Origin of the sequence: Schleiferilactobacillus harbinensis DSM 16991 (assembly GCF_000425885.1) — a bacterium.
GTDB lineage: Bacteria > Bacillota > Bacilli > Lactobacillales > Lactobacillaceae > Schleiferilactobacillus > Schleiferilactobacillus harbinensis.
The window spans coordinates 115,344-230,686 of the sequence record NZ_AUEH01000001.1 but is presented as its reverse complement, the minus strand read 5'-3'; the positions used below and the strand labels follow the sequence as shown (position 1 = coordinate 230,686).

Genomic DNA, 115,343 nt, shown 5'->3' with positions numbered 1-115,343 from the left:
CCGGCTTTCGGCAATCGCTACTCCGTAGCGGTCAGCGACAACGATTGGATCGACATCATGAACTTCGGCGTCGACAAGGGCCGGGGCATGCGTATGTTAGGCAAAGAGCTGGGGATCAAGGCAAACCAAATGATGGCCTTTGGCGACTCCTTCAACGACGTGGAGATGCTGCAAACGGTGAAATACAGCTACCGGGTCGGCAACGCCAACCCCGGTATTTATCAGTACGCGGATTACGTCACGGGCACCAACGATGACTATGGGGTCCTGCAAGTGATCAAACAAGTCCTGGCCGCTCAGCGGCGGGGTTAGCAGCCGCTTTTTCGGTTTCCCGCGTGAATGTGCTATCATTTTAATAAAAGCAGACGGTCCAGGAAAGTACACAATACCGAGGGGGAACGCGCATGCGAAAGAAAACAATTGGCTGGTTAGTCGGCATCGTTGTTGTCGTGCTGATCGTTTTAGGCGTTGGCGGGTATGCGGTCAACGGCAGTCGAACACGGCAGCTGGACAGCGCTATCAGCGCACTGCGCAGCAATAATGCGGCCAAGGTGCTGCCGTATTTGACCGTGGACGATAATGCCATGCCTTTAACCACGCGGAATATCAAACCGCTGCTGACCTATTTCCAGACGCACCCGGATCAATTGAACCGCCTGGCCCACGAGGCTCGGCGGGGGGATGGCGACGATGTACTGGATCTGGTGGAATTCGACCGGATCGGCCGCCGCTGGCTGGTTTATCCCCGTTACGGCTTCAAGCTCGAAGCGGTTCACCCGCGGCTGACCACGAATGGGACAACGACCCAAGTTCGAGTCAACGGCCGGTTATTGACGACAGTCCAGGGAACGGTTCGGGGTCAGCGAATCGGGCCGCTGCTGCCCGGGCGCTACACCTTTACCGCCAAGGACACTCAAGGCGCTGGCCGCACCGTGGTGAAAGATTATGTTAACTCGGATGATCCAGAACTGAATTTAACATTCCAAGCCAACCAACGGCCAGCTAGCGGGAGCGGCACGACCGCCACGGCGCTGCCAACGACGAAAGAGGCTGATAACCTGATCGAAGATGCCTTTGATGAAATCGAAGACGTCAGCAATGGTGATTTGACCCAAAATAATCAGCAGCTGGACGTGATCTTCGTTAACGGTGAACAGAACAAGGCTTACCAGACTGTTCTGCAGCAGGCGAAGGAATACATTGGCCAACAGCACGTGGGCGAATTGAATCTCGACGTCCAAACCAACGGTGCGCAAATCGACACCAAGGGCGCGGTTACCTTAGCCTTCACCGCAGCGTTTGGCCCCGACGAAGACGATGATACCGATGCCCGAGTGCGGACGTACGACTATACCGCGACGCTGGTACATCAAAATAACCGCTGGCTGATTCAGGACATCAGCAAACCGACCCAAGTGGCCAATGCGGCCGACGATGATTAAGATTCAGCAGTATCGGTCCTAAGCCGCTTGCCGACCACCTAATCTTTCCGTTACACTCAAATAACAGAAAGGCAGGGTGGTTTTTATGACACCAGTTCTTACCTTGGCGGCACCAATCGTCGCTAAAGAGCATTCCATCGGTGGAGCGATTGCCATTGGGGCATTGGTCGCCATCGTGTTGATCGTTTTCTTGATTATTAAGCTGTTCGGCATGATCCTACGGCATCCAATTATCAGTATTCTGCTGTTTGCCGTGGGCGGTTTCGCTATTTTCAAATTCGCTCTGGCCGGCATCATCGCTGTGGGCGCGCTGGCTGCTGTGGGCGCCGGAGCACTCTGGCTGAAGACCGGAGACCAGTAACTAATTCAAAAGTAAAAGTAAAGGAATGACTGATTATCGCAGCGCCAATGATTATTGGACTTCATGTCCAAGTAAAAGTAGATCGTAAACTCGGCAGTACCCATCCAGAGCACGCCAACATTGTTTATCCGTTAAACTACGGGTATGTTGACGGCGTCGTGGGCGGGGATGGTGATCCCCAGGATGCCTATGTGCTGGATGTTGATCAGCCGGCGGATACCGTAGACGGCTATGTGGTGGCTATCATTCACCGCAAAGACGACAACGAAGACAAATGGGTCGTCGCGCCGAAATTTCGGCTGGTCACTGCCGCAGAAGTGCGCCAAGCGACCCAATTTCAAGAACAGTACTTCGACGATGATATTTGGCTGCTGCAATCGCATTAATTGCGTAATGTATGGGTGTACCGCAAAACTGATGATCAGGGAGCGATGAGTGATGCCCATGCACGAATTTTCTGCCAAACCGTTTACCGTCACGCAAAGCGATGATTATCGCCAGTGGGAAGAAACCCGCTGGCGCATCGTGAACACCGAAACCGGTGAAGTCGTGGATGATGCCCAGGGATACGGTTATAAAACCGCACCAAAGGCATATGCGGCTTTTGGCTATAAACAAAAGCCCAAGAAGCACCGTAAAAAACCGTTGAAGTTGGCTAAGACGGTTCAGGCTTGGACGAACAAGCATTCTGATTTCAGCGAAGATTTGAGCGACTTAATTTTTCAGGCCTTAAAAGCTGGCAACTCTGGGCAAACGATCAGCCAACTGATCATGGATGCCTACACGAAATATGTGGCGACGCTGCCAGCAGCGGAGCAGCCAAAATTTTCTGGGGCTGATTTTCGCCGGCATTGGACCGCGTAACATACTGAACCAGTAAAAATGCGCAACAACACACCAAGATCCGGGCGGGGGAGTACTCACCGGATCTTGATTTTACGGATTGAGTTAACATAATGTATATTATACGAAGTTATCAAAAAGAGCGAATTTGAGCATTATCGGCGCAGATCATTGATTTGCCAGTAATCCAGCAGCTGTCATGCATGTCCCACATCAGGCTTACAAGATTAATTAACTGGTGCTGACACAGCGATTCTAGTGCAAGCTGACAACAATCAACGGATAACTGTCAGCTGAATCCGCTCAGCGGCTGATCAATACACAGGCTTCGTTAGCACGGTCCAGTCGGTAAAAGTTTGTTCCGTGGGATCAAATTGACCATGTTGACGAACTGTTTCAGCGGCCTTGACCACCAACGGCGAACATGTCGTCAGACTAATTTCAGCCAACGGCAGCCACACAGCACCTAAAGCATCCTGACCAGTAAATTGAGCTGCCTGATCAGCCAACTGACCGGTCCAGGTATCGATCCAATAAAACACACAGCGATGCTGATTCAGCTGCCAGTGCTCATATTGCCAGGGATACCGGAAACCTGTAATGCCCAATTGATGGGCTTTGGTGACAGTTAAACCGGTCTCTTCCTGGATTTCTCGAACAACGGTATGGGCCATTTCTTCACCGTCTTCAGGTGTCCCACCGGGCAAGTCATAGCGGTTGATGTATGGGCCGCCGGTTTTCTTAATGACCGCCAGTTTTCCATTTTCTGAAAGTATACCGTATACTCCAAAGGCTTGATGAAATTTAGTTGACATAACATATCTGATCCTTTCAACTTTAGCGTAACTTTAATAGCCAAAAACGCCGTTTCGCTGTATTCTAGGTAATGAAAGCATTTTTGTAAATAGACATGAGGTGACACCTTTTTATGGATAAACGCATCCCCCCGATTGTACGACCGGCCGCTATTGTATCGCTGATCTTGCTCGTGGCCGCCACAAACGTGGTGGTTGATACCTATAGTCCGGCCAGCATCCGGATTCGTCAAGAACAAAAACAAAAGAAGAGTTCAAGCAGCATTTCAGCCAGCACGAGCAGCGCGAGTACCAGCTCCCGCCCTGCCCCAGCCAGTTCCAGTTCTTCGGCGGATGAAAGCAGCAGCGCCAGCGATAACTCGGCAAGTTCCAGCAGTGATACATCGGCCAGCAACAATTCCAGTTCTTCGGCGTCATCGTCCAGTAATGATACTGATACGTCGGATGACACCAGCGGTGATACCACCACTAACAATGGTGCGACCAGTAATAGCGGCAACACTGACACAGACACGAATAACGGCACGACCACCGGCGGCACTAACACCAACAAAGCCAGTTCCAGCAGCAAGACGACAACCGATACCCAGAACAATACCGGCGGCACTGACCAGAATAAATAAGGAAGGAGGCATACATCCATGCTTACTCTGCTCGACACAGTTTCCCACATTTTAGGCTACTTCAACATCAACAACAAACCGCTGAACATGGCTTGGACCATTGCCGCCTTTCTTGGCGATGGTTACTTAGCCTATATTACTTTCCTCGCTTTCCGTAACGGGCTGTATGCCCGCGGCGCCATCTATTTGGCGCTGGTCTTGGTGTTCTTGTATTTCATTTACTTGAACTTCATGTACTATTTCACCAAGAAAACGGCAAAATTCGACATCTCGCCCAAGATTGCCAAGCTTTTACCCAGCGAAGAACAAACCGCTGAGCGGCGGCACAACACAGCCGTCCTGGGCAATGGCCTCTTTGATCCCAATGAGACCTTGCCCGCCCACATTTCGGCCACGCCGGATGAACAGGCCTTCTTCCAGCAGCTAATGACCACCCTGGGGCAAGATAATGTCTTGCCGCAGCTGCCCATCAACGCCGCTGGTCATCGGTCACTCCCCTACTTCACCCTGAGCTACACGCCCACCGGGGAGTTGCAGGTCATCGCTGGGACCAATCAGCTGACGGCCCAGCCCATCGGTAAAATCGATCGCGTTGGTTTTGGTAACGTCAATGATCTGGCAGACCAATATGATTTTGCCCTGGCTGAGTTGGCAATTCCCGAAGCTAAGAAAGACCATCCGGATCAGGTAGATTTGCCGGAATTGATTGTGTCCGTCGCTTACCAGCCTAAGCCCAAGACCATGAGCCGGGAAAAACGCAAGCACTAGCCGGCACAAAAAATAAGAGCCTCGGCAGATTTGCTGGGGCTCTTATTTTTGTCACGATTTAATTACTACCGCTCTGCGGGTAAAACGTATACGAGAACTGATCGAGTTTAGAATTCCAATCAAATTGCGTTTGCAGACTGTTTTGCCGCGTTTCTTCATTGCTCAATGGTTCCTTCTCCAACCCCAGCGCCGTCCGGGCCTTGTCGGAGACCCGCTGCAATTCACTGGTCTTGTTGACCACATAGGCCACTTCCTGACCATTATCGTTTACGGTCGTCGCGATACCGCTCAGCTCATCCTGCTTCAGATTCTTCAACGCGCCTTGGTAGTTCTGGTACATCGTGATCAGCTGACTCAGTTTGATATTCGTTTGTACTGACGCACTGACTGCATCCAGGATACTTTGCACGCGGGTCAAACTGTTCAAGGAAATGACGTTGCCGGCAATGGCCGAAATCACCTGCTGCTGCCGCTTCTGCCGGCCAAAGTCACCCTCAACATCTTCCTTCCGCATGCGGGCGTAGGCAAGCGCCATGTCGCCGTTCAAATGCATCTTGCCCTTCGTGAACTTCTGGTTGCCTGTTTCGGTACTGACAAAGGAAAACGGCACATCCACATCAACGCCGCCCACTGCATCCACCATTTTCTTCAATCCGGCCATATCGATCAAAGCGTAATAATTGATGGGCACATTCAACAGTTTTTCAACCGAGTCCATCGCCATGGTTGCCCCGCCAATATTGAAGGCGGAATTGATCTTCTGGTATGTATACGACTTGGCACCGATGATCTGGGCCGCCGTATCCCGAGGAATTGAAAACATCGTCGTTTGCTTGTGCTGCGGATCAACGGTGACCAGAATCATCGTGTCCGAATTGCCGCGGTAACCGTCGCGGCCCTCCGTACCAGTATCCGCTCCTAAAAGGAGGATTGAAAACGGCTTTTGAGCAGCTAAGTCAACCGTGGGCGTTTTCTTCTTAGTGGGTACATAGGTATTATCCGCGGAGTCTTTCACCTGCGTCGCCACTCGCACCCCATAGGCACCGCCAGCGGTCACAAGCAGTAATAGGATAAGCAAAATAATCTTCCATACTTTGCCCTGCTTACTCGACCCCTGATGATCACTGCGGCGTGGCGGCAGTTTTTGGTCGTTGTCGTTGTTTTGTTGATCCATTACTCTAATTCACCTTCATTGCGTAGTTTGAAATAACGCTCAGTTAGGGTTATCTTACCATATCTTTGTAAAAATACCGGTGGGTAACAGTGATTGAAACGGAAATGCAAAGATTTTCTTAGAAATCAACATCAGAACCGGAAAAGAACGCCCAGACCGGTGGCTACCGTCACACACAGAGATATAATTGCTAAATTCTGGACGGCTAAGTGGAAGCTGGGTTTCTTCTCCGGCAGCGCCGTGAAAGCCCGACAATTTTTGACGACCTTGGGGACACAAATCAGTGCCAGCAATGAAAGCAGCGGCAGCACATGCAGGGCGGCAGAGGCCATCAAGCCGCCGGCCGCCCCCAGGTACAAGAGATACCAGAAAATCAGACCGCCGCGTTGGCCGAGGTACGAGACGATGGTATGCCGATGCAGGGTAAGATCTTCCTGCCAATCGGCAATATTGTTGGCCAGGAGCAGTGCCCCAATGGCAAAGGCCAAGGGGCTGCTGGCTAGCAAGACACCGGTCAAGGTCGGCGCAGTCAGCGTCTGGCTGGCGCCGACGCCGACATAGACGGTAATCAGCATGATCATCGTCCCCATGGTGAACCCGGAGAAGAATTCCCCCACCGGCAGACCGGCAATCGGCCAAGGACCAGCCGCATAAAGAATACCGACCAGGAAGCAGAAAATACCCAGCCAAAGCAGCGGCCAGCCGGTCCGCGCCACCAGCCACAGACCGAGCATGGCACCACCGGCCACCAGGACCACCGTCAGCCAGCCGACTTGGCTCAGGGATAGGTGGCGGGTGCCGATCACGTTAGTTTCCAAGCGGAACTTCTCAGCACCGTTTTTCAATGCGCGCCGGTAATCCTGATAATTATCATTGGCGTCCACCGCCATATTAAACAGGAAGGCCGCGATGATGAAAATCAGCCAGCTGCCCCAATCCTTAGGTGCTGCCGGCAGGTTCCAAAGACAATACAGGATGCCCAATAAGAAAGGAAAAATTGATGCCGTCTTTGCTTTAATTTCAACGAGTTCGAAAAATGCGTCCCAAGTAATCGTGATCAACTCCTATTCAATTTTGGCCAGCCGCTGCCGGATATCTCGACACGCCCTCGATGGTCCGCTATGCTATAGTGAATGTATCTCAATTATTGGAACCGAGGAAATTATTCATGAAGAGCAACCAAACCAAGCAGCCGGTGGACTTCACCGGGATTGCACCGGCCCTGACGACGGTTAAAGCAGCCCTAGCCGCCCAACAATTAGCCGTGCCGCAATACGCCGCTGACTACAACGCCGCCCTGCGGACCACGGGGAAAATGTGGCGGGCGGCGTTGACCATTCTCTTTGCCCAGTTAGCAGCCCCCGAGACGGATACTCTCCCGCCGACAGTCACCACTGGGGCGACGGCGATTGAGATGCTGCATCTGGCCACACTGATGCATGATGACGTGCTGGATGAAGCACCGATCCGCCGCCACCGGCCAACCTTGCAGATGAAGCACGGGAACCATGCGGCCATCTATTTAGGGGATGAATTGCTGGCGCGGTATTTCCGGCTGGTCACCGAGATTGCTCCGGACTTGGCCTTCACCCACTATCATGCCCGGGTGATGCAGCAGATTCTCACTGGCGAGCTGCAGCAGGCTGCTGAGGCCTATGATACCCAGGCCGGCATTGACACGTATATCGCCACGGTACGAGGCAAAACAGGGGCTCTCTTTGGGCTCGCAGCCAAGACCGGCGTCTGGCTGACCCAAGGTGCCCCCGACACTGCTGATACCAGCACCGCATTTGGCGAGAATCTGGGCATCACCTTTCAAATTCTAGATGACCTGAACGATTTTCGCCTGCAGCAAAACTCCGGCAAACCGAAACTGGGCGATTTAGAATCCGGGATCTATACGCTGCCCCTGCGCCTCGGGATGCGTGACTATCCCCAGCTGCAGGCCCTGCTTGTCGGGCCAGCGCCCGTCAGCGACATCATCGCCTTCCTCCGCCGTCATCCTGATATTATCACCGCCACCGCCCGCCTCGGTCAAGTCTACTTGACTAAGGCCCAGGCAGCGTTAGCCCAGTGGCCGGATACACCGGCCCGGATCCCACTGACCCAAATGACGGCCTACTTGGAGCAAGCCTTACAGCTGACCGACGTCTAATGCGTACAGTGCACGGAAGCGTGCATTATCACGATAGAGCGTTGCTGGCCGCCCAGCCATGGAGATGTGGCCGTCGGTCAAAAAGATTGCCTGATTGGCCTGTTCCAGTCCCTGCAGATGGTGGGTCACCCAAATCAGCGTCCGATCGGTACTGGCTTGCATAATCATCGCCATGAGCGCCTGTTCTGTAATTGGATCCAACCCAATCGTGGGTTCATCCAATAAGAGGACAGGCGTTTTTTTGAGCAGAATGCGCGCCAGGGCTAAACGCTGCTGCTGGCCGCCGGAAAAACGCTGGCCGGACTCGGTGACCACGGTGTCTAAGCCAGCCGGCAAGCTCCGTACCACGTCGGCCAACCCCACGGCCTGCAAGGCAGCCCAGATCGCGTCATCAGCCGCATCAGAGGCGCCGAGGCGGATATTGGCCCGAATCGTGGTATTGAATAAAAATGGCGCTTGGTTCAAGTAGCCGAATAATGCCGGCCGAGCCTGCTGCAATTGGGCCACTGGAATCCCGTTGACGGTGATCTGTCCCTTCTGCGGGGTCAGATCCCCTAACAGCAATTGCAGGATCGTTGTCTTGCCCTCACCGCTGGGTCCAAGAATAGCCACTTTCTCCCTCCCGTGAACCGTCAGACTGAAATCATCCAACAGCTTGGGCTGATCCGGCCCATAAGCAAAGGTGACATGGTCAAACTTGATTTCTTGAATCGCCGCTGGCGCGTCAGCCTGGGCCACCGGTGCCGGAGCAGCCGCTGCCACACTGGCACTCAACTCGTTCAAATGGGCTAAGGAATCAGAATACAGCGGGACCTCGGCCATCGCCTGGGCCACCGGCAGAAAGCAATCGATCAGCGGAAAAAGCGATAGGACAACGGCGGCGGAATAATTCGCTAACCGCTGGGAACCGCCTAGCAGCCGCTGCGTTCCCAGAATCAGGCCTAGCGCCAGGAGACCGAAGATCACCTGGATGGCAAAATTGCGCCAGCGCTGGAACCGTTCCTGGGCAGCAACGCTCTGCTGCGTCACGCTGGCATCGTCATTGCCCGCCGCCGTGAAGCGGTCTTGGCGATGAGTAATCACCCAGTCGCCAAGACCTAAGTAGTGTTCGGTGACCGTCGTATACTCATGCGCTTTACGCGCCTTTTGTACCGCGTACCCGCTGGCCGCCTGACGCAGGGACAGCATCGGCACGACAATCAGAACCACCGCTAAGATCAATGCCACTGCAATGGCGCCCAGCCAGGTGAAAATGCCCATGACGATCGTCACCAGCAGCCACACCAAATACGCGACAATTGTTGGAAAAATTGTGCGCAAATAGAAATTTTCCAGATGATCCAAATCATCGGCCAGCAAACCGAAAATCTTGCCGGTTTGCTGATGTTCATGGAGAAAGGCTGCGTCTTTGGCCAGAGTCCGGTACAACTGGACCCGCAGCTTGGACACCACATTCAGCACCCAGTTATGGCTGTTGATCCGTTCCAAATATTTGAATGCCGGCCGGCCGATCCCAAACGCACGGGTCAGGACCACCGGCACATAAACTGCCAGAATATTGAACGGATGGGTAGCCGACTTGCTGATCAGGTAGCCAGACGTAAACATCAGCGCTCCGGCACAGATAAACGTCAGCACTCCGACGAAGAAAATCAACGCCAACCGCAATTTATTTTGTTTCAGGTACGGCCAAAACCAATGGTCGTTATGCCACGCTCGGAGATAATTCCGTAGGCGCGGTTTAGTTTTCTGCGAAGTGTGCATCTTGTTTGCCCCCCATTTCTGCCACTAATCGATCCAGTGCCCCACCGGTCCCCCGTAATTGGGCAAGGGTGCCCTGCTCACTGATCCGGCCGTGTTCCAACACGATGATCTGATCCATGGCCGTGAGCCAGTGCAGCCTGTGGGTGGCGAAAATAACCAAATGATCCTGAAACAGCGGCAGCAAGGTCTGCTTCAATTCATATTCCGTTTCAATGTCCAAATGCGCCGTCGGTTCATCAAACAGCAGGATCCGCCGATGGTGATCCAGCAAGACCCGCGCCACTGCGATCCGTTGGGCCTGACCGCCGCTGATGCCCCGCTGGCCCTCACCAATCATGGTGTCCAAGCCAGCCGGCAAAGCCGCTAGCCAATCAGTCAACCCCGCTTGCCGCGCGGCCTGCTGGACTGCCGCATCACTGGCGTCCGGCACATAGAAACGGATATTGGCCGCGATCGTCGCCGAAAAAATATACGGATCCTGGGGAATATAACTGACACTGTCCTGCCACTGCGGCTGGTTAAAGCTGGTCAGCGGCTGTCCGTCCAGCGTGATCCGAGCACCCTGCTGCGGCTGGTTAAACCCGGCCAATAAATTCATCAGCGTCGATTTGCCGGAACCAGAACGGCCGATAATCGCAATATTGGCCATACCAGCGGCCTGTAAATGAATGTCGTGCAGGGCTAAAGTATCCGCCGCGGCATCCGGATAATGAAAATCAACACTGGTCAGCGTCAGCTGACTGTCAGCGCCCCACCCTGCCCAGTCGATAGCCTGGGCCACCGGGGGTACTGGCGTCGCTAACAGGTCATTGACCTGCTGCAGTGCGTTTTTACCATTCAACGTCGCGTGATAATCATCACCAAACTGGCGAATGGGTAAAAAGAACTCCGGCGCCAGGATCAAACTGACCAGAGCCGGATACAAGACGATCGATCCGTCGATCAGCCGGTACCCCAGAAATACCGCAATAATCGCGATTGCCAAGGTGGTAAAAAAATCCAGCGCAAACGTCGACGTCAACGCGACTTTGATCACGCTCATCGTCTTCTGGCGAAACCGCTCGCTCACCGAATAGATCTGATCTTCGTACTGATCGGAAACACCCAGCATTTTCAGCGTCGGCAAGCCTAAAATCGTATCCACAAAGGAATTATTCAGCTGGGTGAAGTCCGCATACTGCTGATTCGACTTGGCTCGAGCAGCGAGGCCTAGAATGGCCATGAAGAAGAAGATCAGCGGCAGCATAATGAACAGCACAATGCCGCTTACCCAGTTTTCGTAAAACACATAAATCAGTGTCAGCAGCGGTACAAAAATCATGTCGGTCACTTTCGGCAAAACCGTTTGAATATAGGTTTTCACTTGGTCCAAGCCGTCGATCACGACGGTCACCGCCGATCCGGTGCCGGTACGGTGCAGATAGGCCGGGCCAAGCCGAAAATATTGCCGCTGGATCAACGGCCGCAGCCGCGTAATGTTCTCATCCGCATAGTGCGTGGCCGCTTGGTTTTTTGCCACATCCATCAATTGGCGCAGGATGAAAGCACTAAAAAATACCAGCATCGGCATAAGCAATGCTGATATTTTTCGTAATTGCCAAATGGCCACAAGCGCCTGGGATAACCCGATTGCCTGGGCAACGATGGCGGCGGCCTGGATGAATGACAGCAGGCTCAAAACCATCAGTTGCCGGCGAATCCGGGGGAATTGAAATAGGCTCTTGTCGATCACGTTAACAAAACTCCTTCAGTGGCGTTAATAGCCGTTGTCGCCCTGAACGTCGTCGAGACTGATCCGCTTGCGCTGGATGTAATAACTCCAGATAAAGTAGACGAGTACGACAGGCAGCAGGCAAACCAGAACAATGGTCATGATGTTCAACGTCTTGGGCGATGCCGACGCATCTTTGATCAGCAGGCTGAACTTCGGATCCGTAGCGATGAGTACCCGGGGAAAGAGACCATTGAAGATAAACGCAATGACCCCCGCCAGCGTGACACCAGTACCAATGAACGCCAACCCGCCGCGCACATGGGCGGCTGCCCAGTGGCCGCAAATCGTGGCCAGCAGGATAATGACCGTAATGATCCAAGTGGAGATCGGCCGTGCCCGGTAGAAATCGGTTTGGAAAATAGCCAACAGCACGAAGACAATCAAGGCCGGATAGGCGATCCAATAGACTTTACTGGAGACATGGAGCATCTTACGGGCATCAGCCGCTGGCAGCTTCAGGCTCAAGAAATGCAGCCCGTGCAGGAAGGAGAAGTATACCGTAGCGACCCCGCCAACAATGGACAGCCAGTTGCAGACCTGCCAAAAGCCGGCCCACACATTACCTTGCGCATCCATCGGCACGCCTTGAATCAAACTCGTGAGCATCATGCCCAAGAAGAACGGCGCACACAGGCTGCCGCCAAAGTTGGCCCACTGCCAAACGCTGAGCTCCCGCGGTGTTTCCGCATGAGCAGCAAATTCAAACGAGACACCCCGTAAAATCAACGCGACCAGCGTCAAGAACAGCAGGATGTAGTAGCCGGAAAACAAGCTGGCATACCACAGCGGGAACGAGGCAAACATCGCCCCGCCGGCTGTGATCAGCCAAACTTCATTGCCGTCCCAGTGCGGACCGATTGCCCGCATATACAGTTGCCGCTCAGCCGGTGTTTGGGCCACCAGCCGGGTCGCCATGCCGACACCGAAGTCAAAACCATCCAGGAACAAGAAGATGGCGAACAACAGGGCAATGACGCCATACCATAATAATTGCAAAATTGTCATGCTTGATACGCCTCCCCTGCATGCTGCTGAGCAGATGCTGGTTTTTGCTCAGGCGCCGTCGGTTCTTCCGGTCCGTGGTGCAAGGTCCGCCGAGAATAGAAGACCATCACGCCGCCCAGAACACAGAACAGCAGCAAGTACACGATGTTCGTAAACCAAAGCTGACCCGCGGTAACGGTCGGACTAACCGCGTCTGCGATCGTCTGCAAACCGTAAACGACCCACGGATACCGGCCCAGTTCAGTAATCAGCCAGCCGCCGGTAGTCCCAACAAATGGCAGATACGTACAAATGCCTAGAATCCACAGGAACCAGCGCTTGTCGCCCAAAGTATCTTTCTTCACGCGACTCCAAATCAAGGCGCAGAACGCGAGCAGCGCACTCAGCACGCCAGCCAAGGCCATGAACCGGAAACTCCAGAACAAAGTCTTTACTGGTACATAGTAATTCATATCCTTGCCAAACTTCTTGTCATACTTGGCATGGAGTTCCTTGTTGATCGTATTCATGCCTTTCACTGAACCCGTAGTAGAGTGATAGGACAGAATGGACAATAAGTAAGGAATGTCGATACTGGCTTTGGTTTCTTTATTCTTGGTATCAATCAATGCGACAGCCTGCCAAGATGCCGGGCTGCCGGTATCTTTGTAAATGCCTTCCGTCGCGGCAAACTTCATCGGCTGATCGTTGATGATGTACCGCGTCTGCATATCGCCGGCACCGATCGTCAGCAGCGAACCGACTAACGCCAGCCACGCGCCGACTTTTGCCGACTTGGTGAAGAACTCCCGGTGATTCTTGCGCAGCAGGCCAAAGGCACTCATGCCCAGTACGACCATACCGCCGGTCATCACCGCCGCAAAGATGACGTGGGGAAATTCGACCCACAATTGCGGATTGCCGACAACAGCCATGAAGTTCGTCAAGCGCACATGGCCGGTCTGAGTATTGATCTCAAACCCAGTCGGATGCTGCATGAAACTATTGGCCGCCAAGATCCAAATCGCCGACAGCGTAGAACCCAGCCAGGTCAGCCAAATAAAGATGACGTGCACCGCGGGCTTGAACCGATCCCACGTGAACATCCAGACCCCGATAAAGGTCGATTCCATGAAGAATGCCAGCAAGGCTTCAATCGCCAGCGGCGCCCCGAAGATATCGCCCATGAACCGAGAATAGTTGGACCAGTTCATCCCGAATTGGAATTCCTGAATGATCCCGGTGACAACCCCAACAGCAAAACTCAACAGGAAAATCTTACCCCAGAATTTTGCCATCCGCTGATACAGCGGCTTTTTTGTTCGAACATATATGGTCTCCATGATGGCGACGGCCAGGGCTGTCCCAATAGACAGCGGCACGTAAAAGAAGTGGAAGATGGTGGTCATCGCAAATTGAAACCGCGACAAATCCAGCACACTCGCTAAACCGATCATGAATATCCCCCCTTAGTAGATGGGACACAGTGTCCCTCATCAATAATAGCAGCCGCCCGGCCGCTCCCGCGGCAACCGGACAGCGGTGAAGAAAAAATATTAATTGCTTTCCAGCATGGTCCGCACATTAGCCAGTTCTAAGACCGACCGATCATTGACCAGTTTCTTCAGCGGGCCGACGATGACGCCCTTGAACTTCCAGTGGCCCAGCATGTTGATCTCCGCGACCCCGCTGGTCGGACCTAAGGAACAAACCGTCCCCAGACTGTGGAACGTAAACTTGCTGGGTGTCCGGCCGCTGACCTGGGCCCGAATGTTGTGGGCGGCAGTATCCGCCTGGGCGATGGCAATTTGCGCCGTCGTAGGATACAGGCGGCCGCTGGCCGGATCCGGTACCGCAGAGACGTCACCAATAATGTATTCATTGGGATGATCTTTAACGGTCAGGTCATCTTGCACCATGACCCGATTGCGCTTCTGCGCGTAACCGGAATCCGCGATCACGTGACTGCCCTGCACCCCAGTCGTCCAAATGATTGTATGGGCGGTATAACTGGTGTCTTTACTGTGGACCACACCGGGATCAATTTGGGTAATTGGTGTACTGGTGTGGAATGTGACCCCATGACTCTCCAAATAATGCACCGCATAATCGGCTAGATCTTGGGAGAACATGGGCAGTACCTTGGGCATTGCTTCAATACAGTCAATCTTAATTTGATCGGCTGGCAAATGATACTGATCAATGAGTTTCGGCAGCCGGTGTACTAATTCACCCAGGTATTCGATACTGGTAAATCCGGCCCCGCAAACAATGATCCGCAAATCATCGGGATCCTGACTCTGACTAAAATGTGCTAAGGTTTCTTCCAAATGCTTCCGTGCAGCCACCGCGGTATCGATATCGATCAGCGGCAGTGCATTTTCCTCAGCACCCGGAATGCCAAACGTTTCGGATTCAAAGCCCAGACTGTTGATCAAATAATCATAAGGCAGCGGATCATGATGAGCTAATTCAACCCGTTGCTGGTCGCGGTCAATCTTCGTCACGGTATCGACAACCAGATTGACATTGTCCGGCAATGATGCCCGCAGACTAAAGGTAATGTCGGCAGGCTCTTTATTCCCCACCGCCACCTCGTGCAGTTGGGTGGACTCATAATGATACGGATGATCGTTGACGATGGTAATCGTCAGTTGTGATGCATGTTTAGCCAAGAGCTTGGCGGCCCGCAATCCTGCGTAGCCAGCCCCTAAAATTAATACATTGGCCATAAACATAACTCCTTTCAGCAATAACTCAATTACCCTTCTTAATGGTAGCACGCAACTGTATTTTTTGCAGTGAAAGCGGCCGCAAAACTTCATTTTCAGACTTAGTTTTCAAAATAAAAAGGCGCTGGACCGAAATTCGCTCTTCGTACGCCGGGCCAATGCTCCGCAAGCTGCGCATTGGCCCTAGGTGTGCTAGAACTCGAATCTCGACCCAGGCCTTTAACAAACTAACCGGCTATTTACCGGCAATCTAGTTCGACATAATCCGATTCACCGTGAAGAAAACAACGCCCTTCATTGCTTCCTGTTCTGGCGTATAGATCTTATACATTGCTTGGACCATGTCCGCGACACTGGTTCCCGCGGGGGAACCGACAGCGGTGGGCGGGAAATGGCGCAAGCCTTGTTCGAACGTGTCGAACGTATTGATGTCCGTGACGACAGCGGCCACTTCGTGCTTGCCGTCTTCCGGCGCGGGCACAAAGTGGATGATATCCATCGGCTGGACTTTATCAATATCCGAATTGCGCAGCCGAATCTCCACTGTCTTCGTGCCGGCTTTCAACAGATCGAATTGATCTTGGTACAGGTGCAGCTGCCACTCTTGCATGGTTTACCCTACTTTCCGAAGGCCTCCGTCAACGGCGGCACAACCTGCTTCTTCCGGGAAACGACGCCCGGCAATTGGGCGGTATCATTACTCAGGGTGGTGTTAAAGGCCTTGGCGAAAATTGCTTTGGCGGTGTCTGTCCCCACAACGATACCTTCTGTATTGGAATCCAGAATATTCGTCACCAGCGCAACGAACAAATCGTAGCCCTTGGCCTTGGCTTCTTGGTCCATGGCGTCTTTGAACTCAGCGATCCGATCATGGACGTCCGCTAAATCAACCACGTTGACTTGGGCAATGCGAATACTTTGACCATTCATCGTGAAGCTCTTGGCGTCTTCGTCCACCAAATCTGCGGCTGGCTTGTCGGCAATGTTCGTGCCGGCTTTGAGCATAGTCAAACCATACTTATCCGGATCGATCCCCGCTTCTTTAGCCAAAGCAGCTAATGCTTCGCGGTCCTTATCCGTCGTGGTCGGGGACTTCAACAGCAAGGTATCGGAAATAATGGCAGATGCCATCAGCCCGACAATATCCTTGGGAATAGCCACTTCGGCCATCTGATATTCGCCATAAATGATGGTGCTGACACAGCCCACTGGTTCAGCATGGTAATACAGCGGTTGGGCCGTATTGAAGTCATGAATCCGGTGGTGGTCAATGACGTGCGTCACTGTAACCTTGGCAATATCCGGTGCCGACTGCTGCGGTTCGTTATGGTCCACCAGCATGACTTCACTGACTTCGTTAGCGACCGTTTTGACGACCCGGGGAGCAGCGTGGTGGAAGTAATTCAACGCGTATTGCGTTTCATTGTTTGGTTCGCCCAAGGCGACCGCTTCCGTGTCATAACCTTTTTGCTTTTCCAAATAGGCATACGCAATTGCTGCAGCGATTGCGTCGGTATCTGGATTCTGATGCCCAAAAACAAGTTGTTTTGCCATGATTCAACCTCCAACATTATCGTACTTACGCCCTTAGTATATCACAGACGGCGCCTACTCCGGGTCGGCAGCAAGCCGGTCCGCGTAGCTTTTCTCAGCCAAAAATTGCTGCCATTCCGCCATGAAGGTATGCACCCGGGGAATAGCAATCTTCTCCTTGCGATAAACAAAAGACAGATCCAAAGAAACTCGGGGAATAAAACTGGCCGCGGCTAAGCGCGAATCGGGATGGGCCGCTAAAAAACTGTTGGGCAGCGCGCTGTATAACCCGATGCGGGCGGCCAGCAGTGCAATCTGTTCCGGGACGACCATGGTCGCCACAACGTCCGGTTCATCCCGGAGTGCATCCCGAAAGACTTCTGCCAAGCGGGCCGCGATATAGAAACCATCAGGGTAGCCGACCCAGCGATTAGCGGGCACATCTTTGATCGCAATCGTCGCCCCCAAATTCTGGCTGGCGGGATAAATGAAGCGCAGCTCATCTTGAATAATCGATTGGGCCGCATAGAGATGCCAATTGCGAATATTTTCATCGGGCAGATACATGACCGCCAGATCGATCGCATTATTCTCCAGACCTTCCCACAGCTCGCGCCGGTTGAACAGCCGCAACGCCACAGTAACATCGTCGTGGCGGCTCAAATAATGGGCGACAAAACGCTCAAAGACTGCGGTTTCCGCGGAAGACAGCACGCCCAGAGCAATATGCCCGCGCTGGGGCTGACTGAACTGCTGGATCTGATCAGCCGTCGTATTGATAATCGTGTCGATCTGATTTGCGGCTGCCAGCAAGACATTCCCTGCTTCAGACAAGTACAGCTTCTTCCCCACCGAATAAAACAGGGCCGCACCAATCTGCTTTTCCAGTTTCTTGATCTGCTGGGTTAAAGCAGGTTGGGAGATACCCAGATTCTGAGCAGTTTGGGTGTAATTCAAATTTTGAGCCAGCTGGGTGAAATATTGCAGGGCTTTCGGGGTCAAATGGGATTCGGTAGCCATGGATTCGTTACTCCTTTTCGTGGACGGCGGACAGTAGGGCCCGGCGCAGGATGGGGTCGACAGCATAGAGATACAGACCGTGGCGCCCCCGTTTGCACAGCACATTGATGGCGTTGCGCATGATCTGGGCCTTGGCCGCGGCTAAGTCCGGGAGATCGTCCCGGTTTTTAAACGCCTCCTGATCTTGGTACTGCGCAATATCCATCGTCACCCGGTGCGCCACTGGATCATAACCGACAGAGGGCCCAAGGATAACGCCGGCGTAATTCAAGTCGAAACCCTGAATGGTATAAATCGAGCCGACTTCGTGCAAGGTCTCCGGCCGCTGAGCCCAGGGCGTGGCAGTCATGCTGAATTTATCCCAAGGCAGGCGCAGTGTACCAGCGGTAACGTACCACTGTTCAGGGCCAAAAACAGTAAAGGGAAAGTCTGCCGTTGCCAGTACCCGGGCCAGTCCGGCCGTGGCATCGCGCTGCTCGATCAGCTGGTACAATGGTGTGCCGTCGGCGAAAATGCGCAGATCATAATCACTGGGCGCTGGCAGCGGTTTGATCTGCCCAGCAGTGAAAGCGTTGATCCAATCGTGCACGGCCGCGTCGCCGGCGACCCGGAACTGGGTATCCAAGTCAAAGACAGTATGCGGCCGCTGATCGATCACCTGATGCAGGCGGGGCCAATCCCAATAGCTCTTCAGTTTCAAAACCTGATGGGGATCAAAGACCAGCACCGTCACCCAGCTGCGGTGAATAATTTCGGCCAATTGATTATCCTGATTGAACCGGTTATAGCGGTCCGGCTGGGTCAGCAGCAAGTGGCCCTCATCAACGAAGGTCACATCGTTCATGATTCCAGTGCGCGCGGCGGCATTGATGAACGGTGTCGGTTTTTGAAAATCTTTTTTGTGCAGCACCGTACTGGCCCCAGCGACCTCCTGATAGATCTTCAGCATCTCCTGATGATTGACCAGCAGCGTGTTCCGGGTGCCTGCCAGCAGGCCGTCGACACGGTTGCGGGCCATCGTTTGGAGCTGCGTGAACGCCTGGGCCAGCGCGGCACTCTTCCCAGTCCCGGCGTCCCCGGTAATCACAAACACCGCGTGATCCCGGCGGGGCAAGTGGGTCCGGATGAACGCGAGCAAGGCTTGGGTCAAGTGTTCTTGATCCGGACTGAATTTTTCGGCATCCGTTAGTAAAAACGTGGCGGCCGCTAAGCTTTCCGATGACACGACAACAAGTCTCCCTTTCACTCAATCGTTATAGTATCCATTTTACACGAAAAGCCAATGGAATGGATAAGAAAAAGGCTTCCACCGACAATTGGCAGAAGCCTTTTTGATATATATCAACACACACAATGCCTCAGCTTGCGTAGCCCCGGTAACTAGCCGTGTCCAGCAAGTGTTCCGCATTCTTCACCCGTTCAGCAGAGGGCGGCTCAATGCCCTCCAGAGGGTAGTCAATGCCTAATTCCACATACTTCTTGACGCCCATCGTATGGTACGGCAGCACTTCGACTTTATCGATGGCGTTCAGGGTATGGATATATTGTCCCAAATCCCGCAAATAGTCATCGTAGTCGGTCCGCTCCGGGACCAGGACGTGGCGGATCCACATGTGGTAGCCGTGTTCGGACATGTATTGAATCATGGCCAAAACGGTTTCGTTATTGAACCCGGTCAAGCGCTTGTGCTGCGCCGAATCGATGTGCTTGATGTCCACCAAGGACACATCGGTGTACTGCATCAGCTCGGCAAACTTGCTGAAGAACGGGTCCTTATAAGTGAAGGGTTGGCCGCAGGTATCCAAGCACGTGTTGATGCCCATGGTCTTGGCCTTCTTAAACAGGGCCAACACAAAGTCGATTTGGACCAGGGCTTCACCGCCGGAAACGGTGATACCGCCCTTCTTCCCCCAGAATGCCTTGTAACGGATCGCGTCATTCAGAATCTCGTCAACGGTCATTTCATCACCGACACCGATATTCCAGGTGTCCGGGTTGTGACAGAATTCGCACCGCATCCGACAGCCTTGGAGGAAGACCACGTACCGGATCCCAGGCCCGTCAACGGACCCAAATGTTTCAATGGAATGCACATACCCCACTAAGGGTTTTTCTGTTGTTGTACGCTGCATGGTGGCAATGCTTTGGGCCATGGTCCCTCACTCCTTTACGTGTACTCGGTAGTCGCGCTCACCGGCAAAAGCCGCGGACAGACCCGCCCGTGCCCTTTGCCGGTGAGGAAGGTTGCCCTTCCCCACCGAAATCCTTAAGTTATCTTGCTTACATTGTTTCGAAGAAGGTCCGGGCAATAACGTCGTCCTGCTGTTCCTTAGTCAGGTCAGCGAAGTAGACGCAGTAGCCGGATACCCGGACAGTTAAGGTCGGGTATTCTTCCGGATGCTTCTGGGCATCGATCAAAGTGGATTTGTTGAATACGTTGATGTTCAAGTGCATCCCGTTATTCTCCATGTACCCGTCGACCATGTTCACCAGAGTATCCTTGCGAGCATCATCGTCGTGGCCCAACGTGTTGGGGGTTACGCCGAAGGTGTTGGAAATGCCGTCCCGAGCGTAGTGATACGGAATCTTGGCAGTGGAAAGCAGGGAAGCCAAAGCCCCGTTGTGTTCTGCACCGTAAGCCGGGTTTGCACCAGGGGAGAACGGTTCGCCAGCCTTCCGGCCGTTCGGAGTCGTCCCGGTGTTCTTACCGTAGACTACGTTAGACGTGATGGTCAGTACAGACGTAGAGAGCTTCGCACCGCGGTACAGATGATGCTTGTTCATCTTAGTGAAGAAAGTCTTTACCAGCCACTTCGCAATGTCATCGGCGCGGTCGTCGTTGTTCCCGTAACGCGGGAAGTCGTCATTGTCCACCGCGTAGTCCACAGCCAAGCCGTCTTCGTTGCGGATCACTTTGACGTGACCGTACTTGATGGCGGAAATGGAGTCTACGGCGTGGGACAAACCAGAGATCCCAGTGGCGAAGGTCCGGTCCAAATGCGTATCCTTCAAAGCCAATTGGGCTGCTTCGTAGTAATACTTATCGTGCATGTAGTGAATGGTGTTCAATGCATTCACATACACGTCAGCCAGCCAGTCCATCATCTTGTCGAACTTCTTCATGAATTCATCGTAGTCAATGTATTCAGAAGTGATTGGTTCGTAATTCGGGCCGACTTGGGCGCCAGCCAATTCATCCTTACCACCGTTGATGGCATAGAGAACGGTCTTGGCCAGGTTAGCCCGGGCACCGAAGTATTGCATGCCGTCAGCAATCGGTTGGGCGGACACACAGCAAGCGATGCCGTAGTAATCGGTACCCCATTCGTTGCGCATCAAGGCATCGTTTTCGTACTGAATCGTGGAAGACTTAATGGATACTTCAGTGGCATAACGCTTGAAGCCGTCAGGCAGTTTGTCATCCCAAAGCAAGGTGATGTTCGGTTCCGGAGCAGCGCCCATATTATCCAAAGTCTTCAAGAAACGGAAAGCCGTCTTGGTCACATGGTGGCGGCCGTCAGTACCAACGCCAGCCAGTGATAATGTTGCCCAGATCGGATCGCCGGAGAAGAGGCTGTTGTATTCAGTCGTCCGGATGAAGCGGACCATACGCAGTTTCATTACCAAGTGGTCAATGAATTCTTGAGCTTGTTCTTCAGTGATTAAGCCGCGATCCAAATCCCGTTGGATGTAAGCATCAATCACGGTGTCGATCCGGCCAACGGACATGGCTGCCCCGTTTTGAGTCTTCACAGCAGCCAAGTAGCCAAAGTAGATCCATTGGATAGCTTCTTGAGCATTTTCTGCCGGGCGGCCAATATCGTAACCGTAGCTGGCAGCCATCTGCTTCATCTGCTTCAATGCTTTCCATTGATCGTTGACTTCTTCGCGCAGTTGGATGACTTCGTCAGTCATTTCACCATCGCCAATGTTGTTCCAATCGTTGAGCTTTTCTTGCATCAAGCGGTCGATACCATAGATTGCGATCCGCGGGAAGTCAGAAACCAACCGGCCGCGGCCGTAAGCATCTGGCAAACCAGTGACAATCTTGTAGTGGCGGGCAGCACGCATATCCGGGGTATAGGCATCAAACACACCCTGGTTATGGGTCTTGCGGTAATGCGTGAAGATCTTGTGCATTTCGGGATCTGTTTCAAACCCGTAAGCCTTCAAGGCATCTTCAGCCATCCGAATCCCGCCCTCAGGCATGAAGGCGCGCTTCAACGGCTTGTCAGTTTGCAAACCAACGATGGTTTCCAAATCCTTGTTCAAGTAACCAGGACCGTGGGAGGTAATGGAAGAAACAACATTGTTATCGGCTTCCAAAACCCCGCCGACTTCCCGTTCCTTTTTCTTCAGGGCCAGCAGTTGATCATTCAGCGTCGTGGTGGCTGCAGTGGGACCAGCCAGGAATTCTTCGTCGCCATCATATTGATCCAAGTTTTTGTTGATAAAATCGCGGACATTGATTTCAGACATCCAGTCGCCGGGTTGGAAACCTTCCCAGCAGGTGGGCATTGTTGCTTTTTCCATTTGTTTCATTTCTTGTCTACCTCCATACGGTACATTGGGTTGTGTGTGTTGGACTGCTACAGTTCTTACATATTTAGTATAACACGTCACATTGGGGTTGCAAGCCCTTACCTCCCCGTCAAACGGGCGCTCGGGTATGTTTTATAAGGAAAACCGCAATGTACCGCGGTTTCTATAAAAATTCGGTAACACTGGCCTTCAAATAAATTTAATATCTGTATTTATTTGTTGGATTATCTGTACCATAACAGCGTTTTCTAGGCACACTGTACTACTACAGCGTGCCCAATCGCACCGCTTCCCGTCTGATTTTTTCTTAGGCCGGCCCAACATTATTGTTCACTGGTGAACGGATAATGCCGGTCTTCAGCATAACAAATTGAGCCGTGCGTATGCAACTGCTTAGGTGCACGTTTGTTCTTTGATACCCGGACCAATGCTCCGCAAGCTGCGGCAAAATGGGCTGGAACGCCATGACGGCGTTTTGAGCCCATTTTGCCTCCGCTTGCTACGCATTAGCCCTCGCGTGGGCAGAAACTGATTTATCGTTGTCAACGATGCTACAAAAAAAGCCCAACATCATCATCGATGTTGGGACTCGTAACACGACTCAATTAATGCTGATCTTTATCCACTGGCTCCTGGGCCACCGGCTGGAACGATACCGGCAAACCGTCGGTGTCCACATCCAGAATGAAGGAACCGTTGGAATACCGGTCTGACAACGGATGATCCATCGGCTTGATATCAATGTGCCGGCCGGCGTCAGTCAGCACATCCCAGTCGGTCTTCGAGGCCACGGGGGCGACGAGTACGATCTGGTGCGGGTTGCTCTTTAGCACCCGCAGGACCAAGACGCCTACGCCGCCGCGGTGAGCATCTGGAATCTGTTCCACCGCCATCCGCTTGAACGCGCCGCGGCTGGTGACGATGCCGACTTGGGGATTGTCCTCTACTCGGATCAGCAGGAAGTTGACCACGGTGTCGTCCCCCTTCAAGTTCTGGGAGCGCACGCCCGCAGCCCGACCGCCCATGGCAGAGACTTCATTGAGTGGATAGCGGGTGGCATAGCCGTGCCGGGAGAAGCTGGTGACCAGCCAGTCCTGATCATTGGCGACATAGAAGACATCGGTAACCAAATCACCGCTGCCCTTTAGTTTCATGGCGATTTGCGCCCGCGACTTGTATGTCCGACTGGGCTGGAAGTCAGAGAGCGCCAGCTGCTTGATCTGACCATCAGCAGTGCCGAGCACAAAGCGGCCGGTATCGCTGAGGTCTTTCAGAATTTTGACGTAGATGATCTTTTCATCTGCCGCCAAGCCAGTGGTCTGCGATACGTGTTCACCAGTGTCCTTCCACTTGCCGTCTTGAATTTCGAAGACTTGACGATAGATCATGTTGCCGGCACTGGTAAACATGTAGACATGGTCCAGGGTATGGACAGTGCCTTGGAAGACGAATTGATCGTTTTCTTTCAGCCCGTTATCCCCATCGTCCGACATGTTGAAGGAGCGAATGCTGGCCCGCTTCAGGTAGCCATCCCGGCTGACACCCATCATCACCTCTTCATCGGATACCAGCACGCTGGTATCGATGTCTAAGCTGGCGACATGCTTCTCAATTTGAGTCAGCCGCGGCGTGGCATACTCCTTTTTCACTGCCAGCAGCTCAGTCTTGATCACCTTCGCCAGTTCCTTAGGATCACCAAGGATCTGCTGATAACGGGCGATTTCTTTACTCAGCTTGGCGTGTTCGGCTTCCAGCTCAGTGACATCGGTATTGGTCAACCGATACAGCTGCAAGGAGACGATGGCTTCGGCTTGGGCCGGTGTGAATCCATAGGTGCTGACCAAGTTTTTCTTAGCGTCGCCTTTATCTTTACTGCCGCGGATGGTCTTGATCACTTTATCCAAAATCGATAAGGCATGGATCAGGCCTTCCACAATGTGTTCCCGGTCCAGTGCCTTTTGCAGCACATACTGCGTCCGTTTAGTGACGACCTCTTTCCGAAAATCCAGATAGGCTGTCAAAATCGGCTGCAGGCCCAGTTGTTCCGGGCGGGCATCGCGAATCGCCACCATGTTGAAGTTATAGCTGATCTGTAAATCGGTATTTTTGAACAGGTAATTCAAAATGCCCTGCGCATCCGCATTTTTCTTCAATTCGATGACAATGGACAGCCCGAAGCGATCACTTTCGTCCCGGACTTCGGAGATGCCTTCGACCTTTTTTAAGACCCGCAGCTCGTCGATTCGCTTAACCAGCATCGCCTTGTTGACTTCGTAAGGAATCTCCGTCACCACGATCTGCTGGCGGCCGCCGCGCAGATCGGCAATTGTGGTTTTAGCCCGCACGACGATCCGCCCGCGGCCCTTAGTGTAGGCTTCTTTAATGCCGGACAGACCCTGCACGATTCCTCCGGTGGGGAAATCGGGACCTTTAACAAATTGCATCAGATCGGCCAGATCGGCCTGGGGATGCGCCAGCAAGTAGACGGCGGCGTCGATCACTTCGCCCAGGTTATGGGGCGGAATTTCGGTGGCGTAGCCGGCCGAGATACCAGTTGCACCGTTCACCAGCAGATTCGGGAAGCGGGCCGGCAAGACGGTGGGTTCCTCTTGGGTATCATCGAAGTTCAGGACCATCGGCACCGTTTCTTTGTCGATATCCGTCAGCAATTCGCCGGCAGCCTTCGACAGCCGGGCTTCTGTGTACCGCATGGCGGCCGGCGGATCACCGTCCATGGACCCGTTGTTCCCGTGCATCTGGATCAAGGGCAGGCGCAGTTTCCACTCCTGGCTCATCCGTACTAGAGCCTCATAAATCGACGAATCGCCGTGGGGGTGGAAATTACCCATGACGTTCCCGACGGATTTGGCTGCTTTCCGATACGCTTTGTCATACGTGTTGTGGTCCTCGTTCATGGCGTAGAGAATGCGCCGCTGAACGGGCTTCAGACCATCCCGAATATCCGGCAGCGCCCGTTCCTGAATGATGTATTTGGAATAACGCCCGAAGCGCTCGCCCATCACATCTTCCAGGGAAAGCTCTTTAATATTTTCTGTCTCAGCCACGTTACTCGTTTCCTTTCCGTGTCAGTATCATTACGCGTGATGCTCCTTGAGCGCGGTTAAAATCTTCTCGTCTTCCTTTTCGTGGGCAACTGCTTCTTCACCGTCCATGACCGTGTTGTCCAGCAGACTGCCTTCGTCGGCCATGTTGAAGCGGACATTGCGTTCGATCCATTGGCGCCGGGGTTCGACCCGATCGCCCATCAGAGTAGTCACCCGCCGTTCGGCCAAAGCTGCGTCGGTGATCTTTACCCGAATCAAGGTGCGGGTCTCGGGATTCATCGTCGTTTCCCATAACTGGTCAGCGTTCATTTCGCCTAATCCTTTGAACCGTTGCAAACTGTAGCCCTTGCCCATCTTTTGGATGTCATCGGTCAATTCATGTTCAGTCCAGGCGTATTCGATCCGTGTCTTGGCTCCGCTGCCCTTTTGCAACTTATACAGGGGCGGCAGCGCAATGTAGATCTTGCCGGCATCGATCAGCGGCCGCATGTAACGATAAAAGAAGGTCAGTAGCAGGATCTGAATGTGGGCGCCATCGGTATCCGCATCGGTCATGATAATGATCTTATCGTAGTTGCTGTCCTTAATGTTGAATTCCGGACCCACCCCGGCGCCGATCGTGTAGATCATGGTGTTGATTTCTTCGTTTTTGAAAATATCCGCCAGTTTGGCCTTCTGGGTGTTGAGCACCTTGCCCCGCAAGGGCAAAATTGCCTGGAACCGCCGGTCGCGGCCCTGTTTCGCCGACCCGCCGGCTGAATCCCCCTCGACCAGATACAGTTCGTTTTTCTTGGCGTTCTTCGATTGCGCCGGGGTCAACTTACCAGACAGAATACCCTCGGTCTTTTTGCGCTTCTTACCGTTGCGCATATCGGTCCGGGCTTTGCGGGCTGCTTCCCGGGCATCCCGGGCTTTCAGTGCCTTGCGTACCAGCTCCTGGGCAAATTCGCCGTTTTCCAGCAGATAGAAACTGAGCTGTTCATAGATCACGTTTTCGACCACCGGCCGCGCCTCCGGCGTACCCAGTTTGCCCTTAGTCTGACCCTCGAATTGCAGCAATTCTTCCGGGATACGGACGGACAAAACACCGCTTAGGCCCTCCCGAACGTCGGAGCCTTCCAGATTCTTATCCCGCTCCTTGAGCAGGTTGACCTTATGGGCGTAATCGTTGAAGGCCTTGGTGTAGCCGCCCTTCAACCCGACTTCATGGGAACCGCCGTCGCCAGTGCGGACGTTGTTAACGAAGGAAATGATGTTTTCACTGTAACCGTCGTTATATTGGCCGGCAAACTCCACTTCGATGCCCTTATCCTTGCCGGTGAAGTCCATGATGTCGCCCATCGTGTCCTTATCTTCGTTTAAGTATTTCACGAAGGACTTGATTCCGTCATCGTACTTGAAGACATCCTGCTGTTCCTGCCCCGGCCGTTCATCGGTTAAGGAAATGCTGATGCCCTTAAGCAGGAAAGCCGACTCACGCAGACGTTCCGCCAGTGTGTCATAGTTGAACTTCGTCGTGGTGAACACTGACTTGTCCGGCCAAAACTGAATCGTAGTGCCGTTAGGCTCCTTGACCCGGCCGACCATCTTCAGCGTACCGACAGGATGGCCGCCATCCTTGAATTCTTCATAATAGGCCTTGCCGTCCCGGACCACTCGCACGGTCAGTTTAGTGCTCAGGGCATTGACGACAGAGGCGCCGACGCCGTGCAGGCCACCGGAGGTTTTATACGTATTCTGGGTGAACTTGCCGCCGGCGTGGAGGACGGTCAGGATCACTTCGATCGTTGGTTTGCCGGACGGATGCATCCCCGTGGGCATGCCCCGGCCATGATCCTGAACAGAGATCCCGCCGTCCGGCAGGATCTGAACGTTGATATCTTTACCGAAACCAGCCAATGCTTCATCCACCGCGTTGTCGACGATTTCGTAAACAAGGTGGTGCAAGCCGTGGCTGTCGGTGGACCCAATATACATCCCGGGACGCTTGCGGACGGCTTCAAGACCGTGCAGCACCTGAATGGATGAATCATTGTAATCTGACGCTGATTGCGGCATATTGACGAACTCCTTTACTCATTGTGGCCGCCGAAGCGGCACGAATGTATGTTCCGAATTAACTCACATTTTCCATATTAAGCTACTAACCACCGTTCTGGCAAGTCTGAGCCGCAAACGAGGATTGGGTCAGATGTGGTAAAATACCGGTATTAGTCATTAACGGAGGGTCCAAAACTCGTGGATTACAAATTGATTATTCTGTTTCTTGCAGCGTATCTGATCGGTTCCATCCCCACGGCATTGATCATTGGTCAATCTTTCTACCATAAAGATGTCCGCCAATACGGCAGCGGCAACATCGGCACCACTAACGCTTATCGGGTCCTGGGCCCGCGAGCCGGTACCGTCGTCTTAGTCTTGGACGTGCTCAAAGGGGCGCTGGCCGCGTCGCTGCCCCTCTGGTGCGGATACAGCGACCGCCACTTGATCTTGCTGATCGGGCTGGGGGCCGTGCTGGGCCATTCCTTCTCCATTTATATTCGCTTCCACGGCGGTAAGTCCGTCGCCACCAGCGCCGGCATCCTGCTGGCTTACAATCCAGAATTCTTCCTCATTGCCGCAGCGATCTTTCTGCTCATTGTCACTGTCTCCAGCATGGTCAGCGTGGCCAGCACGCTGGGCTGCATCCTGGTCCTGCTCCTGTCGTACTTTTACCACGATTGGGTCCTCAGCTTGATCATCGCCGCGGTCACCGTGTTCGTGCTGATCCGGCACCGCAGTAATTTCAGGCGCATCTTTAACGGTACCGAGAACCTTGTACCTTTCGGTCTGGTTTACCGCTTGCGGCAGAAAAAACAAAAGTGAACGAAACAGCGTCCATGACTCCGCGGAGAAATGGACGCTGCTTTTTGATTTAAGAAAAAATCAGAAAATCCCGATGCGATACTTCGCCGTGAACTGTTCACCCGGGGCCAATTGATGCATACCCACCTTATGGGTCAGCTCGCCATCGGTCCCGACGGAATCAGCAATCCCCCACCAAGGCTCCAGGGCCACAAACGGACCGGTCTTGGGATATTGGGACCAGACGCCGATGTACGGCGCGTCCTTGACGGTCAGTTCCACTCGGTGATCAGAGTCTTCCTGACGCAGGCTAAGGGTATTCTCGCCGGCTAGTTCGTAGATCAGGGCATCCTTGGCGAAAAGCTCGGGAGTGATGGCCAGATCCACATCCGTCGGCGCCAGGGTACGGTGCTCAAAGTCCGATTCCCCGTTGGCGCCCAGCGGGATCGTGATTCGACTCTTCTTGGGAGCAAAGCGCAGATAGTTTTGCCCCCCGGCCGGGTCGGCGCCAGTATTGAACGCCGGGTGTCCGCCTACAGAGAACCATAACGGCTTATCCGCGCTGGGATTAGTCACGTAGTAGCGGACCTTTAACAAATTGCCTAAGAGCGCATAACGAATACGCAATTGAAACGCGAAGGGATAAACCTTGTGCGATTCAGCATCATCGGTCAATTCAAAAACGATCTCGTCATCCGTTTTCCGGATCACCGTGAAGTCCCGGTCCCGGGCAAAACCGTGGCGGCCCAGGTGATAGCTCTTTCCTTGATACGTATACGTATCATTGTGGAGCATCCCCACGATGGGGAACAGGACTGGCGCCCGCCGGCCCCAAACCGCCGGATCTCCTTGCCAGAGACGCTCCGTATTGGTGTTGATGTCGTGGATCGATTGGAGCTCGGCCCCGTGTTCACTGATTTGCACGGTTAAAAAGTCGTTTTGAATTTGTTGCATACCGAATCGTTCCCTTCCTGCTTTTTTAATTATTGGCCGCGCCCGTTACAGAATGAACTGGGTCAGGTCTTTATCCGCCGTGATCTTGCCGATCCGATCATTGACGTATTGTTCTGTAATGGTGATATCCCCCATAGCCATGTCCGGCGCGGAGAAAGAGACTTCCTCCAGCAGCTTCTCCAGAATCGTGGCCAAGCGCCGGGCGCCGATATTTTCTACCGTATGATTCACATTATAAGCAATCTGGGCGATGCGGTCGATAGCTTCTTTGGTGAAGGTCAGGTGGACGTCATCCACGCCGATCAGGGCAATATACTGCTTGATCAGTGAATTGTTGGGTTCGGTCAGGATCCGGACAAAGTCTTCCTTGGACAAATCATCCAGTTCCACCCGAATCGGAAAACGGCCCTGCAATTCAGCGATCAGGTCGCTGGGCTTGGTGTCCGCAAAAGCGCCAGAGGCAATGAACAGAATATGGTCGGTGCTGATCATCCCATACTTGGTGTTCACCTGCGAGCCTTCAACGATGGGCAGGATATCCCGCTGGACACCTTCCCGGGATACTTCCCCAGAGGTGCGCTTGTTGCCGGCAGCAATTTTATCAAACTCATCGATGAAAATAATCCCAGTATTTTCTGCCCGCTTGATGGCATCGGAATAAATATCGTCGTGGTTGACAAGTTTGCTGGATTCCTGACGAATCAAGACTTCCCGGGCCTCTTTGACCGACATGGTCCGGCTGACCTGCTTCTTAGGCAAGAGATTGCCCAGCATGTCGCCCATGTCGATACCCATTTGGCCCATCATGTCGCCGCCACCGCCCATGGGTTTTTGTTCATCCATTTGGATGGTGACTTCCCGATCTTCCAACAGGCCCTTGCTCAATTGCTCCTTGACGCTCAGGCGCTGATCCCGGACCGCATCGGTGACTTCTTCACTGTCCTCGTCATTATTCTGGTTTTGATTGCCGTTGCCGGTGAGTGCGGCCATCATGTCTTGCATAGTCATTTGCCGTTTTTCGTGCTTGATCCCCGGCACCAGCAGCCGCACCAGTTTCTTGTCGGCCTCCTGGGACGCTCGGCCCCGCACCCGGCTGTAATATTCTTCTTCCACCATGTGCACGCTGACGTCTACCAGATCGCGGACCATTTGTTCCACATCCCGGCCGACATAGCCGACTTCGGTGAACTTCGTTGCCTCCACCTTCACGAACGGAGCAGAAACGATTTTCGCCAGCCGCCGGGCAATTTCAGTTTTCCCGACCCCAGTGGGCCCGATCATCATCAGATTTTTCGGGGTGATGTCGGCCTGCATTTTTTCAGGCAGGCGCAAGCGGCGGTAACGGTTGTACAAAGCCACGGCGACGGCCCGTTTGGCCTCGTCTTGACCGATAACGTATTCGTCCAGATCTTTAACAATTTGTTGCGGGGTTTTGGTCATTTCTAACATATCGTATCCGCCTCATTCCTAAAACGACTTAGCAATCACGTTATGGTTCGTATACACATCAATGTTGGCCGCGATATTCACCGCCGCCTTGGCGATGTCTTCCGCAGTCATGTCGGCCGCGTGCTCGTTCATGGCGATGGCGGCCGCTTGGGCAAAGTTGCCGCCGCTGCCGATGGCCACCACGTCGTCATCGGGGTCGATCACTTCCCCGCTGCCGCTGATCACCAGTAAATTATCCTTATCCATGGCGATCAGCATTGCTTCCAGCTTTTGCAGGGTGGGATCCTTGCGCCAATCCTGAGCCAATTCCACGGCGGCTCGGCGCAGATCGCCAGAGTAACTTTCCAGCTTCTTTTCTAACCAGTCCTGCAGCGTGAAGGCATCCGCGACCCCGCCGGCAAAGCCGATCACCACGGAATCATGGTAAATTGAGCGGACCTTCTGGGCAGTGCCCTTCATAATGTATTTTTCGCCTAACGTGACTTGGCCGTCACCGGCAATGGCGGTGTGGCCGGCATGTTTCACTGCAACAATTGTTGTCATAATCGATTAAACTCCTTTATCATGCGGACCCGGCTGGTCAGTGCCAGTCGCCCGCGGGAAAAATTTACGGTATTGATCCTGGAGATGGGCCATGGTGACGTGGGTATAGATCTGCGTCGTCGATAATGACGCATGGCCCAACAACTCTTGGACGCTGCGCAGGTCAGCCCCGTTGTTCAGCATCTCGGTGGCAAACGTGTGCCGCAGCATATGGGGATGGATCTTGGCGGTGAGGCTGGTCTTTTGGATCACTTGATCCAAAATATACTCGACCCCGCGGCTGGTCACTGGCGCGCCCCGGTCGTTCAAGAAGACCTTGTCCGTCGTGGCCGCTGCCTTGCGCTTCGCCAGTAATTCCGGTCGGGCTTTGGTCAGGTACGTCTGCAAATGCTGCTTCGTCTCCTGATCAAAGGGGACATAACGGTCCTTTTGGCCTTTCCCGTGGATCAAGACCACGCCCAGCGAGAAGTCCAACTGACCCAGCGTCAGATCAGTCAACTCGCTGACCCGCATCCCTGTGGCATATAATACCGCAAGCAGCGCGACATTACGTTGGTCTAAAGGCGTATTTCCGGCTGCGCCTTGGAACAGAGCAGCCACTTCTTTGGGATAGAAGAATTTCGGCAATTGATGGTGCCGATTCGTCAGCCGAACATCGGCGAAGGGATTATCCGCCACGTAGTGTTCCCGAATCAGGAAGCGGTAGAAACTGCGCAGGGAAGAAATCCGCCGTTCGATCGTCCGGGGCCGATAATGGTCCCCGAGGTGGCTTAAATACACGTCCACGTCGATCTGAGCGATCTGGTCAAAGCCATTGAACCCGCCATTGTCGGTCAAATATTGGACAAACGTATGCAAGTCCCGGTCGTAGGCGGCCACGGTGTGTTCTGAATACCGGCGGACGCCGCGTAAATAGTCTAAATATTGGGTGACCCAATCCTGGGTTTGACTCATCTGCTGCCGCCTCTTTCGTGAAAAACATTCTCCTCTATCGTAACAAAAACGCTGTCATTGTGCGAACCCTGGGGTCAAAAAAACCGCCCAAAGGCGGTATTTTTGGTTAAGCCGGTTGTTCCGTCATGACGTGTTGGAAATCCGCCAAGGCTGCTAACGCCCGGTCGGCAAGTTCCAGATTACGGGTCTTTTTATCCCGTACCTTATGATCCAGCTTCGGCATGATACCGTAGTTCGCATTCATCGGTTGGAAATGCTTGGGGTCAGCATGGGTGATGTAGTGGGCCATCGCCCCAACTTCGGTATCCTCCGGGAAGATGATCGGCTCTAAGCCTTGGGCCGTGCGGGCAGCGTTGATCCCGGCGACCATACCGGACGCAGCACTTTCCACATACCCTTCTACACCGGTCATTTGGCCGGCGAAGAACAGGTGCGGCTGCTTCAAGGATTCATAGGTTGGTGCCAGCACCAGCGGCGCGTTCATGAACGTGTTGCGGTGCATCACACCGTAGCGGACGATGGCCACGTGCTCTAAGCCGGGGATCATACTGAAGACGCGCTTTTGCTCGCCCCACTTCAGATGGGTTTGGAAGCCAACAATGTTATACAAGCTGCCCACGGCGTTATCCTGGCGCAGCTGCACCACCGCATAGGGCCGCTTACCAGTGCGGGGATCTTCCAGACCGACCGGTTTGAGCGGCCCAAACAGCATGGTCCGCTCGCCGCGCTTGGCCATCACTTCGATGGGCATGCAGCCATCAAAGAACTTTTCTTTCTCAAAGTCATGACTCTCCGCCACCTCGGCGTGGATCAGGGCTTCGTAGAAATCATGAAATTCTTCTTCGGTCATCGGGCAATTCAGATAATCCGCGGTGCCCTTGTCGTAACGGGACTTGCGGTAGACCTTGGTCATATCGATGGAGGCTTCATCCAGAATCGGCGCAGCAGCGTCGTAGAAATACAAACCGTCATCGCCGTTCAGGTCCTTGATGGCCTGGGCCAGGCCCGGTGACGTCAGCGGACCGGTGGCCACCACCGTGATGCCCTCTGGAAATCCCGTGAGTTCTTCCCGGTGAATGGTGACGTCGGGCAGGTTAGTCAAGGCATCTGTCACCGCTTGGGAGAACGGGCCGCGATCAACGGCCAGGGCGCCGCCAGCCGGTACGGCATGGGCATCCGCTGCGCGCATGATCAGCGAGTCGGTCCGGCGCATTTCTTCCTTCAGCAGCCCCACGGCATTACTTAAACCGTTAGCCCGCAAGGAGTTCGTACACACCAGTTCCGCAAATTGATTCGTATGGTGGGCCGGTGTGTTTTTCACCGGCCGCATTTCGTATAAATTGACAGGAACGCCCCGCTTCGCAATTTGCCAAGCGGCTTCGGAACCGGCCAAACCGGCCCCGATCACATTAACAGACATGGTCATCGCCAACACCTCAATTAGTTAGTTACTTCTGAATCGGTTCATCGTAATCGCCATTCGGGCACTGCACCTGGCGGCCGCCTTTGACTTTCTTATCCACTAAGAAGTGGCCGCAGACTGGGCAGTCCCGGCCGACCGGCTTATCCCAGGAAACAAAGTCGCAATCCGGATAGCGGGAACAGCCGTAAAATAAGCGGTTACGCTTGGACTTGCGTTCCACCACTTGGCCAATGCCGCACTTGGGACAAATGACGCCGATCTCTTTGACGATCGGTTTCGTGTTGCGGCAGTTCGGGAAGCGGCTGCACGCGTAAAACTTGCCGTAGCGGCCTAATTTAATGACCATCGGCGCGCCGCAGATATCGCAGTTGAAGCCGGCGGGTTCATCCTTGATCTGGACCTTTTGAATCTTTTCTTCCGCGGAATCAATTTCCTTGGCAAACGGTTGATAATACTGATCCACCACGTTGACCCAATTCTCTGAGCCGGTTTCAATCTCGTCCAGTTCATCTTCCAGTTTCGCCGTGAAGTCCACGTTGACGATATCCGGGAAGAATTCCACAATCAGCGTATTGACGATCTCGCCCAGCTCAGTGGGCTCAAAGCTCTTCCCATTGAGTTTCACGTAGTACCGCTTCTGGATCGTGTCGATGGTCGGAGAATACGTGGAGGGCCGGCCGACACCGTTTTCTTCCAAGGCTTTGACCAGACTGGCTTCAGTATAGCGGGCCGGCGGCTGGGTAAAGTGCTGAGCCGGGTCAGTCTTCTTCAGCGTCACGCTGTCGCCTTCGTTCAATTCCGGTAACAGCCTGTCCTTGGTCTCATCACCGCTCTGGGTATAGAGCTTGGTGAACCCGTCAAACTTCGTCCGGGAGCCGGTTGCCCGGAATTGGACGTCGTTTTGGACCATGTCCGCGGTGATGGTGTCGTAGACCGCCGGGGTCATCTCGCTGGCCACGAACCGAGACCAGATCAGACTATATAACCGCATTTGATCGCGATTCAAGACACTTTCCAGACTCTTCGGTGTACGCAGCGTACTGGTGGGCCGAATGGCTTCATGGGCATCCTGGGCAAATTCCTGGTTCTTCTTTTGCTGGACCTTCACCGCAGCATACTCGGCGCCATAGGTGTCATGGATGAAACCGGCGGCTTCGTGTTTAGCGATTGAGGCGATTCGGGTGGAGTCAGTCCGCATATACGTGATCAGCCCAGTCGTACCCTCTTTGCCGCCGAGATTGATGCCTTCGTACAGCTGCTGGGCGATCATCATGGTCTTCCGGGTCTTGTAATTCAAGCGCCGGTTGGCCTCCTGCTGCAAGGAGCTGGTGGTGAACGGCGCGGCGGGGAATCGTTTGCGTTCCCGCTTCACAACTTTTGTGACGGCGAAGGGCTTTTTCTTATCGACCTTGCCTAACACTTTTTGGACATCCGCATTGTTCTTGAGGGCTTTTTTCCGCCCTTTTTCACCATAAAAACTGGCCGCGAACGTTTCCTTGCCCTTGGCCATTTCGGCATCGATCGTCCAATACTCTTCCGGCACAAAGGCCTTGATTGCATTTTCCCGATCGATCACCAGCTTCAGTGCGATGGATTGGACCCGGCCGGCACTGAGACCCTTTTTAACTTTTTTCCAAAGAATCGGTGAAATGGAGTAGCCCACGAGCCGATCCAATACCCGCCGGGCCTGCTGGGCATCAACCAATTTCATGTCAATACTGCGGGGGTCCTTGAAGGCATTTTTCACGGTATCTTTCGTGATTTCGTTGAATACGACCCGGTTCTTATCCGCCGGGTCGAGATTCAGGATGTGGGAAACATGCCAGGCAATGGCTTCGCCCTCCCGATCCGGGTCGGCCGCGAGGTAGATATGGTCCGCCTTTTTGGCTTCCTTTTTCAGATCTTTAATGACGTCGCCTTTACCGCGAATTGATATATATTTTGGCTGGTAATTGTTTTCAATGTCGACCCCCATTTGACTCCGGGGCAGGTCGCGGATATGGCCTAAGCTGGCCACGACCCGGTAATTACGGCCAAGATACTTTTCAATTGTTTTGGCCTTCGCAGGCGATTCAACGATCACGAGGTTCTTAGCCAATCACAAAACTTCCTTCCATAAATAAACAATCGAATATGCTTGAACAAGTCGTTACATACTATAGAGGAAGGGTGAGGAGGAAGTCAAATGGAGAGGGCTCAGGCCGGCGGTCAGAAGCGTAGGCGTAAGAGCCAAGGCGCCGAAAACCCGCACTTAGGTTTTTGGCGCCTTGGCTCTTACGCCCTAGCTTCTGCCGGCCTGAGCCCGTTTACGCGGAAAAATTGCTTGGTCTCCTGCACTGCCATGCTAACGCTCCGCAAATTGCGGCACTAGACACATTGTAAAAGATAAACGGCCAAACATCCAAGCCCCTTAACAATCTCCTCACTCATTCCCACTTCCACCCAAAACCATAGCACACCCGTCAACCAGTGGCGTCTAAAACGCCTTATCCGGCAGTTCCCGCAATAGATCCGCGGCACTGCGCACAGGGATTGCCCCGTCCGCGATTAAAGCATTACATCCAGCAGAAAGCGGGTCGCAGATGCGGCCGGGGACAGCGGCGACGAGGCGATTGGCATCTTGAGCTAAGGAAGCGGTAATCAGACTGCCGCTGCGTTCACGGGCTTCGATAACCAGTAAGGTGTGGCTCAATCCGGCAATGATCCGGTTCCGCTGGGGAAATTGGTATGGCCGTGGCGGCGTAGTTGGCGGAAATGGGCTGAGCACCAGCTGGTCGTGCATCATCACTTGCTGCAAGGCAGTATGCTCTCGGGAATAAAAATGAGTCAACCCATTGCCGATCACGCCAATGGTGCTGCCGGCGGCACCCATGGCCAAGCGATGGGCCAGACTGTCGATGCCTCGGGCTAAACCGGAAACGATGACCACGTCTGCGGCGCACAGCGGCGGAACCAGGGCGGCCGCAGCCGCCTGACCATAGGCCGAACAGGTCCGGGTACCCACGACCCCCACGGTGCGCTGAGTCAGCAAAGCCAAATGGCCGGCACAATGGAGCACCGCCGGCGGATCGTAAATCTCCAGCAGACGCAAGGGATACGCCGAATCCAGCACCGTCAGCAGTTGGGTCCCGGCGGCGATTGGCGGCGCGACTGGCCGGTCCGCTAAGACAGCGGTCAAGATCGCTGTTTGCTGGGCACACTTAGCGGGCTTTGTTCTCCTCTGCCCCGCCGCCAGCCAAGGCTGCCAGTGGGGGAAATCGGCCGCGTGCCGGGCCAGGAGCAGCAATTGATAATTGGTAAAGGCGCCAGAGAGAAAGAGTTGGCATAAACTGGTGCGGGCATCCATATAAAAAAAACCTCCGTAATATCGAGTAGTTGCTACCCTTACATTACGCAGGAATTGTACATTACGCAGGAATTGCTTGAAAACTAAAGTTCATGGTGCAATGCCGCTTGGACCGGCGCAAAGGAGCGGCGGTGAATTGGGGTCACGCCTAACTGACGCAGTCCGGCTAAATGTTCCGCCGTCCCGTAGCCAGCATTGTGGATAAATCCATAGCCCGGATAGACCTGATCATACGTATCCATCAATCGATCCCGGCACACTTTGGCAATAATGCTGGCCGCACCAATACTCACGGAGCGGGCATCCCCTTTGATCAGCTTGCGCTGGGGGATCGTCACCGGCACGTGCATGGCATCCACCAACAGATAATCCGGTTGCTGCCAAAGAGCCTGAACCGCCCGGGCCATGGCGATTTCCGTGGCGTGATAAATATTATAGCGATCGATCTCCGCCGGTGTGGCAATGCCCAGGGCCACATCCACCGCTTCAGCCATAATTTTACTGAACAGGGCCAGCCGCCTTTCCGGCGTGAGCTGTTTTGAGTCGTTGACCAGCAGTAAATCGACACTGGGCGGTAAAACGGCGGCACAGGTCACCACCGGTCCGGCTAATGGGCCGCGCCCCACCTCATCGATGCCGGCAATAGTCGGATAGGTTGGCCACAATTCATGTTCAAAATGCAGCCGGTGGGTAAATGACGCCCGCTCTGCGGTCAATTTGGCCTGCTGCCGCTGGTATTGGGCATAGAGCTGACGCGCACCGGCCCGATCATCACTGGCCAGCGCAGCAATCGCCGCCGCATCCAAAGCCCCGGTTTGCAAAGCCTTTCTTAACGCGGCCACTGACATCGGCTTAGGCATGCTGCGGCACCGCATCCCAAGTGAACCGGCCGAGTTTACCCTTGCGCACATCGTTGATGATGACCCAGCTGGTCCGGTCATAGTCGTCTTTGAATCCCAGCCGCGCCGTCATTGTCATTAACAAGTCAGGCAGGTCCTGTTGCAAGTCGGCGTCTGTCACCCGATAAAGGTGCTTTACTTCATCAGGCACTTGGGCGACTAGCGTTTCAAGCGCAAATAATGCGACGTCATCCGCATGGAATAACGTATCCTTGATGCCCCCAGTCAACGCCAGCTTCTTGCCCACCAGGGGGTCCTCAAACTTGGGCCAAAGAATCCCCGGGGTATCCAACAAACTAATGTCTTCACCGGTCTTGATCCATTGCTGGGCCCGGGTCACCCCCGGTGTATTGCCAGTTTGGGCAATATTCCGACCAGCTAAGCGATTGAGGATCGTCGATTTGCCCACGTTGGGCACCCCGACACACATCGCCCGCAGCAAGACGTTGCGCACGCCTTTGGTCTTCTGGCGATCAATATAGTCGGCTAAAACCGTATGGGTCTCGGCGATGATCCGCTGAATCCCCTTCGTGTGCTGGGCATCAATAGCCACCGCCGGCAACCCTTGGGCTTGATAGTATTCGATAAAGCCCTGGGTCGCCGCCGGATTGGCCAAATCTGCTTTGTTCAAAACCAATAATCGTTTTTTGCCTTGACCAATTTCATCCAGCAACGGGTTGCGGGATGACTCCGGCACGCGGGCATCGACGATTTCGTAGATAATATCTACCTTGGTCAATGCTTCCGTCACCTGCCGGCGGGCTTTCGCCATATGGCCGGGATACCACTGAATAGTCGCCATGGCGGGCATCATTCCTTTCTGTCTTGTTCTACTGAATTATTTTTCTGCCGCGACGGTCTCCACCGCCTTTGTCAGCATCGGATCGCTCTTCGTTGCCTGGGCATACACGTAGTTGTTCAAGGCCGTCTTCGTCGCGCTATCCAACTCACCGCTGACGGTGATCTTTTGCTGCGTCTGGAAGGCCTTCAGCGCTGTTTCCGTCGCACTGTCAAAGTAGCCGGCAGTCTGTGTCAGCTTAGCCCCGCTCAGATTCAGAATCTTCTGGGCCGTGGCAATATCTGTCGCCACTGTCCCCGGCTTGTTGACCTTTTTCGTATTCAGCAGCGGCCAAGAGGCATACGCTGGATAGCTGACCTTAATATCCGGAGTCAGACCCTTCTTTTGAATCCAGCCGCCGGACTGCGTCAACCATTTGGCCGTGGTGATCTTCACTTCGCTATCGCCAGAAAGTTGCGACACAGTCTGCACGACGCCCTTACCGAAGGACTTCTCCCCGATCAGTTTGGTCCGGCGGGATTCCTGCAACGCGCCGGAGAAAATTTCCGAAGCAGAGGCACTGCCCGAATCAATCAGCACGGTGACGGGTTCGGTCACTTTGAAGCCGTCATCGTATTCCTTGCCAGCGGTAAAAATCTCCGGTTTGCTGTCGCGCTGCTGAACCTGCATGATCCGCTGCCCGTCCTTCAAAAACATACTGGCCGTTTCCAAAGCCTGGGGCAGCAACCCGCCAGGATTTTGCCGCAGATCAATGACAAAGGACTTGGCCCCTTGTTTGCGCAGACTAGTGATCGACTTCTTGAGTTCTTTATTGGTATTGTCCGCAAATTGGGTGATGCTGATCACGCCGACCTTTTTATTCTGGTCAGACAGTTCGCCAGTCACGGTGGTCAGCGGCACGACGCCGCGTTTGATGGTGATATTAAAGGTATCACTGCCCCGTTTAATGGCCAGCGTAACACTGGTCCCTTTCTTGCCTCGAATCGTGCTGGAAGCCTTAGTCGTGGACCAGCCCTGGGTGCTCTTGCCGTCAATCGCGGTAATGATGTCCTTAGCCTTCAACCCGGCTTTGTCCGCCGGACTGCCCTTGATCGGGGAGACAATTTGAATGTGGCCGTCGGCTTGACTGATTTCAGCACCGATACCTTCAAAGGACCCGGAAATCGTCGTGTTCAGCTCTTTAGCGTCACTGCCTTGCAGGTATTGGGAAAATGGATCGTTCAGGGTCTTGAGCATCCCGTTGATGGCCCCAGTGACCAGCTTAGTGTCGCTGGTCTTGATGTAATAATTGTTTTTGACATCACTGTAGACCTTCAACAGATCTTTGAAGGAATTGGGTACGTAGGTCACATCCGCATCAGCCTGGGCGTTTTGCTGATGCAAATACAAGGCGCCCGCCCCCACGGTCCCACCAGCGCCAATGATCAGCGCGGCGGCCCCGGTGATGATCACCGTACGCAGCCGATACCGTTTGACCGGCTTTTCTTCAGGCGTGGGCGGTACCTGCGCCGGATTTTCTGGATGCTCATTATCCTTAGCCATTCATCGTTTCCTGCTCTCTATGTCTAAATACTATCCTGATCCAGATAGGCGCGATAGGCGTCGTCAAAAATCGTCATACTGGGCAAATACCCGGCGTTCAATTCCAGATAATTGCTGAGTTCGTCGTAGTCATGGCTCTGCTTCGGAAAAGCCTGATCAAAGAAGGCGTTATTAGCAAACTGCGCGACTTCGTCAACACTTTCCGAATTGCGCTGGGTCATCAACCAAAAATAAAAACTGCGTTTTTGGTGCGCCATAGCGGCCTCCTTTAATCGGGTAAATATACGTTAAACACAAATTGATCAGCCGCAAAATCCAAGCGTTTGGCTGTGATCTGGAACCCGCCAGCGGTCTTGAACCGCGTAAGGTGCAGCATGATAGTCTCGTGCTTTTGATCCACCGAGACCCATTTGGGCAGCTTATAACTGGATTGGACAAAACTCAAGACAAAGTTGACCGGCACGTTTAAACTGCCGATAGCCAGCTGCTTCGCCCGCAGCTGCACATCGCCATTATCCTGAACATAGGGGGTCAGTACCAAATTGAATTGAATCGAACTGCCCAAAAATTTCACCGTACCGATCAACAAGACACTCGTCTCTTCGACCCGCAGCTGGTACTTGATCTTGCTGTCCTTTAAATAATCATCCAGGTAGTGCTGGGTCAGCTGGTTGATCTGCTTGCGGTTCAAGGCCACCGTCAGCGAAGGCGCCCCGGCGACTTGAGTCACCTTAGGGGTATTCGCGGCCGGAGTGAAAATCCGGACACCAAGAAAAATACCGCATCCCAAAACGATCCCGGCCAGGATCAAGAATGCCCAGCGCCAGGGATTGTGCGGCTTTCTCGGCCCTTTAGCCGCGGGCACTGCCGGTTTCTTCTTCGCTTTTTCAGCCGTCCGGGTGTTGCTTTGCTGCACTATTGCCACTGTCCCTTCGTTTTCTTTAATACCTTCAATAATTGATCCGTCATCCGGCCATAGCCGATATGATTCGGATGGAAGTGATCGCTGGTCGACAAATACGGATTGGTGGAATCGTTGTCGGCGATCTGCTCCTGGAGCGACTTGGCACTGGTCACCTTGCCGCTCTTGGCCACCGTCCCGTCACCCTTGGTCAGCACGCTGTCCACATCCACGTAATATACATTGGCCATGCGCTTGACCATTGTCTTGGTACGTTGATTGAAACCATGCATGATCGTCTGCAGTTGCGTCACTTGGGAAAAATACACATAGAACGGGTTGTACACGCCCAAGATGTAAATTGGTGCGTGCGCGTTCTGACTGCGCAAAGTCGTGACCATTTTTTCCATATTCTTGCCAAACGCTGCCTCGGCTTTGGTTACATCCCGACTGTTCAGGTCCGCGCCATTTTTCATCAATGTTTGCATCAAATCATTGCCGCCAGCAGTGATCGTGATCAGATCAGCCTGTTTCACGTTTTTTGCAATCGCCGGCTGTTTTTCCACCCGGGTCAGAATCTGCTGCGCAGTATCGCCGGGATGGCCAAAGTTCACGCTATTGACCCGCAGATCATCATCGCTTTGGAGGCGTTGAACGGTCTGGCCGACGAAGCCGCCTTGATTGGCCTCATCGCCGGTCCCGTAAGTTAGGGAATCACCGATGGCCACTAAGTTATAGGTCTTCCCGGCCGGCGCGGTTTGGCCCTTGGGGGTGACGTTGGCCAGGTCAGCGGCAGGAACAACGGCGAGCAGCAGCGTACTCACTACTGCCGTGACAGCGGCCAAGAGGGCAATATTCACCAGCCAGCGGCCTAACTTCTTCATCGTTACTCGTTCCTTTCGTTAATTGAAAAAGAGGGACTGAGGCAAAATTCGAGTCTGGCGTGTCCAGTGCCAAAGCGACTTTTGTCCCTGTCCCCTGTATCACTCGTTATTCCGGATCCGTGTAGTAGATAATCGCAAACGCGCCCGGCCCGGTGTGGGTCGCTACAATTGGGCTGGTGGGCGATACCAGGATCGGCGTGTCTGGCAAAACGGCCTGGATATCCCGGCCAATCTGCTCCGCAAAGGGCTTGTCCCCGGCATAGGGAATGCCGACCCCGGCCACGTCGCTCATCTGACTGAGGGCCGTAACTTGGCTGTCCACGAACTTCGTCAGCGTCTTTTGCCCGCGGCCTTTGACCACGACGTCCAAGCCGCTGCTGGTTAACTCCAAGACCACTTTGATATTCAGCAGCGAGGACACCAGCCCCACGGTCCGGCTGACTCGGCCGCCTTTGACCAGATTAGCCAGCGTGGACACCGCAACATACACCTTAGTGTGCGCTTTGATCGCCGCCAGCCGTTTGAGAATCGCCGGCATCTCGGCCCCTTCAGCGATCATCTTGCCGGCTGTGAGCACTTGAAAGGCCAGCCCGCGGTCAATCGACCCGCTATCGACCACCGTCACGTTGCTGGTGGAGATCACGCCGGCCTGGCGAGCGGCATTCACTGTCCCGGACAAAGCCTCGGTCATGTGGATGGCCAGGATCTCGTCACCAGTCTGGCCCAGCTTATCGTAAACCGTCAAGAAATCTCCGATGGCCGGCTGGGAAGTGGTGGGCAGTGCCTTGGCCGCCGCCATTTTGGGCATAAAGGCGGCCTTCGTAATATCACGCCCATCCACGTAATTCTGCCCATCGATTGTTATATTCAATGGCACAATGTGGATATCATACTGTTTAATTTCTGCCGGTGTCAGCTCCACTGAGGAGTCCGTCACGATCTTGATCGTCATCGTTCATCCTGCCCTTCGCAATTGACATTCGAGGTCCATTATACCAAAGGGACCCTCCGGCACCAAATCAGTGCCGGGCATAGACCACAAAGGCGTGGGGCCACGGTGCTTTTTCGCTGACCTGCCCAGGTGTCCGCTTAATCTCTTGAAAGTCGTTTTGATCCCACGGCACCATGTATGTGTCGCCAGCGGGAAACTCATGATCAATGCGAGTCACGTATAAGCGATCCACTTGATTCATGAAGGCGGCAAACAAGGAGCGCCCGCCAATGATGAAGATCGTCTCGGCGGCATGGTCTTGAATATACGCCTGGACCGCCGCGACATCCCCCAGAGTAGTCACGCCGGGCGTGGTGATCGGCCGGTGAGTCAGAACAATACTAGTTCGGTTCGGCAGCGGTTTGGTGGGTAAAGAATCCCAGGTCCGCCGGCCCATGAGGATGGTGTGGCCTTCAGTGATTTTCTTAAAATAGTGTAAATCATCCGGCAAGTGCCACGGCAAGTGGTCATCGGTACCGATCAAATGGTTGCGGTCTTCCGCCCAAATAAAAGCTAACATCAATCTCTACCCCTTTCTGAAAAAGCAGGATCTTAAACCGCCACCGGCGCTTTGATCGCCGGAGCCGGTGTGTAATTTTCCACGTGAATATCGGCCATGGTGTAGGAGAAAATGTCTGCGACATCCGGCTTGATCGTCAGCGTCGGCGCTGCTTGCGGCGTCCGCGTCAGCAGTTCCTGGACCGCCGCCGCGTGATTGGCATAAATGTGCGCATCCCCCAGCGTATGGACGAACTCGCCCACCTGCAGACCGGTCTGAGCCGCCACTAAATGGGTCAGCAGCGCATAGCTGGCAATATTGAACGGGATGCCTAGGAACATGTCGGCGCTGCGCTGATAGAGCTGACAGGACAGCTTGCCGTCGGCCACGTAGAACTGGAACATCGTGTGGCAGGGCGGCAGGGCCATCGTCGGCACATCCTCGGGATTCCAGGCGGTTACGATCAACCGCCGGGAATCGGGATGGGTCTTGATTTGCTCAATCACGTCAGCCAATTGATCTATGGTCTCCCCCTGACTGGTCCGCCAGTGGCGCCACTGGTACCCGTAAATGTGGCCCAGATCGCCGAACCGGGCAGCGAAGGTATCATCGGTCAAAATTTGCTCGCAAAAGTCGTGATGCACCGCCGCATAGCGTTCAGCAAAGGCCGGATCGTTCAGCCGGCGATGGCCAAAATCCGTCATGTCCGGACCGGTATAGGCATCACTGGCGACGTAGCGGGCAAAGGCCCATTCGTCCCAGATATGATTCTTATGCTGGAGCAGAAAGCGAATATTGGTGTCCCCGTGCAGAAACCAGAGCAATTCGCTCTTGATCAAGCCGAACGGCACCCGCTTCGTTGTCAACAGTGGAAACCCCTGACTTAAATCAAAGCGCATCTGCGGTCCAAAGAGACTCATCGTCCCAGTCTGAGTCCGGTCTGTCTTGTGGTGCCCCGTTGCCAAAATTTGCGTCAGCAAGTCTAAATACGGTTGTTCTACGATGGTCGTCATGGCCGGCATCCGCTCCCTCTTCTACTAATCCTCTGCAAAATCAGCCAGGTATTCCCAGCGTTTCATGGCTGGTTGCAGCTTGGCCTGCAAATCCGTGTACTGCTGTTGCAGCTGCGCGACTTTGTTGTAGTCCGCGGCCTCAGCCACCATGGCTTTCTCCAAGCGGCCCTGGGTTTGTTCCCACTGATCGATCTGATCAGTGAGTTTATCATACTCGATTTGCTCGGCGTATGTCAGCTTTTTCTTCTCAGCCGCTGCCGGGGCTGGCGCCGGCTTGGTTGGCGCAGCCGTATTGGCTGGGGCTGGCTGCGCCGCAGCGGCTAAATGACTCAAGAAAGTCCCCACATCGCTGGTAAACGGAGTGATCTGGCCCTGCCCGGCGAACCAGAGCATGCTGTCGCATACCTTATCCAGGAAATACCGATCATGGGAGACGGTGATCACGGCGCCCGGAAATGTATCTAAATAGTCTTCCAAAATCGTTAAGGTCTCAATATCCAAGTCATTGGTCGGTTCATCCAGCAGCAGGACGTTGGGTCCGCCCATCAGCAGCTTAAGCAGATACAAGCGGCGCTTCTCCCCGCCAGATAGACGGGAGATACGCAGCCCATGCATCCGCGGCGGAAACAGGAAGCGTTCCAGTAATTGACTAGCTGATACTGTCTCACCGTTGATCGTTTGACTGCTGGCCGTATCCGTAATGTAGGCAATGACCCGCTTATCCTCGGGGATCGCCGGCATTTGCTGGGTATAGTAGGCCAAGCGTACCGTTTCGCCGACATTCAGCGTCCCGGCGTCCAGCTTTTGTTTGCCCGCCAGAATGTTCAGAAAGGTGGTCTTCCCCGCTCCGTTGATCCCGGTAATACCGATTCGGCCGGTGGGCCCGATGCGCCACGAAAAATCGTGAATGATCGGGTGGCCGCCAATGGTCAAGGACGCCTGATCCAGATGAAAGACCTCCTTGCCCAAGCGGTGAGTATTGGCAGCAATGCTCACCTGACCAGTGGCCGCCGGCGTCGCGTCGATCGTATTGGACAACGAATTGAACCGCTCGATTCGCGCTTTTTGCTTGGTGGTCCGGGCCTGGGCCCCGGCCTGCATCCACAGCAGCTCTTGTTTGTATAGCTGGTGCTGTTTGTGCGTCTGCGCTGCCTCCCGCTCTTCCTGGGCGGCTCGCTGGGCGACATAATCCTGATAGTTTCCCTTATACATCTGTAATTGACCGTTGCGCAGGGCAGCAATGTCCGTGGCGACATGATCTAGAAAATAGCGATCATGGGTCACAAAGACGATCCCGCCAGGATAGGCCAACAACCGCTTTTCAAGCCAATCCACTGTTTGATAATCCAAATGGTTGGTCGGTTCATCCAGCAGCAGCAAGTCGGCCGGTGAGATCAAGGCTTGCGCCAAGGCCACCCGCTTCTGCTGACCGCCGGATAGGGTTGCCACGGGAACCGTCATGTCCGGAATGGCTAATTGGGTCAAAATACTCTTCACATCGGCTTCGATGGTCCAAAGATTGTGCCGGTCCATCATATCGTTGGCCGCGTAATACGCCTTGGCGGCCTCCTGATCAGCGGGATCCTTTTCGTAATGGCGCAAAGCCTTTTCGTAATCCCGAACCATTTGAAAATCATCCGCGGCACCGGCAAAGGCAGCCGTCAAAACATCAGCACCGGCCGGAAAAGTAGGTGTCTGGGGCAGATAATTGATTCGGTAACCCTTGGCGGTAGTGATCGTTCCGGCCTCCGGCGCCAGCCGGCCGGCAATGATCTTGAGCAAGGTCGACTTGCCCACCCCGTTCAAGCCGATCAGTCCGATGCGCTGATTCGGGGTCACGGTCAGTGCGAGATCCGTAAAGAGTGTTTTATCGCCGTATGCATACTGTAATCCTGTGGCTTGTAATGCCTTCACAATGATTGACCATCCTTTGTCTGTTGCGTTTTCTGAATATAGGCCAGTAACGCCGCCGGCGTATTGGCCGCTTGCCTGGCCACGACCGCTTGGGTCATGGCCGTCATCGCCTGACCCAGGGCAGGCCCGCGCAGAGCGGGGGCGGCCTGCATCACTGTGCGGCCGTCTACCGCCAGGTCGTGGGCTTGATGAATCGGCAGCGCCGCATAGCGTTCTTGCCACTGATCAACAGCGATCCCCAATTGCGCGGCAACGGGTAATAATACTGAGTCAAATTCCGGCCCGGCCTGATACAGATCCCACGCCCCAGCGGTCCCCGCCTGAATTTTGGCTAAAACCGGCAATAACCGGGCTGCTTGGCGCCGCTCGGTATTTGTGGTCTTCCAGGCCCGCAGAAACGGTCCTACGGCGTTTTCAGCCAGGCCCAGGGCAAATACCAGGCGCAGCCATACACTGCCGCTCTCGGCCAACCTGTGGGGCACGTCAGCCAGCATGCTGGTCAACGCCATCTGCTGGCCGGCCAAGCCGGGACAGGCAGCATAAAGCTGGGTATCAATAAATGTCTTCAATCCGCTGGCCCGATCCTGAGCCGCCATCATTTTGACAAATTCCATATTGATCCGCTCCACCGCAATTTTTTCTAATAACTGGTGGTGGTGGCGAATTGCGGCTTCCGTGGCCGGTTCAATCGTGAACGATAACTGGCTCTGGAACCGCACCGCCCGCATCATGCGCAGGGCATCTTCATGGAACCGTTCCTCGGGTTTGCCCACCGCCCGCAATAAATGGCGCTGCAAGTCGCCCAAACCATCGAACAAGTCTGTGATCTGACCGGTATGATCCATGGCCAGCGCATTGACGGTGAAGTCCCGGCGCTGCAGATCTTCCCGCAGCGAGCGGACAAAAGTGACATGGTCCGGCCGGCGATAATCTTGATAAGTCGATTCCGTACGGAACGTGGTCACTTCATACTGCCCCTGGGGCTGCAAAACCGTCACCGTTCCGTGCTGAATACCGGTATCCACCGTCCGTTTGAATAGCGCCTTCACTTCGGCCGGATAGGCACTGGTGGCGATGTCCACGTCATGAATCCGATCATGGAGCAAGGCATCGCGCACTGCGCCCCCAACAAAATAGGCTTCATAGCCAGCATCGTTCAATCGGCGCAAAACGGGCGCTGCTGCTTCAAACTCTGCTGGTAACGGCGACAACCGCATGTAACCACCCTGCTTTCTCAATATTCGTTTACGGCCTTTTCATGGTACCATATCAGGCAGAGGACGACAGCGCCGAACGGGCCAAGCGTCACTCAGATTGTTGTAAGGAGAGGATAAAATCATGTGGCGCAAACAATTGACCAGAACTCTGCGGGATCTATTGGCGATCGGTTTTGGCTGCTTTTTCTATGCCTTCGGGCTGGTCGCCGTCAACATCAAGAATCATTTGGCGGAGGGCGGCATCACCGGGATCACCTTGATCCTGCGGTACTGGTTCCATATTGACCCGGCTTATTCCACGATCTTTTTGAACATTCCTTTAATTATTCTCGGCTATAAATTCCTGGGTAAACGGGCCTTAGCCTACACTATCTACGGTACCGGCATGCTGTCGGCCGGCCTGTGGGTCTGGCAGCGGCTGGCCTTTGTCCAAAATTTGAATCTGCATAATGACCTCTTCATTGCCGGTATTTTAGCCGGGCTATTCGGCGGTATCGGTTCTGGGATCATTTACCGTTTCGGCGGCACCACCGGCGGCAGCGACGTCCTGGCTCGGATCTTCGAACAGGAACGGGGCATCCCCATGGGCCGGACCCTGCTGGTCTTCGACATCCTCGTGCTGGTCAGCTCCCTCTCCTACCTGGATATTGAACACATGATGTACACCCTGCTGGCTTCGTTTGTCTTTTCCCGCATCGTGGATCAGACCATGGAAGGCGCCTATTCCGCCCGGGGGGTCTTCATCATTTCCAAGAAACACCAAGAAATTGGCCAGCGGATCATGGATGAAATGGAACGGGGCATCACCTACTTAGACTCGGAGGGCGGGTACCACCAAACTCCGCAAAAGATGCTGTATTGCGTCGTCTCGCCCAGTGAAATCGCCGATCTGCGCCGGCTGATCCAAGATGAAGACCCGCGGGCCTTCGTCACCATCGTAGATGTGCACGAAGCGCTGGGTGAAGGCTTCACGTATCAGCGGCCGCGGCGCAGTCTGTTCAGTCGGCGGTAACCATTAAGGTTCATCCAGTAAATCATCATACAGGTCCTGCATATCCAGATCAGTCGGGACCAGCTTCAAGTACTGTTTCAAGGCCGCCAGCAGTTCTGGACGCGCCGCCATGCTTTGGAAGAACCGGATCAAGTCCAGAAGAAAGTCGGTGTTTTCCCGAAAACTGGGATACGCCAACAGATAATTCTCCTTGGCTTGGTCCATTTTTTCTTGCCGTTCGTAGGATTTGGCGATGTTCCAATACATTTGCGGATCCAGCTCGTGATTGGCCGCTGCCGCCGTTAACAGGTCCACATTGGCCTGATCATCCCCATCTTTAACATACAGATTACTCAACGACAGGATCATATCCTGATCATCGGGATCCTGGGCCAATTCCTGTTTGGCAAACGTGACGGCTTGATCCTCGTCAGCCAGCCGGGTGGCATAATTGAACCCCAGTTTAAATAGATCGCTGTTGAATTCATCAAAACCTAAGCCGATCCGCACGGTGGCCAAGGCGTCCGGCAGCTGATTCAGCGCCGCTTGGGCCCTGGCCAGCGCCGGATAGAGCGGCGCATAATCCGGGTCGCTTTGCTGCAGCGCCGTCAGTGTGGTGATCGCTTGCTGGTACTGCTTGGTCTCCCCGTAGAGCACCCCCAGCTGATAAGTGGTGTCGGCGTCCAGCGCTTCCCGGGGCAATTTCTGATATTCAGCGATTGCTTCTTCATAGTCGCCCATGCCGGCCAAAGTTGCCGCGAGACGCTGGCCGATAAGTACCTCCGCCATGGTCTCGATGCCTTGATCCAGCAAAGCCTGATACTCCGGCAATGCCTCTTCATACCGCCCCAAGGTGAAGTACAGCTCGCCCAGAGCAAAATCGATCACCAGTTCATCCGGAGCCAAGCGTTTGGCTTCCTTCAGCTTCTGTTCGCTCACTTCTGGAATCCCCATGGTCTGATACACATCGGCGCTGGCCAGCAAGCCCTGAACGTAAGCCGGCGAGTCCTTCGGAATGGCGGTCAGAAGGGCGAGTGCTTGATCCGTATCGCCGGCACTGACCGCGATATCCGCGAGATACGTGCGCAATTCGTCTTCATCGGGATGATCGCGCAGAAGTTTTTCGAAGATGCGCTTAGCCTGCGGGGTAAAACCCAAACCATAGAGCTGTTCGCCCAAATTAAAGAGGGTATCATCATCGTCATGCCGCAATGCTAAGGCAAACAGTTTCTTGGCGTTGGTCCAATCGTGATCTTCCTGCAGTTTCGTCAGCATTTGTTCTGAATATGACATAGGCCGCCTCGATTTTCTTTCTTTTTTTATAATGATGTGATATTTGTTCATAGCCAACCATGATAGAATCACGTCAATCCCTGTTCTGTCAAGCAATTGACTCAATATAAGAAAATTCTTGACGATACGCAAATCGCCAATGCTCTACTTGCGTAGGTCATTGGCGATTCGGTGGAACATTCCGTAGACCGAGTCTACTTGACGGAATCCTTGAGTGCCTTGCCGGGCTTGAAAGCCGGTACCTTGCTGGCTGGAATGCTGATTTCAGCACCAGTCTGGGGATTGCGGCCCTTCCGAGCGGCGCGTTCGCGGACCTCGAAGTTACCAAAGCCGATCAGTTGAACCTTGTCACCTTTTGCTAAAGATGCTTGGATCGTGCTGAATACGGCGTCAACAGCAGCAGTTGCGTCCTTCTTGGTCAAGCCAGTCTTGGCTGCAACGTTGTCGATCAATTCTGCTTTATTTGCCATGTTTGGGATTCACCTCCTACGCGTTGACGATCCCTCGTCAGAACGTATCACTTTTGTAAAACAAAAGTGTGAAATAATGTTGCGCGGCAATCATTACTTCATTTCTAAAAATAGCATACCGAAGCCGCAGTAGCAAGGATTTTCGCCGAAAAAAAGCACGAAATCAGCATTTCATTTATTTTCATGAAAATATACACCGGTCATTTTTCGGTATACCACAACTTTATTTTCGCTGTCGGGGAACAATAACAATAGGTGTCCCCGAAAAGTCAAAGGCTGCCCGCAACTGGTTGACCAGGAAACGCTGGTACGAAAAGTGCATCAGATCAACGTTATTGACGAACGCGACAAAAGTCGGCGGGCCGCTCTTGACCTGGGTCATGTAGTACACCCGCAGCCGCTTACCATTACTGGTGGGTGTCGGTGTGGTCGCCACGGCCTTCAGCAGCACGTCATTGAGGGTGCTGGAGGTGATTCGGCGCTCATGATTTTCAGCAACTTTCTTGATCAAGGCCGGCAGCGTACTCACCCGCTGATGGGTCTTGGCCGATAGGAAGACGATCGGGGCATAGTCCAAGTATTGGAACTGACCACGGATCTCGTCAGTGAATTTCTTCATGGAGTGGGTATCCTTATGCACTGCATCCCACTTATTGACGACAATGATCACGCCGCGGCCGGCCTCATGGGCCAAACCGGCAACGTGCTTGTCCTGTTCCCGGATGCCCGCTTCGGCATCGATCAGGACCAGCACGACGGCACTGCGTTCAATCGCACTTTGGGCCCGCAGGACCGAATACTTCTCCGTATTTTCCCAGATCTTGCCCCGCTTGCGGATCCCGGCGGTGTCAATGATCGTGAACGCTTGGCCATCGTCCGTAAAGCGGGTATCGATAGCGTCCCGGGTCGTCCCTTCAATATTGGACACAATGACCCGCTCTTCGCCGAGGATGGCATTGACCAGGGACGATTTGCCCACATTGGGCCGGCCGATGACACTGAACTCGATGCTGTCATCATTGGCATCCGCCTGCTTGGCCGGAAACTTAGCGACGACGGCATCCAGCAGATCGCCCAGACCGGTCCCCTGCACCCCGGACACGGGATACGGGTCACCCAACCCGAGAGAATAAAAGTCATAGATCTCTTGGCGCTGTTCGGGGTTATCCGCCTTATTCACCGCGAGAATTACTGGTTTATCCGCCTTGTACAACATTCGGGCCACGTGTTCGTCGGCCTCGGTGACCCCCTCCTGGTTCGATACCAGGAAGACGATCACGTCCGCCTCTTCCATGGCAATCTGGGCCTGGGCGACGATCTGGGTCATCAAGGGAGCATCATCAATGTCGATCCCCCCGGTATCGATCAGCGAAAATTCCTGACCCAGCCACTCCGCCGGAGCGTATAAGCGGTCCCGGGTCACCCCCGGCTGGTCTTCAACGATCGCGATCCGCTTCTTTGCGATCCGATTGAATATCGTCGACTTGCCGACATTCGGCCGACCGACGATCGCCACGACAGGTTTAGCCATGCAAAAACATCCTTTCTTAAAAACAGAAGTAACGGCTACATCCTGTAGGGACATAGCCGTTACCTCGACGCTATCTCAAATTCAGTGGCCTAGACGATTACTTATCGTCCTTTTGGTCGTCCTGCTTGTCGGACTTGAATTGGTCCAACGCGCCGCCGATCAAATCGCCCAAGCTGAAGCCAGTATCCTCTTCCTCTTCGCCAGGGGCAGAGACCTTGGTATTGCTGCGGCTTGCTGCCGGACGCGCCTGCGGAGCATTACCGCCGCGGTTGCTGCGGTCATTGCGCCGCGGTGCACGTTCGGAACGGCTGCTGCGGTCACTCCGGCGATAATTGCTGCTGCCGCCTTCGTGTTCCTCTTCTTCTTCACCAGCATGCGGATTCTCAGTCAGCGCCTTGATCGACAAAGCCAACCGGTGCTGTTGCGGGTCAACACTCAAGACTTTAACCTTGATGTCTTGGCCTTCCTTCAGCACTTCACCCGGTGTGGCAATGTGTTCGTGGCTGATTTGGGAAATGTGCACCAGACCTTCAACGCCCGGGAACACTTCAACAAATGCACCAAAAGTCACTAACCGCTTGACTTGGCCTTCAAGGACAGAGCCGACCGGAGCCTTCTCTTCAATATCATCCCACGGTTGGGGTAATAATGCCTTGATGGACAAGGAAATCCGATCCCGTTCCGGATCAACGTTCAATACCTTGACCTTCACGTCTTGGCCAGTCTTCAAAACATCGGAAGGCTTGTCAACGTGGTCATAGGAAATTTCAGAAACGTGCACCAAACCGTCGGTACCGCCCAAATCAACAAAGGCACCAAAGTTTGTCAGCCGAGCAACCTTGCCTTCAACGACGTCGCCAGGTTGCAGCTTCTCGTAGAGGGCCTTCTTTTCGGCTTCCTTTTGCTTCGCAACGACTGCCCGGTGAGAAAGGATCAACCGATTCTCGCTGGGTTCGATTTCAACAACAGCCATTTCCAATTCTTGGCCCTTGTACGTCGACAAATCTTCAACGAACCGATCTTCAACCATAGAAGCCGGGATAAAGCCGCGCACGCCATCAACGTCAACGACTAAGCCGCCCTTAACATTATTAGTGACCTTGCCTTTAACTGTGTGGCCCGCCTTGTATTCCTCTTCGATTTGGTCCCAGATCTTCCGTGCTTCTAAGCGACGCAAGGACAATAAATAACTACCGTTCTCTTTGTCTTTGCCAATCGTTGAGAGGACGACGAGTTGCAGCTTGTCACCCACCTTAGCCAAGTCGTGGATGTCTGCATTGCGGTCGGCAGTCAGCTCCTTGAATGGTACAACACCCTCGACACCGGTGTTTTCAATACCCACAACGAGTTGGTTCTCATCGTCAATGGCTAATACCTCGCCGGTCACGACATCGCCGACTTTTACCTCGTGAACGCTCTTCAAGGCATTCTCCATTAACTTTCTGCCTTCAGCTTCGTTGTTCTTTTTTTCTTCGTCCATGAAAAAATCCTCCTTAACGACTTACAATCAAAGTCTATTTTACTTGAAAACGCGAGTAAATGCTACACCCCCGCTTTTATTTCGCCATGTGCTGTTTTTTTTCGTTGATGACGGCCACAATGGCATCCACCACTTGGGGGATCGTCAGGTGCGTGGTATCGATCTCCACGGCATCGGCGGCCTTTTTCAACGGGGACTGGGCCCGATGGGAATCTTTATAGTCCCGTTCAGCAATTTCTTGGGCCAGCGTAGCCAGCGGAACGGTGATCCCTTTTTCCGCATTATCTTTGAACCGGCGTTTCGCCCGTTCAGCGACACTGGCGACCATGAAGATCTTCACCGCCGCCTGGGGCAGCACTGTCGTCCCAATATCTCGGCCATCCATAACGATATTTTGGCCCGCCGCAATTTGCCGCTGGCGTTTCGTCATTTCCGCCCGCACACCGGGCAGCGCGGATACCTGGGAGACATTATTCGTCACTTCTTCGCTGCGAATGGCCGTGGTAATATCAGTACCAAACATGCGTACATGCTGGCCATCCGCTGCCGGAACGAACTCAATCGGCTCAGTACCTAGACTTTGCAAAATCTGTTGTTCGTCGTTTAACGGGAGGTGCTGCTTGAGCGCCCACCAGGTCACAGCCCGGTACATGGCGCCCGTATCCAAGTAGATGTAGTGCATCTGCTTAGCTAATAATTTAGCAATCGTACTCTTCCCTGCCGAAGCAGGGCCATCAATCGCAATTTGCACGAACTTTTTTGCTCCAATCTGCAGTGATCAACAATAGAAAACGTCCCCCTCGTCCAGATTAGGGGACGTTTTTGGTGCCGGGTTATTTCACCTTTAAAACTTGCCCCGGAATAATACCGCCGCTTTGGACCGACGGGTTCAAAGCGTACAGTTCTGACAAACTCATGCCGTGATTCAGCGCGATCCGGAACGGGTTATCCCCGGCCTTCACGGTATATGAGCCGCCAGCGGTGACCGCTGGGGTACTGCTGCTGGCCTGAGCCGGCGCGCTGCTGCTTTGGGCCGCCGGCTGCTGGGTCTGCGCGGCTGAACTGCTGGCCGCGGCTTGCTGGTTTGAATTATCCTGTGTCTGGGTCGATGCTGCCTGCTGCTCCGTTGAGCTGCTGCTGGCCGCAACCGAAGATGACGAAACAGCAGTGGTATTATTTTCTGCTGCTTCAGAAGCCTTCCTTGATGCGGCCGCTTCTTTCTTGGCCCGCGCCCGGGACGAGGCCGCCGCCCGAGAAGACGCTGCTGCTGAGGTGCTGTCCTTCTCGCTTTGGGTGACCGTAATCTTATTGGCGCTGCTGCTGCCGTTCCCGCTGCGCATATTAAATGCCCAATAGCCCATTGGGATGATCATCAGCAAAGCCAGAATAATTGCCAGGACAACCGCAAAACTGGTCATATTCTTATCCCGATGGCGGGTCGCCACCCGGGACAAATTGCCAGTATCGTCGCGATCGTCCATGAATTTCTTTTGCCACGGGTGTTCAGCATCATTTGCTGCTTTCTTGTCTCCCGTGGGCGCCGATGTCTTATTCAACTTGTCATCGTGATCCTGTTTCATGGATCGAACCCCCTGTGCCAGTCTTTTATTTTATCATACCATAGCGGTCCAACAAAATGCGCCAACTGCGGAACCACTTTAGCACATTTCTAAAACAATTGGGCCAGACGCACGGCGACTGATTGCACCGGTTCTGGCCGATGGACACGCAACGCGGCATCGGCCGGCCAGGCCAAAGTGGTCAAGTGCTGCAGCAGCGCCGTGGGCGTCGTGACGGCACAACAGTCTGCCGTATGATGCACCTGCCGCGGCTCGGGATCAAAAGCGTTCAGCACCAGCTGCCGCCGGCAGATTGTGTCCGGCGCGGTATAAAAATGCACCATCTGCGCGGCTGAAGTTTGCCGCGTCTGCTGGGTTGCAGCCAGCAATTGCGTCACCGCAGAAGCGTCCGCAAATGCCCGATACCGTTTAAGCAGGGCAATTTCCGGCGTCTCATCCTTAGCGAACTGGGCTGGCCGGTGAAAGTAGGCCCGAATCAGACTGGCGGGTGGGAACCCGCGGACCGCATCCTGCTGCAGCTGGGGAATATCCCCTGGCGCCAATAATGTGATCGCCGCCGCTGGCGCACCGTCCCGGCCCGCCCGGCCAATGGCTTGCAAGTAATCTTCCAGACTCGTGGGCGGCGCCATATGAATAACGGCCCGCACGTTGGGCTGGTCAATGCCCATCCCGAAGGCATTGGTCGCACACACCACCCGGATATAGCCCTCGCGGAACTGATGCTGCAGACTGCGCCGCTCATCCCGCTCTAACCCGCTGTGATAACGGCCCACCGCGATGCCTTGGGCGGTCAAAGCGATCGCCACTTCGTTGGCCCGCTGCTTCCGGTTGAAATAAATGATCACTCGCCCGGGAATGGCGGCCAGCAGCTTGGGCAGCAGGGTATCTTTCTCTTTTTCACTGGTCACGGGACACGTATCCAGCCAAATATTCGGCCGATCCACTGAACGGCTGACCACTGTCGTGTTGGCCGCGGTCAGTCCCAACCGGCGGCAAATATCCCGGCGTACTCGGGGCGAAGCCGTAGCGGTTAAAGCCAACACCCGTTGCGGCTGGAGCAATTGAAGCACGTGGCCGAGCTGCAGGAACGCCGGGCGAAAATCCGGGCCCCACTCTGAGATGCAATGGGCCTCATCCACCACCAGCAAGCCGACTCCGTGATGCTGCAAAGCCGCAACCACATCTGGCCGGGTCAGCGTTTCGGGCGCAGCAAAGAGATATCGCCATTTGTCTAACCGGTTCAGTACACTTTGCTGCTCATCCCAGGTCAGCTCACTGTTTAACGCGACGGCGGCACCGAGGTTGGCTTCCTGCAGATGCTTCACCTGATCGATCATCAAAGCAATCAGCGGCGAGACCACCACGGTCAGCTGCTTGGTCAGCAGTGTCGGCAGCTGGTAAGTCAGCGATTTGCCTTGCCCCGTGGGCAGCACAGCTAAACAGTTGCGCCCCTGCAGCAGCGCCCGAATCACGTCTTCTTGACCGGGCCGGAATTCACTGAAACCGAAATGCTGCCGCAAAGCAGCATGCAAATCATCACTCAAGGCGCACCCCTCCTGACTGCCGCTGACGCGCAATAGCCGCCAACCGGCCGCGGAAGAAATCGACCACCGGATCAGCCTTCGCTGGCGGTAATCGCCAGCCTGGCTGCTCGTGAATCACAGCCGGCCCCAACATGGCAGCCTCTAATATGTGTTCACGAATCGTACTGGCCGCCAACTGGCGCTGCTGGGCAGTTTGATCCACGGACTGATCAGCCAGCAGCTGCATGGTCGCCTGAGCACTACGGGTCACCGCTGGGGTTGGCGGCGGCAGCAAGCCCTGCCAGCGGGCCGCTTGACCGCCGGCGATGGCCTGATAAAGCTGAGCCAGCGCATCGATCCAGACCAGCTGGACTTGAAATGGCTCAAACCCCAAATGTGCCGCCAAGTCTTGCCAGCTGGCTACATCGGTCTCTGCCCCCACCAGCCGGTTGACCAAGACGGTACCAGCCAGCTCAGGCATGGCTGTCACTAAACTCTTGAATTCGGCAATCGTCCCGGGCAAATCGGTTTTAGCCGCCTGCTCGTACCACCCCTTCACCCGCTGCTGAATCAGCAGATGCGGCGTGATGGGAGCAAAATGCCGCTCCTGGTGCTGGACTTGGCTGATCAATTGAACGGCTAACGTCAGAATATCGCCAATCTCCCGATACGCCGGCATGGTCAGTCCGGCCACATGGGTCGGCCACCAGGCCGGTAATGCGGCCGGGGGCGCCGTCAGCGTCTCGTCCGGCGCTTCGGTCAATAGTTTCTGGTGCACCAGGTAATCGATCATTTCTTCATACCGCGGGCGGGACAGGTGCGGCAGTAATCCCCAAAATGGCAGTAAATCGTTGATAAACGCCGCATACAAATTGGAAAAGGTCCGTTTCCCGTGTAAAATATGATACATCGTCACCGGGCGCACGTGCCGCCCGGCAAACAAGTAGTGTAAGAAAGTCGGCACGTGATCCCCCCTGACTGATCGATGAATTGAAAGAAGCTGCCTTAAATGACTGATTCGAAAAACGATGTGCGCCAATCATCTGACTGGTTCACCAAAATTGACCAAGAACGCTGTATTGCCTGCGGTCTTTGTGCCCTGCACGCCCCTGCCGTTTTTGATTATGACGACAACGGTGTCGCCTTTGGCAAACGGGACGCCAACCATGGGACAGTACCCATCCCGCCGGAACAACTGGCCGCCTTCAAAACGGCCTACCGCGACTGTCCCGTCCAGGCTATCTTGCGCAGCCGTCGGCCGTTCCCGCCGGAAAAGCCGGCGAAGCCTCGTCCTGACCATTATACGGAGTAATTACCGGCTAATGCAAAAGCAGCCCACCATTGTTTTTGGTGGGCTGCTTGTTTTTTCGGCTAGATTAATGGACGCGCAATTGATGCCGACTAATGAAAGGCACCATGATGAAGTAAAGTGGCAGGAAGCCCGCCGCTAAGACAACGCCTTTCAATAAATTGAACGGAACGACCATGGTCAAGATATAAGTCGTCATCGCCATACCAATTTTAATATTCATCACATTGGCGTACAACGGTGTCAATACCAGCCAGTTGAGCACCGCCATGATCACCGTAAGCGACACAGTGGCCAAAACAATGGCGGCGATCCGCCGAGGCCAACTATCTCCCAGTTTATTCAACAACAGATATAATGGCACCGCGAAAGCGATTGCCGCAATAAACGCGGCGCTATCACCGATTAAGGAGCCAATGCCGGCGCCGGTCAACATAAAATGAACAACGACTTTGATTGCTGCAACGCCAATCCCGGCACCAAGACCATACAGACTCATCGCAAAAAGAACAACGATATCACTCAAATCCAACTTGAGAAATCCCATGACAGGAATTTCGATAAACATGACCAGCGCGGCCAAGGCACCAAAGATGGCGATCCCGATCCACTTTTCCAATCCACGGTTTGCTTGCATACTGAAATGACCTCCATCAGAGGCTGCTCCAGGAAAAAAGCGGAGACAAACAGAATATGTTTGTCTCCGCTTACGCTATCTTCTTCCATCTAGACTATACTATCGGTCCCGGAGTTGCACCGGGTCCACCGCACAATGCGGGTCGCGGACTTTACCGCCGGTCGGGAATTACACCCTGCCCTGAAGACAAACCACTATTTAATTTTGATACCGTCATAGTAAACGAAATACCGCACGGCGTCAACTTATTTGCTGCGGGTTTCGACCAAATCGTACAATTCCCGTACTTCATGGGTACGCAGAGACCGGTATTCGCCAGCATTCAACCCATCTAGGGTAAGAAAAGCGAACCGTTCCCGGGACAGCTTGTCCACGGGGAGCCCGACCTTTTCCATCATCCGCTTGACCTGATGGTGCCAGCCTTCGTGGATCGTAATCTGGATAATGCTGTAATTCTTGATCTTTTCAGTGCGGATCACTTTTACCTTGGCCGGCCGGGTCTTGCGGCCGTCTAAAACGACGCCCTTTTCCAACTGCTTCAGCTGCTCGCCCACAGGAATACCCTTGACCCGCGCGACGTAAGTTTTATCCACTTGAAACGACGGGTGCATCAAGCCATTCGCCAGTTCCCCATCATTCGTCAGCAGGAGCAGGCCGCTAGTATCATAATCCAGTCGACCCACAGGATAAACCCGTTCCTGGACGCCGTTAAGCAGATCCACCACGGTTTTGCGGCCCTTTTCATCGTGGGCTGACGTGATCACACCGCGGGGTTTATACAATAAGAAATAAACCTTGCGCTCCTGGGTCAAAGGGACCCCATCCACCTCTACAGCGTCTTGGGGGGTGACTTTGATCCCCATGGCCGTGACGGTATCCCCGTTCACAGTCACGTGACCGGTGGCAATCAGTTTCTCTGCTTTGCGGCGGGAAGCGACCCCGGCATCCGCAATTACTTTTTGTAAACGTTCACTCATCGTTTTTCTCCTCTTCTTCTGCGTCAGTCGTGTCCTCTTCGCTCCCCAACTGGGCATTAAAGGAGGCAAACAGATCGGCCGCCGGAGCGGCCCGTTCCTGGGTATGGGGCAGCGGCGGCAAATCCTGCAAACTGGCCAAACCGAAATAATCCAAAAATGTTTGGGTCGTTTCATAAAGAATCGGCCGGCCAGGTGCGTCTTTGCGCCCCGCCTCGCTGATCAGCTCGTGGGCCAACAAGGTCTGCAATGCCCCCGCACTGTGAATCCCGCGGATCTCATCGATCTCGATGCGGGTGATCGGCTGCTGATACGCGATAATGCTCAAAACTTCAACAGCCGCTTGGGACAGGTGGCGGCTGCCGGCATCCTGCATATAATTCTGGATCAGGTTGGCAAAGGCCGGTTTCGTCAGCAGCTTATACCGCTCGCCAAACACCGCTAAGTAAACGCCCCGCTCCGGGTCCGCCGCCAGCGCGCTGCCCCACTGCTCAACCTGCACCCGGACCGCCGGCACGGCAATGCCTAACGTGCTGGCCAGGTCATTGAGCGTCATGCCCTCTTCGCCCGCAGCGAACAATAGCGCCTCTAAAGCGGCGCTGAACTGGTCTTGGCTCATGAAATCATTCCTTTCGCGGCGGTCTCCTGGCGCCATTCCACATAAAGCGGCGCGGCAAAATCTTCCTGGGTACAGGCCACCGTGGCATCCTTCAGCAATTCCAGCACAGCCAGAAAGGTGGTTACGACCTCATCCACACTGGGCGCTTCGCTGAGCAGCCGGCCAAAGGTCACCGGCCGGTGGGGCCCCAGGTGCTGCAAAAATGTCTTGATCCGGTTCATTTGGGTCGCCAGCACATGCTTCTCCAATGGAATGGTCCGCCGCGGCATCCGGGGCGCTTTTTGCCGCTGCCAGATCCGTTCCATGGTCAACCGCAACGCATCGATCGTCAACAACCCCGGCGCCAGCGGCTGAGCCGTGGCGGCTGGCGGGGTCTGGGGTTCTCGGTCGTAGCGGCGGTGGCGATCAGCGGCCATCTCCTTCAAGATCCCGGCCACCTTCTGATAGCTCTCGTATACCAGCAGCTGGTTGACCAGATCTTCTCGCGGATCTTCCGGTTCATCATCCGCCACAGTCAGCGGATTATCCGGCAGCAGCAATTTGGACTTGATGGCCATCAGCGTCGACGCCAGCACCAAATAATCCCCGGCCGAATCCAGCACGAGGACTTCTTGGTGATGAATGAAATCCAAATATTGACTGGTGATCTGGGCGATCGGAATATCGTAAATATCGATTTTCTGCTGACGAATTAGGTGCAGCAGCAAATCCAACGGCCCCGTATAATCTTGTACCGAGAAGGTCAGGGGCAGCGTACTCATTGCTGATCGTCCCCCGCATCAGCGGCCGTCCGCTTGCTTTCCCACTTCACAAGCAACGGCGTCGTCTCAAACGTGCCCATCAACTTCTGATGGGGATAGAGCTTTGCCAATTCATCAAAAATCATGAACGTTTGGTGGCTGCCCCGTTCCGACGGCATCAATGAAATATGGCGGACCAAAATAATATCCTGACTGCGCTGAATCCCCACGACTCCGGCAAAATCCTGAGAATCTGCCGGCCGCCACAGGTACAGCAAATATTCGGGATCATTTTGGTACAACGCCATCTCGGTTTGCAAATGATCCAATGGTTTCAGATCCGGAACGAACGAAAGCAAGCCCATGGCTATTTTTTCGTAGTCGTTCTTGTACTTAACTAACATGCTGATCCTCCATTTCCACAACACCCATACGGTAGCACAGCGGTCCAGACCACACAAGCGGCCAAAGAACCAAGGCTAATGATAGCGGGGGTGGTACTGCGCATAGACATCCAACAGCCGGGTTTTCGAAATATGGGTATAAATCTGGGTCGTTACGATATCGGCATGCCCCAACAGTTCCTGCACGACCCGCAAGTCGGCCCCGTTTTCCAGCAGATGCGTCGCGAACGAGTGGCGCAGCGTATGGGGGGTGACGTCCTTCTGAATGCCGGCTGCCGCGACGTACTTTTTGATCATTTTCCACACACTTTGACGGGAGAGCTGCCCGCCGCGGAAATTCAAAAAGACAGTCTCTTCCCGCCCCTTGACGTAATTACCCCGCTCATCATGCAGATAACGGGTCAGCCAATTGATGGCGTCATCACCGATGGGCACTAATCGTTCCCGGTCACCCTTCCCAATCACTTGGACCAGGGCGAGATCCAGATGCAGCTGGCTCAGCTGCAAGTGAGTCAGCTCCGAGACCCGCATACCAGTGGCGTACAGAGTTTCCAAAATGGCCCGATCGCGAATTCCCAGTTTTTTACCTGTATCCGGCTGGGCCAGAACTTGCTGGACCTCAGCCACGGACAGTACATCCGGCAAATGATGGGTCGCTTTGGGGGCGTCCACCAAAGTCATGGGATCATGCTGCACTAAATGGCGATGCATGGCAAAGCGGTAAAATTTGCGCAGCGACGCCACCAGCCGAATCTGAGATTGCACTGCCTTGCCGTCTGCTGCTTGATCCTGCAAGAACGACTCAATGGCGCCCGGGGTCTCCGGCAGCGCTTCGTGATGGTCGTTCAGCCAAGCAAAAAGCGTCTCCACGTCCCGGCAATAGCCCAGCCGCGTATTCTTCGCCAAGCCCTGGTCCAGTTGCAAATAGCGGGCGAAATCCGCCAGCATATCCTGTTCATTTTTCATCCGGCTGAACCAGGGTGATCTGCCCATCGGCTTGTTGGATCAGCCGCTGCTTCAGCAGATTGCCCAGAGCACGTTTGAACGCACCCTTGGAAATGGCAAAAGTCTCTTGAATCTCATCCGGTGTGCTGTGGTCAGAAAACGGCAGCGTCCCCTGGGGGGCCTGCTGGAGCATAGCCAGGATCATCTGGGCATCGTCCGAAATTTCTTCATAGGCCATGGGCTTCAAAGACAGGTTCAAACCGTGATCTTGGGTGGTGCCGATCACCCGCGCCGTAACCTGTTCGCCCAGCCGCGGTGCCGAAAACCACTCGGAGTGGTGGATAAATCCCTCTTGGTAATCCGCCGTCAAGACATGGGCGCCGATCTCCCGAACCTTATACACAGTCCCCTTGACCGTCTCGTTTTGCTGGCCGCTCTTAGCCGGAGCCGCAATCGCCTGGAAAATCTCCGGCGTTGCTAATTCACCCCAGAGCCGGCCCTTTTTATCCACGGATAACGCCACCAGCAACCGGTCGCCGATTTGCGGCCACGCGGCATCGTCAAAGGGCAGGACATCCTTCGAAACAACAATGTCCTTGTCCGGCAAGCCAATATCAATGAAGACCCCCAGCGAATGCATCCGCTGGGTCACGGTGGCAAAGGCGTAGTGGTCAATGCGCACCTTGGGCATCTGGGTCGTGCCCCGCAGCCGATCGTGCTTGTCGGTATACAGCAAGGCGTGCACGGTATCGCCTAGCGCTGGGGATTGCTCAAACTCCGCCCGCAAAATACCCAGGGTGTGACCGCTGACCTGGGCGAATACCTCTTTATCATTACTATCGGTGACCTGGGCGGCCACTACCTGTCCCAGCAACGGCACCAATGCCGTTTGTTCTTCAGCCATATTCATCCGCTCCTTACTTAATACCCGCCGGCAATTGATTGATCACCGTCAGGATCGTATACGTGATGCCGGCCGCAATGACTGGGCCAGCGGCGATACCCTTGAGAAAGACGACTCCGAGGATCGTACCGAACACTAAGGCCACCGTCATTTCCGGACTAGCCGCTAACAAGCCGACGCCCTTAGCAGAAAGTATCGCCACTAAAATACCGCAGGCCACTGCGATGTAGCCGGCGGGGGACTTGAAGGCATTGAGCAGATCAGCAAACCCGATCTTACCGGTGGCGATCGGCACTAAAATAGCGACCGAAATGATCGTCACGCCCCAATTAATGCCCTGGGCCCCCACTGTTTCTAATAATTTACCGGTGAACGGAAACAGCTTCAACACTGCCACGATCAGCACGGCAATGATCAGAGAACGGTTTTTCCCCAGCAAAGCCACTGCAAAAATGGCGGCTAAGAATAACCAGCTCTCCCATTGTGTCGTCATCTGACATCCCTGCTTCCTGATATTATTTCCCATTCTACCGGATTTAACCGCTCGGCGAAAGACCGCCGCGAAACAACGGGCTCCGGCGACCAGAAGCTAGCGCATAAGCGCCAAAGGACATAAACCTAAGTACGGGTTTCTGTTCTTTGGCGCTTATGCTGACGCTTCTAACCGGTCGCCTGCGCCCTCGAACAAAAACCGCCAGCGGCGGCCGGCGTCCCGGCTGTCTCTGGCGGACAAACGTGATCAATGAGTGATCAAACTTTTGATTAAAGCGCGTTGCTGGCCCCACGATAAATCATACCGCGACGGGAATCAACAGTAATGACTTCACCGTCTTGGATCAGCGTGGTGGCATCTTTAGCGCCGACAACGACCGGGATACCCATGGCAATCCCGACAACTGCTGCGTGGGAAGTCAAGCCGCCAGTCTCAACGACAATGGCACTGGACTTCTCAATAGCCGGCAGATAATCCTTATCGGTTGTCTTGACAACCAGGATGCCGCCATCAACAGCCTTTTCGTTGGCTTCCTCAGCAGAAGAAGCAACAACAGCCTTGCCGACAACAGTTTCGTCACCGACACCTTGACCATTCGTCAGCTTGGAGCCGATCAATTGAATCCGCATCAAGTTGGTCGTGCCGCTCTCACCAACCGGTACACCGGCAACGATCAAGATCAGGTCGCCTTCCTTGGCGAAGCCTTCCTTTTGCGCTAATTCAGCGGCGGCCGTGAACATCTCATCGGTGTTGGCCGGGCGCTTCGTTAATACTGGGTGGACACCCCAGCTGACGGTCAAAGAACGCTCTGTGCGTTCGTCGAAGGTCATGGCCAAGATATCAGCCGCCGGACGATACTTAGCAATCATCCGCGCCGTATAACCAGAGTTGGTGGCGGCGACAATGGTCTTGATGTGCAGATCATTGGCGGTATTCACGACAGCTTCACCAATGGATTCGGTGGCGTTAGCGCCAGTGAATTCGTGGATCCGTTGATAAGACAGCGTACCAGAAGCGTCAACTTCTTGTTCAGTGCGTTCGTCGATCCGCGCCATCGCTGAAACGGCTTCAACCGGGTACTTACCATTGGCGGATTCGCCGGACAGCATTGTTGCATCAGTACCATCCAAGATGGAGTTCGCAACATCGGTTACTTCGGCACGAGTCGGCCGCGGATTCTCTTGCATGGAATCCAGCATCTGAGTCGCAGTGATAACCGGCTTGCCCAGCTGGTTGCACTTCTTGATCAGGCGCTTTTGAACGAAGGGTACGTTTTCGAACGGAATCTCGACACCCATGTCGCCCCGGGCAACCATCAAACCATCAGAAACCTTCAGGATCTCATCGATATTGTCGATCCCTTCTTGGGATTCGATCTTCGGGAAGATCATGACATGTTCCATATGCTTCTCTTCCAGCAGTTCGCGAATGTCCAAGACATCTTGGGCCTTGCGGACGAAGGAAGCGGAAATGAAGTTGATGTTGTGATCCAAGCCGAAGCGGATATCATCCGTATCCTTCTCAGTGATCCCAGGGAGCCGAATTTCAACACCCGGGGCGTTAACACCCTTCTTGGAACCAATGTAGCCGTCGTTTTGTACTTGCGTAACCAATTCCCGATGAGCGTCATCCTTCTCGGTGATCTTCAAATCAACCAAGCCATCATCGATCAAAACGTGACCACCCACGTGAGTATCATCGTACAAACCGGGATAAGTAACCGCGATCTTTTCTGGTGTGCCTTCCAGACTGTCATCCATGGAAATGCGAATGACGTCGCCAGTGTGGGCTTCGAAGCCCTTGTTCTTTTGGGTCGTTGTCCGAATCTCGGCACCCTTGGTATCCAACATGATACCAACCAGTTTGCCGGTCTTCTTTTCGGCTTCATGCACCATGTTCATCCGAGCCAAATGCTCAGGATGATCACCATGGGAGAAGTTGAACCGGAAAACATTTGCGCCGGCCTCGATCAGTTTCGTGATCAAGTCAACCGTGTTACTTGCCGGTCCTAATGTACTAACAATTTTGGTCTTTTTCATAATCAGTAAAAACCTCCAATGAATTAGTTACCACTCTGTACAACACAATCATCGTACCAAAAACTAGTGAGATAAGTCACCGTTCAAATCATACAAGGACATATCTGCTTTGTGCTTTGATTCAAACAAATCGTCCATCGGATGATAAGTCAGCTGGTTGTTCTCGATGCCGACGGCTAAGCCGCCTTTGCCTTGCATCAAGAGCTCCACAGCAAATGCGCCCATCTTGGACGCCAATACCCGATCCCGTGCGGACGGTGCGCCACCCCGCTGCACGTGACCCAGTACGGTCGAGCGAACATGGAAATCACCAAACTTGCTGAGTTCTTCGGCAAATTCGGGCGCATGCATGACGCCCTCAGCCAAAACAACCACCGAATGCTTCCGGCCAGCCTGCCGGTCCGTATTGATGTGCTCAGCAACTTTCGCCATATCAAATGGCTTCTCAGGAATGATGATCTCTTCTGCCCCGCCAGCGACCCCAGCCCAGAGGGCAATGTCGCCGGCGTTGCGGCCCATGACTTCCACGATGAAGGTCCGCTCATGGCTGGCCGCCGTGTCGCGAATCTTATCAATGGCATCCAGCGCTGTATTAACGGCGGTGTCAAAGCCGATGGTGAAGTCGGTATAAGGAATATCATTATCGATGGTACCTGGCAAACCAACTGCGTTATACCCGTGCTCCGTCAAGCGCAGGCCGCCATGGTAAGAACCGTCACCGCCGATAACGACCAAAGCGTCGATACCGAACTTCTTTAGTTGCTCAATCCCCCGCAACTGAGCTTCTTCTTGGGCAAATTCAGGATACCGGGCCGAATACAAGAACGTCCCGCCGCGTTGGATAATGTCCAACACGGTATCCTTGTCCAATGGGAAAATGTCGCCCGCTACAAGTCCTGCGTAGCCATAGTTAATACCATAGACTTCGAGGCCTTCGTGGAGAGCTTTGAGGGTGACGGCGCGAACGGCTGCGTTCATGCCGGGCGCGTCGCCGCCACTCGTCAAAATACCAATGCGTTTCATTTCTTCACCTCAGGGAATAAAATACTGGAACACGACGTTCCACAACACCTATCAATATATCACGTTGCCTGAATAAAATCTTGCTTTCTTTGTAATTTGCAAGGGAATTTGCAAGCATTTATTTTCAGTGCGCCGCCCGCAGGACAACGTTCTTCGCTCCCAACAGGTCTTTCAAAGCGGCCAATTGCTGGGGGGCGCCTGAAAAGTCAACGGGTGTCGTCAACAGACGTTTTTCACCGGATTTGGGCCGATAAACGACCACGGGGGTCTTTCCTTGACCCACCCGCAGGATCTCGGCAATCTCGCGATGGATGGCCGGGTTATCCAGCGCAGCCGGCACCTGGACATACAGGGTCAGCGGCACGGCCTCCGCCAGCAGTGGAGAGGCGGCCTGCAGCTGATTGGCAATCACCTGCAGTTCGCCGTTGCGTTCCTGCGTCTTGCCCTGAACAAGATAGACTGTATCATTGGTCAGCTGCTGACTGATCTGACGGTACAGGTTGGGGAAAATGGTGACATCTACTCCGCCGCTGGCATCTTCAGCAGTTAAAAAGGCCATTTCGTCGCCCTTCTTGGTCCGGATCGTTTTGACGTGGCGCACGTACAGCAGCAGCGTCACCGGGGCATTGGCCGACATATTGCTGACACTGATAATGGGATAGCGGCCCTTCAGCAAGACGTAACGGTCCGTGGGGTGGCCGGTGATGTAGGCACCCAAATACTGCGCGGCCAAATCGGCCCGTTCCCCGGCGTCATAGTCGGTGATCTGGGTCTCCTTAGGCGTCAGTAAACTGAATAACGACGTATTGTCTCCGGCAAACTCAGCGCTCTGCACCCGGCTGTGCAGATTGGCCACCAGCTGACGCCGGTTGTTTTCCAACCGGTCAAACGCCCCGCTCAAAGTCAGCGCCGTCAGCGCATCATCTTTTAAGAACTTGGCTGGCACCCGGCGCAAGAAATCATCCACGGAATGAAAGGCACCGTTAGCCTTGCGTTCATCTAAGATGGCTTGGGTAAAGTCGGTGCGAATACCTTTGATCAAGGTCAGCCCGAACCGGATCGTCCCCTGAGCCACCGAGAAATAGGCCCAGGAAGCATTCACATCGGGATAAGCCAAGCGAACGCCATGCTGCCGAGCCTCCTGGACATACGTCTTGATCTTTGTGTCGTTGCCGCGCACCGAATTCAGCAAAGCACAGAAAAACGGCGCCGGATAATGTACTTTCAGATAGGCCAGCCAAAAAGCGACCATACTGTACGCCACCGCATGGGACCGGTTGAAGCCGTAATTGGCAAAACTTTCAATATAGTCATAAACCTTCTGTGCATCTGCTTCGGAGTAACCCTGGTGCTGCGCGCCTTGGAGAAAGTCGGTGCGCAGGCTGTCCAAGACCCCCTTTTTCTTCTTGCTCATTGCCCGCCGGAGGGAATCGGCTTTGGCCAGCGAGAAGCCGCCCATCACGTTGGCCACTTGCATGACCTGTTCCTGATAAACCAGCACACCGTAAGTCGGAGCCAAAATATCCTTGAGTGCCGGAGCCGGGTATTCGATTGGTGCCTGACCGTGCTTACGGGCAATAAAAGTCGGAATGTTATCCATCGGCCCCGGCCGGTACAGGGCATTGGTCGCCACGATATCTTCAAAACTGGTGGGCGCTAACTGGCGCAGCACGTTCTTGATGCCGCTGGATTCAAACTGAAACACACCGTTGGTATCCCCAGCCCGGAAAAGGGCCAGCGTCTCCTCGTCATCAAGGGGGATCCGGCGCGGATCAAATTCCCGGCCTGTCTCCTTTTCCACTGAATGCACGGCCGCGGCCAGAATGGACAGATTGCGCAGGCCCAAGAAGTCCATCTTCAACAACCCCAGTGCTTCAGCGTTGCCCATAGGCTGCTGGATCAGTTTGACCCCGTTGCTGCCCTCCTGCACCGCGACAACATCCGTCAAGTTATGGTCGCTTAACACAATGCCGGCCGCGTGGGTGGACGTGTTGCGGGGCAGCCCCTCCAGATGCAGCGCTGTATCAAACAAAAGCCGGTTGAGCGGACTATCCTTGATTCGGTTTTGCAAAGGCAGCGAGTCTTTTGCAGCCTGCGCCAGGGATACATGGAGCACTGGCGGAATGGTTTTTGTCCACGCCCCCAGCTCCGGCATGCTGAGGCCGAATACCCGGCCGACATCGCGCAGTGATGCTTTAGCAGCTAAAGTGCCAAAGGTGATGATTTGTGCCATATGGTTGTCGCCGTATTTTTCATGAACATACTGAATCAGTTCTTCCCGCCGGTTGTCTGGAATATCCAAGTCGATATCCGGCATCTGCTGGCGTTCAGGATTCAAGAAACGTTCAAATAAGAGATGGTACTGAATCGGATCGACTTCCGTGATCGCCAACGCATAGCTGACCAGCGAGCCGGCCGCTGAGCCCCGGCCAGGGCCGGTCATGACGTTGGTTTGGTGCATGTAGTTCATGACATCCCAGACGATTAGAAAATAATCAGGGAAGCCCATCTGATCGATGACCCCCAGCTCATAGTGCAGCCGCTGGATATACGCCGTCGGTACACTTTGGCCGGCAAAGCGCTTTTGCAGGCCGGTCTCCGCCAGAGTCGTCAAAAAGGCCAGCGCCGTTTCGCCGTTGGGGGTCGGAAAATGCGGCAGTTCTGCCCGTTTGAAGGTCATCGTGACATTGGCTTGGGCCGCCAGCTTGGCGGTATTCTCGACAGCACTTTGCAGTCCGGCCTGAATGTAAGCTTCCTCCGCGTCCTTGTCCCGCGGCAAATAGAACTGGCCCCGGGTCGCCGCCAAGGTCTCCGGGTGATCCATCGTGGCGCCCCGGTCCACCGCTTGCAGTACCTGGGCAGAAAAGGCATCCGTGGGGGCCAAATACCGCACGTCGTCCACAGCCGCTAGGGGCAGCTGCTGCTGATCCGCCAAAGCCTGCAAAAACTGCTGCTCACTGGTCGATAAATGCCGGCTGATACCCAGATAAACCGCACTGTCCGCCGCGGCAGTCTGCAGCTGGGTGAGCACCGCCGCGGCTGTGGCCGCATTTTGCCGGTGCGCCCAAAAAGCAACCAAACTATTGAAAGGCGGCACGATCACGGCCAACCCCGCATGGTGTGCCTGGAACGCCGCCCAGCTGCATTGCCGGGCCGGTGCGGTCATGGCGGCCGACGACAGCAGCATTAGATTATGGTACCCCGTTTGATCCAATGCCAGGAGCAGCAGCCGGCCAGCCGGTACCGGCACGCCATCGTCAGTATTCACCGGCCCGGCCGCTGGAGGCAGCGGCGCCATATCCAGCAGCAGCCCCTGTAATGGTTTGATTCCTGCCGTCTGCGCCGCTCGATAGAAGTCAACACTGCCGTACAGCACGTTGTGATCCGTCAGGGCCAGCGCCGTATAACCACGCTCCCCCGCTGCCTGGATCAAATCTGTCAGCCTAGTGGGACTTTCTAACAGGCTGTATGCCGATATCACCTGTAATTGCGTAAACGCCATGGTATCGCCCCTCTCATTCAGTCAATTAAGCTGTCTCTAGTATAGCAAATTTTGCCAGTGCCGCTGGGCGCTGTCGACCGGCTGTGCTATACTAACGACAGTTTGACAAAGGAGGCACGGCTCGTGAAACACATTATTCCCATTATTTGGGGCATGCTGCTGGGCCTGGTCATTGGTTTCATCGGCGCAGCCCTGACCCAGACCAAGTTTCAGGTCGGCACGACACTGATCGTTACCGCGATCGGCGGAGCCCTGTTAAATATCATCGCCATGTACATGGAGCATCAAGTGAAAAACGTCAAGGCATAATTCACTGGATTACTAAACACCCATCGTCCGGACCAACTGGATGATGGGTGTTTTAGTATACCTTTTAGCCGTCATATAGTATACTTAATTCAGTGATAAAGTATATCTTTTGAAGGGAGCTGCATACGATGGCTGAACCACGTTATCGCCAAATTGAGCGCATTGTCCGGAATCGAATCACTGCCGGCACCTATCCTCCGGGCAGTCAGATTCCAACTGAAAAGGAACTGGCCGCAGAATTTGAGGTTAGTCTAATTACCACCAAAAGAGCCCTGACTGAACTGGCTGATCAAGGACTGATCAGCCGCAAACGCGGGTCGGGCAGCTTTGTTAAGCCCCCGACAAAGAAAGTTGTCGAGACGCCAGCCGCTCCCCTCCGGACTTACTATCTGGATCCCGCCCTGCCCTTCCTGTGGCAGACTCTGCACACTGCGCCATTGCCGCCCCACCGCTTTCTGGCACTGAGCGATACCCTGCCAGAGAAAAAGACGAATCCAGTGATCCTTGTCACCCCCGAATTGCCCTCCGAAAAGATATACTCTTTAACCAATAAAGATATACCTTTTGTGCTGGCAACGACCACCCAGCATTCTTTACCCGTGCCGCAGATCACCTTCGCTAACGCAGAGATTGCCGGCTTACTGCATGAAGTTACCCAGCTGCGGACTGGCGATTCTCCGCTGCCGGTCTATTATGATGACGCTGGCGATACGCCGTTGGCCGATCAGGCGAGTGCCCAGGCCCGCTATCTCGGCATGAGCCAGGCTTTTGGCACCGTGCATAGTCTGCCCATTACGAACGACAGCCCGGCAGGCGTCTACGTCTTCAATCAGCGTAACCGTCTGCTGGCGTTTTTGCGCAGACAAAAACACGCTGCCGCGCAGCGTGTTTACTATTTTTTGATTACGTATTTACCGACCACAGCTGCTGTTCAGCTGCAGCAAGACATGCTGCCCTGGGGGGTTCAGCTGATCAACTTCGATTGGACGGCCATGCTGCTGGCCACTAAGGCGTGGTCCGGCACCATGGCTCCCTGGCAGCAAACTATCCCCCCACGGTTCGTCACCGGCGGTTAACGGGTAATGTAAATATACAAGGTATCGGGTGAGAAGCCGACATCAAAACGGACCTTATTTGATACGATCGTTTTCATCGTCGTCTGGCCGTTTTGGGAATCCTTGCTTTGCTTTTGGAAGTCCTTCATGACCGACTTGGCATCAGCCCCAAGAGTCGATGCCAGCAGCGCAAATTGCTGGGCAAAGACTGCCGCCTTTTTCTTATCCTTCAAGGTCTTGACCGGAGTCATAAACGTAGCTCCAATCAGCTGACCGTCCTGGACGTTGGTCCGAACAGTATTGCCCTGGGCCTTCAAGACGTTGTGAATGCCCTCCTGACCGGCAGCGGGGAAAGCTCCGGGGGTTTGGTTAGCCTGGGCTTGCAGCTTCGCCTGAAGGGCCGCTTGGGCGGCCTTGGGCATCGCCGCTATTGCTGCCTGCTGTTTCTTCTGGGCAGCGGCCTGTTCCGCCTGACTGGTGCCCTTGGCCTTGGCTTGCGCCTGCTGGGCCATCTGGAACAGGATCATGTTATATTTCGCTGCAAACTTGGTGTAGGCGCCAAAACTCTGGCTGGCCGCTACAGTCACCGTCCGCTGGCTGCTGCCGGCCTTGAAAACGACCTTTTGCGGTTGGGCACTGGGGGCAACCGTGTAGACAAAATTGCCGTCATGGTTAGTCACCCGCTGGCTGTTGTTTTGGCCGACCTGGGCCGTAATCTGCGCCTTGCTGGGCGCCGTACCTTTAATGACAGCCACCATACCGTCGGCGGCGTAATTTTTTTTGCTGGTACTGATCTGCTGATTGCCGCAACCGGCTAATACAGTCAGGCCTAATGCCATGGCGAGGGTCGCCACAAGTCGTTGATGCATAAAATAAGTCTCCTTTATTTGCTGCTGTTAATGACGTGGAAGTTATCATCCGCCGTTGCGGTGATGACCGGATGAGCTTGTAAGTAATCGGCAATGAGCTCTGTCATGTCCTTCTGGTTCTCCCGCACGATCTGCTGGGGACCAAACATGGTGTAGTTGCCGCCGCCCACGGCCCGATACTGATTGACCGTGACGTCCAGCAGCTGATCGGCTTGGACTGGCTGACCATGGTACGTCAGCGCCGTAATCCGCTGGCCCATCGGTTGGGCCACGTCAATCGTGTAGTCGATGCCATGATACATATCATAGTTGTATCGTTGCGGTTTCGGGTGTAAAAAGCGCGGGTTGACCCCAATGGCCCCGTTGGGTGCAGGCTGGAAATAACGGGCACTCTTTTCCAGCGCCGCTCTCAGCGTTGCCCCCGTGATGCGCAGCACTGCCAAGGTATTGGGATAAATATAATTGGTCATCACGTCCCGCAGCGACACGGTGGCGCCAAAACCAGCGCCCTCATTGTTAAACAGCGCCGTACCGGAAATATCCGTGCCGGTCGCTGCCATTTGCACCGTTTGAATGAACTCGATATAAGGTGATTCAGTAATTCGGGCGGCATCCGGATCCGGGATCGTCATGTCCCCCTGCACCCGGCCCAGAGGCTGATCCAGCCAATCTTCCACGGTCTGTTGGACTGGGGCCATCAGCTGCGTGATAGCCGGCTGCGGCACAGCCGTGCCGGTCGGCAGCAGCTGGGCATCGCTGTCCGTCACCGTCCACCGGTCATTTTCGCGGGTCAGGGTCAAATCGATCCGCCCGACCATTTCGCCCCGGTATCCAGGCTGGGTGGTGGGCACGCCATGGACATGGCCCGCGAGCTGGCGGTGCTGATGTCCGGTGATCAGCGCATCCACCCCCGGAATCTGGGCCAACGCATAGCCCTTGTTTTCTCCGGTCAGTGTTTCGGTGGGCGCACCATCGGTCAGATCCCGTTCGAACCCGCCGTGGTAGGCGATCACCACGACGTCGGCTAGCTTCTGCAGCCGCGGAACCCATTCCTCGGCGGTGCTTACGACATCCGCAAACTGCAGCCCTTGGATGTGATCGGGGCTCTCCCAATGGGGAATATAGCTGGTGGTCAGGCCCAATATGGCAACCGTCACCCCGCCCTTTTTGATCAGCTGATAGGCCGGGCCAAACGCCGGCTGGCCGGCTTCGTCCAAAATATTGGCCTGGGCCAGCGGATAATTCAGGGTAGCCAGTGCCTGACGCAAATAGTCAGCACCATAATTGAATTCATGGTTGCCTAAGGTACCGACATCGTAACCCACCGCATTGTAGGCCTGGGTCAACAGACTCGGTTGGGACTGAGCGGTCCCTTTCACTGCATAATAAGCCAGCGGCGAGCCCTGCAGGAAATCGCCGTTTTCAACTACCAGTGTATGCGCCGGATCCTGCTGGCGCACGGTGTCGATCACCGTGGCCGCCCGGGTCAGGCCAAATGGCTGCGTACCATCCCGCTGTACGTAGTTCGTCGGCAGAACAAAACCATGGGTATCGCTGGTTGACAAAATGGTTAAAGTCGTCGTCTCGCTCATGCCTTCGGCTGCCCCGCGGCGGGTGCCGCCAGTGCGGCTAACGCATGGTGCACGATCGCCTTTTGGACGACGCTCATGATGGCCAGCTGGGCCATGGGTGCCGCCATTGCCTGGACGGCAGCGGCCGTTTGGCCAGGGATCACCACGTCCTGCTGAAAATTAGTGGCATAGCGATGGACCGTGTTCATCGTCGTCAACACGAAGAAGTCATAGGCCTGAGCTGTCTGTTCCGCCAGCACCAGAGCCAATCCCGTCCGGATATCGGCCAATGGATACACTTCGGTGAGAAAGGCAGTGACCAAGATTTTGGCAATCCCCGTTTGATCAAATTTCTTCTTGCCTGCTTCACTGACGATTTTTTGCTTGACCCAATAATTAATATCGCTCGTCGTCACCGGGGCAAAGGCAAACGGCGCCAACGCCTGATTGGCGATGTCCGCCGCCTGTTCGGCATACAAGGAAAATGCCGGCAAGTCCGTCCACCGGGGCAGCGCCAGCTGCTGTAAACCGGTCACGTAGGAAGTTACTGTGTTGTCTGCCAAAAGAAACGCCTACCTTTCACTAATTGACTTCTATTTTACCATGCCCAAAACAAAAAAGAGCCCGACCTAATCCCGCGGACAGCGGAATTAGACCCGGACTTTTTTCCAGATGCCGAAGCACCTTATGCATTCGCACTGTTATCTGAGCCAGAATTATCTGAACCAGCATCACTGGCGTCAGCGGCGGCCGGTTTAACCACTTGTTCACCCTTGTAAAAACCCTTAGGGGAAACATGGTGGCTTAAACGGTATTCACCGGTGGCGGCATCAAAATGCATGTTAGGCACCGTCAATTTGATGTGCCCACGACGCATACGCTTCTTCGTTTTCGAAGTTCTCCGTGCAGGAACTGCCATTTTCAAAACTCCTTTACCGTGGATTGATGATATCAACGTATCATAGTACCGATCCTCTGCGGATCGATCTGCTGTCAAGGAAATGTCATTGACAGCTCACTCAAAACATAATACTATTTTTTGCCCCAACAGACAAGGGCTTTCCCTAATTTGCTTGGTCTGCCCCGGTACTGATTGGTGTTTTTACCCGAAAAGTCAGCTGATCGTGGGGGCCGGCGTCCACCAGGACCGTGCTGTCTGGTGCAAAGTGCCCCGCAATGATCTCTTTGGCCAGCGGCGTCTCCACCGCCGTCGTGATCAGCCGGCGCAGCGGCCGCGCCCCGAAGGCCGGATCATAACCATTGGCCGTCAGCCAGTCTACGGCCGCATCTGTCGCTTCAAGATGCAGATCCTGATCAGCCAGCCGCTGATTCAGCTCACCCAAAAGTTTATGCACGATGGTATGGATCGCTGCCCGATTCAATGGCGCAAACATAATAATGTCGTCGATGCGATTTAGAAACTCAGGTTTGAAGTGCTGGTGGACGATCGCATCCACTGCTTGCCGGGTGGCCGGAGTAATTTGACCTTGATCATCTAAGCCCTGCAACAGTGCTTCGGAACCCAGGTTGCTGGTCATAATGATCAATGTGTTCTTGAAGTCCACGGTCCGGCCTTGACTATCCGTTAATCGGCCATCATCCAAAACTTGAAGCAGAATGTTGAAAACGTCCGGGTGGGCCTTCTCAATTTCGTCCAACAAGACAATGGTGTAAGGATTGCGCCGGACAGCTTCGGTCAGCTGACCGCCCTCTTCGTAGCCGACATACCCAGGCGCGGCGCCGACCAAACGAGATACGGAATATTTTTCCATGTATTCGCTCATGTCGATGCGCACCATGTGTTTCTCGGAATCAAACAGATCGTCAGCCAGCGCTTTGGCGAGTTCGGTCTTGCCGACGCCGGTCGGCCCTAGAAACAGGAATGACCCCAACGGCCGGTTAGGGTCCTGCAACCCCGCCCGGGACCGAAGAACGGCGTCGGCCACAGCATTGACCGCTTCGTCCTGACCGACGACCCGCTGGTGCAGCTGATCAGCCAGGTGCAGCAGTTTCTCGCGATCGCTTTGGACCAGCTTGGCCACAGGGATCCCGGTCTGGTTCGCGACGACCGCCGCAATTTCATTAGCCGTGACCGATTCCTGCACCAGCCAATGGCCGCTGTGTTCCTGTTTCTCCAGAGCTGCCAGTTCCTGCTGTAACCGGGGAAGGTCGCCGTGCTGCAAGCGGGCGGCAGTTTCCAGATCGTAGCGGGACTGAGCCTCCGCCAAGTCGTGCTGGGCTTTTTCAATGGCGCTCTTCTTGTCGTTGACTGCCTTGATGGCCTGCTTTTCAGCGTCCCATTGGGCGGAGAGCGTATGGTTGGTTTCCCGCAGATCGGAGAGCTGGCTGTTGACTACTGCCAAGCGTTTGGCCGAAGCCTTATCCGTTTCGCTCTTGAGCGCCTGCTGCTCAATTTCCAGCTGCATGATGGCCCGTTCATTTTCATCCAAAGCGGTCGGCCGGGAATTCATCTCAACGTTGATCGTTGCGGAGGCTTCATCCACCAAATCAATCGCTTTATCCGGCAGGAACCGATCCGTGATGTACCGGTCCGACAGCCGTGCCGCCGCTACCAGGGCGTCATCGTGAATACGCACGCCATGGAAGATCTCAAACCGTTCCTTCAACCCGCGCAAGATCGTGATGGTCTCAGCAACACTGGGTTCTTGGACCAGGACCCGCTGGAAACGGCGTTCGAGGGCTTTGTCTTTCTCGATCCGCTGACGGTACTCATCCAGCGTTGTCGCTCCGATCAAATGCAATTCGCCCCGGGCGAGCATCGGTTTCAGCAAGTTGCCGGCATCCATGCTGCCTTCCGTTTGGCCGGCACCGACAATGTTGTGGATCTCATCAATGAACAGGATGATCTGACCATCGCTCTTTTGGACTTCATTTAAAACACTCTTCAAGCGCTCCTCGAACTCGCCGCGGTACTTGGCCCCGGCAATCAGCGCGCCCATGTCCAAAGAGATGATCGTTTTGTCCCGCAGATTAGCCGGGACATCGCCGCGGACGATCCGTTGGGCCAGCCCCTCCACGATGGCGGTCTTGCCGACGCCGGGAGCCCCGATCAGCACCGGATTGTTTTTGGTCTTGCGGGACAGAATGCGGATCACATCCCGAATCTCGTCGTCTCGGCCGATCACCGGATCCGGATTACCGGTACGGGCGGCCTTGACCAGGTCGGTGCCATATTTTTCCAAAGCTTTGTAATTAGCCTCGGCGTTGGCGGACCGGACATGCTGTCCGCCCCGGAGGTCATCGATCAACTTTTTAACTTTGGCCGCTGTCGCCCCCTGCTGAATCAAGAATTGGGTCAGCGGATGGTATTGTAATTGATACAACGCCAAAAACACCAGCTCGCTGGACAAAAAATCGTCCTGATACTGCTGGCGTAGTTGATCGGCCTGGGTCAGCAAATTGTTTAAATTACTGCTCAGCACACTGCCGTAATCACTGACACCCCCCACGACCGGGATAGCGTCAAGTTCTTTATTCAATTCGGCCGTCCAGGCCGCGTTGGCCACGCCTGCTTTTTGCAGCAGCGTCGCCCCTAAGGTCTCCGGCAAGGTGAGCGCCAAAAATAAATGGGGTACGTCCACCTCTTGGTGGTGGCGCACCACAGCGGTTTGCCGGGCTTGGGTCAATGCGTCCCGGACCGCTTGCGTTAATTTTTCAGGATCCATGAATGCGGGTCATTCCTTTCACTGAGTGGTTGATCTATTCAGTATAGCGAGTCCCCGCGGCCGCCGTCATCCTTCTTGAGTCGGAGCCGGCTTCGGCATTTGGCCCTGTTGCTGCGTCAATGTGTTGCTCTGACGCTGCAAGGCTTTGATCTGCTCATCCTTTTCCGCCAAGGCAGCGTTCATCTCAGCGGTCAACCGCTCATTCTCTGCTTTGACAGCCGCTTTGACGGCCACCTCTTGCGCCTGATCGGCGGTCGCGACGCGTTTGTCAGCGTCTTTGACCTGTTTTTTCAACTCATTCTGCTGGCCAATGGATACCAGTGCGGTGATCACGATCCCCAAAAACGCCGCGCCGATGATAATCAGCACCAACGGCAGCTGCACTTTAGCAAAACCGAAGTTGATTGCCGCATTGTTGACGTTCAATACCGCAAAAATGACGATGAGCAGCGTCAAAGCGACTGTAATGATTAACCGAATCTGCTTTTTCATCTGATTCTCCCCCTACCCGTTTGCCGCTACTTGCGGTTGCCAAACAACAACACGATCTGGTCCCCAATCGTCGGTGCCAGCGGATACAAGACGCTGGCCACCGCCATGATGCCCGGGACATTGATCTCCCGGCGCGGGCGGCCGATCGTCCGGACGATTTTTTTCGCTAAATCTCCTGGATCAATGGTGAAAGCCGCGACATTGTCTAAGTATTGGCCGGTCTTGTCCGCAATGCTGAAGAAATTTGTGGCCACCGGTCCCGGATTGATCGTGGTGACTAGAATACCAAAAGGCTTCAGCTCCAGCCGCAGGACATTCGAGAACTGAATCACCGCCGCTTTCGCCGCTGAATAATAAGCCGATTTCGGGGTAAGCAGTTTACCGGCCATGGACCCGACATTGAAGATGTGGCCGTAGTGGGCATCGATCATCATGCCGGCAATCTTACGGGAAAAATACATCAACCCCAGCACATCCACAGCAAATAATTGCTTGACTGTGGCCCAGTCCGTTCCAGTGACTGATTCAAAGTCGCCAAACCCGGCGGCATTGAGCAGCACGTCGACCCGCTCAACTTTATCTTGAATCGCTGCCACGGCGTCATCAATGGCCTCACGGCTGCCCACGTCCACCGGCACGACATAGGCTGGTGCCCCAGAGAGCAGGGTCACATCCTGGCTCAACACCGTCAGTTTATCGACTGAGCGGGCCAGCAAAATCAACGTAGCCCCTTGGCGGGCGGCCTCGTAGGCCACCGCCTGGCCGATGCCGGAACTGGCCCCCGTAATAGCGACCACTTGACCGGTCAGTGTTTTAGTATCATTTTCCAACATGACTCATCACCGCTGCTTTCTTAAATGGAATTTCGATGGTTTCAAAATCATGAACCAGTTTCGTATGCGGAAAGACGGTACGGGCCTCCACCGCCAATTGATGGGCCGCACTGCCCAAGTAGCGGGCCGAAATGTGCGTCAGCAGCAGCAGTCCGACATGGGCCTCCTTGGCGGTTTCTGCCGCCGTCTTGCTCGTGGAGTGGTAATACCGCTTGGCCAGTTTGGCCTCATCGGCGCCAAAGGTGCTTTCGTGCACCAGCACATCCGCATCCATGGCTAATTTTACCGCATTAGGCGTCTTTCGTGTATCACCCAGAATCGTAACGATCCGGCCTGGTTGCGGAGCGGCGATATAGTCCGCGGCCTGAATCGTGCGGCCATCGGGCAAGGTGACGTCGCGGCCGGCCTTGATCTGGCCGTAGAGCGGCCCGGCGGGAACGTTGGCGGCCCGCAGGTCATCCACCAGTAATTCACCGGGGTGCGGTTTTTCCACGACCCGGTAACCGAAGCTTTGAATGCGGTGATCCAGTGTTGCCGCCGTCACGGAGAACGTCGCGTCGTCAAAAATTTGGCCGCCGTGATCCAATTCCACGAAATGCAGCGGATAACTCAGGTGGGTGTCAGAAACCCGCAGGGCAGTCTCTAAGAAGTCTTTCACCCCGGTGGGGCCATAGATCGTCAAGGGGGTGTTGCCGCCTTGAAACGAGCGGCTAGCCACTAAACCGGGCAAGCCGTAGAGGTGGTCGCCGTGCAAATGGGTAATAAAAATCTTGGTGATCTTGCGCGGCCGGATATTAGTGCGCAAAATCTGGTGCTGGGTGGCTTCGCCCACGTCAAACAGCCAGATCTCATTGCGTTCGGCCAGCAATTTCAATGCAATACTCGTGACGTTCCGCGATTTCGCAGGAACTCCTGCGCCGGTACCTAAAAAAACCAACTCCATATGTTTGTCCGTCTCCATCCTGAGTTCATGTTTGGTGTCTACATAACGGGAAAAAGGGAATGAGCCAAAAGTCCTGTCTCGGCTGTCGGGCCAAGTGCTCCGTAAGCTGCGGCAAAATGGGCTGGAACGTGGTGACGGCGCTTGAAGCCCGCAAAAAACGCGGTCTTCAAGTCGCCTAACCACATCAGCGGCAAAGCCGCTGTGTGGTTTCCACCACTGAGCTCATTTTGCCTCCGCTTGCTACGCACTCGGCCCTTGATACGCCAGGGCAATCAGACTGTTGTCTCAATCCCTATTCACCATTTACTGCTGATTCTTCTGTTCTTGAGCTTGTTGTTCACCCGTTAAAATGCCCTTGGCAACAAAGGTCGCGTAGTAAGGACTGCCAGTCGGGTTCGGATGTACTTGATCGTCCGAGAACCACTCTGGATGCGGTGTCGAATAATTATACCAGTCGATCACATGCAAATTTTTGTAGTGTTTAGCTGCTTCATTCAGCATGCTGTTGACCTGTCCTTGCCACTGTCTAGTGGGCACATGCGCATTGATCCAATATACGCGTCGATTGGGTCCAATGGCTTGCATGAACTGATCCAACTGATCCGTACTGAAGGGACCATTCGTACCTAATCCTACTAAGACAACATCAGCCATGGCCCCCTGCTGAGCCAATGCTTGCACCCGGGAAATTGTCGTGATCATTTGCTGCCCGACTTTGGCCTCCATATAAATCTTCGGGAAAATACGGGTCAGCAGTGGTTGTCCGTCAATCATGACTGAATCACCAAACGCCGTGATCGGCATCTGCTGCGCACGCTGCAATTGCACCTGGGTCAAACCATACTGCTCTAAATCTTTGTTCACTGGATGTTCCTTCGCCCGGGACTCTTCAGCAGCACTCTGCGATTTAGACAGCGATTCGGACAAGGATTTATCCTTGGCGGCCTTCTTCTTCTCTGCATTGGCGGACTTGATGGCGGCGAGTTGGGCCTTGCTGCGTTTATCGTTTTCAGCTTGGTTTTTCTTGATCCGCTTAGCCAGCGCAGACTGATCCGCGCCGTGGGCCTTGGTTTGGCTGCCCTGCACAACGCCGACGCTGCCGCCGACCAGAATTAACGCGACTAAAGCAGCCGCGATGCGGTTCGTCCAGCCTTTCCGGCTATCATTCCGCAACAAACCCTGAAACCACGTCTTGAGCTGACTGAAATCAAACTGGCCGATGGGCCGTTCAATCCAGCGATAAGACACCTCACTGATTGCTACGATCAGCACCACTTCGATCACGGGATACAAAATCGGGTGATTGGCGATGTCTGGGAACTTGGATTCAAAGAAGATCATGACCGGAAACTGATAGACATAAAGACCATAGGAACGAGAGCCAACCCAGTCAAAAACCGGATTGGTCAAAATGCGGTTCCAATCGGCCCCCGGATGGGCAACGACGGCAATGGTCAGCACGGTGAAGACTGTGAACAAAACCATCCCGCCGCGGTACGTCCAGGCGCTTTGAGCGTCCAGCGTGAAGAGCAGCCAAAGCATTCCAGCCATACCGACCAAACCCATACCGTCCAGCAGCCAGCGATCACTCCTAGCCACCGCAGTCCGCAACCGATCTGTGGGCCAGACAAAAGCCAGTGCCACCCCGAGAAAAATTCCGTACAACCGGGTATCTGTTCCGTAGTAAATCCGGCTGGGATCTACTCCCGGTTGGTACAAGAATGCCATCAACAAAGCCGACACGACTGAGATAGCCAACGCAATATTCGCCATCCAGCCGTTGCGATTCTTCAAGAGCTTGAATAGCAAAATAATCAGTAACGGCCCAAAAATGTAGAACTGGTTCTCAATGGACAGCGTCCACATATGGGTGAAAGGTGATTCATTGTTGGCAAACCGGTCAAAATACGACTGACCATTGCTGATTTGCCAAAAGTTATAGTAGTTTAACAAGTTGGCCGCAATGATTTTATGCAGATTAGCCAACAAGTTACGCTGAAACAACACGATATACGTACTGGTCGCGAAAAGCATCACGATCAGCGTGGGGTAGATTTTTTTCAGCCGCCGGCCGTAAAAACGGCGCAAGCGGAAATGACCTGTGCTGCGCAGTTCGCGCATCACTTGGTCGGCGATGAGATACCCGGCTAACGCGAGGAAGATTGGCACCCCAAGGTAGCCGCCCCGAAACACGTTGGGATTTAAATGGTATAAAATAACCCCCAAAACACCCAATGTACGTAACCCGCTGAAGCCGGTGATAAACCGCCGTTTCTTCGTTTGCCCTGCCCGTTGCATTACTTCCCTATCACCTTTCAGCTCAATCTATTCAACAAAATCAAAGGTCAAGTCCCCGATCATGACCGTATCGCCATCCCGGGCCCCCGCTTCCCGCAGGGCATCGTTGACCCCCATGCCGTGCAGCTGCCGGTCAAAGCGGACTAATGAATCCTGATGATTCAAATTGGTCATCTTGGCCAGTTTTTCGATCCGTTCGCCAGTGACGATGAAGACGCCATCTTCGTCCCGAGTCACCGTGAAGGCTGGTTCTTGACTTGGACCAGTGTAGGTCTTGGTCTTGGTTTCCGCGGCCCTTTCAGCTTCCTTCTCCGCATCCGCAGCCACAACAGCTTGCAGCAGCTCGGCTGTTTTATGCAGCAGCGGCTGCACGCCGGCGTGGGTCACATTGGATACCGGCATGACCGGCAAATCAGCCCAGGCCGAGTCGGCTAAGGCCTTTTTGAAGTCAGCCAGACGTTCGGCGGCACCGGGAATCTCGATCTTCGTGGGGACCACGATTTGCGGGCGATGCAGCAGTTTTTCGTCGTATGTGCCCAATTCATGCAGAATCTGCTGGAAATCATCAAACGGCTCGCGGCCGTTATCCGGATCCATATCCACCAGGTGCAGAATAACCCGGGTACGCTCGACGTGGCGCAAGAATTGGAAACCTAAACCGACGCCGTCAGCCGCCCCGGCAATTAATCCAGGCAAGTCTGCTAAAACAAAGTCGTTGCCGTCTTCTAAGCGGACCATGCCCAAATTAGGCGTCAGCGTGGTAAATTGATACGCCGCAATCTTGGGCTTAGCCTTGGTGACCACCGATAGGAAGGTCGATTTGCCCACGGATGGGTAGCCCACCAGACCGACATCGGCCAGCAGACGCAATTCCAGCCGGATCCGCAATTCCTGTCCCGGTTCGCCGTTTTCAGCGATTTCCGGGGCAGTGTTCTTGGCCGACTTAAAGTGGATATTGCCGCGGCCGCCCCGACCGCCCTTAGCGACGATCAAGGTCTGTTTATCATGGGTCAAATCACCCAGTTCCTCGCCGGTGTCAGCGTCATAAACCACCGTCCCCGCCGGGACCTTAACGTAGACGGGATCGGATCCCCGCCCATACATTGCTTTGATCATTCCGTTTTGGCCGGGTTTCGCTTTAAAGTGATTTTGATAACGAAAATCCATCAAAGTGCGGGAGCCCTCGTCAGCGATGAGGATGACGTCGCCGCCGCGCCCGCCATCTCCGCCTGCCGGACCACCGAAGGGAACAAATTTTTCATGGCGAAACGCCACCGCGCCGTCGCCGCCCTTGCCGGCCTTAACGTTGATCGTGACCGTGTCAACAAACATCGTGATTCCTCCTCGTATACATACCTTTTTTCATTCTAAAGAAAAAAACCGCAAATGTAAACTTTCCCGGTGCCCATGAAAACGCTCACCGGTCTACATTTTCGGCTTCACTTCGTTTAACTTATATTATGTTACTTTGATTGTGCCGCAGTCTGAGCGAACGCGGTCTTCAGGATGCCATAGATCCGCGCCACGTCCGCCTTGGTGCCCCGCAGCTCATAATCGGCGATAAACGGTGCTGTAAACGCCGCTGCATAACGCTTAGCTGTCAAACAATACTGGCGGTTGAAGTTCTTGTTGCCGCTGCCGATCACACCAATACACAGGTCCTCATTGCCGCCATCGGCGATGTATTCGCCCAAAGCATTGGTCATCAGTTCCTTGACCCCATTATCGACCCCATTGCCCCCATCGAGATACGTGGGTACCATCGCCACAAATGGCGTGGTTTCTTTAGCCGGCATCGTGGCCTCAGAGATTTCCTGGACCTCGACCAAGGGCTCGTCAGCGTTCGCCTGATGTTGAGCTTGACCGTAAGCCGCCAGTTTATCAGCAAACGACCGGGTATTGCCGGAAACAGAAATGAAAAGGACTCGGATATTGGTCATGTCAATGATTACCTGCTTTCTATCAACTACTTACAAACTGAGTAAAATTGTCTGAGCCACCGTCTTGGCGATCCCCAATGATTCGATATCGTCCACCGACGCCTCTTTGATCTTAGTCACCGAACCGAAGTGCTTCAGCAGTTTGATCCGGGTCTTGGGCCCGACGCCGTGGATCGCCTCCAGCTTCGACGCCAGGGAATTTTTGTTATGCGTCCGCCGGTGGAATGTAATGACAAACCGGTGCACCTCGTCTTGGACCCGCGTCAGCAGGAAGAAGCCCTGGGACTGCCGATCCAGATCGATGATCCGCGGCGGATCGCCAAAAAGCAGATCCGCCGTCTGGTGTTTATCGTTCTTCACCATCCCGGCCACTGGAATCGATAAGTTTAATTCATTGACCAAAACATCTTTGACCGCGTCCAGTTCAATCTCTCCGCCATCCATCAGGATCAGATCCGGCAGCGGCTTTTTCTCCTTCAGCAATCGGCTATAACGCCGGCGAATCACTTCTCGGGTATTGGCCGCTTCATTGGCGCCATTCTGATGCTCCACTTCGCCCTTTAACTTGTACTTGCGGTACATGCTTTTGTTCGGTTTGCCATCTTCATAATACACCATCGCCGAAACCGGATCGCTCCCTTGAATATGAGAGTGGTCAAAGGCTTCCATGACATGACCATACGGCAGGCCCAGCGCCTTGAAGATCTCCTCTTGCGCACCCACGGTTTGGCGGTTGTCCAGTTCCAGCAGGCGGAACTTTTCTTCCAGCGCCAGCTTGGCATTTTCATTGGCCATCTCCAGCAATTGGCGCTTCTGCCCCCGCTGGGGCGTGCGGAACGGGATGCCAAGAATTTCGCTGAGGACCGACTTCTCCACGCCAGCCGGCACCAGGACCTCCTTGGGGAGCACCTGATTCTTGCGGTTGTAAAACTGCAAAATAAACGTCGCCAGCTCTTCATCCGGCGTATTGACGCTGGGGAAAATCCGTTTCTCCCGCTTGATCAGCCGGGCCTGGCGAATGAAGAAAATCTGCACGGACAAATACCCTTTGTCCAGATAGTAAGTAAATAGATCCCGGGGGGTATTATCGTTAGAAATGATCCGCTGCTTCTCGACAGTCTGTTCAATATAGCGGATCTGATCCCGCAGATCAGCGGCCAGCTCGAATTGCAGCTTCTCGGCAGCTTCAGTCATCCGCTTCTTCAACGTGCGTTTGGCTTCCGCCACATTGCCGTCCAAAAAGCGTTTGATTTTCTTGATCTGGGCCGCATATTCCGCCTCCGGCACCTCCCGAAAGCACGCCCCCAGGCACTGCCCCATGTGGTAATAGAGACAGGGCCGGCCTAGATGGCCGGGACAGCGCCGCAGCGGATACACCTTCTGGAGAAACTGTAAGGTGCCCTGGGCGGCGTAGACGTTGGGATACGGGCCGAAATAATAGGCCCCGTCCTTCTTGATCTCACTGGTCAGCAGCAATTGCGGGTCCCGTTCGTTGGTGATCTTAATATACGGATACCCCGTGCCCCGCTTCAGCTTAACGTTGTAATAGGGCTGATATTTCTGGATCAGGGTGATTTCCAGCAGAAAGGCTTCCTTCTCGGTCGTCGTCACGATCGTATCAAAGTCCGCGATTTCCACATCCGCAATCTGTTCGATCAGCCGCGCCTGACCATTATTCTTATCCCCTTTAAAGTAAGACCGAACCCGATTTTTGAGGTTCTTGGCCTTCCCCACGTAAATGATTTTGGCGTTAATATCCTTCATGAGATAACACCCCGGCAGATCGGGCAGGAGCGCTAGTTTATGTTCAATATGTGCAGACGCCATGGATTGATTTTTCACTCCTTGAAAACAAATGTTCGCAAATCCAGTATATCAATTTCTCGTCAAAAGCGCTAGTGAGCGATATTCTACGCCTTTTTCCGCATAAAAGAAAGCGAGGCACACTGTGAAGTGCCCCATAATTGTTAGACAGATACTCTAACGATTGTGGGGCACTTCACTGCGCCTCGCTTTCTTTTATGGCTGTTTATTGTTCCAGAACCTTCGCTAAGAAGCTCTTTGTCCGCTCGTTTTGCGGATGGTCAAAAATCTGCTCTGGCGTGCCCTTTTCCGCCAGCACACCGCCATCCATGAACCACACTTCATCGGCCACTTTCCGCGCAAAGCCCATCTCGTGGGTCACCACAACCATGGTCATCCCTTGTTTAGCCAGGGTCTGCATGACCTTCAGGACTTCCCCGACCATTTCCGGATCCAGGGCGGAGGTAGGCTCATCAAAGAGCATCACATCCGGCCCCATGGCTAGGGCGCGAGCAATGGCCACCCGCTGCTGCTGGCCGCCTGACAAGGAAGCGGGATACGCATCGGCTTTATCGGCTAGGCCAACTTGGTCCAGCAGGGCCATACTTTGCTCCTTGGCTGCCTGGGGACTCGTCCCCTTGACCCGTTGCGGGGCCAAAGCCACGTTAGCCAACACAGTCATATTCGGAAAAAGGTTGAAGCTTTGGAACACCATCCCCATTTTTTCCCGGACCGTATCCAATTTGTTGGCCGGTAAGTCGGTAATATCCTGACCTTCAAAGGACACCGTCCCCGCAGTGGGTTGTTCCAGCATATTCAGCATGCGCAAGAAGGTGGACTTGCCGCCGCCAGAGGGGCCGATCACGACGATCACTTGGCCCTTCTCTACGTGGGAATCGATCTCCTTGATTACCTCATTATGGTCGAAGCTCTTCTTCAGGCCTTTTGTTTCAATCATACTAGGCATGCTGCATCTTCCTCTCTGCGAAGTTCAATAACCGGGTCAATCCGAAGACAAGGATGAAATAAATCACCATCGCTACGGCATAGGGCGCGATCCCCTTGTACGTGGCTGCCTGGACCAGCCGCAATTGATAAATCAAATCGGTGACCCCGATGACGGACACGATGGAGCTTTCCTTGATCAGGGAAATGAATTCATTACCCAGCGATGGCCAAATAATCTTCAAGGCTTGGGGCAAGATCACGTAACGCATCGTATCTTTGTACGACAACCCCAGTGACCTGGCCGCTTCCACTTGGCCCTTGGGGACGGAATCGATGCCGCCCCGGATATACTCAGCCACGTATGCCCCAGAGTTCATGGCGACCCCGGCCACGCCGGCGGTCAGCGCGGGAACATTTAAACCAAAGTACAGGAACATTACCTGAATCATCAACGGCGTGCCCCGGATGAATTCAACGTAGGCCGTGGCGATCCATTTCAATGGGAGGAAATGGCTGAGCCGGGATAATGCCAGCAAAGTCCCCAGCACGACCCCAATCAGGACGGCAATCAAACTGATCAGCAAGGTGTAGCCGACCCCTTTGATGAAGTAACTCCGATAATGCCACATGGAGGTGTTGGCCACGTTGACCTTCAAGCTCTTGCCGGCCTCGCTAAGGTACTTTTCAGTAAGATTCTGCTTTTTGATCTTGGCCAGACTTTGGTTAACGGCAGCCACTAGGGACGTTGAGCCCTTGGCAAAAGCGATGGCGGTACCGGAATCAGACTCGCTCAAATTAAATTGATGGTCCAACACGGTCAAGTCCGGATTGTTTTTAACATAAGCGGTAGCCACGGCAGACTCAGCGGCGATCCCTTCGATCTTATGGGTCTTTAAGGCGATGATCAGGTCTGTCACCTTTGTCAGCCCAGTGATCTTGGCCCCCTTGATCTGTTTCTTGACCAAATCATACTGCAATGAACCAGTCTGCGCCCCCACATTCTTGTTGGCGAAGTTTTTATAACTCTTATAAATGCTCTTGTCTGTCTTATTGATAATGATCGACTGACCGGAAGTGTAGTATACGTTAGAGAAATCCACGCTCTGCTTCCGTTCCGGCGTCGGGGTCATGGCTGACAGCACCATGTCCACCTTGTGGGTCTCTAACCCCACCAGCAGCGCATCAAAGTCCATCTGTTTAACGACCAGCTTGACCCCTAAATCTTTAGCGATCTGCTTGGCAATGGATACATCCATCCCCACTGGCTGATTATTCACCAGAAATTCGTAAGGCGGATAGTCCGGCGACGTTCCCATCACCAGTGTGCCCTTCTGTTTGATCTTGGCCAGCGATTGATCGGTCGCCGCCTGCGCCGGTTGGGCCTGACCGACCGCAGCGCCCAAACTCAGCAGCATCGTCAGCACCGCCAATACTTTAATCAACCAATGTTTTCTCTCCATGTCGTTCACTCCAATTTCGTAATGAATCTAATATACTCAGTCAGTGGCATTTATGCAACAAAATTCACAATTTATTCACTTTCGAGCTTATATTTTTAAATTTATTAATCCAGCTGAGCCGGGAAGTAGTTTTTCTGCCCCGCTTTTGGTACACTGTAAGCACAAGAGGTGATAGCAATGGGCTTAACTGTGAAACGAGAAAACACGCTGACCAGCTTGTTCGATCAATTTGCTACCCTGCCAGAGGACCTGAAGAAAAAGGTCGATCTGAAGGATGAGAAGAAAGACGACAAGCAGCACAAACCAAGCAAGGACGAAAAAAAGAAGTAACGGCAAAACGCCCCTGACCACCGTCTGAATTGACGGTGGTCAGGGGCGTTATTTAGTGAGTGCCCAGCGAGCTAAGCCTGACTGCGTTCTGGATCCTGCATGCGGGCCTCGATCCATTCCCACACAGCATCCTTACCCAGGCCAGTTTCCGCCGAAAAGAGGACCAGCGGTGTCCCCGGCGATAGGGTCATCGTTTTACGGACGGCACTTTCGCTGCGATTGTACTGACTCGGTTTCACTTTATCCATCTTGGTAGCCACCACGAGCACGGGCAAATGATAATACGCCAGGTATTGATACATGGCAATATCATCTGCCGTGGGGGCATGCCGGCCATCAACTAATTGGACAACACCGCGCAGTACCGAGCGTTCCGTTAAGTAGGCTTCGATCATCGCCCCGAATGCCGCCCGTTTGGCCTTAGAGACCTTGGCATAGCCGTACCCGGGCACATCTACGAAGAATAATTGATGCTCCACCTCGTAGAAATTCAAAGTCTGGGTCTTCCCGGGAGCACTGGACGTCCGCGCCAAAGCCTTTCGATTGATCAGCTTGTTCGTCAACGACGACTTGCCCACGTTGGAGCGGCCGACCAGGGCAATCTCCGGCCACCCGTCTGTCGGGTACTGACTAGGGGCGACTGCACTAATCCGAATTGAGACGTCGTTTACTAACACAGCGTACCTCCAAAATAAATTATGATGCTTTCTTCAACTGCAACTCTGGTTTCTCGTCACCGTGAACAGCGGCGGCAGTGACCAGTACCCGGTTCACATCGGGTTCGCTGGGCACTTCAAACATCGTGTCCATCATGACTTCTTCCAAAATCGACCGCAAGCCCCGAGCGCCGGTATTCCGCTCAATGGCTTCGTGGGCGATGGCCCGTAATGCCTCCGGCGTGAAGTCCAGCTCAACGTGATCCAATGCCAGCAGTTTCTTATACTGCTTCACCAGCGCGTTCTTCGGTTCTTGGAGAATCCGGACCAGATCATTTTCAGTCAATGGTTCTAAGGCAGCGATGATTGGTACCCGGCCGATGAATTCCGGAATGATCCCGAACTTCATCAAGTCTTCCGGGATGATCTGCTGCATGATACTCTTCGAAGTATCCACCGGCTTGTCCGAATCAGTGCCAAAGCCAATGGTCTTTTCACCTAACCGGTTGCGCACGATAGTTTCAATGCCATCGAATGCGCCACCGACGATGAACAGAATATTGGTCGTATCGATCTGGATAAACTCCTGCTGGGGATGCTTCCGGCCGCCCTGGGGCGGAACGTTGGCGGTGGTGCCTTCCAAGATCTTCAACAGAGCCTGTTGGACCCCTTCGCCGGAGACATCCCGAGTGATTGAGACGTTCTCGCTCTTCTTCGCGATTTTGTCGATTTCATCGATGTAGACGATCCCCTTTTGGGCCCGTTCCACATTGTAATCGGCATTTTGCAGCAGCTTGAGCAAGATGTTTTCAACATCTTCGCCCACATAGCCGGCCTCAGTCAGCGTCGTCGCATCCGCAATGGCAAACGGCACATCCAGCAGTTTCGCCAGCGTTTGAGCCAGGAAAGTCTTCCCGGAACCAGTGGGACCGATCAGCGCGATGTTGGACTTTTGCAATTCAGGCCCGTCATCGTGGGGGTCAGACATTTCGTTGACCCGCTTGTAGTGATTATATACAGCCACGGCCAAGGCGCGTTTAGCGTCGTCTTGCCCGATGACATAGTCATTCAATGTCTTCAAAATATCGATTGGCTTGGGCACCTTCAACAAGTCATCATAGGAATCTTCCTTGAATTCCTCATCAATGATCTCCTTGCACAAATCGATACACTCGTTGCAGATATAGACGCCAGGGCCGGCGACGATTTTCTTTACCTGGTCCTGAGTTTTCCCACAAAAAGAGCATTTGATGGGACCGGTGGTGTCAATATTATCGAACATTAAACCAACCCTTCTTTATTCTTAGCGTGCAACATATCATCCTAAACAATACCATATGGAGCTGGACCGGTAAAGGAAAACGCTCATGGCAACAAAACACGCAACCTCCCAACCGTACACAACGGCGGAAATTGCGTGTTCCGAAATACCGTTCAGAATGGCTGGACCTTATTCTTCCTTAGCAGAAGAAACGATCAAATCAATGGCCTTCTTGATGCCAATGTCGTGCTTCAGCATATCCGGAGTCAAGGCGTTGCGGACGTCTGCTTCCTTCATGCCGTATTCAGCTGCCAGACTCTTGATTTCATTGTTGACATCATCCTCAGACGGGTTGATATCTTCCGCTTTGACAACGGCTTCCAAGACTAAGTCAGTCTTCACCCGTTGGCCAGCGTCAGCCTCAAACTGCTTGTGCAGATCGGCTTCGCTTGTACCAGTCAATTGGTAATACATTTGCGGGTTGATCCCTTGGCGTTGCAGATTGCCCAGATATTGATCCATCTGGTTGTGGACCTCACTGTCAATCATCACTTCTGGCAGATCAGCGATCGTTGCATTGGCCACGGCCTGGTTAACAGCGGATTCTTGAATCGCATCGTCAGCCTTTTGGTCCTTGTCCTGCTTCAATTGATCACGCAGTTTGGCCTTCAATTCATCTAAGGTGTCCACGTCTTCGTCGACATCTTTGGCGAATTCATCGTCCAAGTCAGGCAATTGCTTCTCCTTGATTTCGTGGATGGTCACCTTAAAAATGGCTTCCTTACCCGCCAAATCCTTGGCTTGGTAATCTTCAGGGAAAGTCACTTTAACGTCGACGTTGTCGCCAGACTTGTGACCTACCAATTGATCTTCGAAACCAGGAATGAAGGAACCAGAACCGATTTCCAAGGAATAGTTGTCGGCTTTGCCGCCGTCAAACGGCTTACCGTCAATGCTGCCTTCGTAATCAATAATCGCGGTGTCACCCTTCTCGATGGCGCCGTCTTCCTTCAAGACCAGTTCAGCCTGCTCTTCTTGCAGAGAGTGCAGCTTGTCGTCTAAGTCCTTGTCTGTGACTTCGCGATCCTGCTTAGGCACAGTCAAGCCCTTGTAGTCGCCCAAAGTGACTTCCGGCTTAACGGTTACCTTGGCAGAAATAACCCACGGTTCATCCGCATCCATCTTTTCCACGTTGAACTTCGGTTGGTCAACGGGTGAGATAGCAGCTTCCTTGACCGCTGCATCGTACGCATCCGGCAGCACCAGGTTCAAGGCATCCTCGTACAAAGCCCCTTCGCCGAACATGCGGTTGAAGACTTGGCGGGACACATGACCCTTGCGGAAGCCAGGTACGTTGATGTTCTTCTTGACCTTGGTAAAGGCTTGATCCATACCCTTTTGGATCGTGTTCAGATCGATTTCAAAAGTCAAAGTACCATCATTCGTACCTTGCTTTTCCCATTTTGCAGACATATTAAATACCTCCGGTTACGTTTCACAATTTTTCGGACACACCGTGGTGTGTATCGCATACCTAACAATGATATACGAAACCGCCGCGGCTGTAAACAGATGGAAAGAAAAAGCCCCGTATCCACATGGATACGGGGCAATCACTATTTTAGACCAGGTCTAAAATTAGTCCAGAATGTCGGTTACCTGACCGGCACCAACAGTCCGACCGCCTTCACGGACGGTGAACTTCGTACCCTTTTCAATAGCGACCGGAGCGATCAGGTCAACTTCGAAGGTTACGTTATCGCCAGGCATAACCATTTCAACACCCTTAGGCAATTCAATCACACCAGTAACATCGGTGGTGTGGAAGTAGAATTGCGGCCGGTAGTTGGAGAAGAACGGTGTATGACGGCCGCCTTCTTCTTTGGACAAGATATAAACTTCACCCTTGAACTTGTTGTGGGTTTGGATAGAACCCGGCTTAGCCAAAACTTGGCCGCGTTCTACTTGATCCCGGTTAACACCACGGAGCAGGACACCAACGTTATCGCCGGCTTCGCCCAGATCCAAGGTCTTACGGAACATTTCCAAACCAGTAACAACGGACTTGAGTACTTCCGGCTTCAAGCCAACGATTTCAACTTCTTCACCGACCTTGATCGTACCACGATCGATACGACCAGAAGCAACAGTGCCCCGACCAGTAATGGTGAAGACATCTTCGACAGGCATCAAGAACGGCTTATCAACGTCACGTTCCGGGGTCGGAATGTATTCATCGATAACGTCCATTAATTCCCAGATAACCTTCTCTTGTTCGGGATCGCCTTCCAGTGCCTTCAACGCAGAACCGCGCAGAACCGGAATGTCATCGCCAGGGAAGTCGTATTCAGACAGCAGTTCGCGAACTTCCATCTCAACCAAGTCGATCAATTCTTCATCGTCAACCAAGTCAACCTTGTTCAGGAAGACGACGATGTAGTTAACACCAACCTGACGAGCCAGCAAGATATGCTCACGCGTCTGGGGCATCGGACCATCAGTAGCGGCAACGACCAAGATCGCACCATCCATCTGAGCGGCACCGGTGATCATGTTCTTAACGTAGTCGGCATGCCCAGGGGCATCGATATGCGCATAGTGACGCTTTTCGGTTTCGTATTCTACGTGGGCAGTGTTGATGGTAATGCCACGTTCCTTTTCTTCCGGTGCCTTATCGATTTCGGCATAGTCTTCAGCTTTGGCTAAGCCTTTAGAAGCTAATACCTTAGTGATAGCAGCCGTCAGAGTTGTTTTCCCATGGTCAACGTGGCCAATTGTACCAATGTTAACATGGGGTTTAGTTCTTTCATAATGTTCTTTTTCAGCCATGAAAAGAAACCTCCTATGTTTTTCGAGGACTCAGCGCACTTCTTGGCGCAAAGCCTTTAGATAAGATTGTACTACTTTTGTTGGGAAAACAAAAGGCGCAATTCCCTTCAAAAATATCCTCTTAGGATTATACGGTGTTTGAAAATGTTTGTAAACAACTGTTGGTGGAATTGTTACTGATTTAACGCGTTTAGTGCGTCATCAAGGCGTGTCAGCCACCGTTTTATTTTTGGCGCGGCCGTAATTGGTGCTGCTGGATCCGCGATCCGGGCAGAAACGACCTGCGCCCAAGCCGCCGGATCAGCCACGACATCCGTGAGCCGAGGAAATAATAACAGCATATACAAATGCAGCTCCTGGTCCAGGATCAGCGCCTGCTCCGGATTATCATTTTCCGCCGCGGTCACCGCCCGTTGCCACGCATCGGCCACCGGATTGTCGAATGGATTCCCCACCGCATTGGGCGTAAAGGTAATGACGTCATCAAACCAGAGCAGCCGCCGCGGGGCGGTCTCCCGCAAGGTCACATAATGCAGGGCCACTGTGTTGCGCAATCCTTGACTGATAAATTCATCAATCATCAAGCGCGGGGCAATCTGGTCAAAAGTTGGTACCGGTAACTGGGCCAGTTGATTGATTCGCATGGTCTGTTCCATGGTATTGACGCCGGCCAGCCCAGCAAATTGTTTGATCAGTGCAGCTTGGCCAGCTTGATTGGCCGCCAAGTACCGCTCCTGCTGATTGGTGAACACATCGGTGAGTTCCGCCAGCCGAGCTTGATCTTCTGGCGAGTGAGCCAAGTCCTGCAAGTTGACCAGCCATTCTTGGGCAGCCAAAAAGCGGTGGCTTTCGATCAGCAGCTGCCCGTAAAGCAGCCCATCGGTCAATGTGCGGGCGTACCCCTCAATAAACTCTTCCGCATAGGGCACCGCCTCGCTGGCCTGCCCCGCATGGAGCATGGCTTCAATCATCTGCCGATTCACTGCAAAAGTGTGCTGATCCCGGTAGGCAGCCTGAAAGTGGGCCACTGCCTGACTAAACTCGCCCGCGCGCAGCGACGCTTGGCCTAATTGCACATGGCGTTCGTCATTGTCCGGAAACGGCACGACTTTGTGCACCTCACGACTCATTGCTCGCGCCCTCATTCGCTGCGGGGGCCTTCGCTGCCGGTTCTTTGCGCTTGGCAGGGGTTGTCCGGCGGGCCGTGCGATGCGGTTTCACTTCCATGATGACCGGTAAAATGACCGGATGCCGTTTAGTCTGCTCGAACAGGTAGTGGGACAGCTTCTCCCGCATATTCTGTTTCAGATTTGACCAATCCAGTTCCTTGTTATCAAGATCTTTCTGGACGGCATTACGGACAATGTCCGCACTTTCAGCCATCAGATCCCGATTGGCTTTCATATAAACAAAGCCCCGGGCCGTCACCTTCGGCGAAGAAACGACTTTCTTCTTGCGCCGATCAATGGATACCACGGCGATGAAGATTCCGTCATCGGCCAGCATCTTGCGGTCGCGCAGGACAATATTGCCAATATCGCCGACGCCCAGTCCATCAATCATCGTATTTCCTGCAGTGACTGCCTGGGACAAATGCATGCCGTGCTTGTCGTAGGCCAGCACATCACCGATTTTGGTCAAGAAAATATGATCTGCGGGCATGCCCGCTTGTTCAGCAATCTCCGCATGGGCATTGAGCAGCCGGTATTCACCTTGCACCGGCACCAAATACTCCGGGTGCAGCAGGTTCAAGAGCAGTTGCAGATCACTCTTGTAAGCATGGCCCGACGCATGAAGATCATCGGAGATGGCCTTCACTTCCCCGCCAGCCCGATAAATCATATCTTTAGTCTTAGCGACCGTTGTTTCCATCGCGTATGACGGTGTCGTCGAAATAAAGACCAAATCGCCCTGATGGATGTGGACCGTGCGATGCTGGTTGGTCGCCATCTTCTGCAGCGACTTCAGCGGCTCGCCGGAGCGGCCGGTCTCCAAAATCACGATCTGATGATCGTCATATTTTTTGATATCCTTCACAGGGACCAAAATATCCGGTTGCGGCAGCTGCAGCAGTTTGAGCCGCAACGCGGTGCGCACGATCTTTGCCAAATCCCGACCGGTCAGGATCACTTTCCGCCCGGTATGCGCGGCCGCATCCAGCACTTGCTGAATACGGACAATGTTCGAAGCCACCGACGCCACAATGATCCGGCCGGCATGGTATTCAAAAAGTTCCAGGACGTATTTGCCGATATCATTTTCGCTGGTATTAGGATACGGCGACTCCGCGTTAGCAGAATCAGCTAACAAAGCCAGGACTGGTTCGGTGCCGATTTGGGCCAAGCGGGCAAAATCCGTTTGGTATAACGGAGCAGCCGCCTGATCAAATTTAAAATCACCGGTGTAAACAATTTGGCCCGCTGGCGTCTTGATCACAACGCCTAACGACCCAGGAATGGAATGGGTCGTCTTGAAGAAACTGACCGTGGCATTGTCAAAATCAATGGCCGTATTTTCGTCAATGACGTGAAAATCATTGAACTTATTGCCGCCCTTAGCAGACTTGACAGTGATTTTCGCCAATTCGACAGTCAATTGCGACCCAAAAACGGGAATATCGTGCTTCGTGATCAGGTACGGCAGCGCCCCAATTGCGTCGGCATGACCATGGGTCAGGAAAATTCCGGCCACCCGATCAATGTTGTCTTGAATGTATGAAAAATCCGGGATGACCACGTCCACCCCGAGCATTTCGTTTTCTGGATACTTGATGCCGCAATCCAGAATAAAAATATCCGAATTTACTTCGACGGCGTAGATATTCTTGCCGTTTTCCCGCACCCCACCGAGCATGATGATGCGTATCTTATCTTGCTGCTTACGCGTTTTTTGTACCATAAATAACCTTACACCTCAATATGGCCAGTCCCGGCTGGTTGCCGACTGGCGCTCTTTCCTTGGTTTCTGATTCACAGTTTTTTTCTGAGGCTGCCCCGCCAAGACTGGTTATGCCCCGCGGTACACCCCGAGTCCGCACATCAAAAATATCTACTGAACATTCTATCATAAACAGCGAGACCAAGGAACCCGCTCACAGAACCATCAGCTGGCGGTGCAAAGCGGCGTCATCGGTTTGAATCTGCTGCCACCAGGTTTGCACCTCAACGGCGGACAGCGGCAGCGATTGCCAGCGCAGGTGTACCTGATCGGCCGCGTGGCGGGTAAGGATCGCCGCCCCCGCCGCCTGATGCCAGCCGGCCCAAACGGTATCAATAGCCGTGTTCAGCAAAGCCGTCCCGTTGATCACCACTGCTGGCCAAGCCGGGCCGGCCGCCAATTGCTGCCGCGCAATACCGGTATCTGTCGCCCAAAAAATGCCCGCCGCATCACCCTGAGCCGCATAAACGGTGGCCGGGGTCGGCCGGGTTATCGTAGGGGCTGGCTGCTGCAGTGGCGGCATATGCTCAGACATAGCCGGTTCAGTCGCCAGGGTGCCGCCCATAAGTGTCACCACCTGGGCGGTGAAATGCTGCCAGGCGCTTTGCAATGGCCACCCCGGCAGAGACAATACAGCGCCTGCAGCCACCGAACCGTGCAACCCGACGATCGCTTCGCCCGTCTGGGTAATCACCAGTTCATCCGTCAGCCGCGCTGTTAACAGCCGGCTGCGACCCTGACTACGGTGCCACTGTGCAATACTGATGGCGGCGGCAATCAACGGATAGACCATCGGTGCCGGCGGGCCCACCACACTAAGCTGCCACGCCCCCGGCTGTTCAGCCCCCGTGGCCGCGAGCAAATCAGTGAGCCAGGCCGCTAAGTCCGGTTGGTCCGCTGTCAGCGGGGTCAGCAACGTAATACCCGCGGCCGATTCGGCCACCGCCGGGCTGACGATAACGGCCGTGCCGCCGTTTTCTAATATGACCGTATTCTTGGGAGCTGCCGGCAGCTGCACTGCCGTGATGACTTGGTCACCGATTTTTTGGCGAATTAACATGTTGCGCCCCTCTTTCTGTTCACACCATATCGATTTTCTGCTATCAGCGCAAGAAAAAGGCGCTCCAGCCGAAAACAGCTGAAACGCCATGATTGTTTGCCGTAAATTAACGACGCAGACCCAGAGATTGGATCAGCTCGCGGTAACGATCAACGTCGTTGTCCCGCAAGTAGGCCAGCAAGTTACGCCGGTGCCCGATCTTCTTCATCAGGCCGACATAAGAGTGATGATCCTTCTTATGAACCCGCATATGCTCGGTCAAGGAATTAATGTCTGCGGTCAAAAGTGCTACCTGCACCTCCGTAGAACCTGTGTCGCCCTCGTGCTGGGCATACTTGCTGATGATCTCGTTCTTTTGCGTTTGGCTAAGTGCCATATAAAACGCCACCTTTCTGCGAAATACTCGGATCACTGTGTCCTCGTTGGTGACTCGTGGAACAAAGTGACCGAACTGAAATTTGGTACTTCACTACTTTACTGGTTCTCCCCTTGAATTGCAAGGCCGAAACTATTATTGCATTGGACCAGCGCGGTCTGTATAATGGTTGACGTTGAGTTTAAATATGATAACTTAAACATAAACTGTTCGTGGGGGTGAATTCATGCCACAAATCAAGTCTGCCATCAAGCGGGTCAAGACTGCTGAAAAGGCCAAGCTGCAAAATGCTTCTCAAAAGAGCGCATTGCGTACGGCCATCAAGCGGTTCTTGGCTGCCAACGAAGCTAATGCCGACGACAAGCAATCCTTGTACACTGAGGCCATCAGCAAAATCGACTGGGCGCACAGCAAGGGTTTGATCCACGCTAACACAGCGGCGCGGAACAAGTCTCGCCTGACCCATTTACTGAACAAGTAAGACTCAAAAAGAAGCATACTGGTATTTTGCCAGTATGCTTCTTTTTTCTTGCTTTTGATTAAACGATTGGGGCTCCGCACGCCGTGCCAATGCTCCGCGATCTCCGGCTGAGGGGGCTGGTGACGCGCAGCAAGTGCGAAGCCGCAGGCGTAGCTAGCCATGACGGCGTTTTGAGCCTGCTGCGCAGTCTCAAAATCGCCTAACAACATCGGCGGCAAAGCCGCCGTGTTGTTTCCATGGCTGAGCCCCCTCAGCCTCCAATCGCTACGCATTGGCACTAAACACGCAGCACTTACCTATCTCAATTTAAGCTGTCTTTAATCCATGAACCGCCCGCAAGAACAGAATTATCGGATCCGGCTGGCTGCTTTTGAACAGAATCTCATTGTGCACCAGTTCGTTGTAGCAGGCCACTAATGTGGCTAAAGGCCACGCACGGTTGCTGCGCAATGCAAGCTTGATCCGGAACGGGTGGACATTCAACTCTTTGGCAATGGCCATCTGATTGAGGCCCTTGCGCGCCAAAATCTTGGTCTGAACCAGCAGACGGAATTGCCCCAAGAGCAGTGCGTTGAGCCGCAACGGTTCTTCTTGATTGGCTAACAGTTCCTGATACACGCGTACTGCTTGGTCAAAATGCTGCTGCATCAAGGCGTCGGTCACGGCAAAGACATTATCGGTCAAGGTATTGGGCACCAGATTCTCCACCAGTACCGGCGTGATTTCATGCCCCGGATAGGCACCTAAATACAATTTGGGTAATTGGGCCACCATCGTCGAATAATTAGCTTCTGTTTTGCGGACCAGCAGCCCCAGAGCGTCGTTGCTGATCGTATAGCCCTGGGCTTGGATCTCCTTGGTAATTCGGCCGCTCACGGCACCGCTGGCAACTTGCTGGGCATCAACCGTTACGGCATTCTTGCGCAGCCGTTTAACCGCCTTGCGCCGTTCATCTAATTTTTCATAGGGCGCGCTGATCACCAGCACCGTGGTTGGCGACGGCTGGGAAAAATAATCCGTTAGGGCGTCGATGGCCTCTTTGGACTGAGTCTTAGCACCAGTACCGGTGAGAAATTGCGGATCAGTCGCAATGACCACCCGCCGCTCACCATAAAAAGGCATCGACGATGTTTCGTTTAACAATTCCGCGATGGGGGTGGTGCTCATATCCAGCCGGGCGAAATCCATGGTTTGTTCGTCCGCGGTCAAGAGCTGATTGAATGCGGCTAAAGCGCTGTCCTGCAGCGCCCCTTCTGGTCCTAAAATCAAGTATAAAGGCGCCACATCGCCCTTCTTGAGATTTGCTTTTAGTGTGTTGACATCCACAATCATTTACTCCAATCCATAGCCGTGTGCCAGTAGTCGTGACCCCATAACGGTCCAATATATTCAATATACCCCATTTCCGCGGTGCTTAGCCAGGGGACCCCGGCCTGCCGCAGCGTGTGCAGTGTCGCGGGGGCGGGATGCCCGTAACGATTATTGCGCCCGGCTGAAATGATCCCGAGCCGCGGCTGCAGCGCCGCCAGCAGCGCGTGATCCGTCGATGTTGCGGCGCCATGGTGGCCGAGTTTGATCACCTCGGCGGCGAGCGCAGGATTTTTCAAAATCGTCCGCTCCCCGGCTTTGTCTAAATCCCCCAACCAGAGAAAGCGCCACCGATGGATCTGCGCGGTCAAGACTAACGAGTCTTCATTGGTGCCTGTTCCGGGCCGGTGGGGATGATGGGCTTGAAAGGTCATCCCCCGGATCCGGACCTGCTGGCCGGCCTGCAATTCGGTCACGATTGGCGGCTGCGGCGCCTGAGCCACCGCCTGCTGCAACCGCTCATTGGCGGCCATCCCCGCACCGACGTATACCCGCCGGACTGGTATCGCCGCCAGCAGACCGGGCAGATCTCCCATATGGTCCGCATCTTGATGGGAAATAAACACGGCATCCAGGCGCTGTATTCCGTGATAACGGAGTACCGGCAGAACGTTAAAGGTGATTCCGGCCGCATAGTGCCGCTCTTGCCAAGCCGCCCGGGGAAAAGTCACCCGCCCGCCGGTATCAATCAGTACCCGCGGCCCATTGCCCCGGCCCACAACCAAGCTGCTGTCCCCCTGCCCAACATCGATGAAGGCCACGCGATCGGTCAAAGGCCAGGCACGCAGACAGCACACCCCGCCCAGCAGGACCACACCGGCGCCCAAGCCCCAGCGCCAATGCGGCCGGTCAAAGGCCAGCACCAGCGTACTGATCAGCAGCCCGGCAAAGACCCAGCCGGGCAGCGCCCTGGAGGCGATCGTTCCCCCGGTTAGACTCGCCCACTGGGCCAGGAGCGCGTCCCCCGCCTGCAACACACTTTCTAACCCCGCCCAGGACCCGGTCCAGCCGCCGATTGTCACCAGCGTGACGAACAGCATCACGGGAAAAGCCAAATAATTAAACACCGGGATTAAAATAATATTCAAGCCCAGCGTCAACAAAGACCAGGTATACTGGTAAGCCAAAATCACAGGCATACTGACCAGGTTCAAGACCAAACTCTGCTGCCAAAAGCGGACTGGCGCGAAAAATAAACAAAAGGACAACAGGAAACTTAACAGGTTGCCCAACTGGGTGATGCCCGCCGGCCGCCACCAGAGCCAAATCAGAAGCACCAAACCAAGCCGGTCTAAGGTGGGCAGCGCCCAGCGGCGGGGCCACAGCCGGGCCAGAGCAAACATGCCGACGGAGCGCGTCACCCCAGTGGGCCAGTCAGCTAATGTGCCATAAAGCAACAGCGCGCCAAAAACCAGCCAGCGGGCGTACTCATCGGGTATCCGGCACCAGGCCGCAACCACTAACAGCGCCGTCGCCAGTAACAGCACCTGCATCCCCGACAGACTCCAGAGATGGATAATTCCCAGCTTGGTCTGGGTATCGCGCAGGGTTTGGGCGAGCGCGGTATCGCTGCTGCCGCCCAGCACCAGACCGCGGACGTATATTTGAATATGGGGCGGCAGTCCCGCCACGCGACGGACAACCCACAGGCGGATAGCCTCAGATATTTGGTTAACATAAATAAAATTATTCGAACCATTCACCAACTGCCATTCGCCGCCCGCCAGTGTCACTTGCCGGCCGATGTGATACTGGGCCGCTGCAAACCGGGCAAAGTCAAACTGCCCCGGGTTGGTAGCCGCCGCCAAAGGCCCCTGGGCGGCCTGGCCGGTCAGCGTCAACGCGGTCGCCGCTGCCGCCAAGCGCTGTTTCTCCGCGGCACCGGTTAACCGATAGGAGAGCCACACCGCTTCGCCGGTACGCTGATCCACTGCTCGGCCGCTGACTTGGTCGCCATTAATTTTTAATCGGCTGGGCAAAATCAGCAGCGTGACCCCAACCGGCTCAGTCGATGCGGCTGGTGGCTGGACAAGGTTTTGCCATTGCGTATACCGGCCAGCCCAAATTACCCCAGCCAGCAGCGGGATAAGCAGCCACCGCCACCCGCAGCGCCAGCAATGAACCGCACCAAATCCTAGTAAGGCCAGGCTGAGGAGCCAATGCGGTGTCAGCACTAAACACGCCACGCCAATCACCGTGACGGCACTCCACAAACCAAGCTGGGCCGGCCAGCGCACCCGGGTCATACTGTCAGGGCCGCTTTGAGCGTGGCCAATATTTTCTCACCGATGCCGCTGATCTCACCTAATTCATCCAGGGATTGAAAAGCCCCGTGGGTATCCCGGTAGGCAATGATGTCTCCCGCCCGTTTGGGACCAATCCCGCTGACCTGCTCCAGCTCCGTCTGGGTAGCTGAATTAATATTGATCGCACCGCTGGTCTGACTGGCTGCCGTGCTGCCGCTGCCCGCGACGGCCGCTGGCTGAGCACTGGGTGCTGCGGCAGCAGACTGTTCACCCGGCCGTGGGATCACGATTGCTGCCCCATCTGTGAGCGGCTGGGCCAGATTCACCTGCCGCCGATCAGCCTCCGGTAATAATCCGCCGGCCGCCTTCACCGCATGATCCAACCGACTTTTGGCCGGCAATTGATACACGCCTGGGCGGCGCACCGCGCCCTGGATATCGACCCACAGCTGATTCTCAGCGGCTGCTGCTGGCCGACTTGCGGTACTGCTGGCTGTCGTCGGTCTCGCTGATTCTTCAGCCGGCCGGCCGCTCGTGCTGGCGACCCGCGCTGGTACATCCGCTGGTTGCGCCGGATCCAAACTGCTGCCGGCCGGCGACCGGTTCAGCCACCACCAGCCCGCGCCGGCTAACGCCATCAATAAAATAATCGGCAGATACCAATAACGCCCCAACAGCTGCTGCCATTGGGGTCTTGTTGGTCGGTGTCGTTGCATGACCTGCCACTTCCTTTCTTTGCCTGTCACTTTATATTACGCAAAGAAAAGGCCTTGGTGCGCCGCCGATATTAATGAGTCTGCAGATATTTTACAGCATCGCCGAATTTTTCCACGGGGACTACAGTAATCTTCAGATGGGAGTCTTTGGCTGCCTTTTTAGCAACCGCGTAATTGTCTTCAAATCCCGGGTCCAGTTTCTTAATGGCCTTTGTGACCTTAGTATGCGGCGCGAAGAAAATCGTCGCGCCCTCTTTAGCGGCAATGTAAACTTTTTTCTCCGGTCCGCCGATCTGACCGACGGTGCCATCCGGGGCAATCTCCCCCGTACCGGCGATATGGCGCCCTTGCCGCAGCTTGCTGCCGGTCAATTGATCATAAATTTGCAGAGAAAACATTAAGCCTGCAGATGGGCCGCCAATTTGAGCAACGTTTGCGCTGACGGGAATTTTAGTGGTGACTTTGGTCCGATCTGTCAGGGTAATGCCGATGCCCGGCTTCTTCGTCTGCGCCAGTCGGTAGAGTTTGCCGGAGGCAGTCAAAGTTTTACTACCGCGGGTATACGTCAAGGTCACGGTATCGCCCACTTTATGCTGACGAATATAGTTGATATAACCAGTACTGGCATTGAAGTGGCGGCCGTTCACCTTGGTGATCGTGTCCCCGACTTGGAGCTTGCCGGCGAAAGCTGACTTGCTTTCCACCGCCAATACATAAATACCTAAGTAATGGATCGTATACTGCTCATGGGCCGCTTTATAGGCCACCGCAATGGCATTATTGATGGCACTGGTCATGTAATACTGCTGAACTCGATCAAAGGTAGCATTATCCTCACCGCCCATCACATCATTGCGAGACACGATATCCTCGTAAGGCCGAGTTTTGCTCAGCAGCAGCTGCATGGCTGTCGCCTGGGCAATTCCCACAGTGGTCAAGGAAAAACTGCCCTTGGCCGTATCCCGCTTGCCGTCTACCTTCACATATTGGGCTAACGGTTCAGCTGACCCCGGCATTTCGATGAACCAGTTGTTCAGCGGGACAAAATTAGCCGCCAACAAGACCAGAATCAAGATAGGGAGAAGAATCTTCCACCAGAGACCGCGATGCTTCTTGGGTGTTTCGTTAGGGGTTTGCTTCATGCAGGATCACTTCCTAAACTAGCCATTTTTGCCGCCAACGCCGTTGCCACATTAGCCGGCACTAACCCGGAAACGTCGCCGCCAAAACGGGCGACTTCTTTGATCATCGAGGAAGACACAAAGGCTGTATCGGAATCGGCATACAGAAATACTGTTTCGATCGACGCGTCTTGGGTCCGGTTGATCTGGGCGATACCAGCCTCGTAAGTAAAATCGGATTCGTTCCGCAATCCCCGGAGCAAAAACTTGGCCCCAACGGCCTCGGCCACCTGTACGGTGAGCTGATTAGGGGCAGCCATCACCCGCACGTTCGCCAGCCCTTGGGTCGCACCAGCGACCAACGCTTCCTTTTCAGCCGGCGTAAACAGCCCCTGCTTGCTGACGTTAGTCATCACCGCAATGACGACCTCATCAAACAACTTGCTGGCCCGCTGGACCGTTTGGAGATGACCGTTGGTAAAAGGATCAAAACTCCCAGGAAAAAGTGCAATGCGTTTCATTCAGCCGCATCTCCTTCATATTGAAAAATAGCCAACTCAGTAATGCCATAAGTTACTTGACGGCGCAATGAGAAACCAGGCACATCGGGATAGGCAACCTTGGTATCCGTTTCGGCCACAATCTGAGCGCCTGGGGTCAGCAAACCATCATGGGCCAGATCCGTAATCGTTTCTACAATCTTTTGCTGGGCATAGGGCGGATCCAGAAAGACCAAATCAAATTGAATCGTCCCCACCGCCCGCTGCAAATAGGCCGAAGCCGTGGCATGAACGATAGTAAAACGATCCGGCACTTTGGTGACCGCCACGTTATGGTGAATCACTTTGATCGCCGCGCCTTGGCGGTCAACCAAGACAGCCGCGTCCATCCCGCGAGAAACCGCCTCGATGCCCAAACCGCCGGTCCCAGCGAATAAATCGAGGACAGTACCGCCAGAAAAATACGGGCCCAAAATATTGAACAAGTTCTCTTTCACCTTGTCGGTCGTGGGCCGCGTCTTATTGCCCGGCACAGCTTGCAACCGCCGACCGCCGAACTCTCCTGAAATAACCCGCATCAGTCATCGTCTTCCTTCCGTTCACCAATCAGCTGGTGCGTATACTCGGTGGCAATTGTCCCGTGGGGGGATACACTCACATTCCGCACAAAGCGCTGCTTTTGCAGCTGCTGAATCGTTCTGGCCGCCGCCTCACTGTCCACGTATAGCACCGCATATTTCATCCGTTCCGACACATAATACACGAGCCCGAACCGGCGCAATTTACGCGCCTGTTTAGCCGAATACAGCCACACGGTGATCCCAGTCCGCGGTGCAGGAATGGCTTCATTTTGCTTGGGCACTGGTTCTCCCCCTTTCTTGCTGGCGTTCCCGTTCAACTTGTTCAACACAACTGACATTCATGGCCAGACCAATCGCCGCCGACAGCATCAGCATGGAGGAACCGCCGTAACTGATAAACGGGAGTGTTACCCCAGTAATGGGCAACAACCCGCTCATCCCGCCAACATTGAACAATGTCTGGACAAACAGCCAGGCGCCGATCCCGTAACATACCAGTGAGCGGTAAGCTGACTGGGCGCGAATTCCGACCAGCACGATCCGGCCGATCAGGAAGAACAGGATTCCCAGGACCACGATCGCCCCAATGATACCCAGTTCCTCCGTGATGACCGACATAATAAAGTCCGTGTACGGTTCAGGCAGATAGCCCTTTTTCTGAATACTGTTGCCGATGCCGACCCCGAACCAGCCGCCATTGCTGATGGCGTAATACGAATTAACCAGTTGCCGGCCAACGGAGTTTTCCAATTTGAATGGATGGAAAAAAGCCAACAATCGTTTAATTTGATAACTCTGTTTCAACCAAGGCAAATCAATTGAACGCATGATCTGCAAACCGCCGATGCTGAAACCGACGACCCCGCCCATGATGAGGGCGCCGTAAGACCATTTAATACCAGAAGCGGCAATCATCAACAGCGTGAGAAAGAGCAGAATGGCCATCCCGCCAGTATCGGGCTCCAACAGGACGAACATCGCCATTAACCCAGCCACGATCATGGGGGCAATAATTTGGCGGACGGCTTCATGGAATCGAGTCAGCTTTTCTTCCCGCCGTGAAAGAATTCGGGCGAGATACAGGACCAGGACCAATTTAGCGATTTCCACCGGCTGGACATTGAAGAAACCGACGTCAAACCACGCCATAGCCCCATTAACCTTCAAATCGGGCCGGAAATAGCCCATCACCAGCAAACCGAACAACATGGCCATCGTGACGCCCACGGCCAGCCGGACGAATCGGCCGCTGGCAAACAGGCGCAGCGGTAAAATAAAACCCAAGGCCGCGGCAAACAGTCCGCCGATGACAAAAATAGTCTGACGATTCAAATATGCTGTTGGTGATTTGCCAGCCGCTGCCATGATATCCGAACTCGCTGAATACACCATGACGATCCCAATCCCCAGCAATACCAAGTATGGAATCAAGATGAAGTAGTCAATATGAGCAAGCCGTTTACGCATCCAGGCCACCCTTTCCGAAAAATTGAATAGGTCCATTATAACACGCCGTTCGCTTGGCCCTAGCGGTTAAACGGGACTTAACAAAAAGCAAGCCGCATTCCCCTCACAGGAAACACGGCTTGCTAAAAATTCAGAAAATTATTTATCGTCTTTTGCAGCGACTTTGGCTCGTTTAGCAGCCTTCATCCGAGCAGACGTGTTCAGGATCTTCTTGCGCAACCGAATGCTCTTCGGAGTTACTTCGCAATATTCGTCTTCGTTCAAGAACTCAATAGATTCTTCCAAAGACAGAGACCGCGGTGTCCGAATGGCAGCGGCGTGGTCTTTCCCGGCCGCCCGGGTGTTGGTCAGATTCTTACCCTTGGTGACGTTCACGCCGATATCTTGCTCCCGGCTGGATTCACCAACGATCATTCCTTCGTAGACCTGAACCCCAGCGTCAACGAACAGCGTGCCCCGGTCTTCAACCCCTTGCAGGCTGTAAGTTGTCGCCGTGCCCTGGTTAATGGAAACCAGCGCCCCGGTCCGCCGACCAGGCGTCCAGTTCTTGATCACCGGCAGGTACTTTGCAAACGTATGGTTCATGATCCCGTAACCACCAGTCTGGGACATGAATTCTGTGCTGTAACCAATCAAGCCTCGCGCCGGTGCCATGAAGGTCAACCGGGTCTGGCCGTTATCGGTCGTTTCCATGTTCTGCATTTCGCCCTTGCGTTGGGACATGGAATCAATGACACTGCCGACATATTGGTTCGGCGTGTCGATCTGCACGGACTCAAAAGGCTCGCAGGTCACGCCATCAATATCTTTGTAGATAACTTCTGGACGAGACAGTTGCAGTTCGAAGCCTTCACGCCGCATTTCTTCCACCAGAATGGACAAATGCAGTTCACCACGGCCAGAAACGACCCAAGCACTGGGCATATCGGTGTCTTCAACCCGCAGGGAAACATCAGTATGCAACTGGCTCTTCAACCGGTCTTCCAGCTTGCGGGAAGTGACTTCGGTCCCCTCTTGCCCGGCAAACGGCGAATCATTAGCCAAGAAAGTCATCTGCAAGGTCGGTTCGTCGATCCGTAAAATCGGCAGTGCATCGGGATGATCTTGGGGCGTGACTGTTTCACCGACGAAAATATCTTCCATCCCGGAAACAGCAATCAAATCCCCAGCCTTAGCGGAGTCGACTTCGACCCGCTTCAACCCGAAGAAGCCGAAGATCTTGGTCACGCGGAAATTCTTCTTCGTGCCGTCCAGCTTCAATACGGAGACGTTGTCGCCCAGGTGGATCGCGCCGCGGAAAATCCGGCCGATCCCAATGCGGCCAACATAATCGTTGTAATCCAGCATCGCGACTTGGAACTGCAAGGGTTCGTCGCTGTTGTCCAACGGTGCCGGAATCGTCTTCACGATGGTATCAAACAGATAGTTCATCGTGTGTTCCTGCGTAGCCGGATCAGAATCCAAGCTGGAAGTCCCATTGACCGCGGAGGTGTAAACCACCGGGAACTCCAACTGATCCTCGTCAGCGCCTAATTCAATGAAGAGTTCCAATACTTCATCGACGACTTCTTCCGGACGAGCGCCCGGACGGTCGATTTTGTTGATGACCACGATCGGGGTCAAATGTTGTTCCAAAGCTTTCTTCAATACGAACCGAGTCTGGGGCATGGTGCCTTCATAGGCATCAACCACCAGCAAGACCCCGTCAACCATCTTCATGATCCGTTCAACTTCGCCGCCGAAGTCCGCATGTCCCGGGGTGTCCAGGATATTGATCTTGGTCTTGCCATACTGGACCGCCGTATTCTTGGAAAGGATCGTGATACCCCGTTCCCGTTCAATTGCGTTAGAATCTAGCGCCCGGTCCTCCAAGTGCATATGTTCGGGCAGTGTATCGGATTGCTTAAGCAATTCATTGACCAGCGTCGTTTTGCCGTGGTCAACGTGCGCAATGATCGCAATATTCCGGATGTCCTCACGAGTTTTCAAATTACATTTCTTCCTTTCTGAAACAATACAGCGTTGTAAGCGGTACAATGATGTTCATATGACAAGAGACTGGCCCCTTCGGTACCAGTCTCTGCCTACTGCCTAACTCAAATTGCCGTTATCTGGGCTGATCCAGCGCGATGGCCCGGATGTCAGCCACAGTCGGCGCTGTCGCTATTAATACATCGCCTGATGATAGCATATCAAGCGGGTGACCGTCAAGACGGCTCACCGACATCCCCAGCGTTTCAGCCATGACGCGGCCCGCGGCCACGTCCCAGGGGGCCAAATGGCTCAGGTAGGCCACTTGGCGGCCTTCCAGCAGCTGAATATATTCAATGCCGGCACTGCCCAGGATCCGCATCCCGGCACTGGTCTTGAATAACTGATGGCTATGATAGCGGTCGTAGGCCAGCATGCCGGAATTGATTCCGAATAGCCCGTCTGCCAAGGAAAGCGGCGAAACGGCTTTAATGGGTGTCTCATTTTTGAAAACACCCAGTTGCGGTCCGCCCCAGTACAGTTCCTGCCGCATGACGTTCAGGATGACCCCCACATGGGGCGCGCCGTCAATATACGCGCCAATCATAATGGCAAAATTATATTTCTGTTTGACAAAATTCATGGTGCCGTCAATGGGATCAACAAAGAATACTAGGCCCTTGAGATCCGTGACGTGATCGCCGCTGCCTTCTTCGCCCATGATCTGAGCCTGGGGATATTCAGTGCGAATGGCCGCAATTAAATCCCATTCAGTCTGTTTGTCGAGATTCGTCACCAGATCCTTGCGGCTGCTCTTCGTTTGGACGTGCAGCGGGTCGTGGATGTGATGGCGGATATGGGCCCCGGCCTGGGAGACCCAATCCCGCATCCGCAGGGCGAGCAACGCCGTTTCTGCCTTATCCACGCTGCTCACCGCCTGTCAACTGGACGGTCGGCCCCGCCGCCTGCTTCGCCGCTTGGACGGCCCGGTACAGGGAATAGCCGGACGCCTCCGTGAAGGCGGCGTCCAACTGTTTTTCTGTCATTTTATCCGGGACCACGGTCTTAAAGGCCGCGTAAGCATCCAGCAAATCAGCGGTGGCGGTGCCGCCCTCATAGGCTTCTTCCACCGCGTTGTAAAAGGCCATCACGGTGGTGACCTCCGCCGTGGACCATTCCGAGCGCAAGGGATATGAATATTCGTGCGTCGCTTTCGTCACAATTAATGAACTCCTTCGTGGTGCGTTTCGTTAGTTCCATTGTAGCGAATGGCACTGGCCCTGCCAACAGCGGTCGGGACATTTCTCACAACCACTCCCCGGTTCGCCGGACGTAGAGGGCCTTGCTGATCTCAACGGTCAGAATATACCCAGCGATAATCAGGAGCACTATTGGCCAGAAATGCCAGGGCAAGCGGCCAAAATCAAAAGCCGTCCGCAACGGCGTCAGGACAAGCAACCCGCCTACGGCTAAAGCCAGTGCCGTCGACAGCAGGACAACAGCGCTGGCCGGCGTCCTTAGACTGGGGATATGCCGCGTCCGGAAAATATGCACGATCAGAGTTTGCGTGAACAACCCTTCCACAAACCAGCCGGCCTGGAAAACGTGCTGCCACGGAATACTGGCCGCGTGGGCGCCGATGCCGAGACCGAACCACAGGAAGAGGAAGGTCAGGACGTCAAAGATCGATGATAATGGGCCGAACAGCACGGTATAGCGGAACAGCCCCTCCGCCCGCCATGGTGTCGGCTGGGCCAAAGGTCTCATCGTCCACGTTGTCCCAGGGAATCGCCATCTGGGCCGTATCGTAAATCAGATTTTGGACCAGCAGCTGGATCGACAGCATCGGCAGAAACGGCAGGAAAATGCTGGCAATGAGTACCGATAAGGCATTCCCGAAGTTCGAGGAGATCGTCATCTTGATATATTTCATGGCATTGGCGTAAACTCGCCGGCCTTCCAAGATGCCGTCTTCTAAAACCAGGAGCGACTTCTCCAACAGGATAATGCCGCTCACGTCTTTGGTGATGTCGGCCGCATTATCCACAGAGATGCCCACGTCGGCTTGGCGCAGCGCTGGAGCGTCGTTGATTCCGTCGCCCATGAACCCCACTGTGTGCCCGTGCCCTTTCATCACATTGATGATCCGAGCCTTTTGCAACGGATTCAGTTTGACAAATAAATCGTGGGTGTTGACGGCCTTGGTCAAAGTTTGATCATCCATGTCATCCACATCGTTGCCGGCGAGCACCGCTGTATTGGCGATTCCCACTTGCTGGGCAACGTGCTGGGTAATAATGGCATTATCCCCGGTCAAAACCTTCACGTGGACGCCGTGGTCATTCAGCAGACTGATGGCCTCCTTCGCATCCGGCTTGGCCGGATCCAAGAAGCCGAGAAAACCGGCTAAGATCATGTTATGTTCATCCGCAACAGCATACACACTTTGCTCATGGACATCCATCCGGTAGGCCACGGCCAGTACCCGCATGCCGGCTTGGTTCAATGCGTCATTGGTCTGGACCAGCCGGTCGTGCAAGGCGCCGGTCATCGGAGTGACCTGACCGTTGATCAAGACATAGTCAGACACGTGGATCATTTCCTCGAACGCCCCTTTGGTGATCATCCATTGATGGTCGCCGCTGTCGACGACAACCGTGAGGCGCCGCCGATCAAAGTCAAACGGAATTTCATCCACTTTCGTCAGCTTATCGGGAATGTCGCTTAATTCTTCTTTATGTTTCGCGACGTAATCAATGACGGCCTGATCCATTAGATTGCGCCAGCCGGTTTGATAATTCGAGTTCATATAGGCGAGCCGCAGTACGGAGTCGTCCTTTTCACCCAAGGCGTCAACATGCCGCATGACGACGACTCGGTCTTCCGTAATGGTCCCCGTTTTATCGGTAAATAACGTGTCGATCGCGCCAAGATTTTGAATGGCGTGCAGATGCTTGACGATGACTTTCTTTTTGGCCATCGCCAAAGCACCCTTCGCCAGATTGCTGTTCACGATCATTGGCAGCATCTCTGGGGTCAGCCCCACCGCCACGGCAATCGCGAAGAAGAAAGCCTGGGACCAATCGTGCTTGGTCAAGCCATTGATCAGAAAGACGATCGGTACCAGAATCAGCATCATACCGATCAAGAAACGGCTGATCTGGCGCATCCCCGTATCAAAATTGCTGGGACCCTGCACTTCGGTGGCACTCTGGGCAATATCGCCGAAGAACGTATCCGCCCCAGTCTTCAAAATGACCGCTAGACCGGACCCGGATAGGACATCAGTGCCCATGTACACCAGATTCGGATAGTCAAAAGCCGTCGCTTCGTCAGACAGTTCGGATAAATCGAAGTGCGCGCGCTTTTCCACCGGCATCGCTTCGCCGGTGAGTGAGGACTGATTGACAAACAAGTCCTTGGTCGTTAACAAATAAGCATCCGCCGGAATCATGTCGCCAGTGCTCAGGGTCACGATGTCCCCCGGCACTACTGCGTCCATGGGCAGTTCCCGGGTGATCCCGCCGCGAGTCACGGCGGTGGTATTCTGGATCAGCTTCGTCAGCGCCGCGCTGGCCTTCTGGGACCGGTATTCTTGGGTAAACCGGATCAGCACGGATAACAGGATCATGATGGCCATGACGATCGCCCCGTCCCGATCATTGGTCAGCGCCGAAACGATCATCAAAAACAATAAGACATAGACAAATGGATCATTGAACGCGGCGAGCAATACCCGATACGCCGGCAGCGCTCCTTGGGACCGCACGGTGTTTTCGCCGTATTGTAATTGCCGTTGGCCCACTTCGGCCTCGTCCAGCCCACTGAGCCGGGTCTGGAGTTGGGCCAGAATTTGGTCTTGGGTGTAGCCGCTCAATTGCTTTAATTCAGTCTGCTTCTCAGCAGCCAGTTGGGTGTGATTCTTTTTAATGAACACTGTCAAACTCCTCTCTACAGCGCAGGGGGAGTTGCGGCACCATTCTTACAGACAGAATGGTGACCAAATGAAACTTACCCTGCGCGGTCTATCATCCGGATCAGCAGGGCCAGGTAAGGGTTCGTGTTTCATTCCAATCACCATCCTTTCATCGATGATCGCCGCCCAGTGGTGGGCTTATTCTGTACAAAAAAATGGTGTGCTCACGCGAGCACACCAAAAATGGAATGTCCCGACGTTGAGCTTTAGCACTGTACGACGTAGAACATCGTTCAGCTGCATTAGGAAAAGCCTTCTTCAGCAATTCCGGTTGACTCGTTGGCATCTCTCGATGTTTCTGAGCAGCAGCATATATTCGTACAGGAGCCTCACCTAACAGGGTACGGCGATTCAATTCGTTATTAGCTTAAGTATACGAGAGTACACCAAGTGTGTCAAACCGGGCGTTTCCTATTGGACGATCACGGCATCCGAAGCGATGTTAAACGGATGCTTCTTGTCAATATGATCGTAAAACAGGTGTCCGCGGAGATGGTCGATCTCATGCTGGCAGACAATAGCGGGGTAATCCTTCAGCCGCAACGTCTTCTTCGCCCCAGTCAAATCTTGATAGCGGATCGTTACTCGGTCATGGCGGGGCACATACCCCGGGACATCTTCATCCACCGACAAGCACCCTTCGCCTTCGGCTAACGCTGCCGGCCGGACGGACTCGCGAGTAATCACGGGATTCGACAGGACCTCTTTGAGAATGATCTTGCCGTCGTTATCCGGTACCAGCACCGCGGCCATTTGAATCGAGCGGCCGACTTGCGGGGCAGCCAGGCCCACGCCGGCCCGGAGCTGATGTTTTTTAGCAATATCCGGATCCTGACTGTTGACCAGGTATTCCATCATATCATCAGCCAATTTCTTATCCTCTGCACTCAGCGGAAAGGAGACGGGTTTGGCGACGGCCCGCAAAACGGGATCGCCGTCCCGCACGATGTCTTTCATTAAAATCACAATATACCCTGCTTTCCAATTATTTTTCATTCTCAATAGTACCACAAAATAAACGAAAAGCCGCCCCCGGTAAAGGATACGGCCTTTTCTTAAGTGCTAATCGCTTTCGTCCGCCAGTTGATCGGCGTCCGCAAACTGGGAATTGTACAACCGGGCATAGAACCCATTGGCCGCCAGCAGCGCGTCATGGTTCCCCTGCTCAATAATTTGCCCATGGCGCATCACCAGGATCAAATCTGCATCTCGAATCGTTGATAACCGATGGGCGATGACGAAACTCGTGCGGTGGGCCATGACCCGATCCATCGCCCGCTGGAGCAGCAGCTCTAATCGGGTATCCACGGAACTGGTGGCCTCGTCCAAAATCATCATCGGCGGATTCTTGATCACCGCCCGGGCAATAGTCAGAAGCTGCTTTTGCCCTTGGGAAATGTTGTCCGCGTCTTCGTTGATCTGCATCTGGTACCCATTGGGCAGCGTCCGCACGAAGTGATCGACGTTGGCCGTCTTAGCGGCCTGCACCACTTCGTATTCATCGGCATCCAACCGGCCGAAACGGATATTATCGGCAATCGAGCCGCGATACAGCCAGGCATCCTGAAGAACCATCCCAAACTGTTCGCGCAGCGCGCTGCGGGCAATATCCTGGATGTTCACACCATCCACCAGAATCTCGCCGGAATCAATATCATAGAAACGCAGCAAAAGATTGATCATCGTCGTTTTACCGGCCCCCGTTGGCCCAACAATGGCCACAGTTTGGCCTGGTTCGGCCACGAAGTTCAAGTCTTCAATCAACGGCTGATTTTCCCGATAGCGGAAAGAGACGTGTTTAAATTCCACTCGGCCGCGGACCGCCCCCGTCGTGGGCAGTTTCGCTGTGACGGTGTCTTTTTCTTCCGGCTCGTTCAAAATGTTGAACACCCGCTTGGTGGCAGCCGCGGCGGATTGGAATACCGCCGACAGCTGAGTCAGCGTGGACAAAGGCTGGTTGACCTGCCAAATATACTGCACGAAAGCCTGCAGGTTCCCCAAGGGGATCCGGCCGGCTAACACGTTCAGCCCGCCCAAGGTGGCCGCCGCCGCATAACTCAAGCTGGCGGTGAACCCGACTAGGGGACTCATCATGCCGGAAATAAAGGCGGCATTAAAGCCCTTGGCAGCGAGCTTATGGTTGGCGCCAGCAAATTTCTTCTCTGCGTCCCGTTCCTGACCATAAAGTTTGATCACCGTAAAGCCCGTGAACGATTCCTGGACCGTGCCGTTCAATTCACCCAGGGCATTTTGCTGAGCCTGGAAATAAGGCTGGCTGCGGCGAACGACAAACCGAGAAATCAAGAATGACGCTGGCAGCATCCACAACATGATCGTGGCCATCAGCCAGTTGATGGAGTACATCATCACGACCGCCAGCGAGATACCAATCACTGAGGTCACCACTTGCACCACCCCTTGCTGCAAGGCGTTCGTAATGGCGTCCACGTCATTGGTCACCCGGGATAGCAAGTTGCCCTGGGTATGGCTGTCAAAGAACTGGACCGGCAGCCGATTCAACTTGTCGCTCAGATCCTGGCGCAAGTCGCGCATCGCCCGCTGGACAGCAATCGTCATCCAATAGGTAGAAAGAAACAAAGTCACTTGATACACCAGGGCATTGGCCAGCATGGCCACCACCACTTTGGCCACATAGGGCAAGTCAATCGCTGCATGGGCGGCCACATTGACCCCAATCCGGGTCACTGCTAAGCCCATGATCACCGGCCAAATGGCATTGCTCACTACCGAGATCAAAGTGGCGGCTAACGCCCCAAAGAAGGACCAGCGATAGGGGCGGATATAACGGAACAAACGACGTAAAGTAAACAATCCGCGGCTCATGCTAATTCCTCCTCACTGAGTTGCGACCGGGCAATTTCCTGATAGATCGGATTGGTGGCCATGAGCTGTTCATGGGTGCCCATACCGACCAGTTCCCCATTATCCAGCACGACGATTTGATCCGCATGGCGAATCGTGCCGACCCGCTGGGCCACAATAAAGACGATTGCTTGCTGAGTCACTTGGGCTAAG

The 115,343-nt window shown here is 54.2% G+C and carries 104 protein-coding genes, 1 pseudogene and 2 riboswitches (2 of these 107 cut by a window edge); of the genes and pseudogenes, 15 read left to right on the top strand and 90 right to left on the bottom strand.

All coding sequences use genetic code 11. From position 1 onward, the window contains the following. The 5 genes from H627_RS0101120 to H627_RS19905 form a co-directional block, all read left to right on the top strand. Positions 1–312: the end of a Cof-type HAD-IIB family hydrolase gene (locus H627_RS0101120; protein ID WP_027827431.1), read on the top strand. The gene continues 498 nt to the left of window position 1, outside the view; only the last 312 of its 810 coding nucleotides appear in the window; the start codon falls outside the window, past its left edge; its stop codon occupies positions 310–312. Between the two features lie 92 nt (positions 313–404). Further along, positions 405–1,442, top strand: coding sequence for a zinc ribbon domain-containing protein (locus H627_RS0101115; protein ID WP_027827430.1), 1,038 nt, complete (start codon positions 405–407; stop codon positions 1,440–1,442). A gap of 85 nt (positions 1,443–1,527) precedes the next feature. Beyond that, the gene (locus tag H627_RS0101110; protein WP_051225060.1) at positions 1,528–1,803 is read left to right on the top strand and encodes a hypothetical protein; all 276 of its coding nucleotides are present in this window, start codon (positions 1,528–1,530) and stop codon (positions 1,801–1,803) included. Between the two features lie 47 nt (positions 1,804–1,850). Continuing rightward, the gene (locus tag H627_RS0101105; RefSeq protein ID WP_035439609.1) at positions 1,851–2,189 is read left to right on the top strand and encodes an inorganic diphosphatase; all 339 of its coding nucleotides are present in this window, start codon (positions 1,851–1,853) and stop codon (positions 2,187–2,189) included. 52 nt (positions 2,190–2,241) lie between these two features. Next, complete coding sequence (locus H627_RS19905) at positions 2,242–2,667, top strand: hypothetical protein (protein ID WP_155827881.1); 426 nt, start codon at positions 2,242–2,244, stop codon at positions 2,665–2,667. Positions 2,668–2,960: 293 nt separating this feature from the next. On the opposite strand, the gene H627_RS0101095 is transcribed toward H627_RS19905, so the two are convergent. Next, complete coding sequence (locus tag H627_RS0101095) at positions 2,961–3,461, bottom strand: NUDIX hydrolase (RefSeq protein WP_027827427.1); 501 nt, start codon at positions 3,459–3,461, stop codon at positions 2,961–2,963. 113 nt (positions 3,462–3,574) lie between these two features. Between H627_RS0101095 and H627_RS16425 the strand changes: the two genes are divergently transcribed. Then, a complete protein-coding gene (locus H627_RS16425) occupies positions 3,575–4,084 on the top strand; it encodes a hypothetical protein (RefSeq protein WP_051225059.1) in 510 nt (169 codons plus the stop codon). A gap of 18 nt (positions 4,085–4,102) precedes the next feature. Further along, positions 4,103–4,852 (top strand): DUF6681 family protein, encoded by a 750-nt coding sequence (locus H627_RS0101085; RefSeq protein WP_027827426.1) that lies wholly within the window; start codon positions 4,103–4,105, stop codon positions 4,850–4,852. Between the two features lie 58 nt (positions 4,853–4,910). On the opposite strand, the gene H627_RS0101080 is transcribed toward H627_RS0101085, so the two are convergent. After that, complete coding sequence (locus tag H627_RS0101080; protein WP_027827425.1) at positions 4,911–6,026, bottom strand: LCP family protein; 1,116 nt, start codon at positions 6,024–6,026, stop codon at positions 4,911–4,913. Positions 6,027–6,157: 131 nt separating this feature from the next. Continuing rightward, on the bottom strand, positions 6,158–7,078 hold the full coding sequence (locus tag H627_RS0101075; RefSeq protein ID WP_027827424.1) for a 1,4-dihydroxy-2-naphthoate polyprenyltransferase: 921 nt from the start codon (positions 7,076–7,078) through the stop codon (positions 6,158–6,160). Positions 7,079–7,194: 116 nt separating this feature from the next. Between H627_RS0101075 and H627_RS18955 the strand changes: the two genes are divergently transcribed. After that, positions 7,195–8,181, top strand: coding sequence for a polyprenyl synthetase family protein (locus tag H627_RS18955; RefSeq protein ID WP_051225058.1), 987 nt, complete (start codon positions 7,195–7,197; stop codon positions 8,179–8,181). Here H627_RS18955 and cydC read toward each other — a convergent pair. From cydC to parE, 13 genes are all read right to left on the bottom strand, one after another. Beyond that, positions 8,161–9,945, bottom strand: a complete 1,785-nt coding sequence (gene cydC, locus H627_RS0101065; protein WP_027827423.1) for a thiol reductant ABC exporter subunit CydC — start codon at positions 9,943–9,945, stop codon at positions 8,161–8,163. The genes H627_RS18955 and cydC overlap by 21 nt on opposite strands. Then, positions 9,923–11,677, bottom strand: a complete 1,755-nt coding sequence (cydD, locus tag H627_RS0101060) for a thiol reductant ABC exporter subunit CydD (protein ID WP_027827422.1) — start codon at positions 11,675–11,677, stop codon at positions 9,923–9,925. The genes cydC and cydD overlap by 23 nt, the downstream gene beginning before the upstream one ends. Positions 11,678–11,701: 24 nt before the next feature. Then, the gene (gene cydB, locus H627_RS0101055) at positions 11,702–12,724 is read right to left on the bottom strand and encodes a cytochrome d ubiquinol oxidase subunit II (protein ID WP_027827421.1); all 1,023 of its coding nucleotides are present in this window, start codon (positions 12,722–12,724) and stop codon (positions 11,702–11,704) included. After that, the gene (locus H627_RS16415) at positions 12,721–14,160 is read right to left on the bottom strand and encodes a cytochrome ubiquinol oxidase subunit I (protein WP_035439608.1); all 1,440 of its coding nucleotides are present in this window, start codon (positions 14,158–14,160) and stop codon (positions 12,721–12,723) included. The genes cydB and H627_RS16415 overlap by 4 nt, the downstream gene beginning before the upstream one ends. A 99-nt stretch (positions 14,161–14,259) precedes the next feature. Then, positions 14,260–15,435, bottom strand: a complete 1,176-nt coding sequence (locus tag H627_RS0101045; RefSeq protein WP_027827420.1) for an NAD(P)/FAD-dependent oxidoreductase — start codon at positions 15,433–15,435, stop codon at positions 14,260–14,262. A gap of 250 nt (positions 15,436–15,685) precedes the next feature. Next, positions 15,686–16,045: an ASCH domain-containing protein gene (locus H627_RS0101040; RefSeq protein WP_027827419.1), complete on the bottom strand. Its 360-nt coding sequence runs from the start codon at positions 16,043–16,045 to the stop codon at positions 15,686–15,688. 8 nt (positions 16,046–16,053) lie between these two features. Further along, on the bottom strand, positions 16,054–16,989 hold the full coding sequence (locus tag H627_RS0101035) for a manganese-dependent inorganic pyrophosphatase (protein WP_027827418.1): 936 nt from the start codon (positions 16,987–16,989) through the stop codon (positions 16,054–16,056). Between the two features lie 54 nt (positions 16,990–17,043). After that, positions 17,044–17,988: a LysR family transcriptional regulator gene (locus H627_RS0101030; protein ID WP_027827417.1), complete on the bottom strand. Its 945-nt coding sequence runs from the start codon at positions 17,986–17,988 to the stop codon at positions 17,044–17,046. 7 nt (positions 17,989–17,995) lie between these two features. Further along, complete coding sequence (locus H627_RS0101025) at positions 17,996–19,213, bottom strand: DUF2075 domain-containing protein (protein ID WP_027827416.1); 1,218 nt, start codon at positions 19,211–19,213, stop codon at positions 17,996–17,998. A 133-nt stretch (positions 19,214–19,346) separates the two neighbouring features. Beyond that, positions 19,347–20,141, bottom strand: coding sequence for a pyruvate formate-lyase-activating protein (gene pflA, locus H627_RS0101020; protein WP_051225057.1), 795 nt, complete (start codon positions 20,139–20,141; stop codon positions 19,347–19,349). A gap of 127 nt (positions 20,142–20,268) precedes the next feature. Continuing rightward, positions 20,269–22,530, bottom strand: a complete 2,262-nt coding sequence (pflB, locus tag H627_RS0101015) for a formate C-acetyltransferase (RefSeq protein ID WP_027827414.1) — start codon at positions 22,528–22,530, stop codon at positions 20,269–20,271. Between the two features lie 605 nt (positions 22,531–23,135). Further along, entirely contained in the window at positions 23,136–25,595 is a 2,460-nt protein-coding gene (gene parC, locus H627_RS0101010) for a DNA topoisomerase IV subunit A (RefSeq protein ID WP_027827413.1), read from the bottom strand. 30 nt (positions 25,596–25,625) lie between these two features. After that, positions 25,626–27,653, bottom strand: coding sequence for a DNA topoisomerase IV subunit B (parE, locus tag H627_RS0101005; RefSeq protein ID WP_027827412.1), 2,028 nt, complete (start codon positions 27,651–27,653; stop codon positions 25,626–25,628). Positions 27,654–27,833: 180 nt separating this feature from the next. Between parE and plsY the strand changes: the two genes are divergently transcribed. Continuing rightward, the gene (gene plsY / locus H627_RS0101000; RefSeq protein WP_027827411.1) at positions 27,834–28,460 is read left to right on the top strand and encodes a glycerol-3-phosphate 1-O-acyltransferase PlsY; all 627 of its coding nucleotides are present in this window, start codon (positions 27,834–27,836) and stop codon (positions 28,458–28,460) included. A 60-nt stretch (positions 28,461–28,520) separates the two neighbouring features. Here the strand turns inward: plsY and H627_RS0100995 are convergent, their stop codons facing one another. The 18 genes from H627_RS0100995 to H627_RS0100905 form a co-directional block, all read right to left on the bottom strand. Continuing rightward, complete coding sequence (locus H627_RS0100995; RefSeq protein WP_027827410.1) at positions 28,521–29,393, bottom strand: aldose 1-epimerase family protein; 873 nt, start codon at positions 29,391–29,393, stop codon at positions 28,521–28,523. Between the two features lie 45 nt (positions 29,394–29,438). Then, a complete protein-coding gene (gene hslU / locus H627_RS0100990) occupies positions 29,439–30,842 on the bottom strand; it encodes an ATP-dependent protease ATPase subunit HslU (protein ID WP_027827409.1) in 1,404 nt (467 codons plus the stop codon). Positions 30,843–30,860: 18 nt separating this feature from the next. Next, entirely contained in the window at positions 30,861–31,385 is a 525-nt protein-coding gene (gene hslV, locus H627_RS0100985) for an ATP-dependent protease subunit HslV (RefSeq protein WP_027827408.1), read from the bottom strand. A 6-nt stretch (positions 31,386–31,391) separates the two neighbouring features. After that, positions 31,392–32,339 (bottom strand): tyrosine recombinase XerC, encoded by a 948-nt coding sequence (gene xerC, locus H627_RS16410; RefSeq protein ID WP_035439605.1) that lies wholly within the window; start codon positions 32,337–32,339, stop codon positions 31,392–31,394. A gap of 106 nt (positions 32,340–32,445) precedes the next feature. Further along, positions 32,446–33,765: a methylenetetrahydrofolate--tRNA-(uracil(54)-C(5))-methyltransferase (FADH(2)-oxidizing) TrmFO gene (gene trmFO / locus H627_RS0100975; protein ID WP_027827407.1), complete on the bottom strand. Its 1,320-nt coding sequence runs from the start codon at positions 33,763–33,765 to the stop codon at positions 32,446–32,448. Positions 33,766–33,787: 22 nt separating this feature from the next. After that, a complete protein-coding gene (gene topA, locus H627_RS0100970) occupies positions 33,788–35,860 on the bottom strand; it encodes a type I DNA topoisomerase (protein ID WP_027827406.1) in 2,073 nt (690 codons plus the stop codon). Positions 35,861–36,238: 378 nt separating this feature from the next. Next, entirely contained in the window at positions 36,239–37,108 is an 870-nt protein-coding gene (dprA, locus tag H627_RS16405) for a DNA-processing protein DprA (RefSeq protein ID WP_051225056.1), read from the bottom strand. Positions 37,109–37,191: 83 nt separating this feature from the next. After that, positions 37,192–37,968 (bottom strand): ribonuclease HII, encoded by a 777-nt coding sequence (gene rnhB, locus H627_RS0100955; RefSeq protein WP_027827404.1) that lies wholly within the window; start codon positions 37,966–37,968, stop codon positions 37,192–37,194. Next, the gene (ylqF, locus tag H627_RS0100950) at positions 37,961–38,809 is read right to left on the bottom strand and encodes a ribosome biogenesis GTPase YlqF (protein ID WP_027827403.1); all 849 of its coding nucleotides are present in this window, start codon (positions 38,807–38,809) and stop codon (positions 37,961–37,963) included. The genes rnhB and ylqF overlap by 8 nt, the downstream gene beginning before the upstream one ends. Positions 38,810–38,845: 36 nt before the next feature. Then, positions 38,846–40,348 (bottom strand): S41 family peptidase, encoded by a 1,503-nt coding sequence (locus H627_RS0100945; protein ID WP_027827402.1) that lies wholly within the window; start codon positions 40,346–40,348, stop codon positions 38,846–38,848. A 23-nt stretch (positions 40,349–40,371) separates the two neighbouring features. Continuing rightward, the gene (locus tag H627_RS0100940) at positions 40,372–40,605 is read right to left on the bottom strand and encodes a YozE family protein (RefSeq protein ID WP_027827401.1); all 234 of its coding nucleotides are present in this window, start codon (positions 40,603–40,605) and stop codon (positions 40,372–40,374) included. A gap of 11 nt (positions 40,606–40,616) precedes the next feature. Further along, positions 40,617–41,273, bottom strand: coding sequence for a YpmS family protein (locus tag H627_RS0100935; protein ID WP_162143208.1), 657 nt, complete (start codon positions 41,271–41,273; stop codon positions 40,617–40,619). Continuing rightward, on the bottom strand, positions 41,264–42,133 hold the full coding sequence (locus tag H627_RS0100930; RefSeq protein WP_027827399.1) for an SGNH/GDSL hydrolase family protein: 870 nt from the start codon (positions 42,131–42,133) through the stop codon (positions 41,264–41,266). Before H627_RS0100930 ends, H627_RS0100935 begins: the two co-directional genes overlap by 10 nt. A 106-nt stretch (positions 42,134–42,239) precedes the next feature. Further along, a complete protein-coding gene (gene fakB, locus H627_RS0100925) occupies positions 42,240–43,085 on the bottom strand; it encodes a DegV family protein (protein WP_027827398.1) in 846 nt (281 codons plus the stop codon). A gap of 67 nt (positions 43,086–43,152) precedes the next feature. Next, a complete protein-coding gene (locus H627_RS0100920) occupies positions 43,153–43,644 on the bottom strand; it encodes a dihydrofolate reductase (protein ID WP_027827397.1) in 492 nt (163 codons plus the stop codon). A gap of 32 nt (positions 43,645–43,676) precedes the next feature. After that, a complete protein-coding gene (locus H627_RS0100915) occupies positions 43,677–44,627 on the bottom strand; it encodes a thymidylate synthase (protein ID WP_027827396.1) in 951 nt (316 codons plus the stop codon). A 33-nt stretch (positions 44,628–44,660) separates the two neighbouring features. After that, positions 44,661–46,550 (bottom strand): ABC-F family ATP-binding cassette domain-containing protein, encoded by a 1,890-nt coding sequence (locus H627_RS0100910; RefSeq protein WP_027827395.1) that lies wholly within the window; start codon positions 46,548–46,550, stop codon positions 44,661–44,663. Then, a complete protein-coding gene (locus H627_RS0100905; protein ID WP_027827394.1) occupies positions 46,547–47,767 on the bottom strand; it encodes a CCA tRNA nucleotidyltransferase in 1,221 nt (406 codons plus the stop codon). The genes H627_RS0100910 and H627_RS0100905 overlap by 4 nt, the downstream gene beginning before the upstream one ends. A 121-nt stretch (positions 47,768–47,888) precedes the next feature. Between H627_RS0100905 and H627_RS0100900 the strand changes: the two genes are divergently transcribed. Next, positions 47,889–48,779, top strand: a complete 891-nt coding sequence (locus tag H627_RS0100900) for a YitT family protein (protein ID WP_035439602.1) — start codon at positions 47,889–47,891, stop codon at positions 48,777–48,779. Between the two features lie 3 nt (positions 48,780–48,782). Here the strand turns inward: H627_RS0100900 and H627_RS0100895 are convergent, their stop codons facing one another. The 8 genes from H627_RS0100895 to H627_RS0100860 form a co-directional block, all read right to left on the bottom strand. After that, positions 48,783–50,051: a tetratricopeptide repeat protein gene (locus H627_RS0100895; protein ID WP_027827392.1), complete on the bottom strand. Its 1,269-nt coding sequence runs from the start codon at positions 50,049–50,051 to the stop codon at positions 48,783–48,785. A 194-nt stretch (positions 50,052–50,245) separates the two neighbouring features. Next, positions 50,246–50,521 (bottom strand): non-specific DNA-binding protein Hbs, encoded by a 276-nt coding sequence (gene hbs / locus H627_RS0100890; protein WP_027827391.1) that lies wholly within the window; start codon positions 50,519–50,521, stop codon positions 50,246–50,248. A 223-nt stretch (positions 50,522–50,744) separates the two neighbouring features. After that, positions 50,745–52,052, bottom strand: a complete 1,308-nt coding sequence (der, locus tag H627_RS0100885; RefSeq protein ID WP_027827390.1) for a ribosome biogenesis GTPase Der — start codon at positions 52,050–52,052, stop codon at positions 50,745–50,747. 97 nt (positions 52,053–52,149) lie between these two features. After that, the gene (gene rpsA, locus H627_RS0100880) at positions 52,150–53,532 is read right to left on the bottom strand and encodes a 30S ribosomal protein S1 (protein WP_027827389.1); all 1,383 of its coding nucleotides are present in this window, start codon (positions 53,530–53,532) and stop codon (positions 52,150–52,152) included. A gap of 76 nt (positions 53,533–53,608) precedes the next feature. Then, the gene (gene cmk, locus H627_RS0100875; RefSeq protein WP_027827388.1) at positions 53,609–54,283 is read right to left on the bottom strand and encodes a (d)CMP kinase; all 675 of its coding nucleotides are present in this window, start codon (positions 54,281–54,283) and stop codon (positions 53,609–53,611) included. An 82-nt stretch (positions 54,284–54,365) separates the two neighbouring features. Beyond that, entirely contained in the window at positions 54,366–55,112 is a 747-nt protein-coding gene (locus H627_RS16400; RefSeq protein ID WP_051225055.1) for a LysM peptidoglycan-binding domain-containing protein, read from the bottom strand. A gap of 89 nt (positions 55,113–55,201) precedes the next feature. Further along, on the bottom strand, positions 55,202–56,656 hold the full coding sequence (locus tag H627_RS0100865; protein WP_027827387.1) for a RecQ family ATP-dependent DNA helicase: 1,455 nt from the start codon (positions 56,654–56,656) through the stop codon (positions 55,202–55,204). Next, on the bottom strand, positions 56,649–57,599 hold the full coding sequence (locus H627_RS0100860) for a YpbB family protein (protein WP_027827386.1): 951 nt from the start codon (positions 57,597–57,599) through the stop codon (positions 56,649–56,651). The genes H627_RS0100865 and H627_RS0100860 overlap by 8 nt, the downstream gene beginning before the upstream one ends. A gap of 45 nt (positions 57,600–57,644) precedes the next feature. Here H627_RS0100860 and H627_RS16395 point away from each other — a divergent pair, with 45 nt between their 5' ends. Beyond that, positions 57,645–57,947 carry a ferredoxin gene (locus tag H627_RS16395; protein ID WP_051225054.1) on the top strand — a complete coding sequence of 101 codons (303 nt, stop codon included), beginning with the start codon at positions 57,645–57,647 and terminating at the stop codon, positions 57,945–57,947. A 64-nt stretch (positions 57,948–58,011) separates the two neighbouring features. Here H627_RS16395 and H627_RS0100850 read toward each other — a convergent pair whose 3' ends face one another. The 11 genes from H627_RS0100850 to dnaE all read right to left on the bottom strand — a co-directional run bounded on the left by H627_RS0100850 (position 58,012) and on the right by dnaE (position 70,224). After that, positions 58,012–58,581 carry an ECF transporter S component gene (locus H627_RS0100850; protein WP_027827385.1) on the bottom strand — a complete coding sequence of 190 codons (570 nt, stop codon included), beginning with the start codon at positions 58,579–58,581 and terminating at the stop codon, positions 58,012–58,014. Positions 58,582–58,654: 73 nt separating this feature from the next. Further along, a riboswitch (FMN riboswitch) is annotated at positions 58,655–58,773 on the bottom strand. Between the two features lie 53 nt (positions 58,774–58,826). Next, positions 58,827–59,558, bottom strand: a complete 732-nt coding sequence (locus tag H627_RS0100845; protein WP_027827384.1) for a pseudouridine synthase — start codon at positions 59,556–59,558, stop codon at positions 58,827–58,829. Then, positions 59,551–60,174 carry an SMC-Scp complex subunit ScpB gene (scpB, locus tag H627_RS0100840; protein ID WP_027827383.1) on the bottom strand — a complete coding sequence of 208 codons (624 nt, stop codon included), beginning with the start codon at positions 60,172–60,174 and terminating at the stop codon, positions 59,551–59,553. Before scpB ends, H627_RS0100845 begins: the two co-directional genes overlap by 8 nt. Further along, positions 60,171–60,935, bottom strand: a complete 765-nt coding sequence (locus tag H627_RS0100835; RefSeq protein WP_051225053.1) for a segregation and condensation protein A — start codon at positions 60,933–60,935, stop codon at positions 60,171–60,173. Before H627_RS0100835 ends, scpB begins: the two co-directional genes overlap by 4 nt. Next, the gene (locus tag H627_RS16390) at positions 60,932–61,318 is read right to left on the bottom strand and encodes a hypothetical protein (RefSeq protein WP_035439599.1); all 387 of its coding nucleotides are present in this window, start codon (positions 61,316–61,318) and stop codon (positions 60,932–60,934) included. The genes H627_RS0100835 and H627_RS16390 overlap by 4 nt, the downstream gene beginning before the upstream one ends. Positions 61,319–61,393: 75 nt before the next feature. Next, positions 61,394–62,284: a site-specific tyrosine recombinase XerD gene (xerD, locus tag H627_RS0100825; RefSeq protein WP_027827381.1), complete on the bottom strand. Its 891-nt coding sequence runs from the start codon at positions 62,282–62,284 to the stop codon at positions 61,394–61,396. Further along, positions 62,274–63,167 (bottom strand): CvfB family protein, encoded by an 894-nt coding sequence (locus H627_RS0100820; protein ID WP_051225052.1) that lies wholly within the window; start codon positions 63,165–63,167, stop codon positions 62,274–62,276. The genes xerD and H627_RS0100820 overlap by 11 nt, the downstream gene beginning before the upstream one ends. 13 nt (positions 63,168–63,180) lie before the next feature. Continuing rightward, the gene (locus tag H627_RS0100815; RefSeq protein ID WP_027827379.1) at positions 63,181–63,660 is read right to left on the bottom strand and encodes a DUF441 domain-containing protein; all 480 of its coding nucleotides are present in this window, start codon (positions 63,658–63,660) and stop codon (positions 63,181–63,183) included. Positions 63,661–63,929: 269 nt separating this feature from the next. Further along, positions 63,930–65,699: a pyruvate kinase gene (gene pyk, locus H627_RS0100810; protein WP_027827378.1), complete on the bottom strand. Its 1,770-nt coding sequence runs from the start codon at positions 65,697–65,699 to the stop codon at positions 63,930–63,932. A gap of 63 nt (positions 65,700–65,762) precedes the next feature. Next, on the bottom strand, positions 65,763–66,722 hold the full coding sequence (pfkA, locus tag H627_RS0100805) for a 6-phosphofructokinase (RefSeq protein ID WP_027827377.1): 960 nt from the start codon (positions 66,720–66,722) through the stop codon (positions 65,763–65,765). Positions 66,723–66,846: 124 nt separating this feature from the next. Then, on the bottom strand, positions 66,847–70,224 hold the full coding sequence (gene dnaE, locus H627_RS0100800) for a DNA polymerase III subunit alpha (RefSeq protein WP_027827376.1): 3,378 nt from the start codon (positions 70,222–70,224) through the stop codon (positions 66,847–66,849). A 123-nt stretch (positions 70,225–70,347) separates the two neighbouring features. On the opposite strand from dnaE, the gene H627_RS0100795 reads away from it, so the two are divergent. Both H627_RS0100795 and H627_RS0100790 read left to right on the top strand, forming a co-directional pair. Continuing rightward, positions 70,348–70,533: a DUF2929 family protein gene (locus H627_RS0100795; RefSeq protein WP_027827375.1), complete on the top strand. Its 186-nt coding sequence runs from the start codon at positions 70,348–70,350 to the stop codon at positions 70,531–70,533. A 128-nt stretch (positions 70,534–70,661) separates the two neighbouring features. Next, on the top strand, positions 70,662–71,609 hold the full coding sequence (locus H627_RS0100790; RefSeq protein ID WP_027827374.1) for a GntR family transcriptional regulator: 948 nt from the start codon (positions 70,662–70,664) through the stop codon (positions 71,607–71,609). Here the strand turns inward: H627_RS0100790 and H627_RS0100785 are convergent. The 14 genes from H627_RS0100785 to H627_RS0100720 all read right to left on the bottom strand — a co-directional run bounded on the left by H627_RS0100785 (position 71,606) and on the right by H627_RS0100720 (position 88,431). Then, complete coding sequence (locus H627_RS0100785) at positions 71,606–72,457, bottom strand: hypothetical protein (RefSeq protein WP_051225051.1); 852 nt, start codon at positions 72,455–72,457, stop codon at positions 71,606–71,608. The two genes, H627_RS0100790 and H627_RS0100785, sit on opposite strands and share 4 nt — an antisense overlap. A gap of 14 nt (positions 72,458–72,471) precedes the next feature. Beyond that, positions 72,472–74,049, bottom strand: coding sequence for a bifunctional metallophosphatase/5'-nucleotidase (locus H627_RS0100780; RefSeq protein ID WP_027827372.1), 1,578 nt, complete (start codon positions 74,047–74,049; stop codon positions 72,472–72,474). Then, positions 74,046–74,591, bottom strand: a complete 546-nt coding sequence (locus tag H627_RS0100775) for a DUF1836 domain-containing protein (protein ID WP_027827371.1) — start codon at positions 74,589–74,591, stop codon at positions 74,046–74,048. Before H627_RS0100775 ends, H627_RS0100780 begins: the two co-directional genes overlap by 4 nt. Before the next feature lie 122 nt (positions 74,592–74,713). Then, positions 74,714–74,947, bottom strand: coding sequence for a 50S ribosomal protein L32 (rpmF, locus tag H627_RS0100770; RefSeq protein WP_027827370.1), 234 nt, complete (start codon positions 74,945–74,947; stop codon positions 74,714–74,716). A gap of 145 nt (positions 74,948–75,092) precedes the next feature. After that, complete coding sequence (gene clpB, locus H627_RS0100765) at positions 75,093–77,714, bottom strand: ATP-dependent chaperone ClpB (RefSeq protein WP_027827369.1); 2,622 nt, start codon at positions 77,712–77,714, stop codon at positions 75,093–75,095. Positions 77,715–77,780: 66 nt separating this feature from the next. Next, positions 77,781–78,206, bottom strand: a complete 426-nt coding sequence (locus tag H627_RS18950; protein ID WP_051225050.1) for a LapA family protein — start codon at positions 78,204–78,206, stop codon at positions 77,781–77,783. Positions 78,207–78,232: 26 nt separating this feature from the next. Then, complete coding sequence (locus H627_RS0100755; RefSeq protein WP_035439595.1) at positions 78,233–79,039, bottom strand: SDR family NAD(P)-dependent oxidoreductase; 807 nt, start codon at positions 79,037–79,039, stop codon at positions 78,233–78,235. Continuing rightward, complete coding sequence (gene rnz, locus H627_RS0100750; protein ID WP_027827367.1) at positions 79,026–79,982, bottom strand: ribonuclease Z; 957 nt, start codon at positions 79,980–79,982, stop codon at positions 79,026–79,028. Before rnz ends, H627_RS0100755 begins: the two co-directional genes overlap by 14 nt. 303 nt (positions 79,983–80,285) lie before the next feature. After that, positions 80,286–82,280, bottom strand: a complete 1,995-nt coding sequence (locus H627_RS16380) for an acyltransferase family protein (protein ID WP_035439592.1) — start codon at positions 82,278–82,280, stop codon at positions 80,286–80,288. 27 nt (positions 82,281–82,307) lie between these two features. Further along, positions 82,308–83,612, bottom strand: coding sequence for a GTPase ObgE (gene obgE / locus H627_RS0100740; RefSeq protein WP_027827366.1), 1,305 nt, complete (start codon positions 83,610–83,612; stop codon positions 82,308–82,310). A gap of 131 nt (positions 83,613–83,743) precedes the next feature. Beyond that, complete coding sequence (gene nrdI, locus H627_RS0100735; RefSeq protein WP_027827365.1) at positions 83,744–84,220, bottom strand: class Ib ribonucleoside-diphosphate reductase assembly flavoprotein NrdI; 477 nt, start codon at positions 84,218–84,220, stop codon at positions 83,744–83,746. Between the two features lie 30 nt (positions 84,221–84,250). Beyond that, positions 84,251–86,047 (bottom strand): excinuclease ABC subunit UvrC, encoded by a 1,797-nt coding sequence (gene uvrC / locus H627_RS0100730; protein WP_027827364.1) that lies wholly within the window; start codon positions 86,045–86,047, stop codon positions 84,251–84,253. 202 nt (positions 86,048–86,249) lie between these two features. Continuing rightward, positions 86,250–86,990: an amino acid ABC transporter ATP-binding protein gene (locus H627_RS0100725; RefSeq protein ID WP_027827363.1), complete on the bottom strand. Its 741-nt coding sequence runs from the start codon at positions 86,988–86,990 to the stop codon at positions 86,250–86,252. After that, positions 86,983–88,431 carry an ABC transporter substrate-binding protein/permease gene (locus tag H627_RS0100720; protein ID WP_035439589.1) on the bottom strand — a complete coding sequence of 483 codons (1,449 nt, stop codon included), beginning with the start codon at positions 88,429–88,431 and terminating at the stop codon, positions 86,983–86,985. The genes H627_RS0100725 and H627_RS0100720 overlap by 8 nt, the downstream gene beginning before the upstream one ends. 177 nt (positions 88,432–88,608) lie before the next feature. Here H627_RS0100720 and H627_RS20410 point away from each other — a divergent pair, with 177 nt between their 5' ends. Beyond that, positions 88,609–88,761, top strand: coding sequence for an SPJ_0845 family protein (locus H627_RS20410; RefSeq protein WP_162921529.1), 153 nt, complete (start codon positions 88,609–88,611; stop codon positions 88,759–88,761). A 71-nt stretch (positions 88,762–88,832) separates the two neighbouring features. Here the strand turns inward: H627_RS20410 and yihA are convergent, their stop codons facing one another. The 8 genes from yihA to rpsO all read right to left on the bottom strand — a co-directional run bounded on the left by yihA (position 88,833) and on the right by rpsO (position 97,880). Further along, positions 88,833–89,438, bottom strand: a complete 606-nt coding sequence (gene yihA / locus H627_RS0100710; RefSeq protein ID WP_027827361.1) for a ribosome biogenesis GTP-binding protein YihA/YsxC — start codon at positions 89,436–89,438, stop codon at positions 88,833–88,835. Positions 89,439–89,457: 19 nt separating this feature from the next. Next, on the bottom strand, positions 89,458–90,699 hold the full coding sequence (gene clpX, locus H627_RS0100705; RefSeq protein WP_027827360.1) for an ATP-dependent Clp protease ATP-binding subunit ClpX: 1,242 nt from the start codon (positions 90,697–90,699) through the stop codon (positions 89,458–89,460). Positions 90,700–90,867: 168 nt separating this feature from the next. Beyond that, positions 90,868–92,151 carry a trigger factor gene (tig, locus tag H627_RS0100700; RefSeq protein WP_027827359.1) on the bottom strand — a complete coding sequence of 428 codons (1,284 nt, stop codon included), beginning with the start codon at positions 92,149–92,151 and terminating at the stop codon, positions 90,868–90,870. Between the two features lie 165 nt (positions 92,152–92,316). After that, positions 92,317–93,507: an elongation factor Tu gene (gene tuf / locus H627_RS0100695; protein WP_027827358.1), complete on the bottom strand. Its 1,191-nt coding sequence runs from the start codon at positions 93,505–93,507 to the stop codon at positions 92,317–92,319. A 173-nt stretch (positions 93,508–93,680) separates the two neighbouring features. Beyond that, on the bottom strand, positions 93,681–94,637 hold the full coding sequence (locus tag H627_RS0100690) for a hypothetical protein (protein WP_027827357.1): 957 nt from the start codon (positions 94,635–94,637) through the stop codon (positions 93,681–93,683). Beyond that, positions 94,627–96,405: a ribonuclease J gene (locus tag H627_RS16375; protein ID WP_051225049.1), complete on the bottom strand. Its 1,779-nt coding sequence runs from the start codon at positions 96,403–96,405 to the stop codon at positions 94,627–94,629. Before H627_RS16375 ends, H627_RS0100690 begins: the two co-directional genes overlap by 11 nt. A gap of 193 nt (positions 96,406–96,598) precedes the next feature. Then, positions 96,599–97,504, bottom strand: coding sequence for a hypothetical protein (locus H627_RS0100680; RefSeq protein ID WP_027827356.1), 906 nt, complete (start codon positions 97,502–97,504; stop codon positions 96,599–96,601). Positions 97,505–97,610: 106 nt separating this feature from the next. Continuing rightward, positions 97,611–97,880, bottom strand: coding sequence for a 30S ribosomal protein S15 (rpsO, locus tag H627_RS0100675; protein WP_027827355.1), 270 nt, complete (start codon positions 97,878–97,880; stop codon positions 97,611–97,613). 226 nt (positions 97,881–98,106) lie between these two features. Between rpsO and rpsT the strand changes: the two genes are divergently transcribed. Beyond that, entirely contained in the window at positions 98,107–98,361 is a 255-nt protein-coding gene (rpsT, locus tag H627_RS0100670) for a 30S ribosomal protein S20 (RefSeq protein ID WP_027827354.1), read from the top strand. A gap of 306 nt (positions 98,362–98,667) precedes the next feature. On the opposite strand, the gene holA is transcribed toward rpsT, so the two are convergent. The 15 genes and pseudogenes from holA to H627_RS0100595 all read right to left on the bottom strand — a co-directional run. Then, the gene (holA, locus tag H627_RS0100665) at positions 98,668–99,687 is read right to left on the bottom strand and encodes a DNA polymerase III subunit delta (protein WP_027827353.1); all 1,020 of its coding nucleotides are present in this window, start codon (positions 99,685–99,687) and stop codon (positions 98,668–98,670) included. 2 nt (positions 99,688–99,689) lie between these two features. Continuing rightward, positions 99,690–101,975 (bottom strand): ComEC/Rec2 family competence protein, encoded by a 2,286-nt coding sequence (locus H627_RS0100660; RefSeq protein ID WP_027827352.1) that lies wholly within the window; start codon positions 101,973–101,975, stop codon positions 99,690–99,692. Further along, on the bottom strand, positions 101,972–102,691 hold the full coding sequence (locus H627_RS0100655) for a helix-hairpin-helix domain-containing protein (protein WP_051225047.1): 720 nt from the start codon (positions 102,689–102,691) through the stop codon (positions 101,972–101,974). The genes H627_RS0100660 and H627_RS0100655 overlap by 4 nt, the downstream gene beginning before the upstream one ends. 71 nt (positions 102,692–102,762) lie before the next feature. Next, positions 102,763–103,833 carry a SepM family pheromone-processing serine protease gene (locus H627_RS0100650; protein ID WP_035439585.1) on the bottom strand — a complete coding sequence of 357 codons (1,071 nt, stop codon included), beginning with the start codon at positions 103,831–103,833 and terminating at the stop codon, positions 102,763–102,765. After that, entirely contained in the window at positions 103,830–104,333 is a 504-nt protein-coding gene (gene coaD / locus H627_RS0100645) for a pantetheine-phosphate adenylyltransferase (protein ID WP_027827349.1), read from the bottom strand. The genes H627_RS0100650 and coaD overlap by 4 nt, the downstream gene beginning before the upstream one ends. Continuing rightward, positions 104,330–104,890 carry a 16S rRNA (guanine(966)-N(2))-methyltransferase RsmD gene (gene rsmD / locus H627_RS0100640; protein ID WP_027827348.1) on the bottom strand — a complete coding sequence of 187 codons (561 nt, stop codon included), beginning with the start codon at positions 104,888–104,890 and terminating at the stop codon, positions 104,330–104,332. The genes coaD and rsmD overlap by 4 nt, the downstream gene beginning before the upstream one ends. Then, complete coding sequence (locus H627_RS16370; protein ID WP_162143207.1) at positions 104,890–105,174, bottom strand: YlbG family protein; 285 nt, start codon at positions 105,172–105,174, stop codon at positions 104,890–104,892. Before H627_RS16370 ends, rsmD begins: the two co-directional genes overlap by 1 nt. Then, positions 105,158–106,360, bottom strand: a complete 1,203-nt coding sequence (locus H627_RS0100630) for an FtsW/RodA/SpoVE family cell cycle protein (protein WP_027827347.1) — start codon at positions 106,358–106,360, stop codon at positions 105,158–105,160. Before H627_RS0100630 ends, H627_RS16370 begins: the two co-directional genes overlap by 17 nt. 138 nt (positions 106,361–106,498) lie before the next feature. Beyond that, complete coding sequence (typA, locus tag H627_RS0100625; protein ID WP_027827346.1) at positions 106,499–108,349, bottom strand: translational GTPase TypA; 1,851 nt, start codon at positions 108,347–108,349, stop codon at positions 106,499–106,501. A gap of 118 nt (positions 108,350–108,467) precedes the next feature. Then, positions 108,468–109,256, bottom strand: coding sequence for an inositol monophosphatase family protein (locus H627_RS0100620; protein ID WP_051225046.1), 789 nt, complete (start codon positions 109,254–109,256; stop codon positions 108,468–108,470). Continuing rightward, a complete protein-coding gene (locus tag H627_RS0100615) occupies positions 109,249–109,551 on the bottom strand; it encodes a UPF0223 family protein (protein WP_027827344.1) in 303 nt (100 codons plus the stop codon). The genes H627_RS0100620 and H627_RS0100615 overlap by 8 nt, the downstream gene beginning before the upstream one ends. 85 nt (positions 109,552–109,636) lie before the next feature. Further along, positions 109,637–112,268 (bottom strand): annotated as a pseudogene (gene mgtA / locus H627_RS16365) (magnesium-translocating P-type ATPase). Positions 112,269–112,492: 224 nt separating this feature from the next. Next, a riboswitch (M-box (ykoK) riboswitch) is annotated at positions 112,493–112,655 on the bottom strand. A gap of 63 nt (positions 112,656–112,718) precedes the next feature. Next, the gene (gene def / locus H627_RS0100605) at positions 112,719–113,273 is read right to left on the bottom strand and encodes a peptide deformylase (RefSeq protein ID WP_027827343.1); all 555 of its coding nucleotides are present in this window, start codon (positions 113,271–113,273) and stop codon (positions 112,719–112,721) included. Positions 113,274–113,369: 96 nt separating this feature from the next. Next, positions 113,370–115,151 carry an ABC transporter ATP-binding protein gene (locus tag H627_RS0100600; RefSeq protein ID WP_027827342.1) on the bottom strand — a complete coding sequence of 594 codons (1,782 nt, stop codon included), beginning with the start codon at positions 115,149–115,151 and terminating at the stop codon, positions 113,370–113,372. Then, positions 115,148–115,343, bottom strand: partial view of an ABC transporter ATP-binding protein gene (locus tag H627_RS0100595; RefSeq protein WP_027827341.1) — the 3' portion only. Its footprint extends 1,535 nt past the window's final position; 196 of the gene's 1,731 nt are visible here — the last part of the coding sequence; the start codon falls outside the window, past its right edge; it ends in the stop codon at positions 115,148–115,150. The genes H627_RS0100600 and H627_RS0100595 overlap by 4 nt, the downstream gene beginning before the upstream one ends.

What these genes read in the sequence shown, in the direction of transcription:
- H627_RS0101115 (WP_027827430.1), top strand. Translation starts at nt 405, where the DNA reads ATGCGAAAGAAAACAATTGGCTGGTTAGTCGGCATCGTTGTTGTCGTG.
- H627_RS0101110 (WP_051225060.1), top strand. Translation starts at nt 1,528, where the DNA reads ATGACACCAGTTCTTACCTTGGCGGCACCAATCGTCGCTAAAGAGCAT.
- H627_RS0101105 (WP_035439609.1), top strand. Translation starts at nt 1,851, where the DNA reads ATGATTATTGGACTTCATGTCCAAGTAAAAGTAGATCGTAAACTCGGC.
- H627_RS19905 (WP_155827881.1), top strand. Translation starts at nt 2,242, where the DNA reads ATGCCCATGCACGAATTTTCTGCCAAACCGTTTACCGTCACGCAAAGC.
- H627_RS0101095 (WP_027827427.1), bottom strand. Translation starts at nt 3,461, where the DNA reads ATGTCAACTAAATTTCATCAAGCCTTTGGAGTATACGGTATACTTTCA.
- H627_RS16425 (WP_051225059.1), top strand. Translation starts at nt 3,575, where the DNA reads ATGGATAAACGCATCCCCCCGATTGTACGACCGGCCGCTATTGTATCG.
- H627_RS0101085 (WP_027827426.1), top strand. Translation starts at nt 4,103, where the DNA reads ATGCTTACTCTGCTCGACACAGTTTCCCACATTTTAGGCTACTTCAAC.
- H627_RS0101080 (WP_027827425.1), bottom strand. Translation starts at nt 6,026, where the DNA reads ATGGATCAACAAAACAACGACAACGACCAAAAACTGCCGCCACGCCGC.
- H627_RS18955 (WP_051225058.1), top strand. Translation starts at nt 7,195, where the DNA reads ATGAAGAGCAACCAAACCAAGCAGCCGGTGGACTTCACCGGGATTGCA.
- cydC (WP_027827423.1), bottom strand. Translation starts at nt 9,945, where the DNA reads ATGCACACTTCGCAGAAAACTAAACCGCGCCTACGGAATTATCTCCGA.
- cydB (WP_027827421.1), bottom strand. Translation starts at nt 12,724, where the DNA reads ATGACAATTTTGCAATTATTATGGTATGGCGTCATTGCCCTGTTGTTC.
- H627_RS16415 (WP_035439608.1), bottom strand. Translation starts at nt 14,160, where the DNA reads ATGATCGGTTTAGCGAGTGTGCTGGATTTGTCGCGGTTTCAATTTGCG.
- H627_RS0101045 (WP_027827420.1), bottom strand. Translation starts at nt 15,435, where the DNA reads ATGGCCAATGTATTAATTTTAGGGGCTGGCTACGCAGGATTGCGGGCC.
- H627_RS0101040 (WP_027827419.1), bottom strand. Translation starts at nt 16,045, where the DNA reads ATGCAAGAGTGGCAGCTGCACCTGTACCAAGATCAATTCGATCTGTTG.
- H627_RS0101035 (WP_027827418.1), bottom strand. Translation starts at nt 16,989, where the DNA reads ATGGCAAAACAACTTGTTTTTGGGCATCAGAATCCAGATACCGACGCA.
- H627_RS0101030 (WP_027827417.1), bottom strand. Translation starts at nt 17,988, where the DNA reads ATGGCTACCGAATCCCATTTGACCCCGAAAGCCCTGCAATATTTCACC.
- pflA (WP_051225057.1), bottom strand. Translation starts at nt 20,141, where the DNA reads ATGGCCCAAAGCATTGCCACCATGCAGCGTACAACAACAGAAAAACCC.
- pflB (WP_027827414.1), bottom strand. Translation starts at nt 22,530, where the DNA reads ATGAAACAAATGGAAAAAGCAACAATGCCCACCTGCTGGGAAGGTTTC.
- parE (WP_027827412.1), bottom strand. Translation starts at nt 27,653, where the DNA reads ATGCCGCAATCAGCGTCAGATTACAATGATTCATCCATTCAGGTGCTG.
- H627_RS0100995 (WP_027827410.1), bottom strand. Translation starts at nt 29,393, where the DNA reads ATGCAACAAATTCAAAACGACTTTTTAACCGTGCAAATCAGTGAACAC.
- hslU (WP_027827409.1), bottom strand. Translation starts at nt 30,842, where the DNA reads ATGTTAGAAATGACCAAAACCCCGCAACAAATTGTTAAAGATCTGGAC.
- hslV (WP_027827408.1), bottom strand. Translation starts at nt 31,385, where the DNA reads ATGACAACAATTGTTGCAGTGAAACATGCCGGCCACACCGCCATTGCC.
- xerC (WP_035439605.1), bottom strand. Translation starts at nt 32,339, where the DNA reads ATGAGTCAAACCCAGGATTGGGTCACCCAATATTTAGACTATTTACGC.
- trmFO (WP_027827407.1), bottom strand. Translation starts at nt 33,765, where the DNA reads ATGACCATGTCTGTTAATGTGATCGGGGCCGGTTTGGCCGGTTCCGAA.
- dprA (WP_051225056.1), bottom strand. Translation starts at nt 37,108, where the DNA reads ATGGATGCCCGCACCAGTTTATGCCAACTCTTTCTCTCTGGCGCCTTT.
- rnhB (WP_027827404.1), bottom strand. Translation starts at nt 37,968, where the DNA reads ATGCCTAAGCCGATGTCAGTGGCCGCGTTAAGAAAGGCTTTGCAAACC.
- ylqF (WP_027827403.1), bottom strand. Translation starts at nt 38,809, where the DNA reads ATGGCGACTATTCAGTGGTATCCCGGCCATATGGCGAAAGCCCGCCGG.
- H627_RS0100945 (WP_027827402.1), bottom strand. Translation starts at nt 40,348, where the DNA reads ATGGCTAAGGATAATGAGCATCCAGAAAATCCGGCGCAGGTACCGCCC.
- H627_RS0100940 (WP_027827401.1), bottom strand. Translation starts at nt 40,605, where the DNA reads ATGGCGCACCAAAAACGCAGTTTTTATTTTTGGTTGATGACCCAGCGC.
- H627_RS0100930 (WP_027827399.1), bottom strand. Translation starts at nt 42,133, where the DNA reads ATGAAGAAGTTAGGCCGCTGGCTGGTGAATATTGCCCTCTTGGCCGCT.
- fakB (WP_027827398.1), bottom strand. Translation starts at nt 43,085, where the DNA reads ATGACGATCAAGATCGTGACGGACTCCTCAGTGGAGCTGACACCGGCA.
- H627_RS0100920 (WP_027827397.1), bottom strand. Translation starts at nt 43,644, where the DNA reads ATGTTAGCTTTTATTTGGGCGGAAGACCGCAACCATTTGATCGGTACC.
- H627_RS0100905 (WP_027827394.1), bottom strand. Translation starts at nt 47,767, where the DNA reads ATGCGGTTGTCGCCGTTACCAGCAGAGTTTGAAGCAGCAGCGCCCGTT.
- H627_RS0100900 (WP_035439602.1), top strand. Translation starts at nt 47,889, where the DNA reads ATGTGGCGCAAACAATTGACCAGAACTCTGCGGGATCTATTGGCGATC.
- H627_RS0100895 (WP_027827392.1), bottom strand. Translation starts at nt 50,051, where the DNA reads ATGTCATATTCAGAACAAATGCTGACGAAACTGCAGGAAGATCACGAT.
- hbs (WP_027827391.1), bottom strand. Translation starts at nt 50,521, where the DNA reads ATGGCAAATAAAGCAGAATTGATCGACAACGTTGCAGCCAAGACTGGC.
- der (WP_027827390.1), bottom strand. Translation starts at nt 52,052, where the DNA reads ATGGCTAAACCTGTCGTGGCGATCGTCGGTCGGCCGAATGTCGGCAAG.
- rpsA (WP_027827389.1), bottom strand. Translation starts at nt 53,532, where the DNA reads ATGGACGAAGAAAAAAAGAACAACGAAGCTGAAGGCAGAAAGTTAATG.
- H627_RS16400 (WP_051225055.1), bottom strand. Translation starts at nt 55,112, where the DNA reads ATGAAACAGGATCACGATGACAAGTTGAATAAGACATCGGCGCCCACG.
- H627_RS16395 (WP_051225054.1), top strand. Translation starts at nt 57,645, where the DNA reads ATGACTGATTCGAAAAACGATGTGCGCCAATCATCTGACTGGTTCACC.
- H627_RS0100850 (WP_027827385.1), bottom strand. Translation starts at nt 58,581, where the DNA reads ATGCAAGCAAACCGTGGATTGGAAAAGTGGATCGGGATCGCCATCTTT.
- H627_RS0100845 (WP_027827384.1), bottom strand. Translation starts at nt 59,558, where the DNA reads ATGAGTGAACGTTTACAAAAAGTAATTGCGGATGCCGGGGTCGCTTCC.
- scpB (WP_027827383.1), bottom strand. Translation starts at nt 60,174, where the DNA reads ATGAGCCAAGACCAGTTCAGCGCCGCTTTAGAGGCGCTATTGTTCGCT.
- H627_RS0100835 (WP_051225053.1), bottom strand. Translation starts at nt 60,935, where the DNA reads ATGAGTACGCTGCCCCTGACCTTCTCGGTACAAGATTATACGGGGCCG.
- H627_RS16390 (WP_035439599.1), bottom strand. Translation starts at nt 61,318, where the DNA reads ATGTTAGTTAAGTACAAGAACGACTACGAAAAAATAGCCATGGGCTTG.
- xerD (WP_027827381.1), bottom strand. Translation starts at nt 62,284, where the DNA reads ATGAAAAATGAACAGGATATGCTGGCGGATTTCGCCCGCTATTTGCAA.
- H627_RS0100820 (WP_051225052.1), bottom strand. Translation starts at nt 63,167, where the DNA reads ATGGCTGAAGAACAAACGGCATTGGTGCCGTTGCTGGGACAGGTAGTG.
- H627_RS0100815 (WP_027827379.1), bottom strand. Translation starts at nt 63,660, where the DNA reads ATGACGACACAATGGGAGAGCTGGTTATTCTTAGCCGCCATTTTTGCA.
- pyk (WP_027827378.1), bottom strand. Translation starts at nt 65,699, where the DNA reads ATGAAAAAGACCAAAATTGTTAGTACATTAGGACCGGCAAGTAACACG.
- pfkA (WP_027827377.1), bottom strand. Translation starts at nt 66,722, where the DNA reads ATGAAACGCATTGGTATTTTGACGAGTGGCGGCGACGCGCCCGGCATG.
- dnaE (WP_027827376.1), bottom strand. Translation starts at nt 70,224, where the DNA reads ATGGCGTTTACGCAATTACAGGTGATATCGGCATACAGCCTGTTAGAA.
- H627_RS0100790 (WP_027827374.1), top strand. Translation starts at nt 70,662, where the DNA reads ATGGCTGAACCACGTTATCGCCAAATTGAGCGCATTGTCCGGAATCGA.
- H627_RS0100785 (WP_051225051.1), bottom strand. Translation starts at nt 72,457, where the DNA reads ATGCATCAACGACTTGTGGCGACCCTCGCCATGGCATTAGGCCTGACT.
- H627_RS0100780 (WP_027827372.1), bottom strand. Translation starts at nt 74,049, where the DNA reads ATGAGCGAGACGACGACTTTAACCATTTTGTCAACCAGCGATACCCAT.
- rpmF (WP_027827370.1), bottom strand. Translation starts at nt 74,947, where the DNA reads ATGGCAGTTCCTGCACGGAGAACTTCGAAAACGAAGAAGCGTATGCGT.
- clpB (WP_027827369.1), bottom strand. Translation starts at nt 77,714, where the DNA reads ATGGATCCTGAAAAATTAACGCAAGCGGTCCGGGACGCATTGACCCAA.
- H627_RS18950 (WP_051225050.1), bottom strand. Translation starts at nt 78,206, where the DNA reads ATGAAAAAGCAGATTCGGTTAATCATTACAGTCGCTTTGACGCTGCTC.
- H627_RS0100755 (WP_035439595.1), bottom strand. Translation starts at nt 79,039, where the DNA reads ATGTTGGAAAATGATACTAAAACACTGACCGGTCAAGTGGTCGCTATT.
- rnz (WP_027827367.1), bottom strand. Translation starts at nt 79,982, where the DNA reads ATGGAGTTGGTTTTTTTAGGTACCGGCGCAGGAGTTCCTGCGAAATCG.
- H627_RS16380 (WP_035439592.1), bottom strand. Translation starts at nt 82,280, where the DNA reads ATGCAACGGGCAGGGCAAACGAAGAAACGGCGGTTTATCACCGGCTTC.
- obgE (WP_027827366.1), bottom strand. Translation starts at nt 83,612, where the DNA reads ATGTTTGTTGACACGGTCACGATCAACGTTAAGGCCGGCAAGGGCGGC.
- nrdI (WP_027827365.1), bottom strand. Translation starts at nt 84,220, where the DNA reads ATGACCAATATCCGAGTCCTTTTCATTTCTGTTTCCGGCAATACCCGG.
- uvrC (WP_027827364.1), bottom strand. Translation starts at nt 86,047, where the DNA reads ATGGCGTCTGCACATATTGAACATAAACTAGCGCTCCTGCCCGATCTG.
- H627_RS0100725 (WP_027827363.1), bottom strand. Translation starts at nt 86,990, where the DNA reads ATGCCTAGTATGATTGAAACAAAAGGCCTGAAGAAGAGCTTCGACCAT.
- H627_RS0100720 (WP_035439589.1), bottom strand. Translation starts at nt 88,431, where the DNA reads ATGGAGAGAAAACATTGGTTGATTAAAGTATTGGCGGTGCTGACGATG.
- H627_RS20410 (WP_162921529.1), top strand. Translation starts at nt 88,609, where the DNA reads ATGGGCTTAACTGTGAAACGAGAAAACACGCTGACCAGCTTGTTCGAT.
- clpX (WP_027827360.1), bottom strand. Translation starts at nt 90,699, where the DNA reads ATGTTCGATAATATTGACACCACCGGTCCCATCAAATGCTCTTTTTGT.
- tig (WP_027827359.1), bottom strand. Translation starts at nt 92,151, where the DNA reads ATGTCTGCAAAATGGGAAAAGCAAGGTACGAATGATGGTACTTTGACT.
- tuf (WP_027827358.1), bottom strand. Translation starts at nt 93,507, where the DNA reads ATGGCTGAAAAAGAACATTATGAAAGAACTAAACCCCATGTTAACATT.
- H627_RS0100690 (WP_027827357.1), bottom strand. Translation starts at nt 94,637, where the DNA reads ATGAGTCGTGAGGTGCACAAAGTCGTGCCGTTTCCGGACAATGACGAA.
- H627_RS16375 (WP_051225049.1), bottom strand. Translation starts at nt 96,405, where the DNA reads ATGGTACAAAAAACGCGTAAGCAGCAAGATAAGATACGCATCATCATG.
- H627_RS0100680 (WP_027827356.1), bottom strand. Translation starts at nt 97,504, where the DNA reads ATGTTAATTCGCCAAAAAATCGGTGACCAAGTCATCACGGCAGTGCAG.
- rpsO (WP_027827355.1), bottom strand. Translation starts at nt 97,880, where the DNA reads ATGGCACTTAGCCAAACGCAAAAGAACGAGATCATCAGCAAGTATGCC.
- rpsT (WP_027827354.1), top strand. Translation starts at nt 98,107, where the DNA reads ATGCCACAAATCAAGTCTGCCATCAAGCGGGTCAAGACTGCTGAAAAG.
- H627_RS0100660 (WP_027827352.1), bottom strand. Translation starts at nt 101,975, where the DNA reads ATGACCCGGGTGCGCTGGCCGGCCCAGCTTGGTTTGTGGAGTGCCGTC.
- H627_RS0100655 (WP_051225047.1), bottom strand. Translation starts at nt 102,691, where the DNA reads ATGCAACGACACCGACCAACAAGACCCCAATGGCAGCAGCTGTTGGGG.
- H627_RS0100650 (WP_035439585.1), bottom strand. Translation starts at nt 103,833, where the DNA reads ATGAAGCAAACCCCTAACGAAACACCCAAGAAGCATCGCGGTCTCTGG.
- coaD (WP_027827349.1), bottom strand. Translation starts at nt 104,333, where the DNA reads ATGAAACGCATTGCACTTTTTCCTGGGAGTTTTGATCCTTTTACCAAC.
- rsmD (WP_027827348.1), bottom strand. Translation starts at nt 104,890, where the DNA reads ATGCGGGTTATTTCAGGAGAGTTCGGCGGTCGGCGGTTGCAAGCTGTG.
- H627_RS0100630 (WP_027827347.1), bottom strand. Translation starts at nt 106,360, where the DNA reads ATGCGTAAACGGCTTGCTCATATTGACTACTTCATCTTGATTCCATAC.
- H627_RS0100600 (WP_027827342.1), bottom strand. Translation starts at nt 115,151, where the DNA reads ATGAGCCGCGGATTGTTTACTTTACGTCGTTTGTTCCGTTATATCCGC.